The 115,343-nt window shown below is 39.0% G+C and carries 79 protein-coding genes and 3 pseudogenes (1 of these 82 only partly in view); 13 read left to right on the top strand and 69 right to left on the bottom strand.

The window, feature by feature from the left end:
* The 3 genes in view from F0220_RS31670 to F0220_RS31660 are tightly spaced (at most 15 nt apart) and all read right to left on the bottom strand, a layout consistent with a single transcriptional unit that may run on beyond the window.
* Nucleotides 1-240 carry the start of a dynamin family protein gene (locus tag F0220_RS31670; protein ID WP_149847136.1) on the bottom strand. The gene continues 1,587 nt to the left of window position 1, outside the view, so only the first 240 of its 1,827 coding nucleotides appear in the window; its start codon is at nucleotides 238-240; its stop codon lies beyond the left edge, outside the window.
* Nucleotides 237-860, bottom strand: a complete 624-nt coding sequence (locus F0220_RS31665) for a hypothetical protein (RefSeq protein WP_149847135.1) — start codon at nucleotides 858-860, stop codon at nucleotides 237-239. Before F0220_RS31665 ends, F0220_RS31670 begins: the two co-directional genes overlap by 4 nt.
* Nucleotides 861-875: 15 nt before the next feature.
* A complete protein-coding gene (locus F0220_RS31660; protein ID WP_149847134.1) occupies nucleotides 876-3,446 on the bottom strand; it encodes a dynamin family protein in 2,571 nt (856 codons plus the stop codon).
* Nucleotides 3,447-4,133: 687 nt separating this feature from the next.
* Between F0220_RS31660 and F0220_RS31655 the strand changes: the two genes are divergently transcribed.
* Nucleotides 4,134-4,454, top strand: a complete 321-nt coding sequence (locus F0220_RS31655; RefSeq protein ID WP_149847133.1) for a hypothetical protein — start codon at nucleotides 4,134-4,136, stop codon at nucleotides 4,452-4,454.
* Between the two features lie 895 nt (nucleotides 4,455-5,349).
* On the opposite strand, the gene F0220_RS31650 is transcribed toward F0220_RS31655, so the two are convergent.
* The 19 genes from F0220_RS31650 to F0220_RS31560 form a co-directional block, all read right to left on the bottom strand.
* A complete protein-coding gene (locus F0220_RS31650) occupies nucleotides 5,350-7,584 on the bottom strand; it encodes a UvrD-helicase domain-containing protein (protein WP_149847132.1) in 2,235 nt (744 codons plus the stop codon).
* Nucleotides 7,581-10,424 carry a PD-(D/E)XK nuclease family protein gene (locus F0220_RS31645; RefSeq protein ID WP_149847131.1) on the bottom strand — a complete coding sequence of 948 codons (2,844 nt, stop codon included), beginning with the start codon at nucleotides 10,422-10,424 and terminating at the stop codon, nucleotides 7,581-7,583. Before F0220_RS31645 ends, F0220_RS31650 begins: the two co-directional genes overlap by 4 nt.
* A 215-nt stretch (nucleotides 10,425-10,639) precedes the next feature.
* On the bottom strand, nucleotides 10,640-12,880 hold the full coding sequence (locus F0220_RS31640) for a DUF2325 domain-containing protein (RefSeq protein WP_149847130.1): 2,241 nt from the start codon (nucleotides 12,878-12,880) through the stop codon (nucleotides 10,640-10,642).
* Complete coding sequence (locus tag F0220_RS31635; protein WP_149847129.1) at nucleotides 12,877-13,248, bottom strand: hypothetical protein; 372 nt, start codon at nucleotides 13,246-13,248, stop codon at nucleotides 12,877-12,879. The genes F0220_RS31640 and F0220_RS31635 overlap by 4 nt, the downstream gene beginning before the upstream one ends.
* Nucleotides 13,249-13,378: 130 nt before the next feature.
* Nucleotides 13,379-17,851, bottom strand: a complete 4,473-nt coding sequence (gene dpdJ, locus F0220_RS31630) for a protein DpdJ (protein ID WP_149847128.1) — start codon at nucleotides 17,849-17,851, stop codon at nucleotides 13,379-13,381.
* Nucleotides 17,852-17,885: 34 nt separating this feature from the next.
* Nucleotides 17,886-18,539: a hypothetical protein gene (locus F0220_RS31625; protein ID WP_149847127.1), complete on the bottom strand. Its 654-nt coding sequence runs from the start codon at nucleotides 18,537-18,539 to the stop codon at nucleotides 17,886-17,888.
* The gene (locus tag F0220_RS31620) at nucleotides 18,526-21,762 is read right to left on the bottom strand and encodes an ATP-binding protein (protein ID WP_149847126.1); all 3,237 of its coding nucleotides are present in this window, start codon (nucleotides 21,760-21,762) and stop codon (nucleotides 18,526-18,528) included. The genes F0220_RS31625 and F0220_RS31620 overlap by 14 nt, the downstream gene beginning before the upstream one ends.
* On the bottom strand, nucleotides 21,759-22,622 hold the full coding sequence (locus F0220_RS31615; RefSeq protein ID WP_149847125.1) for a hypothetical protein: 864 nt from the start codon (nucleotides 22,620-22,622) through the stop codon (nucleotides 21,759-21,761). Before F0220_RS31615 ends, F0220_RS31620 begins: the two co-directional genes overlap by 4 nt.
* A 21-nt stretch (nucleotides 22,623-22,643) precedes the next feature.
* Nucleotides 22,644-25,247, bottom strand: coding sequence for a protein DpdF (gene dpdF, locus F0220_RS31610; RefSeq protein WP_149847124.1), 2,604 nt, complete (start codon nucleotides 25,245-25,247; stop codon nucleotides 22,644-22,646).
* A complete protein-coding gene (locus F0220_RS31605) occupies nucleotides 25,231-28,530 on the bottom strand; it encodes an SNF2-related protein (protein WP_149847123.1) in 3,300 nt (1,099 codons plus the stop codon). Before F0220_RS31605 ends, dpdF begins: the two co-directional genes overlap by 17 nt.
* A gap of 357 nt (nucleotides 28,531-28,887) precedes the next feature.
* Nucleotides 28,888-31,695: a hypothetical protein gene (locus F0220_RS31600; RefSeq protein ID WP_149847122.1), complete on the bottom strand. Its 2,808-nt coding sequence runs from the start codon at nucleotides 31,693-31,695 to the stop codon at nucleotides 28,888-28,890.
* Entirely contained in the window at nucleotides 31,695-32,213 is a 519-nt protein-coding gene (gene dpdK, locus F0220_RS31595) for a phospholipase D-like domain-containing protein DpdK (RefSeq protein ID WP_149847121.1), read from the bottom strand. The genes F0220_RS31600 and dpdK overlap by 1 nt, the downstream gene beginning before the upstream one ends.
* Nucleotides 32,214-32,216: 3 nt before the next feature.
* Nucleotides 32,217-36,737: a protein DpdJ gene (gene dpdJ / locus F0220_RS31590; protein WP_149847120.1), complete on the bottom strand. Its 4,521-nt coding sequence runs from the start codon at nucleotides 36,735-36,737 to the stop codon at nucleotides 32,217-32,219.
* Nucleotides 36,738-37,163: 426 nt separating this feature from the next.
* Nucleotides 37,164-40,331: a P-loop NTPase fold protein gene (locus F0220_RS31585; RefSeq protein ID WP_149847119.1), complete on the bottom strand. Its 3,168-nt coding sequence runs from the start codon at nucleotides 40,329-40,331 to the stop codon at nucleotides 37,164-37,166.
* Nucleotides 40,332-41,072, bottom strand: coding sequence for a hypothetical protein (locus F0220_RS31580; RefSeq protein WP_149847118.1), 741 nt, complete (start codon nucleotides 41,070-41,072; stop codon nucleotides 40,332-40,334).
* Entirely contained in the window at nucleotides 41,044-41,967 is a 924-nt protein-coding gene (locus tag F0220_RS31575; RefSeq protein WP_149847117.1) for a tRNA guanosine transglycosylase family protein, read from the bottom strand. Before F0220_RS31575 ends, F0220_RS31580 begins: the two co-directional genes overlap by 29 nt.
* Nucleotides 41,968-42,076: 109 nt before the next feature.
* On the bottom strand, nucleotides 42,077-42,874 hold the full coding sequence (locus tag F0220_RS31570) for a hypothetical protein (RefSeq protein ID WP_149847116.1): 798 nt from the start codon (nucleotides 42,872-42,874) through the stop codon (nucleotides 42,077-42,079).
* A gap of 74 nt (nucleotides 42,875-42,948) precedes the next feature.
* Nucleotides 42,949-45,018, bottom strand: coding sequence for a tRNA-guanine transglycosylase DpdA (gene dpdA, locus F0220_RS31565; protein WP_149847115.1), 2,070 nt, complete (start codon nucleotides 45,016-45,018; stop codon nucleotides 42,949-42,951).
* Between the two features lie 84 nt (nucleotides 45,019-45,102).
* Complete coding sequence (locus tag F0220_RS31560; RefSeq protein WP_149847114.1) at nucleotides 45,103-45,645, bottom strand: VUT family protein; 543 nt, start codon at nucleotides 45,643-45,645, stop codon at nucleotides 45,103-45,105.
* Between the two features lie 276 nt (nucleotides 45,646-45,921).
* Between F0220_RS31560 and queC the strand changes: the two genes are divergently transcribed.
* Genes queC through queE form a run of 3 tightly spaced genes read left to right on the top strand, consistent with a single transcriptional unit; the run spans nucleotide 45,922 to nucleotide 47,765 of the window.
* Nucleotides 45,922-46,587, top strand: coding sequence for a 7-cyano-7-deazaguanine synthase QueC (gene queC / locus F0220_RS31555; RefSeq protein ID WP_149847113.1), 666 nt, complete (start codon nucleotides 45,922-45,924; stop codon nucleotides 46,585-46,587).
* The gene (locus F0220_RS31550; RefSeq protein WP_149847112.1) at nucleotides 46,577-47,059 is read left to right on the top strand and encodes a 6-pyruvoyl trahydropterin synthase family protein; all 483 of its coding nucleotides are present in this window, start codon (nucleotides 46,577-46,579) and stop codon (nucleotides 47,057-47,059) included. Before queC ends, F0220_RS31550 begins: the two co-directional genes overlap by 11 nt.
* Nucleotides 47,052-47,765, top strand: a complete 714-nt coding sequence (gene queE / locus F0220_RS31545; protein ID WP_149847111.1) for a 7-carboxy-7-deazaguanine synthase QueE — start codon at nucleotides 47,052-47,054, stop codon at nucleotides 47,763-47,765. Before F0220_RS31550 ends, queE begins: the two co-directional genes overlap by 8 nt.
* Before the next feature lie 442 nt (nucleotides 47,766-48,207).
* Here the strand turns inward: queE and F0220_RS31540 are convergent, their stop codons facing one another.
* The 5 genes from F0220_RS31540 to F0220_RS31520 all read right to left on the bottom strand — a co-directional run bounded on the left by F0220_RS31540 (nucleotide 48,208) and on the right by F0220_RS31520 (nucleotide 52,082).
* Entirely contained in the window at nucleotides 48,208-48,576 is a 369-nt protein-coding gene (locus F0220_RS31540) for a YhjD family protein (RefSeq protein ID WP_149847110.1), read from the bottom strand.
* 1 nt (nucleotide 48,577) lies between these two features.
* Nucleotides 48,578-48,925, bottom strand: a complete 348-nt coding sequence (locus tag F0220_RS31535) for a YolD-like family protein (protein ID WP_149847109.1) — start codon at nucleotides 48,923-48,925, stop codon at nucleotides 48,578-48,580.
* On the bottom strand, nucleotides 48,922-50,139 hold the full coding sequence (locus tag F0220_RS31530) for a DNA polymerase IV (protein ID WP_188310598.1): 1,218 nt from the start codon (nucleotides 50,137-50,139) through the stop codon (nucleotides 48,922-48,924). The genes F0220_RS31535 and F0220_RS31530 overlap by 4 nt, the downstream gene beginning before the upstream one ends.
* A gap of 243 nt (nucleotides 50,140-50,382) precedes the next feature.
* A complete protein-coding gene (gene nfi / locus F0220_RS31525; RefSeq protein WP_149847107.1) occupies nucleotides 50,383-51,051 on the bottom strand; it encodes a deoxyribonuclease V in 669 nt (222 codons plus the stop codon).
* 569 nt (nucleotides 51,052-51,620) lie between these two features.
* Nucleotides 51,621-52,082, bottom strand: coding sequence for a toxin-antitoxin system YwqK family antitoxin (locus F0220_RS31520; RefSeq protein WP_149847106.1), 462 nt, complete (start codon nucleotides 52,080-52,082; stop codon nucleotides 51,621-51,623).
* A 248-nt stretch (nucleotides 52,083-52,330) separates the two neighbouring features.
* On the opposite strand from F0220_RS31520, the gene F0220_RS31515 reads away from it, so the two are divergent.
* A complete protein-coding gene (locus F0220_RS31515; RefSeq protein ID WP_149847105.1) occupies nucleotides 52,331-53,122 on the top strand; it encodes a hypothetical protein in 792 nt (263 codons plus the stop codon).
* 38 nt (nucleotides 53,123-53,160) lie between these two features.
* Here the strand turns inward: F0220_RS31515 and F0220_RS33515 are convergent.
* The 5 genes and pseudogenes from F0220_RS33515 to F0220_RS31500 all read right to left on the bottom strand — a co-directional run.
* Nucleotides 53,161-53,232: pseudogene (locus F0220_RS33515) on the bottom strand (hypothetical protein); the annotation flags it as partial.
* Nucleotides 53,232-53,390, bottom strand: a complete 159-nt coding sequence (locus F0220_RS32740; protein ID WP_188310572.1) for a hypothetical protein — start codon at nucleotides 53,388-53,390, stop codon at nucleotides 53,232-53,234. The gene F0220_RS32740 and the pseudogene F0220_RS33515, both read right to left, overlap by 1 nt.
* A 634-nt stretch (nucleotides 53,391-54,024) precedes the next feature.
* Entirely contained in the window at nucleotides 54,025-54,189 is a 165-nt protein-coding gene (locus F0220_RS32735; protein ID WP_188310571.1) for a hypothetical protein, read from the bottom strand.
* Nucleotides 54,190-54,200: 11 nt separating this feature from the next.
* Entirely contained in the window at nucleotides 54,201-54,716 is a 516-nt protein-coding gene (locus tag F0220_RS31505) for a hypothetical protein (RefSeq protein ID WP_223200034.1), read from the bottom strand.
* A complete protein-coding gene (locus F0220_RS31500) occupies nucleotides 54,713-54,922 on the bottom strand; it encodes a hypothetical protein (RefSeq protein WP_149847102.1) in 210 nt (69 codons plus the stop codon). The genes F0220_RS31505 and F0220_RS31500 overlap by 4 nt, the downstream gene beginning before the upstream one ends.
* A gap of 359 nt (nucleotides 54,923-55,281) precedes the next feature.
* Between F0220_RS31500 and F0220_RS31495 the strand changes: the two genes are divergently transcribed.
* Nucleotides 55,282-56,037: a DNA-binding protein gene (locus F0220_RS31495; RefSeq protein ID WP_188310570.1), complete on the top strand. Its 756-nt coding sequence runs from the start codon at nucleotides 55,282-55,284 to the stop codon at nucleotides 56,035-56,037.
* On the top strand, nucleotides 56,034-56,534 hold the full coding sequence (locus F0220_RS31490; protein ID WP_149847100.1) for a toxin-antitoxin system TumE family protein: 501 nt from the start codon (nucleotides 56,034-56,036) through the stop codon (nucleotides 56,532-56,534). The genes F0220_RS31495 and F0220_RS31490 overlap by 4 nt, the downstream gene beginning before the upstream one ends.
* 410 nt (nucleotides 56,535-56,944) lie before the next feature.
* Here F0220_RS31490 and F0220_RS31485 read toward each other — a convergent pair whose 3' ends face one another.
* From F0220_RS31485 to F0220_RS31400, 17 genes and pseudogenes are all read right to left on the bottom strand, one after another.
* Nucleotides 56,945-57,616, bottom strand: coding sequence for a hypothetical protein (locus tag F0220_RS31485; RefSeq protein WP_188310569.1), 672 nt, complete (start codon nucleotides 57,614-57,616; stop codon nucleotides 56,945-56,947).
* Between the two features lie 339 nt (nucleotides 57,617-57,955).
* A complete protein-coding gene (locus tag F0220_RS32730; protein ID WP_188310568.1) occupies nucleotides 57,956-59,827 on the bottom strand; it encodes a hypothetical protein in 1,872 nt (623 codons plus the stop codon).
* 519 nt (nucleotides 59,828-60,346) lie between these two features.
* The gene (locus F0220_RS31465) at nucleotides 60,347-60,901 is read right to left on the bottom strand and encodes a hypothetical protein (protein ID WP_149847097.1); all 555 of its coding nucleotides are present in this window, start codon (nucleotides 60,899-60,901) and stop codon (nucleotides 60,347-60,349) included.
* Nucleotides 60,898-61,494, bottom strand: coding sequence for a hypothetical protein (locus F0220_RS31460; RefSeq protein ID WP_149847096.1), 597 nt, complete (start codon nucleotides 61,492-61,494; stop codon nucleotides 60,898-60,900). The genes F0220_RS31465 and F0220_RS31460 overlap by 4 nt, the downstream gene beginning before the upstream one ends.
* 36 nt (nucleotides 61,495-61,530) lie before the next feature.
* The gene (locus F0220_RS31455) at nucleotides 61,531-62,853 is read right to left on the bottom strand and encodes a type IV secretory system conjugative DNA transfer family protein (RefSeq protein WP_091036593.1); all 1,323 of its coding nucleotides are present in this window, start codon (nucleotides 62,851-62,853) and stop codon (nucleotides 61,531-61,533) included.
* A gap of 70 nt (nucleotides 62,854-62,923) precedes the next feature.
* Nucleotides 62,924-63,760: a zinc ribbon domain-containing protein gene (locus tag F0220_RS31450; RefSeq protein WP_149847095.1), complete on the bottom strand. Its 837-nt coding sequence runs from the start codon at nucleotides 63,758-63,760 to the stop codon at nucleotides 62,924-62,926.
* A gap of 225 nt (nucleotides 63,761-63,985) precedes the next feature.
* A complete protein-coding gene (locus tag F0220_RS31445) occupies nucleotides 63,986-64,636 on the bottom strand; it encodes a hypothetical protein (protein ID WP_091036599.1) in 651 nt (216 codons plus the stop codon).
* Between the two features lie 272 nt (nucleotides 64,637-64,908).
* Nucleotides 64,909-65,832 (bottom strand): annotated as a pseudogene (locus F0220_RS33510) (IS30 family transposase); the annotation flags it as partial.
* A gap of 174 nt (nucleotides 65,833-66,006) precedes the next feature.
* Entirely contained in the window at nucleotides 66,007-67,260 is a 1,254-nt protein-coding gene (locus F0220_RS31435; protein ID WP_149847094.1) for a hypothetical protein, read from the bottom strand.
* Between the two features lie 361 nt (nucleotides 67,261-67,621).
* Nucleotides 67,622-67,780: a YggL 50S ribosome-binding family protein gene (locus F0220_RS32725; RefSeq protein ID WP_176872951.1), complete on the bottom strand. Its 159-nt coding sequence runs from the start codon at nucleotides 67,778-67,780 to the stop codon at nucleotides 67,622-67,624.
* Nucleotides 67,781-68,032: 252 nt separating this feature from the next.
* Nucleotides 68,033-68,320 carry a hypothetical protein gene (locus F0220_RS31430; protein WP_149847093.1) on the bottom strand — a complete coding sequence of 96 codons (288 nt, stop codon included), beginning with the start codon at nucleotides 68,318-68,320 and terminating at the stop codon, nucleotides 68,033-68,035.
* 82 nt (nucleotides 68,321-68,402) lie between these two features.
* Nucleotides 68,403-69,098 carry a metallophosphoesterase family protein gene (locus F0220_RS31425; protein WP_149847092.1) on the bottom strand — a complete coding sequence of 232 codons (696 nt, stop codon included), beginning with the start codon at nucleotides 69,096-69,098 and terminating at the stop codon, nucleotides 68,403-68,405.
* Nucleotides 69,099-69,617: 519 nt separating this feature from the next.
* Complete coding sequence (locus tag F0220_RS31420) at nucleotides 69,618-74,393, bottom strand: LysM peptidoglycan-binding domain-containing protein (RefSeq protein ID WP_149847091.1); 4,776 nt, start codon at nucleotides 74,391-74,393, stop codon at nucleotides 69,618-69,620.
* On the bottom strand, nucleotides 74,390-78,976 hold the full coding sequence (locus F0220_RS31415; protein ID WP_149847090.1) for a hypothetical protein: 4,587 nt from the start codon (nucleotides 78,974-78,976) through the stop codon (nucleotides 74,390-74,392). The genes F0220_RS31420 and F0220_RS31415 overlap by 4 nt, the downstream gene beginning before the upstream one ends.
* A 20-nt stretch (nucleotides 78,977-78,996) precedes the next feature.
* Nucleotides 78,997-82,320, bottom strand: coding sequence for a hypothetical protein (locus F0220_RS31410; protein WP_149847089.1), 3,324 nt, complete (start codon nucleotides 82,318-82,320; stop codon nucleotides 78,997-78,999).
* A complete protein-coding gene (locus tag F0220_RS31405; protein WP_149847088.1) occupies nucleotides 82,320-83,300 on the bottom strand; it encodes a chymotrypsin family serine protease in 981 nt (326 codons plus the stop codon). Before F0220_RS31405 ends, F0220_RS31410 begins: the two co-directional genes overlap by 1 nt.
* An 86-nt stretch (nucleotides 83,301-83,386) precedes the next feature.
* Nucleotides 83,387-84,244, bottom strand: coding sequence for a chemotaxis protein (locus F0220_RS31400; RefSeq protein WP_149847087.1), 858 nt, complete (start codon nucleotides 84,242-84,244; stop codon nucleotides 83,387-83,389).
* Between the two features lie 504 nt (nucleotides 84,245-84,748).
* On the opposite strand from F0220_RS31400, the gene F0220_RS31395 reads away from it, so the two are divergent.
* Nucleotides 84,749-85,027, top strand: coding sequence for a hypothetical protein (locus F0220_RS31395; protein WP_149847086.1), 279 nt, complete (start codon nucleotides 84,749-84,751; stop codon nucleotides 85,025-85,027).
* Nucleotides 85,028-85,184: 157 nt separating this feature from the next.
* Here F0220_RS31395 and F0220_RS31390 read toward each other — a convergent pair whose 3' ends face one another.
* Nucleotides 85,185-85,913: a hypothetical protein gene (locus F0220_RS31390; RefSeq protein WP_149847085.1), complete on the bottom strand. Its 729-nt coding sequence runs from the start codon at nucleotides 85,911-85,913 to the stop codon at nucleotides 85,185-85,187.
* A gap of 104 nt (nucleotides 85,914-86,017) precedes the next feature.
* On the bottom strand, nucleotides 86,018-87,022 hold the full coding sequence (locus F0220_RS31385) for a thermonuclease family protein (protein WP_149847084.1): 1,005 nt from the start codon (nucleotides 87,020-87,022) through the stop codon (nucleotides 86,018-86,020).
* A 474-nt stretch (nucleotides 87,023-87,496) separates the two neighbouring features.
* Between F0220_RS31385 and F0220_RS31380 the strand changes: the two genes are divergently transcribed.
* Nucleotides 87,497-88,813 carry an AAA family ATPase gene (locus F0220_RS31380; RefSeq protein WP_188310567.1) on the top strand — a complete coding sequence of 439 codons (1,317 nt, stop codon included), beginning with the start codon at nucleotides 87,497-87,499 and terminating at the stop codon, nucleotides 88,811-88,813.
* A gap of 651 nt (nucleotides 88,814-89,464) precedes the next feature.
* Nucleotides 89,465-90,241: a LytR/AlgR family response regulator transcription factor gene (locus tag F0220_RS31375; RefSeq protein WP_100526620.1), complete on the top strand. Its 777-nt coding sequence runs from the start codon at nucleotides 89,465-89,467 to the stop codon at nucleotides 90,239-90,241.
* On the opposite strand, the gene F0220_RS31370 is transcribed toward F0220_RS31375, so the two are convergent.
* Nucleotides 90,238-90,642, bottom strand: coding sequence for a hypothetical protein (locus F0220_RS31370; protein WP_100526621.1), 405 nt, complete (start codon nucleotides 90,640-90,642; stop codon nucleotides 90,238-90,240). The genes F0220_RS31375 and F0220_RS31370 overlap by 4 nt on opposite strands.
* A gap of 642 nt (nucleotides 90,643-91,284) precedes the next feature.
* Here F0220_RS31370 and F0220_RS31365 point away from each other — a divergent pair.
* Nucleotides 91,285-92,292 carry an HD-GYP domain-containing protein gene (locus F0220_RS31365; protein ID WP_149847082.1) on the top strand — a complete coding sequence of 336 codons (1,008 nt, stop codon included), beginning with the start codon at nucleotides 91,285-91,287 and terminating at the stop codon, nucleotides 92,290-92,292.
* 593 nt (nucleotides 92,293-92,885) lie between these two features.
* On the opposite strand, the gene F0220_RS31360 is transcribed toward F0220_RS31365, so the two are convergent.
* Complete coding sequence (locus tag F0220_RS31360) at nucleotides 92,886-93,245, bottom strand: hypothetical protein (protein WP_149847081.1); 360 nt, start codon at nucleotides 93,243-93,245, stop codon at nucleotides 92,886-92,888.
* Entirely contained in the window at nucleotides 93,245-93,376 is a 132-nt protein-coding gene (locus F0220_RS33300; RefSeq protein ID WP_262928161.1) for a hypothetical protein, read from the bottom strand. The genes F0220_RS31360 and F0220_RS33300 overlap by 1 nt, the downstream gene beginning before the upstream one ends.
* A 603-nt stretch (nucleotides 93,377-93,979) precedes the next feature.
* Between F0220_RS33300 and F0220_RS31355 the strand changes: the two genes are divergently transcribed.
* Nucleotides 93,980-94,234 (top strand): helix-turn-helix transcriptional regulator, encoded by a 255-nt coding sequence (locus F0220_RS31355; protein ID WP_223200032.1) that lies wholly within the window; start codon nucleotides 93,980-93,982, stop codon nucleotides 94,232-94,234.
* Between the two features lie 615 nt (nucleotides 94,235-94,849).
* Here the strand turns inward: F0220_RS31355 and F0220_RS31350 are convergent.
* The 7 genes from F0220_RS31350 to F0220_RS31320 form a co-directional block, all read right to left on the bottom strand.
* Nucleotides 94,850-98,464 (bottom strand): DNA topoisomerase 3, encoded by a 3,615-nt coding sequence (locus tag F0220_RS31350; RefSeq protein WP_149847080.1) that lies wholly within the window; start codon nucleotides 98,462-98,464, stop codon nucleotides 94,850-94,852.
* 276 nt (nucleotides 98,465-98,740) lie between these two features.
* A complete protein-coding gene (locus tag F0220_RS31345) occupies nucleotides 98,741-99,088 on the bottom strand; it encodes a nucleotide pyrophosphohydrolase (RefSeq protein ID WP_101314387.1) in 348 nt (115 codons plus the stop codon).
* 251 nt (nucleotides 99,089-99,339) lie between these two features.
* A complete protein-coding gene (locus tag F0220_RS31340; RefSeq protein WP_149847079.1) occupies nucleotides 99,340-99,948 on the bottom strand; it encodes a hypothetical protein in 609 nt (202 codons plus the stop codon).
* Between the two features lie 90 nt (nucleotides 99,949-100,038).
* Entirely contained in the window at nucleotides 100,039-100,812 is a 774-nt protein-coding gene (locus F0220_RS31335; RefSeq protein WP_149847078.1) for a helix-turn-helix transcriptional regulator, read from the bottom strand.
* 34 nt (nucleotides 100,813-100,846) lie between these two features.
* Complete coding sequence (locus tag F0220_RS31330) at nucleotides 100,847-101,275, bottom strand: hypothetical protein (protein WP_149847077.1); 429 nt, start codon at nucleotides 101,273-101,275, stop codon at nucleotides 100,847-100,849.
* Nucleotides 101,276-101,493: 218 nt separating this feature from the next.
* Nucleotides 101,494-102,567 (bottom strand): transcription termination factor NusA, encoded by a 1,074-nt coding sequence (gene nusA, locus F0220_RS31325; RefSeq protein ID WP_149847076.1) that lies wholly within the window; start codon nucleotides 102,565-102,567, stop codon nucleotides 101,494-101,496.
* 1,225 nt (nucleotides 102,568-103,792) lie between these two features.
* Nucleotides 103,793-105,010 carry an S-layer homology domain-containing protein gene (locus F0220_RS31320; RefSeq protein ID WP_149847075.1) on the bottom strand — a complete coding sequence of 406 codons (1,218 nt, stop codon included), beginning with the start codon at nucleotides 105,008-105,010 and terminating at the stop codon, nucleotides 103,793-103,795.
* A 502-nt stretch (nucleotides 105,011-105,512) separates the two neighbouring features.
* On the opposite strand from F0220_RS31320, the gene F0220_RS31315 reads away from it, so the two are divergent.
* The gene (locus F0220_RS31315) at nucleotides 105,513-105,830 is read left to right on the top strand and encodes an ATP synthase F0 subunit B (protein WP_149847074.1); all 318 of its coding nucleotides are present in this window, start codon (nucleotides 105,513-105,515) and stop codon (nucleotides 105,828-105,830) included.
* Nucleotides 105,831-106,502: 672 nt separating this feature from the next.
* On the opposite strand, the gene F0220_RS31310 is transcribed toward F0220_RS31315, so the two are convergent.
* The 8 genes and pseudogenes from F0220_RS31310 to F0220_RS33505 form a co-directional block, all read right to left on the bottom strand.
* Nucleotides 106,503-106,694, bottom strand: a complete 192-nt coding sequence (locus tag F0220_RS31310; RefSeq protein WP_100526639.1) for a hypothetical protein — start codon at nucleotides 106,692-106,694, stop codon at nucleotides 106,503-106,505.
* 406 nt (nucleotides 106,695-107,100) lie between these two features.
* Nucleotides 107,101-108,703: pseudogene (locus F0220_RS31305) on the bottom strand (DNA/RNA helicase domain-containing protein).
* A gap of 84 nt (nucleotides 108,704-108,787) precedes the next feature.
* The gene (locus tag F0220_RS31300; RefSeq protein ID WP_223200030.1) at nucleotides 108,788-110,020 is read right to left on the bottom strand and encodes an MrcB family domain-containing protein; all 1,233 of its coding nucleotides are present in this window, start codon (nucleotides 110,018-110,020) and stop codon (nucleotides 108,788-108,790) included.
* Nucleotides 110,021-110,277: 257 nt separating this feature from the next.
* Nucleotides 110,278-111,408, bottom strand: coding sequence for a GGDEF domain-containing protein (locus F0220_RS31295; protein ID WP_149847072.1), 1,131 nt, complete (start codon nucleotides 111,406-111,408; stop codon nucleotides 110,278-110,280).
* Nucleotides 111,409-111,426: 18 nt separating this feature from the next.
* Nucleotides 111,427-111,810 (bottom strand): hypothetical protein, encoded by a 384-nt coding sequence (locus tag F0220_RS31290; protein WP_149847071.1) that lies wholly within the window; start codon nucleotides 111,808-111,810, stop codon nucleotides 111,427-111,429.
* Between the two features lie 292 nt (nucleotides 111,811-112,102).
* The gene (locus F0220_RS31285; protein WP_188310566.1) at nucleotides 112,103-113,725 is read right to left on the bottom strand and encodes a stalk domain-containing protein; all 1,623 of its coding nucleotides are present in this window, start codon (nucleotides 113,723-113,725) and stop codon (nucleotides 112,103-112,105) included.
* Nucleotides 113,726-113,953: 228 nt separating this feature from the next.
* Nucleotides 113,954-114,523, bottom strand: coding sequence for an NYN domain-containing protein (locus F0220_RS31280; RefSeq protein ID WP_149847069.1), 570 nt, complete (start codon nucleotides 114,521-114,523; stop codon nucleotides 113,954-113,956).
* A 5-nt stretch (nucleotides 114,524-114,528) separates the two neighbouring features.
* A complete protein-coding gene (locus F0220_RS33505; protein WP_411157713.1) occupies nucleotides 114,529-114,675 on the bottom strand; it encodes a helix-turn-helix domain-containing protein in 147 nt (48 codons plus the stop codon).
* Nucleotides 114,676-115,343 lie beyond the last annotated feature (668 nt).

The following is a 115,343-nucleotide window of genomic DNA, read 5'->3' as shown; positions in this document are numbered from 1 at the left end:
AGCGTCAACGGGTAGAACCAGATCTTCCATGAGCAACGCGTTAAGCAAACTACTCTTCCCCGTTCCTTGAATACCCAGTACCGGAATTAAAAACTCTCCAGTCTCTAAATTATTTAGCTTAGCTTCCAAAATGTCTTTATACGTTTGTTTACCTTCAATAGTTAAATAGGGGGTATATGTATCTGCTAATCGGATCAGATTAGGCTGTAAAACGAGTTCCTTTAGTAAATTAATGTTCATTTAGTTTTCTTCCCTCCGCCAAACCATTTTTTAAGTAATGGTCTATTGTGCCATGCGATCTCATCTTCTAGTTTCTGAATTTCTGCTATGAGCAACTCCTGGGTCGCAGCATTTTGCTTCTGTTGTTCGTGCAATATCTCAAGGATTCGGGATGTGTCCTCCGCTTGCTGTATCGCTTGTTCGCTAAGACCGACAGACTGTTCTTGAATTGCTTGAAGTGAAGTCGTAACTTGCGGAATCTGTACCGTTAATTCCATAAATTGATTTAATGTCGTTGAAATGGTATCCATTCGCTGACTCAGTTTCGTGATTTGATCAAGTAATCTCTGAGACACTGTATCTAGCTCGCCTTGAATAGAAGAAGTGATTCCGTTGACACTCTGTTGCATCTGATCAACATCTCTACGTAAAGATTCTACTTGTTCGTGAGAATCATTGGTAAGACGCTGATTTGAATGTTCGAACTGCTTTAAAATTCTTTGCACGGACTCAATGGAAGTAACAATGTCATCTTTCATATGTCCCAATGCACGTTGACTCCCTTCATGCATTTCAGTTTGCAATGTTTCCATAATTTTACGTGTCATTTCGTCAACTTCAATCAAAATGGAATTGCTCATTCTTAAATTGCTCCCTTAATTTTCTATATAAGCCCTCATTAAGCTTGCGCAATTTTGTAGGATACTTTGATCCACTACAAGATGCGCACACGTTTTTGACAATGCGGCTTGGAGTTTCCTTTCATCATCAATCGTCATCTGTTTCTTCAGTGAAAGTTCGGTGAGTAACAGTGAATAAATTGGATTGGGATGATTTATTAAATAAAGTCCTTTTTTACAATTAAGTTGCTGCTCGCTGATTTCCATAAGGCTCCGCAGACCTTCTGCTACATTATCGCCTTCAATAAACTCAGTAAAGGACTGACTTACCCAATGAAATATAGATTTTTTGGTTAAATCGACTTGATGTATCAAACTTGTTTTGATCTGTTTAATTGTTGCACCCTGCTGAACTGTATTTACTAACATATAAGTACGATAAGGTTCATGATTTAGGAGACTAAACAGCTGTTTTCTGGCATTCTCATTTAGTTTATATTCATTGACAACAATGTATCGATGATTCTCAACGTGCTTATACAGAAATCCCTGTTTCTGAAAGAGCTCTAGATCCTCTTCATTCAACTGGCGATGGAGAAAACGAACACAAAAATCGGATAAGCTAATTTCGTCCCAGCCCCAAATAACGGATGTGCTGAAGATAGGACTACTATTGTCCGTCCAACCCTGTGCAAAATCAAACACAACGGAAAAGCTACTCATCACCAACTGGTGACTAAGTGTATACAACGCAAGCACAGATGAGTCGATCTCAATGACTGAGCGACTCTTCTCCGTGACTGGTGCAGTAAGAGGTACCTCATCCAAAACTTCGGAAGTCGCTGCAGTTTCTCTATTCGATTGGGATTGTTCTTCTGGCTTAACTTCAATCGGATATCCCTCTTGCTCCATTAAATCTCTAATATCATTCATCACAGATTGGATATGTTGTTTCTCTTCAATCGAAACGACCTTTATACGGAATTCTTCCTTCCGTCGTTCGATTTCGTTTCTGACAATATCTAGTTGCACTGATATCCGCTGTGCCCATTGATCTCGAAAAGCAGACAACGGATTCACAATCTCACTAAGATTATCCGTAAGACGGCGACGAATCGCCTCTATGTCAATAATTTCAACGTCTTGCTCTTTTTCCTCATAGCCCCAATTATCTTTTTTGAATATTTTTCCCAAAAAACGAGAGGGACCTCCAAATAATCCGCTCTTTCTCTCCTTATATGTCTCTTGCATGATTTTTTTGCTGACAGTGAATGCATTAGAGGAACGCATTATTCCTGGGAGTAAATCACCTTTGTAGTCGCCTTCGTTGATATTCAGCTTTTTACTCAAGCTTTTGACTTTTCTATCATAAATTCGTCCCGTCTGAATGACTAATTGTTCTGCGCCCTCTACTTCGTTTTTCAAGCTCTGAAGACTATGATCCGCGTCATCTATTTTGGTTTGCTCAAAAGCATCTATTTCAGCGAGTGTACGATCAAACGTTGTCTTGATCTTTTGAATCATATTCGTCATCGATCCGCGGGTTTTCATGAATATTTTCGAAAGATCACGCTTTTCTTCTTCCCAGTCGTAAAGTTGTTTGCGTCGTGTCTCCAGTCTCATGTATTCCTGCTCTATCCCAGCGTGACCCTCAATTTCTAAGTGGAGCATTTCCTCCACATGACGTTTTAATTGATGCACCCTCTCTCGTGCAATGAAAGGTCTTAACTGGTCCACTTGTTGTTGAAGTGAATGGATCAATTGACTAATCCGGGATGCCTCATATTTTTCATGACTGCCTGGAGATTGCTGCCCCATCAGCGCTTGCTTTGCTGAGACTTGGACGAGTATTGCTGTATTCTCTAATTGTATATCCACCTTACCAACAATTCTCATTACGCGGTTCTTATGTTCTAAAGCGATCTCCTCGCGTGTTTTCAACACGATTCCATGTAGCCCCTTTTTTGGCTCTACCGAGTCCAGCATATTCTGAACAATAATGAGAGGCTTGTTATGGTCACTAACGGATTTTAAAACCCGATACGTTGATTCATCTGAATTAGCTTTCATAGTCACTACAAATAAGCACACATCTACTGTGGGTAACAGGGTTTCCATGGTCAAAGATTCATGTCGCTCAAGCCCATAAGCATCGAGTCCAGGACTATCTACAATCTGAATGGCTGGATCGATTGTAAACTGGGATGACTTAAGCTCAATATATGTAACTCCCTTATGATTTTTAGGGTTAAGCCGTTCGTCGGCGAAGTACTCCAATTGATTGGCCAATATAGGACCGGAGAATATTTTAGGGGTACCGTTTTCAAAGTACACCGTCGCTTCGTTTTCTTCACCCTTTGTACATGTAACTAATATCCCTGAGCTTGGTCTGACTGCGGTTGGTAGTAGAGATTCACCCATAAGAGCATTAAGCAAAGTCGACTTACCACTACTAGTTACGCCAACTAATCCAACTCGTATGTGATGTTTTTGCCAATAACGAGTACGATCCTCTAGCCAGCGAATATTTTCTCTAAAATAACGTTCTACAATATCGTCTTTCTTTAATATAGCTAACAAAGCGTTTACCAGTGTTTTCTCTTTCATGGCAACTCCTGAAGGGATGTAATAGTTAAATATAGTTTCATTTATTATGGTTGATGTAGATTAAATAGTTAGGTAAGGAATACAATAAGTCAAATTTTATAACTCCGACTTATTTCCCACAATACCATAAAAATAGGTGTTCTTCTAGGTCAAAAGTATCTCAGTATATCGCAAACAAATGGCTTCAAAATTCCAATTAACAAATATAAATCCAAATTGCGAATCGAAGGCCACTTGGATCTTTTTACTTGTTTCAACCTGTTAGAACACCATACCGTTACAGGCGGTACAGCCATTTAAATGAGCAAAAGTTGCGACCTCTTTAACAATTTTGATTAGAAATTTTCTTTCAGTGGCAGACTATGTATTACTTTTTTTTGAAATAAGAATTTTGTTGAAGTTCACTAACATAAGTAGATTACCTAAAGCAATAGAATAAAAAATGAACGTAGAGCAACTTCCCAATCAATCAAAATGGTAAGTCTTCATTATCAATTGTTTTATGTGTATGCTTATCATTGTCTTTCCACTTCCAACAGAACCGAGAACGACTTGTCCCATAGGCTGAGGTTGTGACAATGCATACTGATGATCTTCCAGGTAGTATACTGATAATCTCCAATGTTTGTATTAATATTAGGAATTTAATATAATATTTATGTACTTATAAGAAACGGAGGGAATATAGTGAAAACCAAATTTGTAGTTGAATACTCTTTCTCTGTACAAGTATATGAAGATAATTTTGAAGAATTCACCGGTTATGAAGAAGTATATGTTAATAATGCTGAAGATGCTGAAGGCGCATGTGAGATTTTAAGGGGGGGCCAAGGATATTTAAATCTTAAAACATCAATTTTTAGTGGAAAAGCAGCAGAAATCATTAAACTTAAACATGATTTACCTCAAATCGAGTTATTAATTCAGACAGGTTCAATTCAAACGCAAGAGCAATTAAAAATACTGCAAAGATTGGTAGATCAGGGACGTCAAATTCTCAACACATAATCTTGTCGATTAACTCTTAAACAACTGGGCTATGAAGTCTCGTCTTTTCTCTTATCAACTCAATTTAGTTTGCATGACTTTTGCGAAAAGATAATAAGAGGAGCACTACCCCAATAAGGAGGTGCTTTTTTCTTATACTCGATTTTTAATGGATATTAAAATTCCTATAAAATGGATTATATTACATTTACAGTTTCAATAACCATTCCCCTTATTTATTAGCCATTTTTTTGTTCAGTCCTTTTGTGTACTTGTACATAAGTTCATTTTCACTTGTTCAAAAATGAACTATACACAGCAGCTGCATTATTTATAGGACATATTTAAACTCAGTATAAAAGCTTCTTAAATACGACCTATACGAATTGCTTTCCTGAACATATTCACTTGTCATTTTATATTGGTCTTCTCTTCAGCAACCACCGATTGTTTGATATTTCTTCAAGGAGAGTTTAATTAGTTATGTTACACGACCCTAAGTTGACCAGTTAATTCTATGTCTTACAAAGAAATCGACTCACGAACCAAATACCCTAAAATAGTATTATATAATTTTAACTCTAGCCTACATATAAGACTAAAATCCTCTAAACAGATCACCAATCTTTTCTATGAACTTTCCGAATAACCCAACTTCTCTAATAGTAGTTTGCCTAACTCTTTCGTTACACCATTCGCAGATTCGTGATCACCTTTTATCCGGTACATGCGTCTGCAATTCATTAAAAATAACTTGTAAGGTTCATAAAATTCTTGTACATTAAGCGGTTCATTCAAATAAATAGCCTCCTTTAGTGAGTCATTCCCCTCACTATACCATAACAAAAACCGAAGAATAAACCTCCCCCACTGGAATCATTTATCCTTCGGCCATATAAGAAATTATCTATTGAGATCAGTCAATCTTTACTATATGTGTACCGAGTTTCGCCAAAGCTGGACCAGCAGTAAGAATTTCATCTTTCCAAGACCAATTCTCTGAATCAGGAGTATTTACCTTTCTTGATCCGTTACCAATCATACAGACTACATGTTCAGCACGTGTTACTGCAACATAAAGGATACGTGCTTCTTCCTCTAAAAAGTCCTGACGATGCTGCTCTTCCCATTCCTTAAACTTCGATGATCGGCCATGCTCACCTGGAAGGATGAGATCGATACCCCAACCCTCGCGTTCATGGAAAGTTGGAAGTTTATCATTTGGAAGTAATCTTCGACCGACATCTGGGATGATGACGATGGGATACTCTAATCCTTTAGCTGAATGTACTGTCGAGAAACGTATAGCATTTGGCTTAGCGTCTTCTTCACCAGTGTCAGCTTCGTCCATATTCATACCAGATAAAAGAGCTGTTTGAAAGCGGTCAAAAAATTGTTGAAGGGTTTGGGCTTCAGCATCCATAAGTTCTCGCGACCACATCACGAGTTTCTCTAAGTTGGCCACAGCTTGGGAATTTCCTTGTTTACCATAGTACTCCCTAACTCTTGTGAATTCATACATATATGTTAGTAATTGAGGAACCAAATCAACTTTTATCCTTTTTCGAAGTTCCGCGATTCCCAGTAACCAACTTTTACATTCTTCCTCTTCTTCAAACCAGTCTCTCAGCACTTGGTTTGTACCATCACTCTTATAAATCGAATTCGGAGCGACAAACGGCAAGAAAGGTGTTCCTAAAGCTAAGTCTAGGGAAACGTCATCAGGATATTTTAAAATGGCTTGAAGCATGTAGTAGCAAGCTATAATTTCTGGTTTCTTAAAGAAACTGCCGCCGGTATCATTTATCACAGGAATATCGGATGGGAATTTTGCTAAATAACGATTCAACTGATAGTTAGAACGAAATAAGACACAAATATCGCGATATTCTACAGTGCGATTACCTGTATGCCGGTCATGTATCGATTGACCGAGAAAGTCTTTTATTTTTTGAAGTACGCGTTCAAAAATAGGTTGCTCCCTATCTTTAAAGACATCAATATGTTCATATTGGAATGGGATAAGACTGTCCTTTGGCACATGAGCATCCTCTGCCTGGTTTAATTTTTCTTTCAAGAAATCGTATCTCAACCCCATATCGTCAAACAACGCTTCTTGCGCCTTATGTAAAAGCGCAGTTGGGCGCCTTGAAGCACTAAGGGACAGGGGCTTCGTGTTGTTTAGATCTGCAATTTTCTGCAATACGGAATGGTCCGCTCCACGGAACCCATATATAGCTTGTTTACGATCTCCTACGACCAAAACATGCTTTAAATTAGGTGATAGGGATTGGATAATACTCATCTGTAATTCATCGGTATCCTGAAATTCATCTACAAATAAGTATCGAAATCTAGAAGCTACTAGAGGGCTAATTTGATGTTCATACCGCTTGACTAATTCTGCAGATTTGTGGAGAAGATCATTGCTATCTACCCCACCCAATTCCTGTTTTATAGCCCGATACTTGTCGTCGAGTTTATTCAACAGGTGGGCAACTGCATTACGATGGTCTTGCTCTTCATCGTCTTCCTTTTGATTCAAAGTTTCTTGAACAACAACTTTTATGGAGCGACCGCGGCCTCTAATGTACTCATACCACTGCTCAAGATGCTCATTCATTACATGAGGGGCCCACTTGACGTTATCACTATTGAATAATATAGAAGTCGCTGTATCACTTAACGATTCGTCTAAAGTCTCTTTTAACGCTCTTTGAAAATGATGGCGTGCCATCAAAATCTCAGTCTCATGTGGAATCAATTCCGTATATCCAAAGTTTTGAAGAAGCATAGAACAAAAACGATGTATTGTTCCAATAAACGTAGATGCAATCCGTTCCTTTTGTTCAAACCAGTGGGTTCTTTCCTCCCAATCGCCTTCATTTTCTGCGTCTCTTATCCTGTCCTGCACACCACTTTCTAAACGCTCCCTCATCTCATCGGTTGCCTTGTTGGTGAAGGTAATCAAGGCGAAGTCATCAATGTTCACTTTTTCCTCTTTGACGAGATGAAGTACTGAGGCAACCATTGTTCTGGTTTTACCTGATCCCGCACCAGCCGAAACCACTGTTATCGGTTTTGCCCCCATTACACTATCAACAATTGCAGCTTGCTCTTGAGATAGAGATATTCCTCCGCGTAAAATCATTCGCTCTCCTCTCCCAACGGACTACTTATACCCAAGCACTCTGGACGTACAGGGCATGATGTACAATGCTCACCAGGATGCATGGGAAACTTATTTGATTCAATATTTTTGATCATTTGTCCAATTTTTGTTGGTAAGCCTTCAAAGTGTTCTTTGAGCATTTTCGTGTGGGAATTTTTTGCTACCACTTGCTTCTTTTCAATGGCGAAGAAAGAGTTAATCGTTTTTCTCCACCAGTTCACCGCTTGATATTGAGTGCTAAATAATTGAACTCCTTCTATTTCAATTTCTATATGGAACTCTTTACCATCACTCTCATCTTTACCTGGTAGAAGCCATTCTCCTGAAAGCAAATCCCCAAATAACGCAACGTTAAACTTAGCAGATTGCAGCATATAAGGTATTTCAAACGTAATTTTAATCGTTCTTTCTTCAACTTCCCCTTCAACTAAAACACTAAAGGACTCTTTAGACCCTTTGAAGAGACTGCGGAAATAACTGTGCTGCTCCTTCGCAAGGTGATCTAATTGACCTTTCACCTGAAATTCGATAGCATGCCAAACGATCGGACTAAACGCGGGGAAAATCCTGCGAACCTCTTCTCGCGTCATTTCCATAGAGTTAAGTAGTGACTGATAAAATAAATTTTTGTCAGATGACTTTAAATCTGATTGTTCTATGCGACCATAGATACGATTTAGCCAAATACTTTGAGCATAAATTTGTAGTTGCCATTGAGTTCGATATATTCTTGCCTCAGGATGGAGTAGTTCTAATCGATAGCGCAATGGGCATAGACCGTAGTGGGCTAATTCACTCAAATCATAAGATTTTCGTTTTGCCGATCTTACTTTTACCGCTTTAACACCATCATGGGCAAGACTCATATCCAGGGTATCCAGTACACCTTGCACTTCCCTTTTCGTTTCTAACAAACGTTCCACTTCTTGCATGTAGGTACTAGGTTGAAAGGATCGGTCTCCGTCTTTTTGGGCGTAACTTAGCACTAGCTGCTCTACTGCCGAGCGTATAACCGTCAGGAACATGTACCGCTCGGTCATGAGATGTTTGCCTCTCCCATCGACATAAAATGGCCATGGTTCGGGATACAATACAGGAACATGCACATTATCACAGCCCAAGTACAAGACCGCCTTATATTCCATTCCATCCAATGTCTCAGGAGTTACAATACGAAGTAAGTAATCATGTCCTTCCTCATTTTCATCCTGTTCTTCTTCATCCGTATTTTCACCTTTAGTAAGTGCATGTATCGCATCTCCAAACTCTTCTGTAGTGAGTGGAATCGAGAAATATGTACTTAACTCTTGGAACACCGTCTGGATTTTCTCTAAAACGATCCGTTCTGCTTTACGTAGATCTTTAGGTAGCATTTGATTCAATTCTTCTTGCAAAATTTCAATATGTCTTCCTACCGATATTTCTTTCTGGTGAAATAGACGATTACATATTCTATCAAGTAATTCAATAACCTCATTCCACTTCCGAACCGTCTCCTTATCTACTAGGCCAAGTGGTAAACGAGAAGTCATTTCTTTCTCGCAGTCTGTCTCTAATTGCGTAAATACCGTTAGCCATTCCTTCTTCGACCTACAGGTGTTAAAGTATTGGTACTTCACCGCTCGAAACACAGGTGTTGAATCTTGAATCCCTGCTCCTAACCATCCAGATGATAAAATCGACTCCAATATATCTGCTTGGAGATCAAGAGTATTATCCTTCCATATCTGGTACAGATTCAAAACAAATCTTCCTACAGGTGTAAGAAGAAGTAACCGAGGAGTTGTAAGCAATTCTACTTTTTCACCTCGATAGTAAAGGGGATCCATTTCCATATAATCCCGAAGTCTGTCAACAAATTCTTTTGAACGTCTCATTACAACGGCAACATCTTTGGGTTCATATCCACTGTCGAACCATTGTTTGAGTTGTGTAATACAACCCTGCAGTTCTCTATCCCGATTCGGATATTGCTTTAAATGGACATTTGAAACTTGATCGGGAAATGCATTATAACCACCACTCTGTAGTATCTGTCTTTGAAGATATTCTATATCTGGTTGTTCACTAATTTTAGGTGTGTTTAAGGTAAACCGACAATTAGAAGCAATAATTTTATACGTCTCTTCAATGATTGAGAAGGCCTTTTTTTGATGTTCCCGATAAGGGACAATAAACACAATTTCTTTCCCTTGTTTACTGCACTGCTCAATAAACCAGCGTTGTAGGTCTGTAAAATAGGTGAAACCTTCCATGATGATAAGATCAGTAGGCGAAGACACTTTCTTAAGATAGTCCCTTGCTGCCGCTTCAAACAATCGTTTGCCTTCAGCCTCCAAACGATCATAAAAGGAAGATTGAATATCCTTCAAATGTGTTTCAATGACGGGATTAACCAATTGCTTCCGTTTCTCATCAGGAAGTGAAGTATGACGAAGATCTATCCCTTGTGCGGCTAAAGCATATAAGATACGAATCCATGAAGAATAATCATGACGTAACAAGTCGCGAAGATGTTCGGTACCTTTAGATACTTCATTCATGGCACGATAAAGCATGACCTTCTCTTCGCCCCTTGAAGATAACATGTATGTTTGTTTAGTCCATGCCCGAACAATATTTGAAAAAAGAATCATTTTTCGTTTCTCGCCTCGATCGTCTTCCAGATATTGATGTTCCGGAATCAGACCTTCACGTTCTCTAACAGAAGCCAAAGCTTTCGTAGCTGTAATATAAGTATAGTTACGTCCCTTAATGATGTTTTTCTCAATAAGGTTGTTGTCTGGACGTTGGCTCTCATAGGTATATAAGGTAAGCATCCCATTCCTCCAGATCGTAGTTTAAACATAATAAAAGCCTTGCGAGTGTGGTCTCTAAGGCCTATGCCAATAGTAGCATGATCGGTATTTTTTGGAAACGAGAACATGACGGGAACACATATTTGAAAGTATCTAATCAAAAAAAGAAACGATGCATCAAGACATCGCTTCTCCCAAATAAGCTACTAATTTGATCGATCGTTTCATGTAATTTTCTAGTTCATATTATTCAGATATTCTTCAACCGCTATTAGAATCCCCGTTGTACCTGAACTTCGTGGATATACCACGTTATTCCTCAAGTAAGGTTGAATACCGTAAAAGATAGCATGACTTAAACATGTCGTAACAATTACGACAATATCAGCAGATTTCACATGTGACTTCGCTTCTGCTGTTAGTGCATCATCTGTGCATATAACATATCGATGAGACGGATTTCGCAGACCCAATTTCTCTACTGCACGTCGTGCTGTATGCTCCCGTAAAGTATAAATTGCTATTTTCTGCGGCGGCAAAGAAGCAAGTACATCAACCGAATCTTCTTCATTTTTTTGAAGTGCCTGAGACAACCTTACCAATAAGTTTGCGTCTGCTCCCATCAAACGTCCAAGTTCATACCACCCAGTTAGTTGTACAGTTTCAAGGGTTATTAACGAATCTCCTAATGTCCCTGACCAGTGATTCCACAAATCAACCAGCTTCTGTTGAGGAATACCGTAGTCAAAATACAGTTCTAGTGCCCCCTGCAGGAATGGGAGTACCATTTTACTAGGGGAAAGATCAAACCAAGCTACTGAGCGTTCAAATTGTGGATGCGTCAGGCTGAAATCCAAATAAACAATACCTTCTGATAACTTCAGGAAGTATGTCATAGATGCTTGATTCTTCTTGGAATGGGCTAGTATCAGTTCAGAGCAATAATCATACAAACTCAGTGCAGTGTCTTTTGGGAAATGAGTTGGATCCATTAACTCCGTTAAAAACATAGATAACGCAGTCTCTAATAAGCTTCTTGAACTCCCATGTAAAGGCATCATAGCGAGTTCCGCAAATTGTTCAGCCAGTAAGGTCAGTACACTATCTGTCCAGACCATACCTCCTCTTGTCGTATCCATTTCTCTTAGCAACGCTTGCCCCTGTTCAACATCATTTGGTTCCGATAAAAATTGCGCAAACCATCTGTGCCAAGTTACTTCAACACTTTTTGAGACACTTTGGCTCGAAGGTTCTTTCGTAGCAATTGCTGTGGAGTTCATCCGGGCTTGAACCAACATCACGTCGGCACGACACTCTGGATCGCGGAGTAAGGCTTGTTGCTCTTCACTTGGCAATTCATCCCACGCGAACTTTGCTTCCTCATATACGATTGGTGAATCGGTCATTGTTGCAATCTTACATAAATATTTGGTCTTAAATGGAGTTAGACTGCTCATTTTTAGATCTTGATACGCTTGATCAAAATGTTGAAGTTGGAACTCGGTAATTACCTTATTCTCTAACGTAAGTTCCGGCTCATCTGATTGTGGCGATAATTGATCTAATAAAAAATGAATGATTGCTATCGAAGCACTATCTTGAACAAAATTTAGCAATCGTTGAAGTCCATCATAATCTGTTTCAAGGTAGGCGTTGTAAGCTTTAATTCTACAGATAGACTCTTCTCTACTACTTACACTCTTGTGAATTAATGTTCCTAGACGGTACCTAGATTGCGTAAACAACACAAGGCTCTTATTAAAGTCCTCTGATAAATCCGAAAGAGCAATAGCCGTGTAAGCTGAGCGGAGAAGTATTTGCTGTATACGTGCAGGTATATAGTCCATCTGGACAATAATCTCGTAGTCCTTGGAGTACCAAATATCATCCCAGTGATGTTGAGCAGCTAACCACTGCATTTTAAGAAATAAATAATTTTCTTCGCTCACGTAACTACCATGGCGTATGATCTCTAATGTCCTAAACGCTTCTTTCCATTGCTCAGTCGCCACTTGCTCATGGAATTGGTTTCGGAGTGTGAAGGCGCTATGTTCCGTGTCCACAGAAGTAATACTCGGGCGTTTTTCATCTAGCCCAATCCAAAGGCTAAGCATGTCCCAGATTTTATCGGATACGGCAAGAGGGGAAATAAATACAAAGTACCCCTCTGGAAAATGCTGAGCCCCTACTTTTTTTAATGGTGTATGTTCACCTGCAAATAGAACCTTTCTCGGTGCTGTCGAATGACAATATCGCCCAATGAAATGCTGGATTTCTTTGGTATGATCCTCTGCTTTTTTACCTTCCTTTTGAAGAATCATCCAGGTTATTTCATTACCCGTTTGTATAGGTAAGACCGCCGTCTGCTCATTGATTAAACGAGAAATCATACGGTGATATACGACATTTGAGTGGCCTGGGGAATGGTTCTCGATGTAGACATTCACAAATGAATCATGGTTACTGCGATTCATCATAATTGCTCAGTCACCTCCCAAGAATGCCGTGCTTTATTCCATACATTCAAAACTTCAGACGGTTCCAAATTCAGAACGACTTGTTCCGATCCTGTATAGGAACCCTGATCTGAGAACGCCAAGGTACCACTTAACGATAGTCGTTCCGTAAATAGCCCTTCGTGCTCGAATCCAACGGTTTGATGACGTATTTCAATTTTTTTATTAAACTCCACAATTGTTCTTTGAGTCTGTAGGTGCTCTGTATTACAAATAATACGAACGGATGCCCCTTTTGCTGACAGCGCATATAGAATATCAGACAGATGGATCCATCTTCGCTGTACACGAGGGAACTGATCCGAATAAGTCTCGAGTTGATTATCCAAGAGCGCAACATCACTTAACCGGTTTATCACAAAGTAAATTTCATTACTAGGACTCATGAGTTCAGTAACTAATAATGAGGCTATTGTATCTTTTAGAGTTTTTTGTCCGGTTCGGACATTTAACGTTCGTCTAAGCATGTGACACCTCTCGCACGCGCAAGTCATAATACCATTCCATCCCGTGATTATGAACAGAATGAATGTAAGGGAAGAATACCTCAAACTCCATTTCAATTGGTGAATTTAGAAGTTGCAGCATATCCAATTGAAGTTGCTCTCTCTCTTCAAAACTCACAACTAATTTCACACGACTACCACGCCCGAGTGCTTGCTGAACTCGTGCCTTCCACTCGCTCTCCGCATAATAAGTAGTATATATGGGTTTTAAGAGATGTTCTGTAATGATTCTAGACGGCTTCATAAATTTCTGAAAAGGCGAATATAGTTCCAAACATTCCGGACAGGATTCATGGCAATCACTAAGCAATAAAGATTCAATAAACAAATACCGTTGCTTTTGCTGTTGTTCCTCATCACTTCCAATAAGGCCCAGAAGCAAATCTGCCTGTTCGGCAATATGTTCAAGTCTCAGGCACGCCACTGCAAAAATGTTAGCACTGATGTGACACCCTATTCTGCGACTCTCCTCATGCCAAAGATCATGCAGTTCCTTTGTAAATCGGTCAAGTTCAGTTGTACTGTGACTACGCAAATATTTGGTCACTAAGCTGACAACAAACTCGCGTTTTGGCGGAATTCCAGCACGTTCTAATGTATCTAGTAAATGCTCGAGCAAATCTTGTTGCTGCTCCACACGTCGCTCTTGACGAATCTGTGCAACAATCTCTTGTAATGGCCATTCCTCTAAAAGTGGAAGTGCTGCTTTTAACGATGTCGTCACTTTATTTCTTGCACACGTGCGCAGACTTTTTATCATGTACTCTTCAAACTTACCTGTCGAATGGCGCATGACAGCAGCTAGCTTACTAATGATTCCTAAACCACCTGATTCAGTCTCAGACAAGTAAATCCATTTACCTTGGATATCCACTAATAGATCTTCAACATTGACATCCGGTAACATTTCGCCTAACGCTCGATAAACAGCTGCGGCTAGAGTTGTTGTGGTTGTTTTATCTACCCACTCTATAAAAGCAGCATCTTGCCGCAAATCTCCATTTAACGGTTCAAGTAATTTCAAAAAAGAGTCCATCAGTTCATTATCCTGAATTAGCGAATACAAATTCAAGAGAACTTTACTATCTTCTGCACTATCTCGATCTTGATCTCCTGCATCCACAATGGTGGAATGGAAGATGACTTGGAGTGTTCGCTTGCTGATGGCTTCCGCCTTTTCTTTAAACTCCTGAATGGCTTCAGACAGACTGCTCTGCCTGCTGACCGCTGTAGCCACAATAGAAGATAGGATGATTTGCGTCAACCAGTCAATTTCAAACGAATTTAACCTAGACGCGATTTCACTATTAGATCTCACTACATGCGCATAAAAAGTCGGTATTGACTCTTCCACAATACGTTCCCATTGCTCGTGGTTAAATAGCGGGGCTAAGTCGTAGTCATGAATTTCAAAAGCTAAGGCATCGACATAACGCTGGAAGCCAAGTGCCGCAGGCTTTTGCTCATAACTGAACTCAAATATACGAGTGACGGAACCCATTTCAGACTTCTTATATTTGAGTTCAGATGTTACACGTGCTGAATAACGTGTAAATATGACATAGTTGTTCTCTTCACTTGTATAACTAATTACTTGTTTTAATAGCGGGGCTAGTGCACTTTCCGTATGCCATGTTATTCGTTTATCATTGTCTCCATCAGTACTTGGTTTGATATGTGTGTCCCAGTCATGAAATCCTGTTGAACGGTCCGAAACCTCTTTAGGGATTTGTTGTAGTTTTATCATGTAAGGCTCATAAACCGATAAGTTTTTTTCGTGGTCCACCGTATCATCCATTACTGGAACTTCTGTGATTCGTTTTGACTTCAGGTCTTCCCCGTCTAACTCGACGATGCCTGTTTCACTGGTGATCCAGTGTGCTTCTGTGATCCATTCTGCATTTACAAACCGTTTGGATACGTTCCCCGGTGCAAATTCTGTCATACCTGGCACAAGCGCTAATGTCTCTTCTTTCCCATTAGGTACATGAAACGTTAACTCAGAAACATCCAATGCCGTGAAGAGCGTCTTGGGAATAAACCCACGGAGCGGCTCTCGTTTTTGATCATCATCTGCCAAAGCATAATTTGAAGAAAGTTGTAAGTAAAGTGTTGGTAGTAACTCAAACCAAAAAGAACGTGGCGGTGTCCACAGTAGTCTTAATAATTCAGCTTCAGATACAAGTATTGCGTCTTTCGCGTAAGCTTTCCATTCTTCGTCATCGCCATTTAGTAGTCGCTTCAATTCATTCATGATGATCCGGTTTTCTCTTGCATACCTCTGCGAGCCCTCTTCCGTGAAAAGATATCGCAGATCGACTGAACTTCCGGATGCCACCAACTTACCCGTTAGATACTCGAGCAAGGTAAATGCTAACTGAATACGCTGCACATAGGAGTTGCGTAGGGGAAGAGAAAGGTCGTTTAGTGTTGGTTGAAAGAGTTGCTCAGGGTAATCATAAACGTAACGATCTCGCCCATACGCAGACGTTACTACAATAGTCCACGGGCGCATCCCCCGTGAGCGACCGGCACGGCCTTTACGTTGCAAGAATGACGCTAAGTTACGCGGCGCCTTATGTTGAATCACAGCACCCACTTTGGTGTCGTTATAACCGACTTCCAATGTACTTGTTGCAATAACCAATTTAGCCGTGTCTTTAACCCCTTTATGCTGTGAAGAGGTAATATCCAATGTTAATGGCTCACGTAAACTACTAGAATGAATCATTTTCGGTATTGTCCAAATTTGACCTAGTGCTACTTGGGCCGCAACAGTGCCATCATAAACATCTTGAAAGAGATCGTAATCTCGATATTGACTAAGTTTCTTATACTTCTCTGCATCCACTTCGATATGATACCAACGATTAATAACATCCAGTTTATCGGTAAAACCGAATAACTTGGAACCAATAGCCCCTCGTGAAACATCTTCATGTAACGGATCTAAAATGCGACCCATTAACATGGCTGTTTGTACCGACGTCGATAAGATTGATGTCGCTGAAAAAGGATCTCCCCGAACAATTAGGTTGTACTCCATGCCTTCAGAGACCATCTCATCTTCACCTGGTGTAATATAGTCAACTAATTCTTCCCTCAACCCAGTTAATTGAGAGAAGAAAGATTTTGGATTTGAAAGTGTTGCTGATAATCCGACGAAGTGCGTTCCGCGTGTTTCTTCTCCTCGGCGCATTTGTTTACGCCAACGGCGAAGCAGATAAGCGACATGAGCACCGCTCACTCCTTCATAAATGTGAACTTCGTCCATTAGCACAAATAAAGGGGGTTCAATAGAGCCAACACCAAACAGTCGACGTTCCACAATATTTGTTAATTTACGATTCAACATTTCCGTCGATGTAAACAAAACATCAGGTGGATGTGCAATCATCCTTTTTCTTGTAAGGATGATTTGTCCGGGACCGACATGGAATCCGCAAGTATGATCTTCACAAGTTAAACGCTCTTTTTCTCCAGTACCTCCATGGTTGATTTCCCATTCCACATCTTCCTCGTGCCAAACCATTGCCGAACCGCATGTTGGACAGGAGAGTGACGGGCAAACATAACCATTGTCTTGTTTCTTCCATTTCCGAAATTTACTTAGAATGACCTCATGGGCTGTATTTGGTGTATCTCCATAAAAAACCCCTATAGTGAGGCTACGAATATTCAACGTTGTACAGTAATCTTGTAACGCTTTTATTTCAGCAACGGCTTCACGGAACTGGTCTTTTAACAACTCGATACGCGGATAAATCCCAATGACCTTTGTCCATGTACGAGGATCTTTCTCCAAGAGCGCTGTCAAATGACTAAAAACAGGGAGATAGAAGGCCTTTGTTTTTCCGGAACCCGTTCCGGCACCTATGATTGTCGCTTGATCTTTAGGTTGCCTTGTCCATTGTAAAAGCTGGCGTAAGGAACGTAATTGAAAGGAAGCAAGTTCCACTTTACCTTCACGTATTAAAGCGCGTACTGCTTGTTGCGTACGATTATCAATCTTAAGTGTGTTTAAGTAATCGAGGACCTCAGCCATTCTCTGATCTCGTTTTGGATATTTTCGATATGATAACAACGGTTTTATATGACTTACTAAGTTACGGCCAGTCTGCCAGTCCTTCGTACTAAATCTTTGCTTCAAAAGTAGTAGTAATCGAAACGCTTCCGCATAACGGGTACGGAAGCGATCCGGTGAAACGGGAAACATCAGTTTTCGTTCCGTTAGGTTTTCAATAATAACAGGAATGGTTGAAGTATCAATTGCTAGTTCATCTATCAACTGGCTAATCACCTTTGAAGGTGGTTGTTCAATTAATGGTTCAAGGATATCATACGCATCTATTGAACCACCAATGAAGCCCCATTCTAACAACTGATTTTCCTTACGTTCGATTTGAGATAGAAGTTCTTCACACAATAGATCAAACCGTGAGCGGACCACCTTGTTCACCTCATTTAAATGTCATGAATACGCGAGAAGTTAAGTCTTGAGATCGAATCCACTGCAACACTTCATCATTTAGATCATTCAGAGTTGCCTTGCCTGCAGCCATCTTCTCGAGAAATTGTTGGATCTGTGAACTTGCCCCGAGCGTAGTGATAAATTGCGTCGCCTCTTTAAGAACATTTTGATAACGGATCAAATCTTGCTCTGAGAGTGGCCATTTTTTCTCTATACTAGTGAATTCCTGAAGTATGTTATCAAGTTTGCTAGTTTCTTGATGAATACGACGGAAAACTTCTAACGCCTTTTTATTATCTTGATGCTGTTCTTTTGCAATAGCAGGCCACTGCATCTTAGCCTCACGTTGGAGGGGCTCAAAAGACCGCACGATATTCCCAAACTTTCCTCTCGGTTCATGTCTAATATTAAGCATTAGCTCTTTTAAGCTCTGCATGGTCTCATTTACTGAAGATAGATGCCATTGCCCCGGGTAGTTTTTCTCAACCATCCGAATGGCTCTTACTTCTTTAACAAAAGTAGGAACCTTTTCCTGAACAAGTTGACCAAATTCTTCACTTCGTCTATGCCGATCCTGGACTTGTTGGGCTTCTTTTACCTGTTGAATTAATAACTGTGTAGATTTTATCCTATCTTTTAGCATGGAGCACCTCCTCACTCAACAATTGAAGTTCTTCATACCAAGTTTTGAGTATAATCTTGGTTTTCTCTTCTACATTCGTAGTTGCATTGGATGCCTGACTAGACTGAGAGAGACGTTGTTTATATCTAGATTCCAGTTGATCCAGAAGATTATGAAAATTCACAATCGCTTCGTGGTAAGGGCGAAGTATCGAGATCGGATCTTGGGACAGACCAATAAACTGACTTGCTTCTCCCTTCCTATCCGTAAGCAAAGAAATCGCATGTAAATGAGGCGTAATTAAACTAGGGTTGCAATGATTCGATTTCAACCAATCAAATGATGCTGGATCGTAATTCTCTCTTTGTGCTGTAAGCCAGTTTAACATTTCTTTCATTTCATCAAAGAGGACACCAACTTCGTTTATATCCTCTCCAATTAAGTTCTGCAAATGTTTAGAAAACTGTTCCGCCTTTGAATATTCGGCTCTAGTAGCTTCAGGAAGGGACTTCACGATATCATGCAACAAATGAATGGATTGATACCACGCATCACCTTTAGAACGCGGTCGTTCTGGAAGTGAAAGTTGATCAAACGCCCAATCGTCTTTTAAAACTTTCTCTAAGACAGGCAGTATTTTTGCAACTTGCAAGTAAAATACAGGCGTATTGGTCCCATTTTTAATTTCACCTTGAACTAAATTGAAGTGGCGTAAAAATCGTTCACTAAGTTCTTTGGGATCACTTGGAAGTAACCTCTGAAGAGCTTGCCATTTAGAGTCACGAGTGACGTCCACTTTTACCGGCAAGATATAATTAGCTAATTCTTGATATAGCCCTTCTACCGTTAAAATTGTCCCTGTAAGTGACCCGCTTAGTGTGATGGCAACCAACTGTCCCATCGTCGTGTACTCATTCATCTGCATAGATGAAGTACCGGTTTGGAATGGATCTCGGGTGAACTCAATAATGTTTTTTTCCTGCTCACTCATCCAATCGTATAGAGCTAGTGCATATTCTTCCGCACCATTAAAATCCCATGATTTTGCACCTCGTTCTTTCCATGCGGCTAGTGCTAGTAAAGCATATTTAAGTGAATGACTTCTTTGAAAGATAAGAGTGTTTACTGCAGACATATTATTGAAATAATCCTCAATTGTTACTCGGCGCGTATTAAAATACTCTTTAACTTGCAAAGCAGATACACCATTATCTTCCCAACGTATAAATTCATTCACAACGTTAATCAATTCTTCAAGTAACTTCGAAATCAGCTTTTCGCCATCCATCCACTTCTCAATTTCACGTTCGGTTTCACGGAAGCGTTTCTCTTTTGGATCTTCGTTGGTCTGGGAAGGAGCTGGTTCGATATAGTCTGGTGGAGGGGATATAACTTTATTATTTCCGCCACGTTTAGACTCACCACTAGGGATATCTTTAGGATTAAGTCGATTTACAATTAATCCGTTTTCAGAACTTGGTTTCGTGCCCTGTCCGATCGCTATCGGCTCTTGAGCGGTTCTCCTATTGCCATTTCCAATTGATGATGTTACAGTATGCCCCTTTAAAAGTGGTAGCCCAAATGAACGGAAAACATCTTCTGAAAGACCACCAACAACTTTAACCTCATTTGTTGTAAAAGCATCTAAGGTACGATCTCCCCAGATCCGAAATAATGACATGTACCGGTTTACCAGATTTGGAGCAGACTCACGTTTTAATACAGCATCATCATTAGAATCTTTCCAAGCAACATCTAGCCCAAATGACGTATACTCTGGTGGAAACATTTCTGTGCCATGAACGGTCATCCAATGAACATACTTTAAGATGACGTCTTGCAGAAAGCGTCGCGGCGTTCTTAGTTCTTTTTTCTCATGAAAATGACCCAGCACCGTTTGGTTAAACGGAAACAGCGTCATTGTGTATTCGTCGATCTTTATATGTGCCCATTCGTGTTCTTTAAACACGTTCGCGATGGGAAGGTGTTCTTTCCTAGCCCCATTTTGGAGCCAAGTATCTACTAAGTGAGGTTCCACATAGATAGCATTCAAGTAGCGCGCTGTCATATCAACAACATCTGATACTTCGCCGAAGGCATCGTCTACATAGACATTTGCAGTTACGCGTTCCTTAAAGTTATCGTTGATCGAGGTATCATAATACCAGTTTGTGACACCTACGATAGAAATCAACCGACAAAGAGACTCGTCGTATTCCGTACCCTGATGTGTATAGGCCAGCACATCCATTAGTGCTTTATCGATGCCTGTAAAGGATGTAATATCTTCAATAAGTAACGTTAAACTTTTACCGTTACGTTTTAATTCTTGCCGAAGTAACTTAAAAATATCTGCTAGATCTGTCCCGCGGAATTGTGTACATTCTTGAACGACCCGATCCAGAAAATTGTTCAGGTACGCAGCATACCGCTCCCTTTTTCTGTGGATCTCTTGTTGCTCCAGTGAATTCGTTGAGTCTGCAACAGATTCAACAAAACGAAGCGCTCGTTTTCCAACGTCAGAACGCTTTACCGTTTCTAACTGAGAGAGTGAAATACTGAAATCACTTGGTTCATATCGAGGGGTAACATCCGTCATGACTTCATTTCTAGCTTCTGAAGCCAATTTCTTTTGGATCCGTTCGATAGGACCGCTTTCTCCCATCAGAAAACGCTGCGTGTCTTGGTCCACTAAGAAACTATATAACTCTTTGCGATCTCGAGAACTAAAGTTACTGTTCTCTCCATCTTCCTCTACTGCAATCGCGAAGTGATGAATGATGCGTTGTTTTAAACCATCCTTGCTCAAATGCTCGTTCGCTTGGACTAATTTACGCAACTTTTCTGTCATATCGCTCTCTTGGAAGGCCTTAGCATTAATAATTTGTTCTAAGGCACCACGAAGTGTACTTTGAGCCCTTGAAATGAATAGTACGGTTTCTTTTTCATTATCAATCAGACCCGAAAACGAGAGCTGTTCTTTGACCCACCGAATAAGATGTGACTTACCCGATCCGTTATCACCGGTTACCATCACAAAGTGATGTTGATCCATATGATCAAATACGGAATTGAAGAATTCCTCTTCATGTACGAAGTCAACTTCGTCTTTTTTCATATTTCGTGGAACATATTTTAACTTTTCAAACGGTTTATGTGTAGCTAAAAAATACGCTTCGCTTGTATCTTTCGCTTCTACTTTAATGACTTGATTTAGTCTCTTTGCGATAGCAAGATGTTTCATGTCTCGTGGCCTCCTACTATCTTAATAGCTGTAACGGCAGAAGAGACCTCATGTAATTTACTCGGGGTCAAGTGCCAAACATCTCCAGCGTCTTTTGTTTGAATAAGTTGAACGACACCCTGCGAATGGAGAGATCTCAACCCTGTCGAGAGAGCATAAGACAGATGCTGCGATCCGTTTCGCTCTAAATAGACTTGCTCGTTGTAAATCCCCCCATCAAGTTCAGGCACAGAAAGGGCTAACCAACTCATAAACTCACGAATAGGTATCCATTTTCCTTTATCAAGCGAAGTATCGAACATCAACTCTTCTTTCATTCGAAGCGCAGGATTAACTAAAAAACTCCCTTTATGTTCAAATCCGTACCCTAAATATGAAGCCCAGTTCATCCATCCTTTTACATTGGTCGTGTTATACTCTCGATTTTTATCTTCATTATTCAACCCAATACCTTTTGTTTTAGAGGTGACATCAGAAAAGAAGTTACTCACCAGTTTTTCTGATTTAAAAGTCATAACCTCCTGTCCTTTTCCCAGGGCCCACGCCGTAAAACGATGAAACACTAAATCTGGTTGTTGATGGGCATTACGAATGATTTCACGGCGGAAATTCACTGGATCTTGCGCTGCGTTTGGAGCCATATTGGAGACTAATTTGCGGTCATCGTTCTCTACAATGAGTTTTCCTTTTAAAGTAAAGCTATAACAATCTGCTGCCACAGATTCATTACTGTTAACAGCAGGGGGTTGGAGTAATTTGAGAAGTTCGTTCTTCGTATAGGGGGCGTACTCTACTAACTGGCACAACGCTCTGACACGTTCTGGTGTTTGCAAGTTTTTTATGGAATTGTCAAACGGCATTTAAAGACCTCCCTTTCCATGTTAATATAACGCGATATCTTTCTTGCGCTGATGCTTAGTAAGAAACTCTTCTAACGGTAAGGATAAATGATCAAGCAAATCACGAATGGACTTGCCTTCGTTTAGAATCTTTATCTCTGGGTCTACAATATGAATAAAAACAGCCTCTTCGGATTGACTGCATAATATCTTCATCCAGGAATAAAAAATGTTTGCTACGGCTAAGTCAGGAGGATAAATGATAGCTACAGGTCCATCTATTTTTGTTGCATATGGATACTGTAACTCCTCTTGTTGAAGAAAGAGATAATATCTTTTTTTGCTTTCATCAGGCGATTGTTCCATAATCGCCCGAATAACATCGGCATTAAGCGGTGGTAATACGATCGTACGTACATTTGTATTGATTAGAGCTTGTATGATGTCTGGATAGTCAGCGCCTTTTAAAGACTGCAACGAAGTTGTCATTAATAGATGACGAAAACCGATTAAATATGGAAATAAGGTGTCACCGATAGTAGCTATTTCTTTTTTTAATTTGGACTGAAATGGAAAATTAATTTTTGTGGCATTGTACCGCAAATATTGACTGTGATTTACGCAATATGTACAGCCCCCACATACGGTTTCACTATACGGATAGGTCTCAATTAAATAGTCTGATAGACAACGATTTGTTGGTTTGAATATATACTCCTTTATGATTTCAAGTTCCTCTGTTACTCTTCTTTTTTCGCTTTCACGCTCTGGGGTGATCACACTTAATAGAGCTTTCGCATCATTTAAAATGCCATACACTAAGGCACGAACTTTTATGCGTGGAACATTCGAAGTATCTACTTCTGTACGTTCAAAATCAAGTAATTCAAGTAATCCATTGCGAACCATAAGCAAGACTGTTGCGACGTTCCAGTTTTCATTTCTTGCTCCGGATACTGTGTGTTTGAGATGCTCTCGCTGAGTGGCCATATTGAGCCACATCTCATCTGCCTGTTCTCCTAATTCAGCATTCTCAAAAAGGGCAATCCATCGATCCACGAGAAGATCAGCTGTGAGGAATTGCTTAGAGACTTGACCTTGAACGATTTCAACATCATTTTTGATGTAGCAGACTAGGCTTACGGACGCAAATCCATCGCGTCCACTACGACCTACTTCTTGATAATAACGATTTAAACTCTCAGGAATCCCGCAATGAATAATGGTTCGAATATCAGCTTTATCGACACCCATACCAAAGGCACTTGTAGCGACCATAATGTCGATGCCATCATCATTCCACTGACGAAGGAGTTCTCTTCGTTCATCATCTTTGGTCTCTCCAGTAAACTGATTGACACGTACATAGCCCTCATCCTTTAAACGTTCGATCCATTTTGCTGCATGTTCTCTTGTATTGACATATAAAATCAGTGGTCTAGGTAAAAAGCCTATACCTCTCGTTATTTTATTGAATCGGTCTTCCTCATTTATAGCTTGATCCACCATGTATGCAGGTTCATATCGAAGTGCGTCACACCGAACTTCCGTATACTTTCCTTCAACCGCGAACAAATCTTTCAGCACTTTTGATGTCCAAGGTGTCAGTGTGGCAGACATTAAAATCGTCTTTACCTTTCCATCACTTCTCTCCAGTAACTGTTTATGATAGGCTGACAGCAACTGAAATCCTGTTCGAAAACTGTTTCCCCAGTCAACTACAATATGAGCCTCATCAATAACAAAACGATTAACTTGGCCTCTTTGTGCCGATGTCAGTATGAGTTGACCTAATGGACCTAAGATAAGCGACTCTGGAGAGGTAAATAAGATTGGGATGGTCCCTTCCTTCACTCCTTCAAAGATCAAATCTTTCTCCGCTTGCGGCATCTCCGATCGATAAGCCTGTGGCCGGAATTTTTCTTCTCTAGCGCTGAAATATTTGTTTGCAGCATTTTTTTGATCGATAGCAAGCCCAACCGTGGGCACAATAACAACGGTGATTCCCGATGTCTCGCGAACGCCTCCTCGTAGCGTACCACCCTCCGTATCAAAGTACGTAGGAAGAAGGCTAACCAGACTCTTCCCTCCGCCTGTCGGTAGACAAATCGTTAGTGTTTCCCCTGGGAGCATCTGCATGGCAGATTGGACCAACTGCTTCTGTGAGGGGGATTGGTAGTGAGTAAACCGTGTCATACTATGAAGAACACCATCACCTAAAACCTGGTTCCGCTGTTTCCGTGCTGTTAACTGATAGGCATCATTTACTGCTTCAGGTGAGCTAATCCAATATGGATAACCTCCATTTGATTGCGTAATTATGTCCGTCTCCCCGTCACTATACATCACTAATCCGAATCTCTCTGCAACCGGTTGAATAAGGCTAACCCACTCTTCATTCACAACAATTTTTCGCTGGAACGTTAAAATCAGTTGACGAAGATGACTCGCAAGATCCATCACCGTTCCCTGATTGGATGTAATACCCGACATAGATTGAAACAGTCTAACAAGACAGGAGGTGGCGGAACGTAGTTCCACCGATACTGTCTTTTCATTTCTTATTTTCTGTAGTTGCTCAAGTGCATTTTCTGGTGATAAACGACCTTGGAGAACTTCTTCAGCTATTTCATAACACCGATTCATTCGGTTTCACCAACCTAACATAAGCCATTGATTCCAAGCGCATTACAGGATCACGAAGCCCTTCCAGTAGAGCTTGATAAATGCTAGATAATCGTCCAATTGCGGCATCCGAGTGTTTTTCCTGTCCAAAATACAAGTTTGCTGCACGCATCGCATTTAGTCTGTGTCCAAAATCATCCTCAGCACGAGAAACATCAACGCGCTGCGCAACATACTGTTCAAATTTCTGCTTGCTTTGTTCACTCGTTCGGCGGATAAGTTCAGACCAAATATCCGATGGGAATTGCTGCATGAACTCCTTGACTTTATTTCCTTCACGTTTGCCCAAATGATTCACTTTTTTTAGTGTTCCAGACAGAGTGTTAAGTACATCAGAAACTCGTTCATCTTGTCCTGGAACAAGGGTCTCAGCCGTTATAAAATGCTCTAGTGGTGTATACCCCTGTGAATGCACCAAATGCTCCAATGGTTCATCTAAAGCAAGTAAATAGTTAGGATTTAAGGAAACCGACCACGTATAAACGATTCCTTCCCAGTCTAAATCAGGATGAGATAATTCCAGAGCTGTTGATCGACCCCAGTCAGTCTCTTGTGCATTATTGACTATGGCATCAAACATACTATTTCCAGGTGCAAAAAACGAAAGTTTTTCACGAGCGACCGCCACTTCCCGCATAAACGTGCCACGAATTTGACCTACCCTGCCCGCTTTATCCAACAACTCAGAATTGTCCGGTAATAGCAATAACGTACGAACCATCGATTTAGCAACAGCTTTATGTTGATCAAATATAACCACTTGACCACGTTCAATTGGATTTCCGTAAAGCCCTGTCATGTTAGCCCATTTCATCATCGTCTCTGCAAGCTTGACGCCACCACCTGCATCAAATTTTGTAATGAGATGTGATAACTGCTCTTGGACGTGACGATCTAATTGACGCGCCATGTCAAAATAACGTTCTTCCTGTACACGCTCACGCATTTTGACTAACATATCGTTCATAGAAGGCAGTACGTTCTGAAGGCCATAACGTAAATCTTGATTAAGTGCCAATGTCATTTCGCTTTGAATATCATGAATCGCAATTTCAATTCCGCTGAGTGATTCGTTAAAAATTTGAAGACCATCTCTCCATATTTGAAATAGTTGCTCTTCAATGGTCCCCTCAGAGTACATCACGACAGACAATACATTCCCCTTACGACCAATACGGTCTAAACGACCAATTCGCTGCTCGAGCTCAGAAGGGTTCCACGGAATATCAATATGAATAATTCGATCTGCCATTTGGAAATTCCGACCTTCGCCTCCAAGAGGATCACACAGCAAAAACCGGCAATCAGGATCATTTTGAAAATCATCAACTGTTGATTGTAATTCTTTATCGGTCATTCCCGTATAGAAGCCTCGAACGGCGTTTATACTGAAATGATCAGCTAAAGCTTTCTCAAGTGGAAGTAGAGTTTCTGTCCAAGAAGAGAAGATGACTACCTTTTCGTTCACCGTTTCCTGAAGAATATGATCCATCACCTTCATGAGGCGACCTTGAATCAATTCCGGATCATCATAGCATTCCTTGACTCTTTTTAACTCAGTCTCAGTTGCCTGGCGCCAACGGGCCGTGTTTGCTTTAAGGCTATCAAGATAATATTCTTCTCCATCTTGAAGCGGAAACTGTTGTCCGATGCCATCACCTTTGCCATGAATCTTATTTGTAATGACATCTTTTCGGATGGCAATAGCCGCTTCAAGTGCCCAAGGGGAGCTAAACATGGCTGAAAGCAACCATCGCTGATAGTCTCGCACGTTCAAACCTGAAGACGCTTCTTTAATAAACTCTAAATAATCAATGAGTGCATCATACGCGTCACTTTCGTGATACTGCTCATCTGCCCCTTTCATTACATATGTATTTTCATAAAGTGTCCGATCACCCAGGTAAGATTCAATTTGTTTCCGGCGATGGCGAAGGATTTTACGTTCAATCTGATAGTGCTCTCCTAAATACGCCAGAGCAAGTTCCACTTGAGACAGTCCTTTATCTTCACTTCGAGTGTCTATGGAATCTACCAATTGTTGAAAGTTTGAATCCCCCAATGATTCTGCAATGTCGTCCAGATCTTCTTTGAAGTCATCTGCCAACTCTTCTTCGTAATAGTCAGAAAGATCTTGCATCATGCGATGAACCTTTCTACGTAAAAAATCTTGTTTTTCGAGTAATTGTCCAAATTGAGCTTCGGTCATCTGACTATATTTTTGAGGATCAAGTAAACGGACAAGACGTAAAAACTCAACTTGTCTGGATTGTATCGGAGTCGCACTCAGTAGCAATAGATGCGGCACCACTTGGCTTAACTTATAAATACAATCGTACTCCGCTTCCATTGTAAGCAGTCGGTGAGTTTCATCGACAATGCATAGATCCCACTCCCTACGGAGTAATTGCTGGCCGTCTCTAGAATTCACTTTTTCGAGAGGGAAAAGCAACATACTCTTATGCAACTGTTCTGCCTTCCCGTCATACACCTCAAAATCGGTCCAAAACTTATAACTCATCTCATTACGCCATTGATATAGTAGAGATTCCGGTACAATGAGGAGCATACGTATTTGACCAAGACGCTTCTGTAATCCTTTCATAATGACAGCAGCCTCTATCGTTTTTCCCAGACCAACTTCGTCCGCTAACATAAAGCGGCATGGATCTTCTGATATCGCTCGAACAATAGTATCAATTTGATGTTCCATTAAGAACACACGGGATCCAATCAATGTTTCAAATCCGAACGTCGCATTACGTAATGTGTGCAAGGAATCCGCTACAACTTGACGATGTAAATACCATTGTGGGTTATGAAATTCATAATTCTCAAAACTGCTTATAACGTCCATATCTCCACGGGTTACTGGAACATTTAACTCTCCTTCAGACATACAGCGAATCTCACTGGCGCCTTCTAATTGGACATAATAATAGTGAAAGCCTCTGAAATCAGTATGAGAGAACGATAAAATAATACCCCCGCTAGACGAATTTAAGAGCTCGAACGGAGATTGAGGCAATATTTTGCATCTATTGATTTGTTCAAATGAATAGGTCTCTTCCGTTGGGATTCCATATGCTTTATGCATCAAATTCGAATCACCTGGTAAATAGAAGCCTACTTTAATCTCTTTTTTTCTGCCATCAACGCGTAAGACTCGCCCAATTGCGAATCGTCTTGGTATTTCAGGGTATTCAAATTCTACAGGGCAACGTACATACATGCCAATCTCCATAAGCAAATCCACCTTTATATACCAGTTCTTGTTGTAGACAACTATCTAAGTTTATAACGTATACTATTACTTTGGAACTAAATTTTGACAGAATCAAGTCCATATTACTAGTTAAGACTGTAAAGCAAGGTATTCCAGCAAGGATTTACCAATCATAAAACTAAAAACGGAGTTATGGCAATAACATCACCATAACTCCGCATAAAAAGCCGTTGATCATACCGACTCTCTTCCTATTAAATTATCCAACATTAGTTCCGTGAGGTTATATGCTCATCCCCATTTAACACTTCCAAATTTATCATATAACCCAATATGTTTCAATAGGGTTTTAAACCTTGCATTTGGATTAAAAGCTTAATTAGATATTAAACTATCTTCCATAAATTTTTCTGCATACTGTTCAATAGCATCAATGATAGCTGATTCACCCGAACTACGTGCGTAAACTGGGCTTGAAGTTAAGTGTTCTCCTATCCCGTAAGTCAAAGCATGAGACATATGTGTCGTCACCACAACCGAAATATCTGAGTTTCGAGCAAACTCTTTTGCACGATCAGTCAACCGATCATCTAAACAAAGACGTATTTTTAGAGATGGGTTTCTTGAAGTAAGGTATTCAGAAGCACGTTTCGCAGGTTTTTCAAGTAAGGTGAATATCGTAATTACTTGTTTATTTAGCTTACTTAAAGGGTCTTCTTGTTCAAAACCAATATTCAGGGCTGTTTTGAGCTCTAGTAGGGTGTCATAATAACCGTTCACCCACTTCCCTATTCTGTACCATTCTCTTATACGTGTCATTTTACCATGAAGGATATGTTGTAATAATGTTTGACACCACGTATTCCATAACTCTGACATTTTCTCATTTACAAGTGGTGAATCCACAAATAGATCCATTGCATCCAACAGTAAATCGGCAAGAGCGGCAAATGGAGTTACATCAAACCAACCTTCAATAGCATTCCAATGTTGATCAGCAGAACCTGGCCTTAAATATAGCAATCCATCAACTAAGCGATTAAATTGTAATGTATTCTCCTCGCTTCGACTTAGGCTTAAGTCCATTAAAATCAGTAATATCTCGTAAATCTTCTCCATTTCTCGCCTTGGAAAACTTGGAGCTTTCAACGTATCATCGACTAATCGCGGTACTAGTGTTTCTGAAATTTGAGTTTGTTCCTCTACATAAAGTTCAGTGAAATAGTCAAAAATGGTTTCGATCTGTGAAGGACTCCACTCCATAGAATCAAGGTCTGGCATACATGAAAGTAATATGTTTGCAGGGATTTGTTTCTCCATCATCACGTTAAACCACTCATACCAGTTACCAGGTGAGAGTGCTTCACGTACACTCTTCCATTTATCAGATGAAGAAGCATTGATATGTAAATGAATTTCCTGTAACAGAGGTAAATGAATTTGGAACTCCCGATAAGGCGCTGCAACTAAAATTTCACACGTTTCCATTATTGTTTCAATCTGATTAACCGAAGCATTCCTCTTTATCCATAGTAGAAGTTGCTCCATCAGTTCACGATATTCTTCCGCTTCTAAACCGGCCACATTTAATTGCTTGAAGATTGAATTAAACAAAGCAAGATCCGCCCGTGACCCTGAGGAACTCTCAAGGAGACAGGTCAATAACCAAAGATATACCCGTTTCCACTCCAAACGTGGCCAGAATTCATCCTTACTGAAAAAGCTTATCATATGCGGTAATGCATACCCCATTTTTGTTTTTAATGAGGAGTCCAAGTTACATAAGGAAGCGTAGAGTACCGAAAGACCAGGATCTTGTTCATTTAATTTATTAACTCTCCATTGTTTTGCTCCTTGCCTTGCTATCTCTGATGCAACACCGATTTCCAGCCCTTCTAATTGTAGGATCCATTCGATCCAATTATCTGGAACTCGACGAATTGGCTGCTGGGTAGCTTGACCAAAGGTCTGCAGAATTTGTAGCGTTGATTGCATTCGCTGCGTTGCGCAAACTTGTTTTTTCTCTTCTGCTTTTAACTCCGCATAAGCATCTAAGGCAATTTTAATGGAAGATAAGTCAAGTAGCACCAGCGCACAATCTAATAAGCCAATGGTTTGCTGTACACCAGTCGGAACAGAGCGAAGTAATCTGAACGCCTTCTCCGTGCGTCCGTTTTCCATTTCCCTTTGTGCTTGTTTGTACGCATCAGTGAAGTGGGTAGTCGCTTGTTGATACGGTGTAAATTGTGCTAAAAGTTCTTGAAAAAATGGTTCATCCCTTAAACTGCCTTCCAATTCCGAGATGTCGTATTGTGATGAAGACAGCGCAACTGCATGTACAGCATAACATTTCAAAACATCCGGATTCTGGGATGCTCGACGGTATTGGAACAATGCACTATATGAGGGCCACAGTTCTTTTTTAAAGTGTTCCATTACAGTTCGAACATCGTTTATATCTTCATACGGAGCGATATGTTGTGCATAGATGCCAGACAGTAAAGCTTCTGTGACTGCAAGCGGTCTACGTGCAGTAATCACCTCTACTATGCCAGGCAATGCAAATAGATCATCCCATAATTGAAATGAAGATAGAAATTGAATTTGTAAAAAAATGAGATTTTGGGCACTAAACTGTCCCAAGTCCCTAATGGATTGCAGAGAAGCTTTGGCGTCGGCACCGCTGTTCACTTCAAGGGCGGTGTAAAACTCCCTTAAAAGTTGGTCAATATTTAGACTGCGAATTTTTCGATCTTTTGGACGACTCTCCCAAACCCCTATCATTTTTGTTAATTGTGAATGGACCTCTTGATTATCTGCCTCAAATACAAAAAAACGACCGTTCGTAATTCGATTGACTTCCGGTACTATGATATGCTCATCATTCTTTTGTTTCCCTCGTTGAAACGAGGAGAAACTTGGACCTAAAAAGGCATGTAAGCTATCACCGAGCATCACAAATTGTTGCTCATCGAAAGCTAACCCAAACCACGTCACATTGTTATCTGAGTCAATGAATGGAATGACGCTTGGAGAAGGATTATTTGATAGTCTATCCACAAAAGGTTTAATTTTCTTTGCGTGATTGGAATTAGAGTCATTTAAACTGGTTAATGTTGTTCGATTACCATCACCAAAAAAATTTTCTAAAAAGGACTGCATTTGGGGAGTAAATTTTTCCATTATTCAATATACCCCCATTTTTCCATAAACGAGATTCTATTGTGGGCGACTTCTTCAACATCCGTAACAAAGAGGACCGTTTCATCATTTAAGGAGATACCATTGAATGTGATATTCATGGATCCACTTAAATAAAACCGATCACTGATTATACCCTTAGCATGAAGTAAACTACGCGGAATCACTCGCAGATAAGGTGAATTTACAATTCGCTGATCTAATTTTGAGATGAAAGCCGGGTTGTGTGGTTCATCCTTTTTTAGACCAACAATTACGCGTGTGCCCAGATCGACCAGTTTAGCAATAACTTCTGATAATAACACCATTCGATTTGCCCATTCTGGTTCAATCGTAACAAACTGGTTTGAACGATTATCAATCACCTGGATATCTGAAATCCATGGGGATACAATCCATAGAGAATGACTAGGATTGAGCAACTCAGACACAAAAATACTTTGAAGTAGATCGGCAATTTCCCATGTGCTTTGGGATGAATGTATATACCGTCTTGTCATGACTTAAACCTCCCGTATATCCAACGCAGCTAATATAGCTTCCGGTTCCCTTTTTAAACCTGCTACACGTGGGTACACATGTAAGAAACCAATTTCAATGGGTTCGCTTGCTAAACGCAGCAATGCTTGTTGTAAAAGATCGCTTTCCTCGGGCTTAGCCACTAATCGAGCACTACCCATTTGTTGCAGGCGAGTGGTCAAATTCTCCCACCAACTGGATTCAGAAAGAGAGACCACTTCTAACCCCTCAATACCATGCAATACAAGTTCCCGATCCGTTGGAGGATATGTAACAAACGGGTTATGAGGTAATAAAGCCCGTGTTCGTACTTGATTTCCTCTTGGCCAGAGTATTCCTACAATGACATGGAATCTCCAATTTGGATCTTGCAAAGCATATTGATCAATATGACTTAGCGCCTTTTTAAAGCGATTCACAATTTCATCTGAACTACTAAATACGTATCCGAACACTCTAATGTCCATATAGATTCCTAAGCGCTGTTCCTCACTCTTCCACAATTCCATTAAGTCACTAATAAAATCATCGGTTAGTTTATTTGATCCTGGTTTAAGAACACGATTGTACAACGAGTTCATGACGGCATGAGTCACAAGTATACCTTTTCCGCGCATATAGCTCTGTAAAGAGGCTAAAATTTCCGAAGAATGACTATTCCCACTAAGATCACGTACCTTTTCAAAATGTTCTTGTAGCTCAGCATCTGTTTTTCGTAATAATAGCGTCCGAGACAACTCTGCATCAATTAACTCCATATCTGTTGGTCCTAGTGCACTTTCAACGAGTCCAAAGAACCGTCGTGGGTCTGATTGATATTTTTGCAAAATATCTTCGATAATTCCACCGCCTCCGGAGGTAGGTTCTGTTATCCATATCTCCGCGGTTTGCTTCTCTTGAGATTCAATATTTACGTCTACAATCAAATCATCATGAGCGTGCTGGTTACTAATCTCTTTGCACGCTTGTAATATCGCAGCTCCGAGTGTAGTTAGCCAGCGCATTCGAGCCCACTTATAACTTCGATCATCTAAGTCGGACCATAGTTTAGGGACATGCGTGTAGATTACTTGTGCAACCTCATCCCTCTCACATAACAACAATATTTCTTCATGGGCCCTTTGATAAACTTGATCATTCATTTCACTCTCACTATCTTCTTGATCTTCATCCTCCAAACTTACATTTTCAATTTTTTTCGTTTTAAAGATGACTTGAAGAACTTTTCCGCAAACTCTACTAAAAGAAGAACGTTGAAGCATCTGGAAGGCTTCTTCAAGCGAACACACCTGTTTAATTGCAGTTGCTGCCAACGCACTTAAATAAGTCTCAGTGAGTCTTTCCAACTGAAATGAATTCGCAATCCCTTTCAATCTAGTATCTTCCATAACACAGTGTTGAAAATAGAGAGAACGGAACGACTGCAATTTACTCGGATAGTTCTCTGTAAGGTACATCTCTTCATCACTTGGTAGATTAATTTTGAAATGTATGCCGTCTGCCTCGAGCATGAAACCGAGTGCGACTGGTTCATGATTTCGAACAAAATTCATACGGATATCAGATTTTTGCGACTGATGATGACGAATATTGGCCTCAGATCCTGTTGTGAACCGTTTTACAATCACAGCGGATTGTCTACTATGCGTATAGTAATAAACACCCTGAATGCGTTGATACCAGACCGTGCCAACTGGTATTTTAGCAGTTACTGTTGCATTTTCTTCCTCATTCATTGCATTTAACTGACCTTTCCATATTAGCGTCGCATTTGAGGTCGTTCCCACATGTGAAGGAGTGTTAGTTAACTGTAGTGTCCATGGACGAATACATGGAAGTTCTACAACAGTACCATCGCAATCCACATAAGTGACCTTACCTAACTCCTCATACTCCTGACAAAATTGTTTAACATCCAGTAAATAGGGCTGTAACGATTCTTCTAAGGATGGAGGAGCAATCCAGTGAGATTGTTTCATACTTTTATTACCGAATCTCCGACTAACTTTACCAGGGGCAAACGATTTTAATGCTTGAACTATAGGCATGTTTGGTTGGCCCTGACCTTCAACCTCACCTTCGAGAGTTATCTCAATCTCAGGTAACGTCAGATCACTAAATAATGCATGAGGGATAAATTCTGGTAAGGGATGATTTACAATGTATCGCTCTTTCGTATTATCTTTATAAGGGTACCGATGCCAATTCGTCTTTAAACGACGGTAAAGGGTGGGGAGTACACTCAACATAAGAGAGCGTGGCGGTTCCCAAAGAATGGCGTTTAATTCCTCTTCGGAAATGGACAATGCTTCTGCTAAGTAATTTTCCATTCTTTCTCTGGTTTTTGTATCACAGAGTACTTCATCAATGATTTCAGAGGCTGCCTTTTGCCTTTTTTGCAGCATGTATGTATCATTGTTTGGTGCTGCAAAATCCCCCCACAGAGATCCCTTATTAAAATGCTCTCGTCTCTTCAGTTCTTCTGTTAACCAGTCCATAAAGGCATATACGGACTGCATACGAAGAACGTACCTATTATGTAACGGTAAGTTCCTTCCCTTCAAAACTGGATCAAGTAGCATCTCGTACCCTTGGTACAAAATTCTATCACGCCCGAAATCAGACAACACGGTGATGGTCCATGGTCTCATTCCTCTTTTACGGCCAGCACGTCCCTTCCGCTGGAGAAAAGAGGCCATATCCATTGGAGCTTTGTGTTGGATAACTGCTCCTACTTGAGGATCGTTAAAACCAACTTCGAGTGAAGCAGTCGCAACAATGAGTTGTGCATTGGTTTCTACACCTACATCTTGAGAACTTGTTCGTCCAAGTTGGATAGGAACAGTTAAATTGTGACCAATCTTTTCTGCCATCAACCAAGATTGTCCCTGCTGAAGTGCTTCAGCAGATTCCTGACGATGTCTGCGCGTCGCAGCAAGAGGATCCTTATAAGATCTACCTCTTTTGTCGTACCCTTCAGCATCACGCAAGCTATCATATAAGCGATTTGTTATATCCAAATCATCCGTAAATAAAAAGACTTTTGATCCAAACATGGAATCTGATGGACGTTTCTTATCCAGATCAAGTGCACGACGCATCAGCATAGCTGTCTGAATCGTTGCCGAAAGAAGAGCAGTGCCTGAACTCGGATCACCACGCAATATCAACTGATATTCTTTCCCTTCTTCGACTAGATCCGTTCCAACATTTATTTCCTCTACAAACGATGGAGCAATATTGATTAACTGACCAAAGAACGCTTGAGCATCTTCCAAGGTAGCCGATAAGCCTGTAAAATGAAGTGGTGCCCGTAAAGCATGCTTCCACCGACGCAATAGAAGCGCCACTTGTGCCCCATGAATGCCACTGTAAGTATGAACCTCATCCAGTAGTACTAATCGTGGTGCTCTTTCCACCCCAATTCCTAATAACTCTCGGGAAGAAAAATCGCTCATTTGTTTATTCATCATTTCCGTTGTAGTAAATAACACATCGGGTGGTTCTTTCTTCATTCGTTCACGTGTTAATATAATCTCATCTTCTTCGATGATCTGTTCACAAGTTGTACAGTGAAGGCACTCCTTCGATTGATGAATATCCTCATAACGCCAAACCATTTCGGACTGGCATTCTTCTTTCGGACACTTTGCAAACGGACAAACATATCCATGACCCTCTTTTTCCAACCACTTGAACGCTTTGAGAGTATTCTTGTTGTGAGGAACACTACCGTAAATAGCGCCAATTCTTATTTTTCGTTTCTTCTCCGAAAGTAAGTAATTATCCAAGCGACGTGCTTCTAGATAAGTTTCGAGAAATTGGTCTTTAAGCAACTCGTTTCGCGGATATAACGCTACGGCTTTCGTCCAAAACTCCTTTTCTTCAATCCATGAGGCGATACTTGAAAGAGCCGGTATGTAAAACGATAACGTTTTTCCTGTTCCAGTTCCTGCACAGACAATCATTCCACGTGAATCATGACCTTGAAGAGATCGATACATGCTTTTAGTTGCATTTACTTGAAAACGTGACAGTTCAATTGGCTTTTCACGCGTTAATAATGCCTCTAGGACTTGAATTTGTTTTTGATCTGTATCTTCTTTGACTTCATCCATTACCTGATCAACAGCGATATTTCTTGCAGGATATCGCCTTTTTCGTGTTGCAAAACGAAAATCTGATATTAAAGTTGGTGCAATGGGCCAGTCTTTCGCATCAAATATCTGACGGATCTTAGCTAGAAGGCGTATCGTTTCTGACATGCGTGTTCGCCACATGGCTCCATGCTTTGTCTGGTATTCCCCGATCAACTTCCGTTCTACTAAAGCATCTACCGCATCATGAGTGTTTATTTTTATTTTCTTTTTCTCTAACCACGAAGTCATAACATTATATAGTTCGTCTCCTGAAAACCCTCCATCGACGTATCCCCAGGATAGCAATTTAGCTTCTTCATCCTCGAGATAACCTAGTAATTCACTGATCTCCTGATTGGATATCATATTATCCCCCTAGTAACCCGATAAAAGGCGTGCCTAATGTCGAAATAAAATATGTATAACAATAACAAATTCTATACTATTGATGACTATTTTACTATATGAAAGAGGTAGATGTTTTTGGATATATAATTGTCCATTAGTCTTTGTATGATTTTTAGAAACATAAGAAATAGAAAGTTTCCCTAATTAAAATCATTTCTCAAAACTATCTAGTTCACCTTTAAACCACCACTTGAATAAGTTAATACTCCGTTAGTCTATAGGTAATACGTTTACAAAATTCCTTGCTAAAAAATCAAACAAAAAAAGGAGTTTGGTGACATATGCCGCCTTACTCCTTTAAATGATGATGTTTGAGTGGTTTTTTACTCCTTTAATAAAATTGTTTTACTAAGAACATAAAACCACGTTACTATTTCCAATCATTTATTTACTTGAAGATACTAACTGAATTTCCACCACCGCAAAGAGTTTTGGGAATTTTTCTTTGAGCTCATCCACTAATCTCCTCCACTGAACTGGTGGGAGCGTCGTATAACCTTCTTCTAACAAAGTTATAAGATGTCGTTTAATTGCAGGACGTAGTTCCTTTTTCATTTCAATAAGTTCAATCAGTTTATCAAGGTTTTCATCATGGCCACATCCAAGGTCAATCTGCATATGATAGACCAGATTAAGTCTCTCCCTATCTCGTAACTCCAACTTTTCAACATGTCCCCTCAACTGATAAAAGTCAATTGATTTCCACTTATCTATATCATTCTTTAAGTTAGAATTATTAAGTTTCATTTTCATTAAACATCGAGTACTTTCGACAAATCTGGACCACAAGTTTTTTACCAACAGTACTTCTGCGGTCGTGCTTTTAGATCGTAGAACCTGTTCCCAAGCATTAGCAGAAGTGGCGAGACATTCATTTAACAGGGTCAAGTCGGCGATCCCTTCTAACAGCTTTTCTTTTTCTGTGTGAAGATTTGACCAGTTAGGTTTATATATACTAGGATTCTCTACCTGTATATCTTCAAATTCCCCCATCTGATGTTGAATTGCTTCACAGAGCAACTGAAACCGCTCAAAAAGTTGAATAACTTCTTGATAAGAGGAATTACAAGTAATGAATTCAGTTAGTATATTTTCCTCTTCCAAGTGTTCTTCAAATGCTAGATACTCAAGATGGTCATTAAATGTATACAGTGACTTCTTTTCGAAATCCATGATTTTATTTGCATACGCATGGTACATTGGATTAATCGACTCTAATAAAAATGGAACCATCTCTTGTCGAGTTTTAATTTGTTGTAGTAAAAGATCAGATGAAAGTTCCAAATATAATTTATATTTGGTTTTTAAGTGTAGAAGAAATACATACAACGAGGCTTCACCTATTTGATAATTCTCCAGGTCTCTGACAGGTGTATAACTTTTCATCCAGGAATCAAAATCTATTCGTTGAATATCCTCCAAATCAACAGGCTTATTCATATTATCTCGTAATAGGTACCAATCTTGATAAGTTTGCTCAATTAAATTAGTCATTTCATGATTTACAGGAGATTGATTTTTAATATCTGCTGTCCAATGTGCGTTTTCAAGGACACTAAATTGGGTAATCCAGTTTTTTAGATGATAAACAAATAATTCAATTGGCATACCTAAAGCTTCTTTGAGTTCATCCACCCAAGTATCTGCTAGCTCTTCCGTTTGATAGATCCAACTAGCTGTTTCATATTCGTTTGCTATTTGGTGAAAAGTTCTTGCTTTTTCTGATGATTTCAGTAATTGAAAATTAGAAATTTGTAGAGAAGCATATCCTCGATTGATTCCTACCTTTTTTGGATCTCTTTCATTTTTATCCAATGAAACTGGATAACGAGTCCTATTGACCACATTTTTTCTTTGAATTGTTGCCGACATTCGTGGGGTGAATGGTCGAGAGATATTTACCCCTTTTATTACATCATGAATGAGTGTGGAAACACCAAGTCTAACTGGTTCGAGCAGTTCGACATTTATTTGTTTTCCCTCCGCCCACTCCCTGATGGTAGATTTGTCTGGATCAGTCTTTTGATAGTTATCTATCTTGGCTATAGATGCTTCAACTCTATCATCAATATCGAGTGGATATAAGCGGACTGGTATCTCATCATCCTGGTACCCAAAATAGTGCAAAACTTTTTTGGGGATCAGACAATTCTCTTGTTTGTCTGATCCATAACACTCCGCATAGGTTTTTATAAAAAGGTCCGGATGATCAGAAAACCTGTCTCTTTTCACAATCGGAAGCACCCTTGTTACTAATTCTCGTTTACCTTTTATGAAAAAACGAATAATCTCTTTGCTATTAAGAATCATATACCGGAGTTTACCTTTTCCGATAGGGATCGCATCAAAGGTTCTTTTCACCATGTGACGATTGAATGGCAACAGATTTATATCCTGTTCAATGAGGTCCTCTGTTGTCCCACCGAATGAGCAGGCCATTTCATTGCACTCCTCGTAGTGGGGACATTCTTTTGAACATGTAAATCCTTGTGACCGTTTTAATTCTACTAGATAGTTTGACATGTAAGTTGTTACCTGATCACGATCTAAATTATAGAAGTCCTTTCCGGATTCATCGGACAACCATAATTTTTTGACTCGATCAGTTATTGTATCTAGATTTTGAATTCTCTGTGTAAGATCTAACCCTTTATCATTTCCCTGCATAGCTCCTGGTGTCAGACCAATGACGACATCCCAGTTCCCTTCTTCTAAGGTGATTAATTGGTCTAACAAGTCGCTTGCATATATATTGACTGACTGTACTAAATCATCGATGAGTAATAACGGTCGAACATTCATCGTTTTCAAGCTCTCGGAGAGTTGTTTAAACAAAGAATCAATATCTCTTCCTTCAAATAAAAATTGATCTAATTTTTGAGATAATAGCTTTCTAAAAGAAGGGTATTCAATAGGGATTTGAATTGTTGTAGTCGATAGTAATTCATCAAACTGAGATTGATGAATTACTTCAAGAGGTTTTTTTATACGACCATTTTGAACTTGCAAAGTGAATTCAGTAATATTACGCTCTATAATTGGCCTTATCATTAGTGCCGTCGGTACAATTTCTTCATCTGTAGGGAGAATTTCAGATAGGGCTCCCCAAACAATTTGATTGATTAACGTGATCGGTTTTTTAAGTAATAGTTCCCAGCGGCTTTCATCAATTCGTATTTGCAATGGAATGTTTAATGCTTCAAAACATTTTTTAATCAAAACCTGGGGATTTAGTTCAGTGCGCGAAATACGGATTACTGGCCGATTCACCTCGTTGTTAAGCCATTTGTCTTTAATCCAGCATAATAATTCCGATTTTCCAGATCCTGTAGAACCAAACAACAAAAATACTCGATTACCCTCAGAATCCGTTTCTACCAGATCTTCATAAAGTTCGTTTTCAGTAATTTCCGCAAGAAGTTGATTCCCATGATATCTATGCATGACTTGAGGGAAGTGAGTCTTTCTGAAGTAATGTGGAGAATAGTTATATCTTTCATCGGCTGTACCCACAAGAAGTTTTAAAGTATCTCTATTAAGACAAGGTAACATTTAGTCCACCTGCTTTCTTATACGAATCCAATTCCACTCTTGGTTTGGACCATAGGATTTAAATGGTAAATCTTGTTTATAACTGATCTCCAAAACCTTCCCATGTAGATTTATCAATCCGAAGATAATCCCTTTATATATCTGTCCTTCAGAGGTAATGCAGGGTATGATAGGATGGATATATTTTTCACAATATGGATGGATTCCTCCCTCCCATTCTCCAACACTATGTATAATTTCTTGTAATAGAGTAAGATGAGGAAGAGCATAAAAACCTGAATACACTCGTCTTCCCAACCCCCAACATTCCATCATTCTTTTCCATGCATTTATTTTTTCGTGACCTACCATTGTCTTAGTAAACATATTATTCACGTGATAGTGTATGTTGGTAACAAACATTTTATCTGGTTTCACAAATATTTGATTATACAACGAAGAAAAGACAAAATTTAAATTATCTTCTAGCTCATTTTCTGTCCCGGAAATCTTTTTTAACCGCTTGAAAACCTCTATGTTTTCCCATGGCTTATTCTCAACGACCGTCAGTTGAGTTCCTACTCTTTCAATATAATGGAGATCCAATAACACGGTTACGGCCGCTTCTATTAACGAAGAGATATCACCCTCGGTTAAATACTGGTAGTTTTGTCGGAGAAACTGAATATCGACCTCTGGAGATTTTCTAATTGTTTCATAAATGGATTCAATCTCAGGACCATAACACATCTGAAATAGCATTTATTTCTCCTCCGTTCTTTTTTATTATCAGGTCATTGAGGACAATATTTAAATGATAGTAATTATGTATGGATCTGAGACGCATATGGTCTCTTGGAGAAGGTATAAATAAGTTGCTGGCATTCTCCAAACATACAGGACAATCACACGGAAGCGGTTCACTAAGTCGAGGGCTACTAAGTTTTGCATGTGATTTAGAGATGAAAAATGTTTTGAACGGCCTACTATAAAAAACTTGAAAAAAAGCAGCAGCCATTGTAGGACGTGTGGAATCAAATGATTTAACTCCTAATTCAACCATAGCCTCCATTTGAGGAATACCCGTAACGCCAAACACATGGAGGTTTGAAGCCCCAACGATATTAGAAGCATAATTAATCATTTCGATCTGTTTTTTTTGATTTTGGGCTAATAACGATCCAATCCCAAATGTAGTATAGCCGTAACGAATCAATTCATATGCGGAAAATTCTATACTAGCTTGATCATAACCCTGGATCACTCCCATCGGTTGAATATGCCTAGGAAATCTTTTTGAACTAAAAAGACTTAAATACTCATATGCATTAAACAATGTTTTTTCCATCGCCATGTAACGTTCTGATAACGTTTTTTTGTTAAACATAGGTTCATCAAAATGTACCAAATAGGCTTCCTGCGGATTACTATTTTCAAGAAAAGAAACTTGGATATTAAAAATGTCTTTTAATATGGGGCGAGATTTTTGTTTTACATAATATACTGAACCGCAATCCATTATTATCTTTTTGGGTTTTAATTTTAACCTATGAATCTTCCCTTTGTTATCAGGTACCGCACTAACTAGTATCGAACAATCTGGAAAGTAATCTGTAAATATTGCATCACTATGAGACCAACCAACATAAAAATGCACCTCATCACCCCTTTTTGTTTACGTGATATTACGTGATATTTGTATTTTATCACACTTTTCGATTTCATCCTACTGTTTTTAGAATAAAAAAAAGAGCCCTTAAAGAGGCTCAAACTACCCATTCTTTCCAAATCTGATATACAGCATCACGAGATGCATCATTAAATCGGAACTTTCCATTGGCACTCAAATATGGTTTCCAAAATGGATTATCTCGATCAAAAAAGTCACCTGTCCATCTCTCATAGGTAAAACATTTTGATAAATCAGGGATACGGACCTCACGATTAGTAGGATTCCATTCCTCAATAAAAAAATAGACATAAAATCCCCAAGCAATATTAGTGTCTGAAATAGATACTTTTCTAATTTTTTTTCTTTTTGAAACGGGTAAATAACCTAAGTTAGGGTATTTTTCAATCAATTTTTTTAAATATTTTATTAAGTCCGTAACCAATTCAGGCCATTGCACACGTTCAATCTGAATATCATCGAACCGTTTCAAAATATTTTGAAGCGAGTGTAAAGTCATTAACTTGGTAGAATTACTACTCGGTTTATCTCTTTTTTCGATTAAGCGGCTTATAAAATCATATGATAAAATTTGTCTTTCTACATAATCTGATAAATAATATTCTGAAATAACGAATAGGATTAAATACTCATCACTTTCCTCACCAGAAGGTAATGGGTGTAGGAATGATGGATTGGTAACTTGTATCTCGTTTAACTTATGACTATATAACTGATCATAAATAACCGTAATAAGATCAGATTTACGGTCAATAATATCAGTGTCAAGTATTGGCAGATCCCAATATTTTAAGGAATATAAGGACTTAATACTGTAAAACACGTTGCTTTCTGTTCTTTGTAATCTGTGTACATCTTGAATTGAAAACAGCATTGGCTAATCCTCCAAAGCAAATATGCCCTAGTGTATCACACTAGGGCAATAAATGCTTTAACAAAAAAGCATCTTTAGCTATCTGATTCTCCGAGAGGGATGTTAAGAGATCTTCTAAGATTTCTCACTTGCTCGTGGTACACATGGGTGTTATGAAAACCTCTTCTTCTATTCCGGTTGTTCCCCCGGAATACCACTGTATCGATACCGATAGTTTTACAAATTGTACAGTCACATGCTTCCCATGGACGCTCTGAAAGCACTTCCCGATATAGATCTTCATGCACTTCACGCTTTTCACCTAAGAGTTCATCATAGCGCAATATAGCGGATAGTGCTTCCTCGAGTTCCAATTCTCCACTACTGAACAATCTCAACGCACTTAAAGCATTTTGTTCAAGCTGTTTGTACTGAGAAAACTCTCCCTTGCCTTCCAAAACCATCTTTTTCACACGTCCTGCAGACTCTTTCGCCTCAGGAATCCGAATTGCAGTATAATGTTTACCACTCAGAGTATGATAATTGTGACCTGAACCTAGCCAAGCACGACGTAAAGGTGAACTCGAGTCAAAGGAAGTAACTCCAAGTTTATGGAAGGATCTCATCGTTCTCATATCCCTTGCCACTCCGAATAGATGGATGCGGAAATTTTTATTTGGAATAATGGGCGAGATTTCTTTTAAAATCTCGTAAATCTTTCCTGATAGTTCTCTTGCAAGTCCACCTATAGCTATATAATCATAACCCAAATTTATCAAATGTAATGCAGCATCTTTAAATGACTTTGGATCCCATCCTTGGATAATTCCAATTGGATGAAATTTGTGTTGACCTTTACGGTACTCAGTAATAAACTCTTCTGCCATTTTCAGTGTCAGATCATATCTATATTGTCTTGTTTGCGGATCCTTTTTAAAGGGTCCTACAATCAAATGGTCTACCGAAACACCGTAATTGATCCCCAGTTCATCGTAATAGTTAATAATTTCTTGTGTTGTATACGGCGGTGCCTCAGCCGTGATGTAACTAAATGCTCCGCAGTCCCCCATTATAGGGAAATCTTCGGGAAGATGAAGAAATTGATGAATTCCGCCTTTTTCTTCAATTAATTTGATTTTTTGTTTTGTAGCATTGTCTATATTCACTTTCGAAACAAGTAAGCCATCGTACTGAGGAGATCCGTAGATCTGATGTGAATATACGTCATTTAGTAACGGATTTCTATCCTTATCAGATATATCGTTTAAGAAATCATAGTTTGGATCAACACGGTCATCGTTCTCAGGTAGAAAGAAATTAAGTTCCTTTTTATAATTTTTAGCTATCAGAGATGTTGGTACTGGAAATAATTCACTATAAAAATTTAATAGATGTTGCGTTTTCAACAAGAAGCTTTGTTCATCTTCATTAGAGAAATCAGATAAAGTAAGTTGTTGTTTGTCAGACTCTCTGAAAGAGTCAAGAATATATTCACGAACTATCGAAGGATTGATATACAGATCTTCCCATACTTGATCCATACCAACAGAAATAGTCTGCTTTAAGAGTTTACCAAAAAGAAAGCCTTTAATGCCGATAAGACCGAATCTGAAAGTTTTTGCCTCGTCTTCTCCAATCGAAAGTAAATGGTAATTTTCTTCAACCATCACTCTGGTTCTGCTTGAGTTCCCTGCAAAGAAAAAGAACCGTTGGTCCTTATTTATATTTAAGGGCCACTCAACAGATTGTAAGTATTTATCTCCCAAAAGGAAAAAAACAATGTCGTAATTTCCCACTGTCTCCTGAAGTGTTTCAGTGATTTTTTGTTTTTTAGACCAGTTTTTTATAGTTTGTGAGTTCATACTGTTAAATGTGACCTCATAAGGGACGATTTCATCGTGTTCCTTTAACAAACCATAACCTGCAGAGATAATGTTTAGATCAATTTCACCGCCAAGTTCACGGTACATATTTATACCTTCCATTAACGCAAGATGTTGACTACCTGTATACATGTCCTTCGCTAATGTTTTGTATTCAGATAACTCTTGTTCTCTTTGCTTTAGTCTATTCTCATCCTGAAAATCCTCCAGAAATAACTGATTTTCAGGTTTACTTATTTTCTCTCCAGTACATGAGGTTACTACTAAAATTCGTTTATTCATATGTCCTCCGGATGTTAGTTCTTAGATATATACAAATATTTGTTCCAATGCAATACTAGCATAATTTGTTTTACGGATAAAACATCAGTTCCCCTTTATTAGTTGGCTTATTCCTTTTTTGAAAGAAAAACGTATAATCCCAGTTGCTACTAACTGAACAAGTGTTTTCACTATAATTTGGCCTACAATTGCGTATCCTACAGCATTCCACGGAATGAAATTTGCCCCAAGTGGTGATAGCCCAACAACCACGAAAATAACACTATCTAACAGTCCTCCAACTATTCCGCTATACATTACTCTCTTAAAAAATGGGAGTTTAAGACGTGTATATATCTCTGTATCAGTTGTTTCAGAGATTAGAAAAGTAAGGACTGAGGCAAATGTTACCCAAAGACCGTCTCCTAGCAGATACGAAGTTCCTGCAGAGAGAATCAGTGCTATTAAGATAAGAAAATACACAAATTTTCTTCCAATATACATTTGGACAAAGTCTCTAAGTATAAATGTGGCACCAATAATAAACGAGCCTGCTGGGATTAAGAACAATCCGATTTGAAAAGGACTTGTCCCTGCAGTTACAACATTCGCTGTAACTATGGATGCTAAATACAGAATAATGACCAAGTACTTCATTTTTTCACCTTTTTCAATTAATATTAGCTTTCATTATAGTACAATACTTTGAATTCAGCTACCCCTGTAACAATATCCTCACAAGGGCGTAAATGTGATCTTACCTCTTTAACGATCTCTAAGCAATATAGAATTCATTCCAACAGAGGTTTAATCGATTTTCAACCTATTTAATCCATCTGCTAGAAAAAGATCAAAAAATGCTATAATAAAATAATGAATTGCAAAGCCATATATATGTCTTTTGTTAAAAGGAGAATAGAATTTATGAATAAAAAAGCACTAGTCGTTTTTAGTGGAGGACAAGATAGTACAACTTGTTTAGTTTGGGCTTTAAAAGAATATGATGAGGTTCAAACGGTTTCTTTTCAATATGGGCAACGTCATAAGCAAGAATTGGATTGTGCCGCTGACATAGCAAAAGAACTGAATGTTAAGCATCACATTCTAGATCTCAACCTTCTCAATCAATTAGCACCAAATGCTCTAACAAGAGATGATATAGAAATTGAATTAGGATCTGAAGGAAATCTACCTACTACATTTGTAGATGGTCGTAATATGCTCTTCCTCTCATTCGCAGCCATTCTAGCTAAACAGATTGGATATAACAACTTAATCACTGGTGTATGTGAAACTGATTTTAGCGGTTATCCGGATTGCCGCGATGTATTTATAAAATCCTTAAATGTTACTCTGAACCTTGCCATGGACTATAAATTCGTAATTCATACCCCATTAATGTGGCTTAATAAAAAACAAACTTGGGAATTAGCAGATCAGTTAGGATATCTCAATTTCATCAGAACTAAAACATTAACTTGTTATAACGGAATCATGGGCGATGGATGTGGTGAATGTCCAGCGTGTGTTTTGCGAAAAGCAGGATTGAACCAGTATCTTGAGGAAATGAGAGTGCAGCATGAAGGGTGAAGTCAGCGTTTGCAAAATATTCCAGTTCGATACTTCTCATCAACTAATTGGTCATAATGGTAAATGTGCGAATGTTCATGGGCATACGTACAAACTAGAAGTAGTTATTAAAGGAGTACCTCATAATTTTGAGGATACCTCTAATGAAGGATTTGTAATGGATTTTAGTGACTTGAAAAAAATAGTAAACGATCTTATCGTGGATAAATTTGATCATTCTTTTATTGCATCTGGAAACGAACCAGTACTCAAAACATTAATTGAAACAGGGTCAAAGGTATGCATTATTGGATGTAGAACTACCGCTGAAAACTTGTGCATGTATATTTGTTATAAACTCATGAAAGCTAACATTCCGGTATGGTCTATTAAACTATGGGAAACTCAAACAAGTTGGGCAGAGGTGCACGCTGCCGATCTAAATGATAATCAACCTGAATATCTAAATTTCGGAGATTGTGATTATGAGTAAACTGCCAGTCATTGAACTTTTTGGACCCACTATTCAAGGAGAGGGTTCTGTTATCGGGTTAAAAACAATGTTTGTTCGTTTATATGGTTGTGACTATAAATGTTCTTGGTGCGACTCGGCTTTTACTTGGGACGGTTCTAACAAGCCAAATATTAAACTTCTGACGAGTACAGATTTAATTAAACAGTTGAACTTAAGTGGTCTAGAGGGATGTACTTATGTGACAATATCAGGTGGAAACCCTGCCCTATATAAAGAACCAATTCATGATCTAGTTACTGCATTACACAACATTTCAAAAAAAGTCATAGTTGAAACTCAAGGGAGTATTTGGCAAGAATGGTTTAACGAAATAGATATATTAACAATAAGTCCAAAACCTCCTAGCTCAAAAATGATTACAAATTGGGAATCTCTTCAGTATATTTTTGATAATCTTAACCATTCAAATGTCTCTTTAAAGGTAGTTATATTTGATGAATTAGACTATGAATATGCTAAGAAAGTGCATAAGATTTATCCTCTTGTACCCCTTTTTCTGCAAGTGGGGAATTCTGAAGTAACTAGTAATGAAGATGTTTCCAGACAATTATTAAAAAAACTTGAATGGCTGTTTGACCTTGTGATTAGCGATTCAGATATGCAAACAGCTCGCGTGCTACCTCAATTGCATACGTTAATCTGGAATAATGAACGTGGTAGGTAAAAGCCTCAATTAACACCCACTGTTTTTACAGTCATCATTAGAATTAGCTAGTTTCCAATTTTTGAAATGGAAATTTTGGATCGATTTAAGAAAATGACTTTTATTAATAAAGAGGTTATCTGCATTCAGGAAACGACTGTGATAACCTCTTCTCATTATGTGGTTTGAAATTCTTTATGTTTGAGTTTTTTTAATTTCTGAATATTTTCAGCATTTCTATTTTATCAAAAGTATTACTTTCAATTGAAGACTCATAGGTGTTTTTGACTTGAAAGAATTCCTCTTCTTTTTCTATATGTTTTGGACTCATTAATATCCTATACTTCTCAGTAGTAATTTTAATAATAAACACGAAATTTAACTCCCTCTGAATTCCGTTCAAATGCTGTATCAAATTTTAATATTTAATATATCGAGGCGATTGAGGCTGCGTATAACTATGTTATTTGTTCAAATCAGTAATATCAACGTTCATATGTTCAGTAAGCAGTAAGGTTACATCTACTTTCACTTTGCTCCATAATAGTGTCATTTTATGAAGGTAACCTCTTACCGAATAATCTACCGTTAAACTCAGCTCAGATCTCTTTTCATCGATGATTTTTATATGATGTTCCTTTAAAATTTGTTTCGATTTGTACATCTCTAAAGCAATTTTCTTTTGGGTGCCGTCCAAGTAGTCAACATACACAGATTTCATCTTAAAGTTTGAAGCGTATATTTTTTGCTTATCTACCTCCAGCGCACCTAAAAGATAGGGGAGTTCTACCAGCCTCTTCACGAGTGCAAGTTCCTCAGAAGTCTGTCGCACCTTACACGCCTCCTTCTTCAAGTTTTACAGCGACCAATTGATCAAAATCGACCCATTCATATCCATTCTCCATTTCAATTTTGATTTTCTTTCCAAAGGTACTGACTGAAGTGACAATCCCATGTATATACCGATTGCCCGACTCATGAAACACTTCAATCGTGGCTTGCAAGGTATAATTGAGCGACATATCTACATGCTGAGCAATAATCTCCCATTCATCTTCATGAATCAGTGGTTTCGCTTGATGATGAATTTGAGTACGATGCTGTATAATCCGTTCTTTATGTTGTGGAAGCATCATGCGGCTCGATTCCCATAATCCATTGGCCTCCAGTTTTTTGCTCATTTGTAATGCCCCCCGATTTTAGATGCTCTATCGATCGCTTGACCCGCAGCCGTAATGGAGCTCGCTCGTAGAATGGCAATGTCGCCAAATCGATCCTTAATGTCGTCCATCACCTGATCAATGGCTCGCTTCTGCTCTTGATCATCAAAAAACGATAGTTGATATGTATCCGCATTGGATAATTGAGAAAGGGATACGCCTACACGGCGTACAGGTTGCCCATCCCAGTGTTGATGGAATATGCGTTTGGCTATCTTGCATACATCAACGGTTATGTTTGTAGGATCAGACAGTTTAACCTGTCTGTGAAAACCAGTTGGGTGGTCAAAATCCGCTCCAGACACACTCACAGATACGACACTACCCATCAGTCCCTTTTTGCGGGCTCTTCTGCATACTTCTGTACAAATATCGAGAATAACCACTTCGATCTCCCATGCCTCTGTGAAATCTCTAGGCAGGGTCATTCCGTTTCCGATATCCTTTTGTGTACTGTGCGTGTTGACGGTTACCGGTGAATTGTCGAGCCCATTAGCAACTCGCCAGATGACTTCTCCATTAACACCCCACTTACTTCTTAATTTGGAAAGAGGCGTATTCGCCAGGTCTCTAATGGTTCGGATGCCCATCTTCCACAGATGTTTTTCCATTCTTGAGCCAATCCCCCACATATCGCGGATGTGCTTATCTCCAATGTGGAGGTGTAATTCCTCTTTCTTTAAGTGGAAAATGCCACCCTCAGCTTTTTTAGCAATCATATCGCAACACAATTTACTGATGATTTTGTTTTCACCAATGCCAGCTCTCGCGTAAACGCCTGTTTCATTATAGATCTTGTCTTGAATTTGCTTGGCCAAATCGATTGGATCATTACCGAATAGATGCATAGACCCTGTAACATCAGCGAATAATTCGTCAATACTGTACGGTTCGACCAGATCGGTGAACTCCTCAATAATGGACATGATTTGAGTGGATACTTCGATGTATTCTTGCATGTGTGGTTTTACAATGATCAGTTCCGGGCACTTTTGAAGAGACTGCCAAAGTGGTTCCGCGGTAGATACACCCTTCGCTTTGGCTAGTGGACAAGCGGCAAGGATAATTCCAGAACGTCTTGCAGGATCTCCTGCGACGGCAAGTGGTCTATTTTTGTATTGAGGCATTTTTGCCTTTTCGACTGAAGCATAAAACGACTGCATGTCGATGAGCATAATGGTTCGCTGCTTAGCCAACACTGAAATCACTCCTGTACATTTAAGAACGTATGTTTGTATATATTATAAACCGAACATACGTTCTTTATGCAAGAGGTAAATATTTATATTCTCTACAAGGCAAAAATTAAAATTAAGAACAACCTTAGACCGTTTGAGTACCAATCTAAGGTTGCTTAAGTCTGCTTTATTAGGTTGTCTAGTTAGAAGGGGTAATTTCATACCGTTTAGATAATAATTCTAAGTTAGAGTAGTTTTAACAAGATGGTCAGCTAGTCTAGTGGTTTCAGGCAACCGATACTTAGGTGAAAGTTCCAGTATCCATTTACATGAAGTTTCTAAAGAGATACGGTGACCAATTGAGACGAAAATAGGCTTAACATTGTTTTGAGTTCTCAGTACCCTGCCAATTACTTCACTGTTATCGATTAAAGGTGAATAGCTACCTCGTTGGGATTCGGGTTCCACAAATGTTCCTATTAATCTCGTTTTCCCACACCCGATCGTTGGTGTATCTAAAAGCACTCCTAAGTGGCAAGCCAAGCCAAACCTTCTTGGATGAGCGATGCCCTGTCCATCACAAACAATTAGATCCGGCTTAATTTTTATTTGCTTAAATGCCTTAATAATTGGAGGTAACTCTCTGAAGGAGAATAATCCAGGGACATATGGAAATCTAACTTTATCTTCAATTACTACTGATTCTATTGGTTTTAGCGAATTAACCTCCAAAATAACTACTGCAGCAATTAAACTATCACTTCGTTTACTATATGCTACATCAACTCCAGCAACATAATTCACCTCTGTAAATTCATCTTGTTTAATGACTTTTTCAGCTAAACTATATTGAAGGACAATCGCCTCTTTCTCGCTTATGTCCCATGGATGATTTAACATTTGCTCCATAATAATCTCCTTTCAATTTGTTATCTTGTTATTGATTTATTTGTTCAAGTAATCATTGGTTCCCTTAGATGAGTAACCACAAGTAAGTAGTATGTAGTGAAATTGGCCAGAATGAATCTACTCTTATTTCCTACAATTACAATTGGTACAATTTGTATCCTATTAATAATTTTCAATATAATTATTTCCAGGAATACTTGCTTTTGCGTCCTAAATCTGTGATTCTAAATATCGGACAAAAGTTGAGGGTCTAGTATAATGACTCTGCATTATGAACGTGTGTCAATAAAGTAGTAAAAGAGAACCGCCTGCTGCAGCTCTCTTTTACCTTAGTAATGAGTGTGGCACTTGCCTTTTAAACTCTTGGAAATTGTATCGAAGCTATAAGTATTCACAGACGAAAGCACTACTGTTAAATATGAAGGTTATTTCCTTTAAAACGTAAAGTTGAGAATTTTCAATGTTTAAGGTGTCGTTGAACTAGCATACTATACTTCAAAATTTCAGGTTACCCCATTTTCATAGATAATTAGTCAAGAGGAATAGCTGATATAAAATAGTATTTAAGTTCATTTTGCGTCTTGTTCTGTCCACTTTCTTATTATGTCCTTCTCAGATGGGGTTGGTTCAAGCTTTTCTTCTATTAGTTCCCCTGTTTCATTCCATTCTTTGTAGGTAAGTTTAAAACCATAAAGAGACTCTGATGTTGACCTAATCTCACCATTCTTGAACCAAGAAATAGACTTTCCAGCAATTTTCCCCTTACGCATACGTTTAAATCCTTCAATTTTACCATCTTCGTAATAAGTGACATAATCTCCATCAGGAACTCCATCCACATAGTAACAATAGTAAGCCAAATTTCCATTGCTATATCTTTCGTAAACAAGTCCTGTTATTGGATTTCCCCCATCTTCAATAGACCTATCGAAAACTTGGTCCCCGTACTCTCCATCAAAACAAACGTCTCCTGTAAATTCTAAACCGTTTAAAAGAACTTCTTCTTTCAATAGTATATTTATTTCCTCCATTGTTGTGCACTCCCCTCTACTGAATAAAATACTATAAGTCAGAAAGAACATTAAAGCCAGAAAGAATATAATTACAGTGCGGACATGTATGAAATGCTATATCCGTTACAGGTTTTGTTTTGCTTCCTGGCTTATGACATACACTAGCAAATCGTCGATATTAGCACCAGGGTTAGACTTCTGCGTGTGATCCTGCGCCTCTTGTTCTCTCATAAATTCCTAAACGCGCATAAAAAAAGAGTAGCACAATGGCTACTCCTTCTTTCTTCCTACCGTTTGGATTCTATCAGGAAGATCCGGCTTATATGCTACACGCGAGTGACCGGCAACGTGAGAGAGAGATTCCCGCAAGAGGGATTCTATATGATGCAAGCTGGATTTATTGTTATATGGAACAGTGGTTTGAGGAATGTGAGAGCAGTCGCAAGAGATATATGAACCGGATTGATCAGGCTGCCCTGACCTATCAGCAAGAAGGCCAAGGCGCAAGCAGCCTTAGTGAGCAGGACTATATCCGATATGAAGTTAAGGTTCATGACCGAGTTTTGCAGCTTGGGGATGAGGCTCAGTTTAAAGGCCATAGGCTCAACGACTTTGAGATTCGGACCGAAATGCAGCAGGGGCTACTTATCCACCATTATGTGCTCGGGCACATAAAGTCTGCTTATCAGCGAAAGCGATACAACTCACGCCTTGTCGGTGCATCCATTTCAGGACATATTATGGGCGTCGTGAGAGATGAGGTTAAGGTCCAGTTGGACTGTGATCAGGAATGGAGTCTCGCAACAGCCAATCTGTTCCCTTATTCCACCATGTATGCTTCGGATGATCAGACTGGGTGGTACTGTATGCCTGAGCAAGGGGATAGTATCCGTCTTTACTTTCCTAATGCAAGGGAGGCGGAAGGCATTGCCTTGAGCTCTGTTCGCAAGAAAATACCGGAAGAGGCCATGGCATCACCTTCTTCGTCGCCTGCATCGGCCCAAACTACCCAAACTAGAGGTGGTGGGACTAAGCAAGCGGTAAAGCCATCGGAGTAAAATACATCAACCAATACAGCTCTATGGCTTGTATTTCCGCTTCTAAGAGCATATCGACTGATGATGCTGTACAAAATTTCGTCCTCGTACGGGCTTGGAAATTGAGGCATCATCCAGCGTCACTTCCAGCATTTAAAGCAAAGTCAGCTACAATAACCCCAGCTTCTAGTAACACTTGATATGCGGAGAGCCCCTTTTCTTTGCCCACTTGAACGAGTCTTCGCAGATCTCGGCTATCAACAACTTGAGGTGATTGTCTGCTGTCCACCGAGTTTTCCTCCTTTGCTAAACCAAGGTGGAGTTTGTAGGATTCCTGTACAACTTCTTGTCTAAACACTTTAAATCTATCTACCAATCAATTTTGGGATATCCTTATTTGATAAAAAAGAATATACCCTCATGTGTCCTTTGGATTTTGTAACCTCTGAATTAATTATGCTTATAGCAAATTCGTCGAATTCGCCCTTCTTATTCCTCCATTTCTTATCCCCCCCATTATATAGGGGGCCACCATCTTTTTTCATCTAAGCGATTGCCCATTGAATTCTACGGCTCACCAAATTGTTCTAACGTTTTGCATATCGCTCCAATAATTGTTTAGTATATGACAATTTGTCGAGGTATTTCTTCTGCATTGAATTTTTGCAATGGTAATCCTACTAAAGCTTTCCTCTTCCTTTTGCAAATACTCAAATACCCTCCCAACTTGAGCGAGCACCTGACCATCCCTATCTTACTAATTTGCATGAATTGTCCTTCTCCTCTATCTACCTTTTGTGGTACATGATCAAATAGAAATTACTGATCCATATAAGTAAAACCAGGCCTAAGTTTTAGGAGATGACTTCCGCAAATCGTTTATGCCCAGTTGTGGATTCTCCTCCCTAAATTTTAACCATGCTTTATGTCGCTCTTTCCGTGACTTGGTCTTGACTCGTTACAGCGTTTCCCAGCTTGATATAATTGCCAATAAACAATTCTGGTTTCATTAAATCAACAAAATTTAAAGCCATTTGTGGAATATCGAGTTCACCATGTATGTCACTCATTTCATAGATACAAGCCATATAACTTCCTCCTACACCTTTGATCTTAGCAACGCTTCGCTTCTTATATGTAGGATCTCATTATATTGCACAAGCATCTCTAGGATGTCGTCACTCTCTTTGAGCCACTCACAATCAGAAGCTTGCATTCGAGATATTAAGGGTTTGATGGTATTCCTTGATATCGAGCCATCAAAGAATATTTCCATCTTCTCTTCTTTGACCCATTCTTTGACCGCGTTATCGCTACCGAAATATGTATTGAACCTTCCTTCCCCAAAACATTCATACAGTGTTTTAGGCATTTGATCGAAATAGAAAAAACCACGTTTTTGCATTTGTCTGCTTGGCAACCGCATCACATTAGATCTTGTTGAAGCTAACTCAGCGAATTGATACAACTCTTTTACTAAAGCATGTTCGGGCGGTAAATAGTGATTAATATTTTCTATGATGTCTTTAAAACACTCATTTTCTTTTGAGGGTGTTCTTCTATTCCCTTTATAGCTAAAGGTATCTCCTGCTATACTTTTTAAACTCATTTTCAAGGGAATCCATACCGAAAATATAGTATCGCATGCAAGTCTCCGTTTAACCATATTACATCTAAATCATTCTCTTTTCGCCACTCATCATATGTAGCACCACCATAAGATGGTTGTTCAGGAAGGGGCATCAAGTATATTAAATAATTGATGATAGGGTTGTCGGTATACTTCGTGCCAATGATGTTTTTTAATTTATTCTCAGACATTTCTATTAACCTCTTTCATCGAAAATGGAAAATAACTTTTTGATTTATCTTTGATAGAGCCAGCACGTATAGATCAATTAGGTTTCATCCAATCTAAACCCTTATATTCTCAGACTACAACCCATTTTTCCCAGCTCCATGTTTTCTTGTTCAAAGAAAAAACATTTTTTCCGATGGAACCATCTAACCTACGTTGAAAACGGTGCCGGATACCCCCATTTTTGGTTCCAGAGGGACTATTTCAAAAGTTTCTGCATAGGGTATTGTATAAGGAGTTAACGTTTTTGAAATAATGATAGTTAACGATATTGCAAAATTGTTAACTTAATGTAGAATGGAGGTAGGAGGAGATGATAAAGATGAGTAAAGGAATGTATGAATATTCCCACCGTCAAATTGAGTTAGCCTTCGAGGAAAAAAACGAGCTGTATATAGAAAAAGAAACAGATTACATTTTCTCGAAAATTCTTACAATGTTGATGACACTGTGTTCGGATCAGCTTGTTGGCATTAAAATAAGCAACGAGGAGTTTAAATACACGAATGAATACCTGTTTTCATCCAAACATAAAAAGAATCTTGTTAAATGGCTGGACCGGGTACAGTCCATACAATTCCCTGCAAGTGATATGGATTTTGGGAAGCTAAAAGTAGACTTTGAAACCTGGTATTATGACCTTGGTGGAACATCAATAGAGTTTATATATCATGAGGATTACTTACTTAAACCCATGCAAGCCGCAGAAATGTTAGGCATTTCCAAAGTTACGTTAAACAAATACATCAAACAAGGCTTAGAATGCTTAGATAACGGCTCACAAAACAAAATTCCCAAACATGCTGTTGAGTTAATGCGTGACCCGGTGTATTCGATTCGTATGCAAATAAACTATCAGAAGAAAAAAAATCTTGAACAGTCACCAGAAGATCGGATGAAGGAGATCAATGAAGAGATTACCGAGTTGCAATTGAAGTATGGCAAGAAGACGTATCAAGAAGCATTTGTGACAGACGAAAGCGAACTGGATGACCCTATTGATCTTTACCGTTGGAAGGATCTTGTTGAAGAAATGGATGAAATTCTTAAAATTCGGGGAGGAGCTGGCGGGATTTGAAGTATACAGATAACCAGACAAATCTTCTCCCCGCAGACATCAATGAAATCTTAGAGGAGTTCGGCTGCCTCTTGGAAAACCACACAAATTTTAGGGATAGAGAATCCATTTACGCCAGCTATAAGCGTGATAGGAAATCGCTTATAGTGATATTTCCGTTAAGACTACACCCTTGCCACGGTATCACAGGATTAAGAGCGTACGAGAGGTATGACGAATGTGGCTACGTTGAAAAGTACGAATATCGGTGGATGAGGATTGTACCCAAACAAGGCATCCAGTCTCATCATATCACTTCTTGGGGCAATGAACCTCATGATGATCCAAATACACCGGAAAAATATCGCGTAAACTCCGAACCGCATCATCATCATTATGATCCTAATGATCGTAAAAATCGTTGTGACAATTGGGACGTAAGATGTTTAAAAGATGCTTTTGAATTCATCCAACCTTATCTCGAAACCGGAGACGAATACAAGGGTAGACGTGGTTAAGGAGAGAATTTCGATTCCTAAATTTTAACGTATTTCAGATTGCTATGGATTAAAGTTGAGATGCCTCCCTTCTCTTTAGCGGGAAGCAGAATCATCGATGCGTTGGTAAGACGCTCAAAATCGATTTTAATGCTCAGTAAATCGGGGACTCTTTGAACCTTCTGAATGCTGTGAAGTATATCTTTGATATAGCGGGAAATGATGAGCCCGCCCCTATTCAGTAATAAATCGTGCACTATATTCTCAACTCACAATTAACATCATACAAAGTAGACCTCTTCTAGGATAAGGTCTGCTTTGCATGTTACATATCTTAAATGTGGTATCCTCGCTTATTTGGAATCTTTCGGACTTTCTTGACGAGGTCCATTCCGATGACTTCAATTAACTAAAGTTTTATTGGAACAACATTACTCTCGCTCCATTCCTAATAATTGAAAGCCAGTTAGAGCAATCTCTCTCAACTCATCCAGATTCCAAGGTTCTATGTTTATAAGATTTAATCTCCCACTTAAATCAGGATTTTTCCGTACTGCATCACCCGCTCTGTGGGGGAGAGAAATAATGATTGCTCGAAATTGCTTTCTAATAGCATCTTTCAATTGATATGCAATTTCAAATTGTATTGTTTCAGGAGCATAGTGGAAGTTGTCCAAAACAAGTACTAAGTTGTTAGATTTAAAATATTGTAAAACTTTATCTTTAAGAAGACGAAATGATTCTGTGATAGTTGTGGATCTTCCCTCCGTTAGTCCATAGGTAACTTTACCTTCGATCTTAGAATATTCAGAATGACTACTTTGTAATGATATTCCTACTTTTGAAGCTACCACAGTCCAAAAATTATCATTTTCCTTAAAATCATTTCCACTTAAATTAACGATATAATCGAGCCCGATTACTTTCTCACAAAGAACTGATTTTCCAGTTTTAGATGTGCCAATAATAGAAGTTAAATATCCAATAGTTAAAATGGATTGTTCGAGCCTAGTTTCATAAGAAAAATCCTCTTTCGGTTGCCTTGTAACATATGTATAAGTCGGGAATGCGCCTGGAATAAACGCTTGGTACGATTTCAACATGAATATACAACCTCCTATCCCCTGTTCTATATTATGCACCTAAAAGAAGAGGTATTAAAATGAAAATTAAGCAAGCTCACTAAAATTAATTTAGAAGTATAATAAATAAACAATATAGCTATCGGTGTTCGACAATGCCCCACTATTCAGACAAATTCGATAGTGTGCATGATTGTAAACACAGCGACCTTGTTTTAGACGCATTCCAGAACTTACAGCAAAAATACAAAAAAGCCGCCATAATGGCGACTAAATTTGTACAAATGTTTTCGTGACACATGAAAAAAGTTGGGTGTGTATGCCACGAGGACTAAATGTTGCTCTCTCTGTGATTAATGACTATAGGGACTCATCATCGATTTCAAATTCAGGGTCCTGTTCTTGATCGGGTTCAACCTCAGGTTCGGATACCTGCTCTGGTTCTTGTTCCACCTCAAGTTCAGATACCTGCTCCTGCTCGGGTTCGACCTCAGGTCCAGATATCTGCTCCGGTTCGGGTTCGACCTCAGGTTCAGATACCTGCTCCGGTTCTTGTTCCACCTCAGGTTCAGATACCTGCTCCGGTTCGGGTTCGACCTCAAGTTCAGATACCTGCTCTGGTTCTTGTTCGACCTCAAGTTCAGATACCTGCTCCGGTTCTTGTTCCACCTCAGGTTCAGATACCTGCTCCGGTTCGGGTTCGACCTCAAGTTCAGATACCTGCTCTGGTTCTTGTTCGACCTCAAGTTCAGATACCTGCTCCGGTTCTTGTTCCACCTCAGGTTCGGATACCTGCTCTGGTTCGGGTTCGACCTCAGGTTCAGATACCTGCTCCTGCTCGGGTTCGACCTCAGGTCCAGATATCTGCTCCGGTTCGGGTTCGATCTCAGGTTCGGATACCTGCTCCGGTTCGGGTTCGACCTCAGGTACAGATACCTGCTCCGGTTCTTGTTCAACCTCTGGTTCGGATACCTGCTCCGGTTCGGGTTCGACCTCAGGTTCAGATACCTGCTCCGGTTCTTGTTCCACCTCAGGTTCAGATAGCTGCTCTGGTTCTTGTTCCACCTCAAGTTCAGATACCTGCTCTGGTTCTTGTTCCACCTCACGTTCAGATACCTGCTCCGGTTCTTGTTCAACTTCAGGTTCAGAAACTTGCTCTGCTTCTTGTTCGACCTCAGGTTCAGATACCTGCTCTGGTTCTTGTTCCACCTCAAGTTCAGAAACTTGCTCTGGTTCTTGTTCGACCTCAGGTTCAGATAGCTGCTCTGGTTCTTGTTCCACCTCAAGTTCAGATATTTGCTCTGGTTCTTGTTCCACCTCAGGTTCAGATAGCTGCTCTGGTTCTTGTTCCACCTCAGGTTCAGATACCTGCTCCGGTTCTTGTTCCACCTCAGGTTCAGATAGCTGCTCCGGTTCTTGTTCCACCTCAGGTTCAGATAGCTGCTCTGGTTCTTGTTCGACCTCAGGTTCGGATAGCTGCTCTGGTTCTTGTTCGACCTCAGGTTCGGATAGCTGCTCTGGTTCTTGTTCGACCTCAGGTTCGGATAGCTGCTCTGGTTCTTGTTCGACCTCAAGTTCAGATACCTGTTCTGGTTCTTGTTCAACTTCAGGTTCGGATACCTGCTCTGGTTCTTGTTCCACCTCAGATTCGGGTACCTGCTCCGGTTCCGGTTCAACTTCAGGTTCAGATACCTGCTCTGGTTCTTGTTCCACCTCAGATTCGGGTACCTGCTCCGGTTCCGGTTCAACTTTAGGTTCAGATACCTGCTCTGGTTCTTGTTCCACCTCAGGCTCAGATAATTGTTCCTGCTGCTGAACATCTTCTTGCTCTGCTCCAGGTTCTTCATGTTGCTGTTGAAGTTCTTCTTGCTCAGCTTCTAGTTCCTGCCGTTGTAATTCTTCCTGCTGAACTTCAGGCCCCTGCTGTTCGGTCCCATTAATCTCTTCTTGCTTTTGAAGTTCAGCTGCCATATTTTCTAAATCTTCAAATCCGCTACCAAATAGACTCTCTGAAACTACAGATTCATCTAAAGAATCTTCTTTTAATTCAGTCTCCGAGATAGAATTTTGTCCGACCTGGTCTGTTTCAATGTCCCTAGAGATTTCTATTTCCTGTTGTTGTGCTGCTAAATGTTCTAAATCCTTGTTTTCATTCTCTTCATCTTTTGCCGCATTTAAGGTTTCCTGATAATTTTCTAATCCTTGCTCCTTGTCAATTTGTTCAGAATGCAACTTATTATAAAGACTCTCAAGATTTTCTCTCTCTTGAATTTTATCTCGCAACTTATTTAATTGAACTTGCTTTTCTTCGGGAGTTTTGTTATCCCAACTTTTCTGGTACTTCTCCAATTGGCTCTGTTTTAATTTTGTAGCGTGTGATGAGTATTCAAGACCAGATCTTATTTGACCTATTGTATCTTTAACACTTTGTTTCAAGGTTGTACCTGTTGAAGCATCGAAAACCTTTGTAAAATAGTTTAATCCGGATAATCCTAATTCTGTTCCTACATCTAATCCTATATGGATTTTACTTATCAGGTCTTCTAAACTGTATCTCGGCATTTTACTTGGATCAGAAAGAGCTTCCTTCATTCTTTCTGTTGATTTTATATGTGTTTCAGGAGATTTGCCAACAAGTAAGTTCGCCTTTTGATTCCTATATAAGTTGACCGTGCTACTTCTTACTTTTTGTGTCGCTTCACTTGTTTTTTTGGATGCACCTGCTATTATCTCCTTTATACTCATTGATTTTTACGCTTCGGGTAAACGGTCAATGGCCATAAATCCATTACTGACCAGAAATATAATAGCTTCGGATAACATTACTACAATATCAACTTTAGGCATATCCATGACTTGGACAAGATTTTCAACAAGCGATTCTAATGAGAAAAGAGGATTTGCCAAACGCCAAACAGTAGCCGTGATTAACGGTAATGATACGGGAGGAGCGCCAAGGAACTCTGTCAATTCAAACTCTCCATCATTTTTTAATTCTATGTACCCTTTAGTAATAGCAATATGTTTTGTTCTAAACGAAGTTGAAAGTATGTCCCTCGATTCAAAGACAAGTCCTTGCTCCTTAAGAGCATCGATGTGACCTTGAATAACGTGTAATTCCAGGTCCAGTAATACTGTGAATTTTTCAACGCTGTAAGATGCCATTTGTGCAACTTGCCACACTTTATAACGATGCTCTTCGAGCAGCAATCGTTGTTTCTCAAATTGCACCCCATAATGAACAAGGCCATCATTATGCTGAAACTTTCCTAGCTCTTGACCAGCACCAATCATAATTGAGCTCATGCTTGCACCTCCAGTTGGTCTGCATTAACATACTCTAGTCCCCATAGGGTAAGCTTGTATAATTTAAGACCATGTATATTAAACAGTGAGATCGCAGTTTCAAAATTAATTCCGCGTTGATCCATTAGAGTATCAATCACTTCCAGCAACATAACCTTCCCAGCAGCTGCATTCCACACATCGTATTGATCTTTGGTGAATACAAAGGTCTTATTTGCATTAGAATCCCCAATGAGATATTCCTCATTGATCAGACCATGTGCATATCCGTATCGTGTTACTTGTAGGTTTATCAATTTCTTATCTTGCATGTCGGAAAAAGACCATGGCATAATGAGATTTCTCTCGATGAGTCTACGAACAATTTTTGAGAAATCAAAATTCGGAATGTTTTTAACCTTTTGTAGAATGGCAGATTCCCAAGATGCTAGTGTTTCAAAGCGATGGATTTGCTCCCAAACGGTGTATTCAAATTGACTTAGTTCAAACTCCTGAAAACCATTTGCTACCACAAACATTTTGGATTCATTGTCCGCCGGAAACTCTCCGAGACCTCTGCCTACACGCACATAACTCAGGTCTTTATTAATCAAAATAAAATCACTCCTACTCTATTAACGTTAACATCCTTAAGATTTAGGTTTGGCTGGGTAGAAACGGAAAGGCTCTCCATTAAATGGTGATATAATACATTGTCCAATCTTTAAATCTGTAAGATCCCAGTCTTCTATAACATTTCCATCTACGAGATGTTCTTGTATACCTTTGTTTGCATTAGATGAGGAATAAGCAATCATCCGTTGGTTTTTCCCGTGACGATTTGTGATATAGGAGCGGCTTGGTTCATCGAAGAGTCGGAATGCAAATACCGTACCAAATCCACTCAAAATACTATCCGCCAGTGACTCTGAATATACATGTTTCACTTGTCCGATGTTTTGAATACCTGCGATGATTCGAACACCCAGGGAACGTCCGAAATTCAGTGCGTTATCCATATAGTTTAGCTTTGGAATAAGTGGAAATTCATCAAGAATGAAATATACATTTCCACGACACTGTTCCTCTTTAGTACCGAGTATATTTTTCATAGCAATATCTAAGATCATCGTATAGATCGGTTTTAATACATTTGAACTTGCAATATCGTACTCAAGGAAGATGGCTCTACCATCACGTTCTTGTATGGATTTAGTGAGAGAAAAGTCTCCTGCTTCTCTAAAAGCACCATTAAACACACCAAAAAGGTTCTGATACAAATGCATCAAGAAAGATTGGTTGGTGTTTGGATTATTCTCTTTACTTATGTAACTACGAACCCATGATAAATCTTGATGATTTAACAGCAAATTTCGAATAGAAACATCGCTTGCCTTCTTTACCCATTGAATCAGGGTTTCATGATCCTCGGTTCCCCCTTCTTTTTCCATTCCCCTTACTTTTGCGCTTAAAATAGCAGCTAATAAATCTCGAGCTCCTGTCGCAAAGATGGGTGCTGACGATCGTTCAATATCGTCTTTAAATAAAGAAGAAGCGATCTCCCAGATGACTTCATCTCGTTTCTCTAATGGTGTCGCAATAATATCTTGGAAGATGTTCCATCGTACCCTACCTTCTACATTATCACTTTCGTTAGTGAGAACATAATCTCCTGTTCGATAAAACTTTTTCAAATAATCCCCTTTGGCATCAAAGAAGATAAACACATCGTCACTTGTTGCCCCGCTACGTAGTGCACGAACAACATGATCCATGGAAACTGTCTTTCCGCTTCCAATCGAACCTACAAAGAGAAGATGACGTTGAAGAAGTAAAGGATGAAGCATAACTCCTGTTCGGTCTACTCCTGGTATTCCATAATTGGCCTGAGGCTCATCTAACCATTTTACTTCATTAGGTGCTAGTGTATGAAGTTGCTGACCATTAACAATATTATTTTTCAGAAGACTCAAGGTTTTCCTCCTCAGAAAAAAAGAGTCCATTAGAAAACATTGGCTCTTTTTTCCTCAATCTATGTATTTGTTAACTCGTTTTTGCACCACATTCTGGACAAAAAACAGCGTTTATTCCATAAGCAGTGCCACATTTACACTGGTTTGTTAGTGAATCTGAAGGATTCTTATCTTCCGTTTTATTCATTTGTTGTTGTAGATTACGAGATGCTGTAACAGTCGTTTCTTTAACTTTGTTTGCAGTTTGTATCACTGTATTGATAGAAGACGACAGTTGCTCACTTACTGGCATGGTCAGTATGCTTCCTTCTGTCATGGGTATATCTTTCCATTTTTCAATCGCCATATCTCCCATTACTTGTACATCCTGAATCAGAGCTCCTAATTCACGCAGCATCTGTTCAGTATGACGGCCTGGTGCAGCAGCGGTGATTGTCATGAGTGCCTGGTTATTTGTTACGCGCGAGAATAACGTGCTTGCTTCAACTGCTACGCTGAGTGCGGAAGAAGATTGTGATCCAAAAATATTGATGTGCATCAACACGCCTTTAGATTTCAAGCCAAAGTACACCATTATGGAACCAATAATGAGTAAAATCCACGAGATTAATGTAGAATTATTCATTGTCATAATCAAGCCAAGAAGTCCAATAATAGCTCCAAAGATAAGCATTTTGAAACTACGATGACGAACTAGGCCTGCCATGACACCGGTAATTGTATCGATTTTAGCATCTCGGATGATGAGTCCAGTACCCGCAACAGATTCTGAGTTACCAGTAAAGATAACTCTCCGATTCGTTACAATTACATACCCTTCTCCTTTAGGAACATATAAAGCAGAGGCTTCATATTCCCGGATGACAATCTCGTTCTCAGCCAACGTAATACCGCGAACCATATTCATTTCTATTCCTCCATTATTAGGTCTACTAACTAGTATTCTTCTTTTTTGTTTTCACTCTAAAGTGGCTCTCGTAATATGCCGCACTCGTTACATGTATAGATATATGTAATTGGTATTGAAGTGTGATGCTCCATATAGCATATCGGACTTACTGTTATTAACAGTGTTATTTCAACCGTAAATGGTAACTTGATTCTATCTTTGGCCTATCGTTACATTATCAAATTAAAACAATCCTTCTGTATCAACATAAAACGAAAATGATGTTGGTATGCTATGTGATTCAAAGAAAAAATATATGTTTTTAGTCCCTTTTGAAACACTTGATATCTGCATATTGCCCGTCACTTCACTTTTACTATCTACTGGATCATCTAAGAATTTTTTAGAGGCTAGACTCCAGTTATCATTGATTGGTGTGAAAAAACTTGATGCACTAGTCGTGTACATCTTTCTACCTTTAACATTATCATCTGCTCTAACTTGCGAGAGATCAACATCAACTCTCTTATTGCTATTATTTTTCACTGTAATATTTAATTGTACTTTACCATCAATTTTACTTAGAGAATTTAAAGTGATAGTTACGCCCTCACGTGTAACAGTAAGCGGCAGCTTTTCAAACTTATTGATTTGAATAACACTTCCAGAAGAAACAGAAAACCCAACCTCTTGACCTAATTCCTTTAATGGCATGTATACGCGATTATTAATCGTAACTGCTTGACCTTCGAATACCGCCTCTGAACCATTAACTAGTATTTTGCTATTTTTCACAGGTACAGCTTTTAAATAATTATCCGCTGCATAAGAAACTCCTGAGAAAAATATCGCACCACACAGGAACGCAGATATTATTTTTACTTTTTGTTTCATTATCCAATCCTCCAACCTAACATTTTCCATTATTATATCAGCACAATAAAAATAGGTCTATATATTTATAAAATAACAAATATAACTAGTCTTAAAGAACCATATAATTAATTGGTTTAATATAATATTTCTCTATTTTATGTGAAATTGTAACATACATTTGTAAACCTGCATTAGGTTATGGTTATTAATTACTTTCATTTGATATACAACTGTAACAAACATAGAACACCGTAGGTATAAGCAAATTCACTTATGAAGGATTGTAAAGCTAAGCACGACAGCTCCTCTAAAAAGGATTCGTGAGCGGTTCTCCAACCCAAACATTTTCGTGGTCTGTGGTTGATTAAGCGCAATGTAGTTTCCAAGGCTTCATCCGTCATCTGTGCGCAATCTGTCCCCTTGGGAAAACTCTCGCAAGAGGCCATTGGCATTCTCATTCGAGCCGCGTTGCCAGGGAAAATACGGATCTGCGAAATACACCTGTAGCCCATGAGCGACTTCCAGGCTGGCGTAGCAGGCAAATCCTTGCCACGATCTGCAGGAGCGGTTTGAAATGCACCGTCAGGGTACAGCGAAGCTGCTACCAAAAGCAATCTCTATGGACAAACCTATATGGTCAGGCATGGGAATGGCGGTATATAGGCGGGTCCTACGTTCGATGAACGTAGCTAACTAAACTGCCCTTGCTTTTCCCACAGCAGGAGACAATCATATCGGTCTCCCAATGCCAAAGGTTTCGCGGGATCGAACTTCTTTCGGACGCTGAGAGATGGTCATACCCAAAGCGAACTTGACACGTGTCTCGGCAGTCTTCTGCCGTTTACCTTTATGACTAGCACAGTAAGGTATGCCTTTCACCAAACGGCCTGAATACTGCCGACGAATGATCGTTTTGAAGCAGACTACAGACTGTCCTTCTTGACGAAGACATTCTACAATTTGCTCAGGAGGCCACTTAGCCGGGAGTTTTTCTTTGATGAGGGTAGACTGCTGTAGTGACCATTTTCTGGAGGGGATGGAGGTCATACGTCGCTGGACATAGCTCTCCTGAGATCGCTGCGCACGTTAGGAATTCCGCGTTTCGTTTCCAACGGAGTTCTCGACAAATGGTGGCATGATCATACCAGTAACATGGGCGATGGCCTGGCACTTTTCTCCTGTTGGTGGAGGATTTTCAGCTTACTGCGTTCCATTATACTAATATGTGTGTAGTCATGGTGGTTTCACCTTGTGTGAATGTGGTGTAGGAAGCTTCATTCTACACGTTATTTAAGAAACTAAGTTCATTACTAAATTCCAAATAAAGTATTGAATCTTCATAGAATATAAAAAGCCGTTGATTGTTGTTATCAACGGCACTCCAACTATTATTTAGTTACCTTGTATTTAATCAGATTATATCGGTGGTCGCTAATCACGGTGCGATAGACCACATTTTCGGACGAGTCATATGCAAAGTTACTCTTATGCACATCATCTAAAACAAAGTATTTACTAAGTATAATGTCTCCATTATCTTTCATTAAGGTATACCTCTCTCCCCATTTGTCATGAATGGTCCCAAAGCTAGTATACTCAATATAGCTATCGTTTCGATAGGAGCTCATTAAACCATTAAAATTAAGCTCTCCTTCATACGTACGAGAAAACAGCTTTTTGAAGTTATGATCATATAAAGTGATACTGTGTTCAGATTTGTTATCAATTAATAGTTTACTTCCGGTTGAATGCATAGAAATATTCATGTTTCTATCAAGCACGGTGTCCCATTTGAGTTTACCATTAACTCCATAAGCCATTAATTTCTGTCCACCATATGAATTGGATCTTGCATATTCTACAATTAATGTACCGTCACTTAATTGATGATAACCCGCAACGTAGTAACCACCAAACTTTTTGAAGTTAATCGTAAATAACGGCTTTTTTAAAGAGGTTACATCTTTAAAAACCTCGATTTTATTCTCACCTACAAAATGGAGTACATAACCAGAAGTCAGTACTTCAGTTTTATAACCTAACACAGTCTCGCTTGTCGTTATTCCTTTGGAATTTAGTGTGATAAAACGGGATTGATTTTTAAGACTATCCGTTTGTTGTAGAACAATACCGTTTTTATACGGATAGATATTTGAGAAACTTAAATCCTTCTTCTCATATATACGTTTTCCTTTCGCATCCAAACTAAGAATATTAAACGTTTTCCCGTGATTCGTAGAATATTGATAGAATATACTTCCGCTCTCGTTATAGAACCAAGCGTGATTCAAAGGGTAAAAATTCTTCACTTTATTTTTAATGTCGTACGCCCAGGCAATTTTCCCTGTCTTATTATTTATCGTGTATAGGCCAAAGTTATTACCAGACAAAGTGCCCGGGTTTAGCATGACAAGCTGAGCAGCACGGTTAATATTGTCTTGAGGATTGTAACCTAGATCAAAGCTCAGATAATTAAATTCTTTAGGAAGAGTATGTACCCATTCCTGCTGTAGCCCTCCGTGCTCCTCTAAGCTTAATTCGGTGAATTCTGCGTACATCTGATTTGTACTGGCTAAATACAAAGTAAAAACCACGAAAATTGCTATCAACCCTTTAGATATCTTACCTTTCAATACTGGCACAGCCCTTCTCTTATTTATGTTTGCTTCTATGTACACGACGAAATATTAATATGATTAACAGTAAAGTTCCTGAATCGATTTTGTTTTTCTTAAAGTATCTACCTATTCAATTTAAATTGGATGCAAACGATCCCTCTATTATAGATGTCTTTTGCTCTAGGTTTAGTTGGATTTCCTCCCATCTTGATTAATCTATATACCGTAGACAAATCACTGTGACCAAGGATGTAAGTGCAACAAGCGTTAATTTGTGTTTTGCAAGCGTGTTATAGTAAATTTTGCGCAAAGGAGTATGAAGACAAACGAGCAAATAACATCCGTACACTGTATCTAGTCAGACAACTGGTGTTATACATCAATATCAAATGTCATTTCCATCTTCATCAATCTGTTTGCTTCCTCCACCAAACCCCCATCCATTTGACTCAATAAATGCTATAAATTTATCAAGAAATTCATCATTATCAACATCGCCCTGATTGGCAAAAACTGTACCGTTAACTTCTATTCCTTTTTTCATACTCTATCCTCCTTCCCAACGGTTATATTGTCACAACTTTTAAAGTAATATCCACTCGTTCAAAGTTAAGATATTAAAAGGTTCTATCAGTTTTACTCCCTAAAGATAATTCTCAGTAGGTCGTTTCGAATGATCCTGATATCGACAAGGTTGTAAGACTGTGAGCGCATCATAAGTTAAAGATGAGGTTACGGAAACCTCCTTTAAATTTGAAGTAATCGTATGTAAGGTGACCTGCGATCAATAACTATGTTATTTTAAATGTCGATCATAGGCACCTGCAAAAGTAATTCCTACAATTTTAACTAAATCGTAATGCTTGTACTCCTCCTTTGAATCAATCAATCCATTAACCACATTTGTTGCTCTTTGTATAAGTTCTTCCTCACTGAGTTTCTCATTGGAACCAATACGAACATTTTTATTAATATAATCATCTTTCTCATCTTTACAAGTGTAGAGGTTCACCACGACATTATATGCAAATCTCTGATTATTACTAAACTTTTTCACGTCATCTGTCATTGGATAATACTTCATTTTTTCCTCCTTGGAATACATTGTAATGTAGGCTTATTTTTTTATTTTTATAATATAGTTTTTCTAATTCAAGTCTTTTCTTCTAGTTAATCCGTATCATATCCGTATACAATAGCCTCAGATTATTGGGCAACTCAAAATCATGATGGAAATGACCAAAGTACCAATGCTTATAATTGGCTTTTTGCTCTATTCCCTGAAAGTATGGATGCATCTCGTCCAAATCCATGTGAAGGTCACAACAGTTTGCAATGTACTTTAAGGCAGTTGTTGAGCATGTGTGAGTTATAATGTAGTCTACTTTCCAGTCAACTTTATCTAAGTTTCTTAATCCTTCTTCGTATTCCGCTTGCGAAGGCATTTCACGGCTCCACCACGATTTACCCTCTTTTCGATACTCTTTATCATGAGAAGCAGCTCCACCAAACGTAAAAAACGTTTGACCTTCAATATTAAAAACTTGTCCTCGCATCAAGTGGATCACGCTTTTGTTTATCCTATGTACTTCACCCCCATTCCAGCTTTCAACAGGGTACTGCTCTAGCAAATCAAAATTTTCATGATTTCCATCTACAAAAAGAGTGGTGAACGACTTGGTTTTGTCTAGCCACTTAAGCCAGTACCGATCCTCATTACTATCATCCCATAACAATCCAAAGTCTCCAGCAATGATGACATAGTCATCTTTTGTAATGTGTTTCTGTTGTGGGAAGTTCCGGCTATTTAGTCGCTTATTGATGCTAATGGTTCCATGGATATCTCCCGTTATATAGATCATACACTCACTCCGATTAATTCAGATTATTGAGTAGTTCCACCGTCTCATTACATTATAAAGTTAAAATCCCAGAACGTCATTATTTTACAGATTAAAAGGAAATAGCTTTGTGTTTACTCCAGGCATCATAAATAAAATACAAATGCCTATACCAATACATCTCAACTTGTGTACCCAATATATTTCTTTTGAGACCATGACCTGGCAATAATTCGCCCCAAGATAAATGATTGATTCCAACTTTCCTGAGGGTGAGGTTGAAATAGTAACTTTAATTCTTTAAATGCAAAAAAAGCCACTATACTAACGACTTATATGTTAATTATTTTTTGTACTTCTAAAAACTCTTTCAGACAACAGGACAAGAAATAAACTTGATGTCTTAAAAGAAAAAAGCCGCAAATAGCGACTTTTAAGGGTTAATATGATTTTTATAACCCGCCCACAATTTCAGCAAACCATATGTTTTACTGAAATTGTGGGTGAGGTCCTTTTTAATATCGCTATCCATGCCCCTTCTTAAATTAACGCGATTTGAGTGAGGTCAAGTACTACGTCTGTTAGTCGCAAAAGTGTAACCGGTTTACCAACTTCTCCTCCACTCGTGTTTTGCTGACTGTCATTAATCAAAACTGTAAAATCAAAATGAAGCTTTCCTCCTCTTCGTTCTGGATTGCGGACTACAAAAAATTCCTCAACTTGTTTGGATATCTGATCTAAAATATCCGAAGTCACAGGAAAGTTTTTTCTTGGCATAAGGAACATGGGCAGAGATATGGAGAAAATACGATTTTCCAGCTCGTAAGAATAGAAGCATTCTAGTTGTAAATGAAGCTGATTAGAATCCTTTTCACCCTTAAATAAAGAAGTAATGAAGCGTTCGAGCAGCGTTGTTAATGACACTGGTGCTCCACCAATTTCAGTCATAGGAATTGGATAGTCCCTTCTAAGCGAAGGAAGATACGCCCTTTCAAAACGGTGCTCTTCTGTTCGATAAACAAAGGGCAGGGCGAGGGGCTTGTCCTTGATTAATTCCTCGTTTCTAGAAATTAGCACATGTGCACGAGCACTCGATTCGGTAATAATATTTAATCCTTTTAGTGTCACCAACCTCTTTGAGATTTGTAGACCTTGATCAGATTGAAGCCATGAATCATTCGCAAAGCGATTACGGAACCTGAAAATAAAACGGTGGCTTGTTCCACTCTTTAGCGGGATTTTGGAAACAGACTCTGTGTCATAGCCATCAATACTGACGATAGGTACAAAACTAGATGGATTGGGAGAAGTTTCAGTTAAAGCTATTTCTAATAACCCGTTGTTATCGTATTCCTCCAAATAGAAGCGATACTCGTGATTTCCTAAAGTGTCCAGTTTGGGTTCATTCTCAACAATTGCAGATGGAAGACTTGCTTTATAGTCCTGCCATCTTACCCAATTTTCTTTAACATATCCAGCAATACTACGCAGTTTTTCTGCCATATCTTTAACCATTACTTGTTGATCACCAACTAAAGAAGAGAGCTCTTCTACTTGCTTCAACTGCGTTTTAAGTGTGCTGTTGTAATAATCTTGATATTCCAGTAACGCCCCACATAAATGGACTCCTTCCTCATCCGCTTGTGTCTCAAAGGATGGCATCTCTTTAAAAATCACTCTCACATGCACTCGATCTTGAGGCATATGCCGAGTTCTGCTATAAGTTAGAGTGTAATTCCAAAGCAAATGAGAATTTAGTGGAGAGGTAAAAGACGTTTGGTCCACCAGTGGATCCTCCATACCTTGGGTCTTTAAAGCAGGTATTTCTGGGTAACTCCTTAATGGTAAAGGGACATCAAAGGCACCCAGCGATCTTGTAAGTGGAGAATCCTTGCCCTGATCCTTGTCAGGCAGAATGAAATAAAGCCAAGAAGAAGCTTCATAACCCTCAATATCTGGTATTGTGTCGATCTGATGCTCGATATGTGTTGGCCAATACTGGGCATTAACTTTTATAAAAGGCGAAGTTGTGATTGCTGCCGGATCTTCTTTAGTTCCTACAAAAGCCATATTTAGGAAGGAACGCACTTGATGGGCAACCCCATATTGCTTAATGTCGACTTTACTTGGCGGCAAAGTAATACCTGCAGGTAGAGTATTTCCATCCACCAAGAACATACCGTAAAGGCGGCTCGTATCTTCATCATTTGACTTTAAATTACCTCGTGAAATGGTCTGAAACTGAGCGATTGCATCGGTTAAATACGTTTTTTGCAAGGAATGGAGCATTTGCTGCCGATATGTCTCTCGTGCAGATGTTAGTGCATCTAAATCCGATTCTGGTGCCCCTTTATATACATCGATCAATTGATTGGAAAGTGCTTTTGCTATTTCTCTCTTAAACATCAATAATTGTTCCGTATATCTCATGTCAGTAGGCTGACTTTCCAACATTTCGAATGCCGGAATAGCTTCCGAGGAAAGAATCTGTTCAAACGTATTTAAGAAGAATTGAGCGTACGCTTCCATATCTTTCGTGCGAATTCGTCCTAAATCTTGTGCTTCAAGAATTTCTGTACCATCAGCATTAAATTTTTTGCGATAAGGAAGCTCGAGGTCCTCGTTAATTAAAGGGCTAGGAGCATAAATTGTTGGCACTATATTAGTTGCATTTTCTCGTTCAATTAATAACTTTAGTCCAGATACATCCGTGGCGTCTGTCTTAGCCATTCGAACAATCCAGATTGGCACCTCTGTGGAGTGCTCCAACCATTTTTTACGATCTAGGCCGATTGCTGTACGGTAAAAGTACTGCTGATTTTGCTCTAATGCTTTCTCCAAATTGGAAGCAAATCGTAGAAAAGAAGTTTCAAGACGCGCAGACTCATGGTCTTTCTCATCAAGTGCCTTATCTCTGATCGGCAAAATGCGAGTACTACTTCTCCAAACAGACTCCATGGAACGAAAGACTGGTGCGACGAATGACTTCTCCCGTGTAATTTCAAAGAGGACATTCAACTCAAAGATATCCAATGGATTTAATTTATCGGGGTCAATAGGAATATCTAAGGTAAACGGTTTTTTTAGTTTATCCATGTCCTTTTCATTTTCCAGCGTTTGTTTCCCGTCTGCCCAAGCGTATAGTAATTCTGCTGCAAGTTTCAGAAATCCCACTAAAATTGGGATGTCCTTTATGTCAAACGATTCAAGGGGCATTAAACTCGTTTTGACTGTGCAACTCAATTCAGGCATTCTTTTCACGGTGAACATAAGCTGGTTTGCTGCCCGTAGCAATGTTTTTCCTTGTCCTCTGGCCTGATCTGCTTCTTCTTTCTTTGTTGGTTTATTAGCTAAATAGCTCAAATCACAAATAAACCGAACCTGAAGTACCGGTTTTGTACCTGCAAGTAAGATTTCATATTCATTCGTAATCATGGGCCAACGGTTGGGTCCGAGCATTTCATCTGTAAATCCAATGGATATGGGTAAAATATCCATTGTTACATCTTTCTCTTTCTTGCCCTGAAATAATTGATTGCCAAAGATGTCCATCCAACAATGGCGTATTTGAAATATGGAACCGACACCACGGTATTTAGAATCAGAATCAAAAGAATTAGCATCCTGGTTCATTAAATATTTATGAAATGGAATGGCTTTATTATATTTCCATTTCACCTCCTTTACAGGAGTCTCCTCTACCGATGAAACCTCGCCATTAGCATCCACTTGTACTGGTTTAGGCGGCAAAGGCAAAGTCGGAACATACTCCCGAAAGTTTTCATTCTTTACAACGTTATAGCCAAGCAATTGAAACAGTTCTTGGAAATCATCTTTTCCGTCCATTGGAGTTGCATCCTCTGGCGGGGCTAGACGTTCTGCCTTTAATTCAACAGTTCCTTCAGGAAGAACTGGAATCCGATACACAGGACCAGACAGAAGTTTGACTTTATTGAGCACTTCACGTAGCAACTTAAATAACGTCGTTTGGTTGGCTAAAACAAGAGACACCATTGGTACATGATACTTAGCAGCTATTTGCCGCAATGTCTCGCCTCGTTTAACTTGAGCCAGCATATGTGGCATACGGATACACATACCTACCTCTGGCTTAACCCAATTCATATCCGGATTTAATCTTGTTATCTCTTTTGCATCTACGTTATAAAAATTAGCCAGATCAGAGAGCGATATTAATCCAGGTTTAATCATGACAATAGCTTCTTCAACATGTAATTCTTGCTCACCATTCAAAGGAAGATCTGCATTTGCATCAGCAAATTCTGCTGGATCAACGCCATGTTCTTGTATATACTTTTCTAAGTTCTCATTAGGACCATTAACATCGATACTTAATTGTTCTCGTTCCCACTCCGCATAAACCGAGTTCGTAGGACTCGCTGGATCAAGTCCTCCGGTTATCAAACAATTCAGGTATGGTTCTACTTTTTTGTCGGAGAACATGATCATGAGGACAGCCTCTAATTCACCTTTCACATTAAAAACCTCATCCGGTAAACCGCGTTGTTCTTTCTCATCGAAAAAGTACAAACGATATCCTCCTGAACGAGTAATACTTCCCTCCCATAATTTACTGAAGAAAAGATGCGCATCAGGGATCAATCCACTTTCCTGAAGCGCAGAGAATGGTTCTAGGCCAGCAGAAGGGTGAGTTATGGTACTAAGATTCTCCTGCATAATAAACATGTGAGGGTTCTCTCCTACGGTCTGCAGTACATCTTGTGTTTTATTAAAATAAAGTAATCTGACCTGCAATCCAAGACTATTCAAGTTAGTACGTCCTAACTGTAGAAGTCTCTCCAATAGAACGACATCTGCCTCGTTTACACCAATAAGTGAGTATACCTTATTTTGGAATCCAGGCGCAGTTGTACTAGATCTTTTTAGCCTTAGCCTCAACTGAGTTCCAGCTCTCCATACTGAACTACTTTCTCCTACTTCCTCTCCTGCATGCATAATTTGCTGCTCCTGTAACCCTCCCTCTGATTGTAGAGCAGATTTGACAATGAGCTGCGGTTGAAGAGAAACAGAATCGTTTCCCTTATCATCTGAAATCTTTGGTATTGTCATGGACTCGGACAACTTCCAAATCCGAACAGGGCCTTTGAGCCCCATAGCATTGATCTGTGCATCGGTTAATTCTAAAGCGGTCGAATGATTCGGTAAATATCGATAAGGCACAGTTACCGAGGGAATCTCCAATTGAATAACAGACTCTTCAATAAATTTAAGGTCTGCTTTTTCATCTATTTGAAGAACGTCATTTCTTTGTAGATTGATTTTCATAACACTCACGCAAAATCCACTTCCTCTTCAATGATGATCGTGTTCCATCCACCCGATTCGCTTTTGTTATCCAACGAGATAATCCATCCTTCCGGCGATCCCATATCCTCTAGCTCCACCTGTTGTCCAGTGAGCTCAAATAACCCATAGCTCGATTGATTCTCTAAGTGTTTAAGAACGCGTAAACCCTCACCAGCACTCAGCCTCATTCCATGTAAGAAACTGCGTGATACCATGCCAGATAATTGGAGAAGAGCTTGGTGTTTTCTGATATGTTTAAACATTTCAAAAAACTCTAACTTCTTTAATGGTCCAATTTCTAAAGCGGAGACATTGAAAAGTTTATCAGCTTGTTGTATAGAGGTTTGTCTTGCCAGTTGCATGTATGACAAATTGAATTGTTGAGATAACATTTGTAATGTGTCCTGATCCTTCACACTATATAAGAATGGTGGGATCATAATCTCAATGGATTCCTGTAGCATGATCTGCGGATAGTTAGCCACAATTTCACTCATGGAGGTTAGACCCGCTTTTCTCAAAACATCTTTTGGGCTATCCTCCAATTCAATATTAAGAGGTGATTTCGTAGAATCAGCATTCTCTATAGTCCCTGCCTTAAATAGTCCAACTTTAGACATGTTTTCTTTTATCTCCAACACTTTTAGTACAAAGGTAAGCACATCATTAAAGTTGAAACGGTTAACGATATTCTCCCATTTTTCATCCGGCGGAAGAGAGTATTTTACTCCTTCTAAACTGAGTTCTAGGCCAACCCGTAAAGGGATAGTCTTATTCTGCTCAAACAAATATTCTATGATATTCGCCAATTTGTCTTCAGTTGGTCCCAGCCCAGAAGAGATAGCCTTTGTCCCTGTTTCAATAAAAAAAGCTATTTCTGTCATTTTAGTGTTATCCACTACAGGATACTGATAATGATCTAGTGCATCTAATGAAGCCTGGATCATCTGTCGAGCAATGGTTACAAAATAATCATTAAGGACGAAATCAGCAACAGACTGCTCATTCATGTCTATCGGTGCAGAATGAGTCTGATTGTCACGGTGGGCAGAGATCTCTGTTTCTACAGTTGAATCCTTAAAGTGACTGGCTAGTTCCCGTAAATATTGTGGAGAAGCTTTAGCTACTTCGTCCATTCGGTATTTCAATTTGTTCTCCTTTACATCACCGATCCTTTCTTCGAAAGAAATCTCCAATCCGGGCAGAATCGGAAAAAACGCTGTTTCAATGCAGGTTTCTTCTGTAGTTGGTTCCGAACCAGGAGGCGTGCATTGATCTTTACTTGGGCGAACGGTTATGGTCCAATGAGACATTAGAAATTTGTGTAGTTGTTCTAAGGGAATGACTAATGTATTGTTATCGGACATCTTTTTCAATCGACGAAGTACATCGCGGTTAACTATGAAGCTTTCTTCTTCAGAAAATGAACTTACGGATATGCCTTTTGTTGAACCCGTCGATGCTGCGAGTAACCATTGTATGGTGCGACAACTTAATTGTTCAAAGTGTGTCATTGGCTTTTCTGTTTCTTCGATTACCGTGACAGCTGCAACGGACTCCACTGAGAATTGCAAGACGACAGCGTTTGCTAACCCTGATGGCGAGTTTTGATTAGGAGAAAGTGTAAGCACAGGAGTCATGTACAATGTTAACGGGCTAGGTGCATCTGTAACCAGGTTGTCCCAGAAAAACATGATCGGTTCTATACTCTGTTCCCCTTCTTCCAACACCTCGCGTTGTACTTGAATATCCCAAGGAGCTTTCTTTTTCATCTCAATGGTGAATTGCTCTTTGATACTGGACGAGTAAGAGACATTCATACTGATTCGGAATGGCTTTCGGCCGATTTTAATTTTCATATTTATATCTACTTCTGCAACAAGTGCTATCTCAAGATTGCGGTATGCCTCATACGTGAGCATCGTGGCAACAGTAACGATTACATCCACCGAGGCTTTAACAAGAGATAAGTCTACATCCCCATAGAGCCTTCCTTGTATGCCTGCTATACCTTGCAACCAATAGTAATAATCTTCTTTCCCTCCACTTTCTGCATGCCAATGAGCAAGTACTCCTTCAAGAATGCCTATCACAGTTACACTGAATCCAGCAGTCAACGGACCTTTTCTAATCTCCTTGCCAAGTCCCATTCGCATCCCGAAGCCGAACTCCATAACAGTACTGAAGTGTCCATTTTGTATTTCTGGTAAGCGGGTGGACGTATGTTCAGACAACTTGTTAATGTAAAACCCAGCCGATCCAATGAAGGGGATTCCGGGAGGAACAATCGTCTGGATAGTACAGGATCTAGAGAAGTCCATATTTCTAGGAAACCCAATATCAATTCGAAAATCCCCGTTTGTATAGATTCCAATTCCGAAGGATGGGAGTGTAAGGGAGTATGCTCCAAACTCAAGATATCGAAGTATATCTGGAAGCGTAATTTCTGCTTGGTATAAACCGATTTCTTTGGTCACTTTTTGATAAAGGATTTCAAAATCTAATCCTTTAAAGTACTGATTTGAGTTTTTAGCAACTTGAACTTTTAAACCATATAATTTAGGGTCACTGAATACAAAACTCAGATTAATGGATCCTAAAAGACTTAATTGGGATGCCACAATCCAGCCAGTTCCTGCATCATATTGGACTGTTTGCATGTCTGAACTTTTCATGAGATCCACAGCTTGAGTTATTGATTCGATTCGTCCTACTTGTCCCTGGGGAAGCACATGCTGTCCAAGCCCCAAATATTCAAGGTTCAGTACTCCTTGTTTTAAGTTAGGAACAGGGGTAGTGGAAGGGTCCGCTGGATACCATGTCATATCTTTTCCATCGAATAATTGAACTGTAAATTCCAGCCTCTTATTTCCTTCTAATCTCGGATCGAAACGGAAAAACAGCCCTTTTATTTCGGAAAGAAATTTCAGCGTATTTTGTACAGGAATAGAGAGCGCAACTCCTCTATTTTCGCTATTTAGACTGAACTCTAAATTTAAATTTGGAAGTTTCCAATCATTCATCATATCCCATGGACTGGACAAGCCAAGGCGGGTACCTTTTACCCAGTAAATCCCTTCCTCTACTAGATCCCCAAGTGTGAAACCTTCATGAAGCGGAAAGATGATTTTTTCCATACCCGGCTGATAATCCACAGATATTCCGTTCCATGTAGCAGTTAATTTTTCTCCATCATGACGAACTCCAATAGCGAATCCATTGAAATCGGCCACACCACACAAGCTTCCCGTAAATTGTTCCTTACTCAAGTCGTAATGCATGTTCAACTCAGCTTGTACAGTTAACTCCCAGAGATTCCATTGAGCTGAGGCTGTTAGATTCCATGAATCATTTGACCAACAAATGTTGGCAGGGCTCATTTGAATTTGATTGACTGGAGATATTTCTTCCCAATCATCTATTGATCCACATAATTCCCATGTCCCATCCTCAAATGTGTATTGGATATCTATTCTCATATTATTATCTACTGTTATGGTACCAGCCAAACTCAGTTGAAGATGTCCCTGTTCACTACCCAGCTTTAATGAAGTGAATTGGACAATTAAGCCTCCAACGCTGATTTCCGAAGATATGTGTGCACTGCCCTTCATGATAGGGGTTGGATTTCCTAGCTGCACATCTAATTCAAATCCAGATATTATAACCGGTTCCAAAATCGGGCTAGAAATACTTGGCATGATGGTCGCAAACAACTCATTAACGGGACAAGATTTTTGGTCTGACTGTCTAATTTTCCAAAGACCTTGTTCATCTTCATAACGCCACGTCATCTCAAGAGATGCACCTGAGACGGTAGACAACGTAGTGTTGAATTGGAGATTTCGCTCTATTCCTGCATCCCGTCGATGAACGCTTAGATTCAAGTTTCCGTTTGCCACGTTCACTCTGTCCGCAAGGATAAAGCTTCCTGTATTTAACTTAACTGATACACTAAGCACTTGTTTTTGTTGTTCATCAAATTCAAGTGTCACCTCAGCATCTCCTGTGGTAAAAGGAAGCTTATGAGCGAATCTACCTGCACCATATACCGGTTCCAAATTACGCAAAGCAGAAATAGGAAAGGACTGAATTGACTGAAATATTCGTTTGTTTCCTGCTTCAAGACTAGGGACTTGCAGCATCACCCAAGTAGAGCCGACTAATATCTGAAAAGAAATAGATCCTTGCGGCGTTGGATCTCCACTTTGGCTTCCTGTGATATGAATAAGTCCGTTTTTGAATAGAAGCCACGATATCCCACCTATTCTAAACGTCATTTCTTCTGCAGTATTCAAGTTGAAAATAATTGAGAGTTGTTCGTTTTGGGTTTCTTCTATTGAAACGGAAAATGTACTATCCACATCTCCAAACGCCTTGATGCTACCCTTTGCAGTAAGAATACTTGGGTTTATCTCCACTACTGTATTAAACGTAGTCCATTGTATATACGGTGAATACGGACGTAGCAAGGAGGCGATTTCAGGTACATTAAATAATTCCTTTTCGATATCCACCGTTTCTCCATCAAAAGATTTCCACTGCTCCACTAATTGTGTAAAATGACTCATGTGATCCCCTTTCTTCGATGTTATTGGTATTTCGCAAACCATCCAATGGGTTGGTTTTGCTCTCCACTGCCAAACCATTTAAGAGCCATGCTGCCTCTTGGTGGTAAGCGAAGGCCCAAAAACCGTATATACGCATCACTGAGTGTGAGTTCAAAACGTTTGTGTTCGTGTATATAATTCAAGACAAGATCCTCAAACTGGAGAGATAGTACATTTTGTATTTGAAACTGTCGTTTGCTCCCGCCAAGCTTTAAACCTACGGTTGTCTCATACCGATCTGGTTGATTATCTTTACCTGCTCCCCAGGCAAGCAACAACTCTGCTTCCAACAGTTTATTGTCACTTAATTTACCTGCCGTTCCTGCCTGAAGCCTGAACTTCAGGCCATTCCATAAACGCTCATCAAGCCCAACATCAAAGAAATCTGATGTCGTCGTCACTCGGATGAATCCCAAATCTGAGATAGAGCCTTGTTTGTTAGGCAAGAATCCAATAAGCTCCATGGACAAACTGTCAAACAAACTGCGATCTTCATGGGATTCCACTGGAGCCGTTGGCTTAAAGGAAGCTTGTTCGAGATTTACGTTCCAGGCTTGATCTCGTTTCTGGATAATCAATTGAGAGAACTGAAGCCCATCTTTACCAAAGGTCCACAGATCAAAAGGGCTTCCTCCACGCAATTTAATTTGGTTAAACCCTATATTTCCAGACACACTTAAGCGGGCCTCTTGATCAACTGATTCATATGTGACCTTTTCTACGGTCACATTTTTAAGCACACTTCCTTTTTCCCGCATATAAAAAGTTACTGGACCGGTTGATTCCAATACACAGATTGGATGTTCTCCCTTACCCTTTACGCGTTGCTGATATCCCTCTAGAAGTATGGCATGCGCTCGCCCTGATGATGGCATATCTCTTTCACCAGTACCAAGGACATTTTGTGAAAACCAATTTTTCATCGTCAATTGCCCTTTACACGAAAAATCCTTTATTTTGCTTTCCCTAATAACCAATCGTAAATGAAGCAGTCTAAAATCACATTCTTCATCCACTTGCACTGGAGTTTGAGGAGTACTTGGATTATATTTGTCGTCCTGATATCGAATTAAACCAAAAATGCGGCTTTCTAGAGCAGGTATAAGTCCCTCTGATACCATGGTTTCGAATCCAATATGATGTCCGTAAACTTTGATCTGAGGATCTGGAGTGTTATTATTCGAAACAATCAAATTTTTTAGATTTGATATCTCATCCGGAAAAGCTTTTATAGTTGGACGCAGAATAATCACACCTGTCCAATTCGGATCGTGAACGATTTGATTAAAATGCGAAAGTGTAGAATCCACAGCCTCTTCTGCAGCAGCATCAATAAAATACTCATTTAACCATTGGGACAATGCTGGAATATCACCCGATTCTGTAACGTCGACCCCTTCGTACGTAGATTGAATAAAATGTTCGGGTTGGGTCCATGTTTTTGGTTGTTTGACCAACTCGGAGAGCGTTTGTCCAGGACCAACGCGTGATTTCATAATCAGTACGTTTTGGTACCCCACGTCATCCAGCATGCTATTGTCCACGTTAATATCAAACTTCCAGTCATCAATATCGATTATATTGTTGAATACGGGGCCTTCTCCAGCCTGATCCTTTGGTTTGCCGAGGTGAACATCGGTCGTGGCAACCAGGAACAATTGATTGGTCTGCAACGCTTGCTGAAGATGTTCATCAGGGCGTTCAAAACAAAACTCCGTGTCTTTAGATTTAGTCAACAAAACTTTTTCAAACCGGCTACCGTTCAACCGTATGAGTAAGCCGTTTGGAGTTGTTGCCTGATATTCCTCCGGAGGAGGATTTTCAGCATCATTTCGAATTAACAATGTCGACAAAAAGTATCGCCTTGCTGGTGAGAGAATATGTTGTTCAAATCGAAGTAGCTCTTCTTTACTGTTTTCGTGTTCAAAACTCATACCGGAATAGGGAACCAATGGAAATGCATGATCAGTATGATTACCTATAAGTACAGGGGCGGGCTTGTAGTTTAACAAATTCACCCCTTGGTTCTCAGTGGATGAATTCCCATACAATACAGATCCTGTTGGTTGAGAAACGTATTGATTTGAAGTATCGATTTCACCTTCCACAGGTGCTATGCTGAGCCAGGATGTGGTGAAATCCGCTACTAACAGATTCTCCTGTTTAAGAGTGGAGTCATCGTGACTATCTGTTTCAGTTGGATCATAATGAAAAGCGTATGCAGGCATAAAGGGCTTAAAGCGCAAACTTCCCCCCTGTGGAACGATAAGGTACTCTAATCCGGATAATCCACAGACCAGCTCTACTGGAGTATCAGAGGAAGAATTGTTCTTTAAGGAAAGCTGAAAGTCACCAGCCGGACTTAAAAAAGGTTCTTTATCTGGTCCACTGTGAAACACAAATCTAGGCTGATGTTCCGCAAACATGGTATCCGAATCGATGGGCTCTAACCATATGGGTTCGCCGTTCGTAGTAACTAGATAGCTCTTAAGCTGCTGTGTAAACCCTTTTGCATTCATTTTTGACACAGCAAAGAAAGTTTTAATCTTTGGTTTAACAAAACCTCTATCATCTGTAGGTGAAAGTGCCGAAATCGGATCGATACATGCATGCATAAGTACGTCTGTATTTTGGTCATAGGCCACAAGTGGATAATGAACAAATTGATGACAAGTGTCCGAAGAAACATTTGGGGAAACAAATCGGAATCCAACCCCGAGATCTAAGATCAGAGACTCTGCTCTAATGGAAAGATTATCAATTAAGACACAACCTGACCACTCCCCTACCAATGGAATCCTGATTTGCTGAATAGTCGAAGATTGCAAAGATGATTCTCCCGTAAAGGATATTGGCCCAGAGTGAAAAACCAGCTCTGCTTGCTCAGGCTCTTCTGCATGATCCAGTCGTATTTCTACCCCTGCTGAGACAGAAAGATTCCACTCGTACCCGATCGGAACAACAGCGTTCCTTTGAATGTCTCCGGTACGTTGGTTCGCTACAAACCAAGTCACTGTTTCTGTAGAAAGTTTTTCAAGATCACTTATCCATACATAACCTTGATCCATGTTAAGCTGGTTTTTAAGAAAAGTAAGCACTTCCACTGATTTAGCGTCGAGTTGTTCGAAACTATCGGTAACAAAGATCATGTACCCTTGGTGGCTAAAACAAGCTTCGGGGAAGGTTAGTGAAGGAGGTGCTTCTTTTTCCGTTTCTGTCCATTCCATTAAATATCCCACGGATTTACTCTCTGATCCGTAAATAAGGACCCCGCTCTTCTCACTAACTTTGTTTAATGCCCCCATCACTCGTCACCACCATACATCGTGATCTGAAAGGTTTGTTTCACTTCCTGGATATCATTGGCCAAAGTTATAGAATTGTCTGTCGTTCCAGCAAACAAAAGGCCAACTGCCTGGTTATGCTCGTTCACGATAATGGCGCCTGAATCCCCATTTCGGGAAAAAATCTCATTATGATCTTTGTCTGCTGTGATTCGAATAGAGTTTTTAAACGTAACATCTCCGATACCATGACCATAGGGAATAACGCTCATGTTCTCTAGCCCGCCTTCCACTTTTCCATATGTCAACCCTGTAACCATGCCCACTTTACGAACGCGTGATCCAATTTCTGGTGAAGCGAAACCCGTTATTTTCCCAATTCCAGGAATGTTTGAGGTAACATTTCGATCCTTTATTTCTGCTATTGCAGCGTCTACTACTCGTTCAGTCTTACCAAACTTTCCGTAAAGAGTCCCACTAAGAAGATTGCCAGCCATATTTGTAGGACACCCAGCAATATCTACGGGCTGTGCGACAGCATCTTCAATTTTCCAATCCGTATCAACACAAAGAACATGGAAATTGCTTAATGCGCAAAGCTTACCTTCCTGCGTTTGAACAATGGCTCCTAACGTACCTCTAATCGAATTCCCATTTACCTTTCGACAAGGCCCAATTTGTATCCCACCACATAAGGGATCAAACCGCTGACCCATCTCCGATATTCTTGTCTGTTCCTCTGACATTTCTAAAACACGAAGCTCGAATGTTTCGATTTTCTCTATTACATCAGTAGGAATACCAGATACAGAACTGGGTATTTCATCTTTAGGCGATACGTTCTCTTTCTTATCCACATACACGCGAATTGCTATCCGATCGGTTAACTTCCCACCTACATACTTTAATCCGATATCAATATTGTTCACATTTAACTTTTTGCTCCATTCTTTTTCGATCTCTCTTTTGATTTGAACAATCTCATTCAAATTGTATGCCATTAATTAATCTCCTTTGTCCGTACATAAGCTGAAAATTTTTCCTGTTATACAAATCATAGTGATTGTTTGTATAGTTGATTTAATGTTCATGCTTGACCATTCTTATTTACGGTTTCCCAAGTTTTTGTCAAACCTTGAACTATACGATCAATTACGTTTTGGCTTGAGAAATATCCATTATGACTAAGCGGATTCCAGCGACTTTTCAAACCGCCTACGTTCATCTGTATGTCTTCACTAACTACTTTTTCATAGGCTGGATGGACGGGTCTGAGGGGATAACCCAGGATGTCATCATTGTCAAAAAAATTCACCCATTCTCCCGCAAAATCAGGTTGAGAACTCGCAAATGTAGGACTAGGAACTTGAATAGGTTTATCAAAATCTTTATAACGTAAGCTCCATAAAGGCAGTGTTGTTCCACAGGAATAAAATAAGCTTAAGGTGTCTCCACGTTCAAGCGCTGAATCAGCATTGATTATTTTTGGCTTCCACTGTGCTGAATTCTGTCTGTCGTAGAAGTAATTACTTGCGATTACGGTACCTAGGCTGTGAGATATTACACAAAGAGGAGCATCATAACCTGCCTCCTCAGATAACTCATGAAGAGCCGTACTGATCGTGTCATGCACCGCCATGTAATTATGATCATTAACCTCCAGGGGTTGGTAGGCCACGGCATCGGCCAGATAGTGAAACATAAAATGTCTTAGCTTTTCAAAATGTAAGTCGTGACCATGGAATAACTTACACTTTAATTCTTCTTCTCTCCCCTCAAATATTTGAGCCCAATAAACGGGTTTTATGACGAGTGGCTCTTGAGTGAACTCCAGAGTATTATTTTGTTTAAACGATTCTCTTAATGAATGGATAAAAGGCTCTGCAAAGTTTTCCTTTTGCATGCCCAGTCCATGAATAATTAATACAGCTACAGGCTTTGTCATTTTCCCCTCCAAATTAGAAATTATTTGATATTAATATCCGATTAATTTCCTGATTCTATACACTGCTTGCAAGCAATGGTTTTTAAGGAGAAGGTGGGAAGGTGCCGCAACAAATGAATGAGCATTAGACACACTTCTTATTTGAAAAGCTGTAGTTATTCGATAATATGGGGTAGCAAAGGATATGTATTAGAGGTATTGATTTTATTAACAAGTACTGAATTTGAAAGAATAAATGATTGTAAATCCAAGCTTCTGGTTGAGTTTTATTACTACGAATTGAAGAATATGTCTCAGTAGGTTCTGATCCAGTTTCTACATAATGAATAAATAAAATCACATTATTTGATAAGAAGAATAATGTTGAATAAAAATGTGATCAGAAATGAAACAATAATGTTGTAGAACTTGATTTGGGCAAAGCTTGTATGTGTAGTACTCAGCTTAGATATTTTTATATGAGCTGTGCAAATGGTATTTTATCTTTTAAGAAGGAGGGTAAAAATGGAGAAAGTTATCGAGTGTGGCGTTATCATTAAAGGTGAATTCCATAGAATATCAATCCATCACCTACCAACGGATATTATTGATCAAGATTATCCATGGGTTGGGCATGAAAGAAGATCTACTAAAGTGTCTTTCAGTAATTATGAAGAGGGACAACTAATTTCCTTTACGAAAGAATGGAAAATTGGTGAAATCAATAAAATTGGAGTCTTGCCTTGTGAATGTATAGCCAGTTCTATAAATGCTGATCATCAACTTACAATAGAACCGTCATAAAGTCTTCATAATGGTTTATAAAAAAAGTGACACGCCTTTTTATTAAAGGCGTGTCACTTTTCAGTTTGAGATAATATTTTAGCAAAACAATCTTTATTGTTTTCTAAGTTTTTCTTCTAATAAATTTCTCACAATATGATCGATGTAGTGTAATATTTCACTCAATATCGCCACGCTTTACAGTAACTCCGTCATCAAAGATGATTTGGTCCATCTGAAAATCAACTGTGATCTTTTCGAGTGGTGTATCCCGTAGCTCGCTATCCTCATCCATAAATTGATTCACTTCAAAGCTACCATCATAAGAAGCGGATGAACCAGCTTTAATTGCTTTATCGTATTTTACGTTAAGTGATTTGATCTCATTTCCAAACATGTCTTGAAAAGTGATGACGCCTTGAAATCCTTTGGCTGTTTTGTCAGAAATATTATTCAAATCAAGTGTCATGTTAATGATATCTCTGAAAATCCATTTATCCGTGTCTGCGTATGTCACACTTTTCTTAATTAAGCCAACTTTTATGGACTCATTCAAAAGTTTAAGCTGAACTTGTTTTTCTTTTTCCGTTTCTTCTTGTTTACGTTTAATCTCTTCTTGTCTCTTTTTTTCTTCTTCCTCTATTTTTAGCTGTCTCTCTTTTTCACCAGTTATGATTTGACTAACTGTTTTAGTAGAAAGATCTGCACTTTCACTATTTGCGTTCTCAATTGCTTTGCTATAATAATCTTTTTCCTCTTGTGTAAGTTGAGTGCTATTCTTCACATCTTGTGAGACGGTCTCGGAATAAAGTTCTTCCGTTATTGGCTTACCACAGGCAGATAATACAACGACCATCAAACTAATTATAATAGATAATGCTATATTTCTTCTCTTTAATTCCTTCACTTCTACACAACCCTTCAAAAGTTTCAAAAACTGATAAAGATACTTAAGCCAGATAAAATTATCCGCTTGAATGTATCTGATCCATTATTGAGATAGTTGACTACTTATCTTTCACAACCAATACCGTCTCCATCACGATCAAGTTTACGACTGTACCCAGGCTCCCCTTCATAAATCGGGTCAGCTCCTGCGGCTCTGACAGCATCACAGTTTTTATAGTAAACATTCGTTACAATTGGTTCATTTTTAACTTCGTTGTTCTTTTCAACACTTGGTGTTTGCGTGACAACAACCGGCTCTTCAATCGCAGGCTTAGGTTCAACAAAGCCACTGTCTTGGACATAGTTTTCTATACTCCATATCCCCTTCGCTTGTACACGTGCTTGTTTCTGGATTTCTTCAAATTGATCTACATATTTCGTATTCGGTGGATCTATGTAAGCAACACGAGCTAACCCATATTCGAGTAGTTGCTCATTTAGCATTTTATTATCTATCCATACATATGCTAACAATCTCCCGTATTTATCGCGTTCCGAAACATCTAATTCAAGTTCCATATTACCTTTGGCAACCTGCTTCTTTACAAAGTTGGATGCGTCTTTAGCAAAAGGCTGCTCTTCCTTCTCTGGATGAACGGATTCCGGTGTATCAATAAGCAGTAAACGAACTTTTTCTTCTTTGCCTTCTACCGTAACTTTTAACGTGTCGCCGTCCGTTACTTCAACTAAATTAGCAGGAAGCCTATTATGATTATTTTGGGTACCTTGAGTTTGTTTTCCTTTGGAATCTGAGCTCTGGGATGTCTCTAAAACTTTGCTTTTTGTCTCAGTATTAGATGAGCTGTCCTCTTTAGTATCAACCACAGCGATCGGCTCTGTCTTGTTTGCTGTTTCGGAAGAAAAAGATCCTAAAAAGAGGATTAGAAACACTCCTGCAAACGCTCCTAAGACATAAGTCAGTGTTTGCTTAGTTCCCTTGGCTTGACTCTTTTTAAATTGCTTATATGCCCAGTATCCTAGAGCACCAGCGACAAGAAGATAGAAAAACTTAGTGATTACAGCAATTATGAATGCTATAACAATAATGTATAAAATTATTCTTCCCATTTCATCCTCCTTAGTAAATTTGTACCGTAAAGGATTATAACATAATTAGGTAATTTGGAATATGTTTATCTAGGTCTCAAGATATAAAAATTCGCAGTGGTGTACTTGAAATCAACATTTTTTGGGCTCTGCTTATGCAATAGAAATTACAAAATCTCCTCACATCAAAACATCCTAAAAGAAAAAATCATGGGTCCGTCTTATACTAATTTCTACATGCAGCATGAAAAGTCTCTCAAAATTTAGTATTTTGTTTTATTTCGACAACCTAAAATTTATCCTCTAAACCATTTCGATCTTTACCTGTGATGAAAATTGATATTTCAAATATTTTAAATATAAAACTACAACTAAACCAAAAAATAATCTTTTTGTAATTGAGTTATTCCATAATTCCTATTGAAAACAATGTATTTGATTCTCGATAAGCGATATTATATGTATAAGAAGTTAAGGAAGTTAAGGAAGTGTGGTGTGTTAAATTTGAATTGTGAAGTAAAAATTTTATCCATAGAGATGCAAAACATAAAAAATGTTCGTTACGGTAAAGTTGATTTAGATTTTAACAAAGATAATATTTTGGATGCACAAGTAGTAGGTTTTTATGGTCAAAATGGTTCAGGGAAAACTGCTGTAGTTGAGGCATTGTCAATTTTAAAGAACTTACTTAATGGTCAGAAACTTCCAGGTAAGAATCAACGGTTAATTTATGAGGGTGAAAAAAAACTCTCTCTGGAATTTGAATTTTTGCTACAACAAGATACAAACTGGTTCAAAGCTAAATACAAAGTTAGTTTGGAGTATAGAGAAGATAAAATGGTTGTTCAAATGGAGAGTGTGAGCACTAAGGAAAAATCGTACCGTAAAATGTTCCATTACGAAAATGATGAAAGAAAACCAATTGAATTAAGCCGTAAACCAAAACAAGAAGACGAGATTCTTCTAAAGGGTATGAAGTTACTATCTGATCAAGTAGAAGGTTCATTATTTTTTGGTAAAATAGTCACAAGCCAAGCCGATAAACTTTTTGATGGTCCGGAGTTAGTAATTTATCGAGCCTTAAGGGATCATCTTTCTAAAAATCTATTAGTAATAAAGAACTTGCAAGAAGGCATGTTCCCATCTTATTTATTTCATGATTTAAGTTCAAAATCAATGGAAAACAGCACCTATGATATTAATCATCCCGTGTCCTTATCTAAAGAACATTACAAAAATCTCGCAAATGTCATTGAAAGAAACAATGTTGTCCTGAGCGCGATTATTCCAGGATTGAAAGTACAGCTTAAAAATATGGGAACCACAACCTTAACTAATGGAGAAGAAGGAGTCCGAGCAGAATTTATTTCAATTAAAGAGGATAAAATTTTACCATTAAAAGTTGAATCGGCTGGAAATCTAAAGTTATTCGCTGTAACTACTTCTCTTATATCTGCTTTTCACAATCCTTCAACAATTGTTGTCATAGATAAGTTTGATGAAGGAGTTTTTGAATACCTGCTTGGTGAACTTATCGAAATATTCCAAAATCATAGTAAAGGTCAACTTATATTTACTTCTCATAACTTGAGAGTTCTAGAAAAGCTCTCCCCACAGAATGTTTGGTTTACTACAGTTAATGAGAACAAAAGATATATTAAATTAAGTGGTATTCAGACAAACAATGATATGCGAAACGTGTACTTGCGCGCTATTTTAGTAGGCGGTCAATCTGAATTCTTATATGAAGAAACCAATCCAATAAATATTGTGCGTTCTTTTATAGAGGCAGGGTTGCAGGATGACGATTGAAGGCTTTGTTTGTTATAATACAAAGCCAATTTGACAGTCTTTTTTCCTTTGAAGAGTCACAAAGATTATGTAGAAATGAACACGTCCGTATTGAAGCTTATCATGGTGTGATTTTTACTGATATCACAACATAGTGGGTGAAAATCCAAAATAACCATTACCTTGTTCTAGGAAGGAAATGGTTATTTTTATAATATTCTTGTAAGGATGAGCAGCAGAATAATGATCTCTTTTACTTTCTTTCTATTTTAAATGGAAATAAATCAAAATAGATAATTTAATCATTATCTTTATTCGTTGTTTGATGAAGTTTTAAGTATACCCACTATTTATTGTACAGTCTTCGACACAATACGACACAAATGAACTTGAGTAAAAGGTATTATTCTCTTGTGACTAAGAAAGGTATTACCTTCAATTTCAATGGTGACCGTGTGGTTCCGAAGCATTTTTAAATCTCTAGCCAAATGTAAAATATCGGTTCAACAAAAAACTTGATCCTTAGATATCTAAACAATTTTTCAAACATCGTCTTACTAAAATCAGATTTGGTTCTTAAGAAGTACAGATGCTATTCGTTGAAGGTAATCATGAGTAGAGTTATGCAGTAATCTAAAGCTAGTCAGGTAATTCAGCATAGGAGGTTAGTTTGTGGAACAACAAAGATATAAGGTAATAATTGCAGAAGACGACATACATCAAGTGTCTTTGTTGAGAAAGTACTTAGAGGAAATGGATTTATTCGTCGTCTCCTGTGTATCATCCGGGATACGTTTAATAGAGGAAACCAAATTACATAAACCGGATATTATCTTGTTAGATATAGGACTAAAAAAAATGGACGGTATAACTGCCTTTAAAGAAGTATTGCAATCGGGTGTTCATCCGCAAATCATTTTCGTTACAGGCTCTATCAGTCCTAAACATCTATTAGCCGGATTTGAGTTTGAATCCGTTGATTATATAACAAAGCCCGTGAACGAAAATCGATTTAAGAGAGCGATTAACAAAGCTAAAGAACTGATATATGCAAAAAAGCTAATTGATGCTGAAGTAGCAGAAGCTATAAACTGGGTTGTATTAAAGCAGAATTACCGTGATGTAACTGTCGCAGAGAATCAGATCATCTTTGTTGAGAAGGATAAACAGTATCGTAATAGATACATTGTTCACCTCAAAGATGGAACAACTGTTGAGACGAGTACACACCTTAAAGAGATTAAGGAAATGTGTTCGCCAAACTTAGTATATTCGCACAGAAGCTATCTCATTAACATACTGTATATCACGGCTATACAACCTGATGGTATGTTTACAAAAAATTATAACGTTTCATTAGACTATACTTCTGAAAAAGTCCCTTTAACTAAAAAAAACTATATGGATGCTAGTGATCTATTCTTGAAATTTCGTACACAAAGTACTTAGCGTCGCCGGTGGTTTACTTGTGTTTTGAACTCGATTTCTCCATCTACTTCACCATTTTCAAGGAGTTCGTATGTAATTGTGATGCTTCCATAATCAATTGCTGGATGTCCAGTGATTTGATCCTCTAAAAGTAATAACAATGTTAGCAGTTTGCTACGGTTCATCCCCTCGCCTGCTAATCCCTGCTTGGGACCCCTGAGTCCAATTTTTGTAGTGTGATAGTTAATTGCGAGTTCTCCATCTCTCACAAAGAATTCCATCGTGCCACTAGGGAGCTTGGAAAGTGTTCTTGGGAAATAATCGGAAATAATGCAGAGCTTAATTTGATCATAGAGATTTTCGTTATTTTTTCGCACTAGTGGATTTTCTCTTTCTAAATATGAATCGTTGGACATATACATCTTGCATGCACCTCTCATTGACGTAATCCTAAAGAACTATTAGGGACATGACTAATATACCAATCCATATAGGACTATTAAAGTATATTTGTTCGAAATGTTCAAAGTTATGTCTCAAATGTTCTCTTTAGGTTAATAAGGAATAAATTGAATGCCGTTCCTGTAGGTGGTTCTTAAGGAGTACCAGTTGTACATTTTTCATCTACAATCAGACAAGTTTGAAATCGTCTTTATTGTTTGATTATTTGACTACCACAACAACAATTCCAAGGGCGAACGTATAGAGTACCTCATACAAACAACAAAAAAACACCAAAGGCACGTCAATCGAGAATTCTCGATCGGCTAAACCTCTGGTGCTTCCAGAACCGTGTATTCAATTAACCATAGTATACTTGAATCGTACTAGAATGAATAGAGTTATTTTTTCAACGAATAGGTAGGTCCTTTTCCTCATACAAAGAAAGCCTCCACTATCTCGAGAGTTGTCAGCTTAATTCAGGGTGCTTTTGGGGAAATCTTTTATTTTGATTACGAACTATATTCTGGTATAATATAGATAATAAAATATCAAACGTGGAAGCACCACGGTAATCCAAAGGGATTGCTGTGGGCTTTTTTTGTTTTGGGAGGGAAATTCAGATGGCTGTGAGGATCAAAATGGCTACTCTTTTTAGCATTATGGCAACGACACTTCTAATGTCAGTGAACCTTTTCAGCGGGTATATTGTAGGTAATGATCGGTTTACAGTTGAGATTTTATCTTATGAGATCCTAAAGTATACTGCATGCTTTATTTTAATCTCCAGCGTAAATTATATGGTTGCAGGACCTATTATGAAGCCGCTATTACAGGTCATTAAAAAATTTGATACAGCTTCAGTCAGAAATTCTGTAGATAGAGCTCATCCTAAAGGGGATGAATTTAGTATTTTGGAAAATGGATTTAACCAATTGACAGCAACATTAAAACTTCAAAATCATCAAATTAATGCGATGAATCATGAACTGATCCGAAAAAATGAGAATATGAGCACACTCTTTAAAGATACAATTAGCGCTCTTTCTAAACTGGTTTATGCTCGAGATCCTTATACAGCTTCTCATTCAACAAATGTCAGCCGATACGCAAAGGCACTTTCTGAAAAATTACGGCTTAATGAAAGTGAAAGTTATTATTTAGAGATTGGTGCGCTTCTTCATGATATCGGAAAGGTAGGAGTCCCTGAGAACATCCTTTCTAAAACAGAAAAGCTTACTGAATCTGAATTTGCTGTTATTCGTAAGCATCCCGAATATGGATTTCAGATTATTAATGAGATTGAAGAGCTCCGAACTATAGGTGTTAGTGAGATCGTTCTCTATCATCATGAACGAATGGACGGAAGGGGCTATCCGAGAGGGTTGTCCGGATATGAGATTCCTCTGCCCGCAAGGATTGTTTCCATATGCGATGCTTTCGATGCAATGACAACCAGTCGGTCCTATAGGCCTGCCTTAGATGTAAACTACGCTATAGAGCAACTTCGAAATAACGCTGGTCATCAATTTGATCCCTATATCGTTGAGATTTTCATTCAATGTCTTGAAGAAGATCCAAGCCTTTTCAGAGTTATGGAACAACACGAAAAAATGCTCGCAAGTGTATAACTTGTGAGCATTTTAATATAAAATCGTAAAACCTCCAAACGGGATATGTATGCTTGAGAGAATACCACACCCTTGTGGTTATCATGAGGAAGAACGTAGGATTACAGAATGAAAATATACATATACGAGTTGAGACAGCATATTGAATTTACTTCATTCAATGACATTACCTCCGCTCACGTCAACCACGGATATGCTCGTACTAAACGACTCCCAATCTCTTATAACACATTTTCCGAAAAATTTTCGTAGCTTTGTTAATGCCGACCGATTAGAGTCTAGGGTATTTTTAAGAATCCCCCTATATATGGGTAGGACACTTTTTCTGATTTGGGGACATGAGTATATAATTTTTTGCAAAAAAATAAACAGGAACTAACGTTGTTATTTATAGGAATATTAAACGTACAAACGGTGCCTGTTCCGGATTAACAGGCTGCCTCTCAATCGCGTTATAAGCACCGGACCAACCGTTGGCGCGGTAAAGTCCGGATAAACTACGAACTGCATAGGGATCCATGTCAGCGTTCAGCCCCACTAACTCAGTACATTACGTTTCCATGGCGTACGTCATCGTTCTCGGGCTGTTAGGTTCATCGAAGGTGTTCGAGCTTGAGGTTCAGGTCGCTACGATCCTTCGTCCATAGCATGATATCGAGAAGGAACTGGAGACCGTTTATCTGCATCAATTCCGTGATAATCGTTTCTATAAGTAAGCGGACGTCCATGCCTTCTACTTCATTGGCAATAATTAGCCCGCTGGAGTCTCCGTCGATATAAAGGTGATCCATGTTCGGAGCCTTGTGTACCTGGCGCAACCAAAGGTCGCCAGAATCCATAATGAAAATGTGGCGGCCATTCAATACATAGCCTTCATACAATACGTACTGGTGATCCTCATCAAATGGGCCAAGTACCATCGAAGCTAGTTCGAGTTCAACTTTCGCTGTCATTAGGCGATCAATTCCTTCACGATAAGTACAAGACAGTAAACGAATATGAGCATATGGTTAAAGTTACGGTTATATGAATTGTTATATTCCCAGTTGTTACGCGTAGTTGGCATATTTGTAGTTGCAATCATTTATACTTTCCTCCTCCGATAATAAATCAGACTCCTTCGGTTGTACGCGGATTCAATCCGAGAATCCCCCGAAATGCTCCCGATAGAATAACTAGCTGCTTTCCGGACGACAAGTGCGTTACGATGAAGTTGCCTCCTGGGGAATAAGCTTTTGGAGTAATTCAACCGCGATCATTTCGCGGATGTTATGGGTGAAACTAATGTCACCGACCTTTTGATCGAAGATTTCTCCGTAAGTCGTGAGGTACTTTACTCCAACAAAGCTAACGCGCTCCATAACAGCGATATTATAGTCAGGGTGAATGTTAATAGCGTAATGCTCATCTAAAAGTGTGACACCGTACTCAATACGGATGAATCCATCAAAGTCGTCTACCTTCTCGATTACAGTAATGTTCGAAATAATTTCTTTCCTCCATGCGGATAAATCGTGGACCAATACGATGTTACTGTGAATAGTATCGAAAAAAAATATTATCAGGAGTTTAACACTTTATGTTTAACGTCTAACGATAAAGGTTGTTTAATTATATATCGGCAGGCGTTAATCGTCAAGTGATTATTTTAAATTGTTTATCGATAGGGTATGATGGGAGGTGAAAGGTGGAATTGGCAATGTCGATTCAAATTAAATTAGGGGAAACAATAGACGCGGCAAATGTAAGCAGAAATGCCCTCGCGCGGGAGGCTAAAGTTAGACCTAACCTCATCTATGACTTGTGTGACGGCAAAACAAAACGGGTTGACTTGAATACTCTCAGTATTATTATAGATACTCTACGTGCGATGACGGGAAAAGACTACAGTCTTATGGACGTAATGGAATACATACCGGAAGACAACAAAGAGAGCCGTTAAACATTACGGCTCTTTTTACGTAGTTTAAACTTTGGAATCAGTGCGTTAGAGATTCGGTAAGAAGAATGTACACGGACGAGTTTGCCGCGCTATATGTACCAGGATCTCACGGTAAGCAGAAAACCGCGAACCATACAGGCCGTGATACACAACCCTGGAATGCCGTTTCATGGGTTGATAACGTTCATCGTTTTGGGGTGTTAACCTACCGAAATACTTGCGCAATTCACAATCTGCTCCGTTAAGGCTAACGTTACAGGCTTGCGTGCGTCATCTGTTACCGAATGCGCTCCCCCTCACCAACTTAACAATCCTTATCAGGCACAGCTGCATCTTTAAGAGTGCATAAATATGTCTCTCTAATATGCGTAATTTCTATTCTCTCATTCAGGGGCTTTCTGCAAACTGCATGGAAAGCTTGGTTGTTCCTCGGTGCCGCGCTCTTCTTTCGCTTCATATTACAGTCATTAAATTGAGATCGATTACAGTTAACTTCGATACATCCTCTCCATTCGTGTAAAAACCACCTTCCGATATGTAGTTACTCATAGTCGTCATATCCATCTTCGTGGCTCGGGTAAAAAAAGTGTACAAAATGCAGATAGTGAAGATACATTAATTTCGTTTTGTAAAAGCTCGTGAAGGACCCTCTCCACTTGAACTGAGGTGAGATACTATATTCTCAATTTCAACATCGGACACATAAGCAGAAACCAATCTTCTTTTTGCCCCATCCTTAGGAAGATATAGCATGTCTCCTCTCCCTAGCAAATCTTCAGCTCCCGACTCATCCAGAATTACCTTAGAATCATAATGATTGGCAACAGCGAATGCAACTCTTACGGGTAAATTTGCTTTAATCACAGGCGATAAAACTTGTTTAGACGGGCGCTGTGTGGCTATGATCATATGAATACCAGCTGCACGTGCAAGTTGGGCAATTCGTTGAATACATTCTTCTACATCCGCTCCTGTTGTCATCATCAAATCCGCAAGTTCATCTATGACTAAAACGATATAAGGTAGGCGAGGAGCGTTAGGATCTACAGATTGTACCCTATCGTAATACGATTCAATATTACGCACACCATAGTGGCTTAAAAGTTCATATCGCTTTTCCATCTCTACAACAAGTTTTTTCAATGCGATTCCTGCTCTTTTCACATCCGTTACGATCGGGCCAAACAAATGCGGGATGTTTTCGTAGACAGAGAGTTCGACCATTTTGGGATCAATGAACAAAAATTTAAGCTTATCCGGACCCACACTGTATAAAAGACTTATGATCATAGCGTTGATAAATACGGATTTGCCTGCTCCTGTAGCTCCTGCGATCAGTAGATGCGGCATGCTGGCTAAATCTGCATAAACAGGTTCCCCCGACATGTCCATACCAATAGGGAAGTTTAGAGCAGTTCGTGTAGCTAAAAATTCTTTATTCTCAAGAAGTGGTCTTAAATGAACGGTATACGGTAGTTTACTGGGTACTTCAATACCAATTACGTTTGTGCCCGGGATAGGGAGATAAAGCGTAATCTCTTCAGCCTTCAGAGCCATTTTCAAATTCATCTTGAGTCGCTTAAAATGGGATATATTCAGCCCTTCTGCTGGTACCAATTCATATCTCGTTACACGAGGTCCATAGGTGACACGAATAACTTTGGCAGGTAACTTCAAATTAGCTGTTTCTCTTTCAAGCTCAGCGAAAGCACTTTTTGAATCCTGATTTGAAGGGGGTATGACTGTTGAAGATTTAAGTAAGGTGACAGGTAACTTCAACACATCGGTGCTTGGGTAATTCCAACACAGTTTGCCTGTCTGGTCAAACTGTAATATAGCATCAAAGACGGTATCGCTTTTACTCGATTCTTTGGACTTATGAACAAATCCCCGTATTAAGCCACTCGATCCCGTTTCCAGAATACGTAGGATAGTTTCCTTTTCAATGACTTTACCTTTGATCGTTTTGCTAATTTTGAAATCACACCCCGTGTTCTCCCATCCGCTACAGCCATATAAAACTCCTTTATCGATGACAGGCTGGCCACATTTTTTGCAAAATCCCAAGTTTTGATCAGCGGTCACATTTCGTTTCGGCCGCCAATGCGCTTCAGTTATAGGTGGTGCCTTAGCTGGGCTACTGGAAATAGAAGAAGTAATCTGTTTTGAAGCATCTGAAGATTCAGTAGCATTCCCCCTAATTTCTATAACTTCATTATGCATGAAGAACTTTTGGTGCTCTGGATCCCCCTCGATATGTGTAGTACCAGAATGCCCCAGCGACGATATGGATTGTACCGGTGAGCTAGATACTGGAGGTTGTGAAATGGGAATGCCGTTATTAGTCGTTGCTGAGTTCGGCTTAACTGCTCCGGGCATGTCCATAGAATGAACAGAGTTCACAGCATCATTAACGAGCTTAGTAGCCAATTTCTTGGCTTGATCAATAAAGCTAGTATGTGTAAATCTCCCCTGACCAATTTCACTTAATGTTTGTTCCCACTTTGCAGTTGTTTCGGCAGAAGATAGGGCAGATTGGCCGATAGCTTGAATAAGCGTACGTCCTTTAACGGTGGGATACACCAAGTTTTTTTTGATTTCAATATAACTCTGATCCTTTAATCGGCTTATAATACTTGCTCTAGTCGCTTCTGTTCCAAGACCATGCGTTTTGCGCATGATGCTTTCTAGCTCTTTATTTCCTAACTGATTCCCGGCAGACTTCATCATTGAGATGAGGTTACCTTCTGTCAAACGCTTAGGAGCAGAAGTCCAGGCTTCTTTAACAAAACAATCGGTGGTGTAACCAACTTGTCCCTCCACTACACTAGGAAGCAGATCTAGGCTTTCTTCGCTCTCGTCAGGGTCATCTGTATTCATAACGAGACGCCAGCCGTCTCGAATGATTCTCTTCCCTTTGGTTATGAACGAAAATTGATCTCCCACATACGTGATGATCGTGGTGTGTTCCAGAATAGCACTATCATAATGAGCTGCAATTACTGATTTGACAACCAAGTCATAGATCAGTCTTTCATTATGGCTTAATCTGCTTAAATCTGGAGCTGTATCGGTCGGTATAATCGCGTAGTGGTCTGATACTTTCGAAGCATCCACAAATCTTTTATTATTCATAATAGAGGGAACCGGTTTAGGGATTAAAGGAGTATAAGGCCCTAGTTTACTTATGTTCTCAAGAATGCGGGGTAACTCCTTTGCTTCTTCCGTCGTAATCCGATTACTATCCGTACGTGGGTAGCTCTGATACCCCTTGTCGTATAGCGTTTGACAGGCATCTAACACATCTTTCGGACTTAGTTTAAAAAGTTTATTTGCAAGGGTTTGCAATGCGGAAAGACTAAAGAGATAGGGAGGCAAAGTCTCTTTAGTCTCCACAGATATCTCATCGATATCTGCCGTTTTTCCTGAACACCAAGCGGCCAATTTCTCAGCTTTACCCTGATCCATAAGTCGGTCTTGATTGCCTGTAAACCATTTCCCCCTATACTCCATACCGCTAAAGCTGAAGTTTGCAATGACTTCCCAATAGGGCGTGGATACAAAACTCTTTATTTCCCTTTCGCGTTCAACAATAAGTGCTAGAACCGGCGTTTGAACACGCCCTGTTGAGAAGCTCTCTCCTTTTTCAACTTTGACTCCTTTCTCTCGAAGCAGTATGGAGTATGCTCTTGATGTATTTATCCCCACAAGCCAATCTGCACATGACCGAGCATATGCTTCATAAAACAAATTTTTCTTTTCTGATCCGGGTAGAAGTTTCTGAAATGCTGCAAAAACCGCTTCTTTCGTTAACGAAGAAGTCCAAAGTCTTTTCACGGGTTTTTTACAACCACTAAGTTGATATATCAGAGTAAAGATAGCTTCACCTTCACGGCCTGGATCACAGGCATTTATAATCTCGTTAAAGCTCTTGTTTTGAATCAATTTCTTCAAGTGGGCGAACAATTTTTCTTTCCCTTTTGCAGGCTTCAATTGAAAGGGTCCTGGTAGTATGGGTAGATGCTCCATTCTCCACTTTTCAAACGTTGGATCATAATCCTCTGGTTCTTTTAAAGTAACTAAGTGTCCTGCTGCCCATGAGAAGTAAGCTCCCTTGGGGAATGTCGGACAGGGCAGTACCTCGATGTAGCCCCAACCTTCCCCTTTGGTTGGAAAAGGAGCCGCTAGTCGTTGGGCTTGGTCTTTTTTTTCAGCTATGATAAGTTTCATGTAAACCTCCTATAACGAGCAAAAAGCACGCTTCCCCATAGGGAGAAGCGTGCTTCGCTTTGTGAGTATTCAATTGATTTCATTATACCGTAATCTTACACCGAGGTCACCCTGTATGCTGTCCAGAAGCGTGCTAAATATGTTCTTATTCTGTGGTCTCTACTTAAATGTGAACAAGCCATCCAAATTAAAACCCAAAAGATTAACCTTTCCCACGGATAGTTAATCTACTACTTTATGAATGAACAATGCAGCCTTAATGAAGGAAAGGGACCCTTATTCTTGGTTACTCCCACGAAGTTCGGTGTATTTTTTGTTTGAGCCATATGCCTTATCTACTGGATACTTCTCTGCATTCTTCTTCAGCTTTTCTATTAATGCTTTCTTCGGATCAATATTAAGATCGTTGCACATGAGTAACACATAATATAGAACATCAGCCAATTCATCTTGAAGTTTGTCTTTGCTTTTCGCAATGGCTTCTTCGTTACTTTTCCATTGAAATATTTCAAGCAACTCACTCGCTTCGAGATTCAAAGAAATGGCCAGATCCTTGGGATTATGAAATTGTCCCCAGTCCCGCTCATCTCTAAATGCAGTAATCTTTTGTATTAATTCCTCCACAATGAACCACCTCTATACAGTCATTCGACAAACAACGGCAAAGTCCTTGCTTACGTCCTCTTGATACACCGAAGCGTAAGCATCACATAGGAAGCAGGCGCAGTCAGCGTCAATGCTTTACTCGTTTTCAGACTCATCCTTGGTATTAGGTGTTCTTGTGTGAAGAGGCTTAAAACTGCTCATAAACCGTCATTAGAGGCAAAAGAAAAAGCACCTTCTTTGAGGTGCTTTCCGTCATACCGGCAAGTTATCTAGATCTCTTGAAGAAATCGCTTATGTTCTTTTAAATGTTCTTCGTACTTCACATGATCCAGAAAAGTTATACATTGATCCATCAGTTCTTCAGGCGTGTGCTTCAACTTTTTGGCATACATAAATGCTGATTTAGCCAGTTTTTGAATCACTGGTGTAACATCTGCTCCGTTTAGCTCAAGTTCCGGGGATTTACCCGTATACGCCAATAAAGATGTAGGCATAAAAGAAGCTGAAGTCGTAACTGAACATAGTGCCATATCATGAACATAATGATCATTCATATTAGCGATAAAATAAAACAGATATGGTTTGTTCTTCACTAGTTTTTGGATCCAAGATTTTAACTCGGGCACATTGTACATTCTTCTGGCTTCATGTTCATACCCGTCAAATAAGATGACCACAGAGCTGTGACCTTTTTGTTTTTTCTTTTCAACGTTCACTAGTACATTTAAGTACGTTTGAATATGTCCTTGTAAAACATGATCTTTAGTTACAACTAGACGTGTTACTTTCAGTTCTCTTTCTGTTTGCGCTTCGCCACTAAGCTTGAATGGAACGCCACTATCTTTAAACAGTTGTAGTGCGAAATTTAAAGATTGCACCCGTAATTCCTCCTGTTGAGATGACCCTACCAAAGCCCATCTGATTTAGATGCAGCTTTGAGTCTATTTAATATGCAATTCGTTCCGGCATTAACTGTTACGATCAGGAAACAAATTTAGTATAAAACGTGTATAGTGTTGTAACTGTCGTACGAAGTGTAGCGTAGTCTCGGCTTCACTTGCGATAGACTCTAACCCGTGACTCGTAATTTGATAAATATAGGTGCTACGCCGATCTGTCGTCCATTTTCCTGTTACATATCCCTGGTCTACTTCCATTTCTCGAAGTACCTCGTAATAATAGCCTTGTGCAGGCTGCCATTCGTATCTTTCTTTAAAAAGTAACCACACTTTCTTTCCACTTTCTTGGCGATGTTCGGCTTCAGTTAGAATCTTTAAAAATAAGAACCGGATTAAATGTCGCACGTTAATTAATCGGTTAAACATTTTTCGTTGCTGCGTATTCAGTTGAATGGGTTCAGATTTACCAGTACCCGAGATATGAAAATCAAAGTGATCGGCCATACTTTTTAAACTCTTCATGGAATCCATACATGATTCTTTAAAACTATCTATTTTCGCATAACCGTCCGAGGTAATAGCGTAGTATTTTTTATTGTTTTTGTTCTCCGTCCGAATCGTTGTTATCCATCCGAATGATTCCATCTGACTTACTACATTGTAGAAATAGGATCTCGCTCGGCCTCGTTGTATATTACTTAATTCCGCGCGGACCACCTCAAAGATATCTGAAGGAGATGCCGACTGATTGTGAAGTTCACGAAAGATGAGCAAGTACATGATATCTCTCTCACTGAGCCCTAAGCGTTCTGGACCGAGTTTAATCTCCTCTTTCACTGGCATTAGACTCCCTCACTTTCCGGATCCTTTAGTTTGATTACGAACGTGACAAAGATTGTTTATGACGTAGTGTCTTTGTGTCTTGACGAATGCCCATGTATTTCGAAAGGAACGTATATACCACGAAAAAGCTAATTCCATAGGTGAGGATCCACACCCCACCTATTGCAATCAGATGAGGAACTAAAAGAGTGCCGCACAATACTAGTGAAACTACAGCGCCTCTTACCATAGGTCCTGTCATCGTAGGTTTTTCAACTTCATCATGTGGTAGTTTACAATCCATAAGACCTTGCATCCGAGAGGATTCAGCTTTCCACACGTAATAAGAAATAATAATTTGAGATATCCCAATCGTACCAAAGATACGGTAAACACTTGGAGGTATCAGGCCGTGAATATGATTGGCCACAAAAAACATGCTAAGAATAAACGAACAAATTCCGATTTTTATGAGGAACTGCATGTGTACTTCTCCTCTGTATACTGAAATTAAAAATGCATATCGCAAGTTGAAAATGCATGTTCTATCATTTGGATCAAGACGGTGCTCTTACGTTTATAAACGCAATTAGAGGACTTCTTCATCTTCGACCGTTTTTGTGCCTGCTTTGTTACCCTTTAACCTTATAAATTATTGTATGGAGTCAAGGTGTCGTTGTCCCTGAGTAGAAAGAACTGAATCTATTCGACTATCGTTACTGGACGGCCGAATTGTTTAAATGCTTGATCTTCACTATACAGATCCATCTTATAACCCGTTAATTTTGCTGCAAGACGTGCATTTTGCCCCTTCAAACCAATCGCAAGTGTGAGCTGATTATTGGGCACAATCACACGTGCTGTCGGATCCTCTTCATCGTCAAAAATGTGGACCTCAAGTACTTTAGCAGGTGCTAAGGAATTTGCAACATACTCTTCCATCTGTTTGGACCATTTAATGATATCTAATTTCTCTCCGCCGAGTTCACTGGTAATGGATTGAATAGTTTGCCCTTTTACGCCTACACATACCGCAACTTCATCCACATCTGGATCTAGTGCAGTAACTGCAATCTTCGAACGGATCCCCGCTTCTCTGGAGATGGATTTGATGGCGACCTTTCCTTCTTGTATTTCTGGGATCTTTGTTTCAAACAACTTCTTCAGATGTCCTGGGTGTACACGCGACAGAATGACCAAAGTTCCCTTAGAGGTTTGTTCAACGCGAGAGATATACGCTGATAGTGTATCCCCAAGCTTAAACTTTTCATTTGGCATCAAGTCACTGATAGGTAGGACAGCCTCGGTATGGTCTAGTAAAACATATAAGTTAGTTGAGTCCATGCCCTGGACCTTACCAGTGATGATCTCTTCTTCCTTACCAGCGTACGCATCAAATACGAGAGCTCGTTCAGCTTCTTTAATTCTCATCATAACCACCTGTTTAGCCGTTTGAGCAGCCAACCGTCCAAAGTCTTTCGGAGTAACTTCAATTTCAATAAACTCGTCAAGCTGGACATCTGGGTTGATCTGCCGAGCTTCGTCGATCAATATCTCGACTCGTTCATCAATAATATCATCTACAACCATTTTCTTTGATAACACTTTCATTGCACCAGACGTACGATTAATATCGACACGCACATTCGTTGCCGTATTGAACTTCTTTTTGTAACTTGATACGAGTGCATCCTCAAGACCCTCTAACAAAACTTCTTTTGAAATCCCTTTTTGCTTTTCAATCTCCGTTAATGCTACTAAAAAATCCTTATTCATTTTCATTCTCCTTTTGTTTTCTGATTTTTACTACACAAGCTAAATCCGCCCTCTGTATGCGTATCGTTCTCCCTATCGTGCTATAGATACTTTCGACACAATCGTATTACTAGAAAAAGCTTCGATCTCGAGACAGAGATAAATTCTTTACCGCACAAGTACCTTTCGATGGAAACGCAAATCTAAGCGTATATGTATCTGTTTCTAAAAAAATGATGAACGTTTAGTAGATGCGAAGAGCAACGATCGTCAACACATATGGAGAGGGAGGAAGGGCAATAGACCATCAACTGTAAAACTCATCCATATATACATTATATCGTACTACTCGGTCACAGGAAAGTTCTTACTATTCTCGCATACGTTCTTACTTCTCACCTTTTCCTTCCCCTTTATACGAGATCTTCAACCCTGAGACACATAAACACGGATCTATGATCTACTTTCAATTCTGAAACCTAGATACGTATCTATACCTTTTCTTTAGGGCTAGAGTGAGTGCGCGCCGCGCGCAAAGAGGGTTCCAGGTTCAATAAAAGTAGCAGATTTTTAGTTACAAATCTAAACCCTCGTTAAAAGGAGGGCAATACAACAGGCAGGCTAAATAGTCAAACAAAAAATGAGCGGCGAGAACGCAGCAGGACTAGGATGTATTAAAAGAGGTTTAGTCCTATGAGCGAGTTGTACGTTTATACGTGTTTTATGGATTTGTATAGACCTCCTTTGGTTTCTTTGGATGGACCTAAGTGTTAAAGGTGTCTTTAAGGTCACCTTTAGGTCACCCTATTCTCAGAGAGGTATAGCCTATCAACACAACAAAAAAAGGCACCTGCCCTTTCCGAATTCTACATGATCACCAAATAAAAGTGATACAGATCGCCCTTGAAGGACGTAGAATTGGAATGTGGCGTGTGCCTGTTCCTTAGAGATCCATGTTACTAATGTATGAGTAGAGTATATCACAAAGCGGACGGAGATTTAAAGATATTCTCTAACGAAAGACTAAAATTAAACCATGCTATATTCCTTAGTTTGCAAAAATTCATTTCATTACATCTAGCAGCTATCCCGCTGTGGTCACTTGATTAGTCATTATCGATGCGTATTTGACCTTATTTAGTATAGTTCAAGCTCTTTTCAATGTCGTACCGTGATAAAGAGTGATACATTGCTAATCTGAATTGTTCTTCATGAATACCCTCTTTTTTTTAATCTCGCTTTTTCTTTATTGGGTACCTTCGAGACGGAGTAGAATACTTTCGCTGAACCACCATCCACCTGCCGGTGTTTGAATTCCAATTGCCAAATCCCAGTTATTTTGCACTGTTCCCGTTTTGGGGATTATAACGGCAGGAATGTCATTAAAATTATCTCGATAAAGACTAGCTACTTTATTTAGCACTCCTTTATCAAAAAAGGCATCTAGATCAGGACTATTAAAGCCATCGACCCGAAACTTCAGATAATCATAAGTATTATATCTTTTAGGATCTTTGTTAAATACCGTTCCACCTTTGAAATAGAGGACGTAAAAACTGTTTTTCTGGTCTTTTACCATTAGGTTTTTGTTTGATGGATCATTATTGAACCATTTGAGCGTATTGATCGGCTTTATCAATCCAAGGTTAGGGTCGTTGGGATCTGCAAGGTCGATGGCGATAAGTGCGTCAAGCTTGCCTTGATAGAGCCCGTCTTTTGACGTGATCGTCATCCGTTCCTCGTTCCACATTTCCTCCACCGAATCTTTTCTAGCTTGTCTCAGATCGGATTCCGTTGTTACCCACATTTCCGGCATCACGGTGAAGATGTTTGTACCGTGCCAAGCGATTTCAGCACTACCGACCGCATACCTATCGACGTCAAGAGAAGCGCCGGTATTTTTGGAAAGAATACGTTCGATGACAACGATTGCCTGCGCACGCGTGGTCAGTCCTTTCGGAGCGATCTGCCCTATACCGACGCCTTTAATGAGACCGGCTTTCGTAGCGAGATACATCCATTTGTCATCTTCCTTTGTTGTTTCCCCGATCGCACGAGCTGCAACACGAGCCATTTCTTCACGTGATATGACTTTCGCCCAAGCCGCTTCGCTATTGTTGAAATCGGTAGATGCGTAAAGGCCTGCTTGGCTTGCGGCGTCAACGTACTCGGTGTACCATTTACCGCTGGATGGCGTAGTTTCAAGTTCCATAGCCGAAACGACCATCTTCACGAACTCTGCGCGTGTGACGCTAGCGTCTGGCTTAAAAGTACCGTTCGTGTATCCATCGACATAGCCTTTGGAAACGCCATTGGTTATGGCACTGGCGCCCCAATGGGTCGATTGTACGTCGGAAAATGGAGTTGTAGCAGCTTGCGCATTAGGTGTCGTGATGCTCATCGTACCTACGATAAGTGCTGCTGCCAGTGCGATTCCTGCGAATTTAATAAACTGTTTTTTCATAAACTTTCTCCTTTTAATTCAGCGCTCTTGATTTGGGAGAACACCCGTCTTTATTCATTATCGTCATCATGGGTTTAGCAATTTACTTCTCTATATTTCGTAAGTGTAATGCCGAGGTATTCTCTACACGATATGGATCAACATAGTGATAGATCGGGCCTTCCAATAGTAACCGCAAGAAACACTATCTCAGATATTGGATTAGTACAAGTAATCAGCTTATTGCTTCTGCAGCATTTTCTACATATTTCTTTTGGATACGCGAGCATTTCCTGCACATTGAGCATTCATGGCAGAGCTCGTTATCTTTCACCCGTTGAAGTACTTTATTTGGGAACAGCTGCAGAACTTCTTCAGCCAATGCTTTTACCTGATGTGATAATAACGAACTTGCTTCTCATGCAGTTTAAAAATAAAGTTGCGAAAAAAACTCTCCTTGGATAAAATTGTCTAGGTATATGCCGATCTTCGTCCTGAATTCATGTAAAAGGAGGCGAATATTATGGGACGTGTTCGGGTATGGGTTACAGATGCAAGATGTATAGATTGTGAAGGAATATACAAGATAGATCCTTACAGACCGTTGCAACAAAGATGCAAACCCTGTTCCAAAGCTTATAAGAAAAAAAGGAAACGTAATGATAGAGTGCAAATCATTTCTTTTCTTATCTTTCCTTTGGGCATTCTAATGTATTTTCTTTGGAAAGATACGAAACCACATTTAGCTAAAACAGCGTTAAGATCTGCTTTAATCCCAATTTACATATTGAGTGGTATTCTTCTGTTGGCTTTCCTTTTTACTAGAATGATGTTAAAGTGACTGCGAGAAAAAGAAGTGTACTTGGCCATATGGATCTTTATGTAGTATGAAAATCTTCATTTAGACGAACGTATCTACAAAGCCCTCTGGCCTAGCCGGAAGGCTTTGATCTTTATTGGAGCAGAACGCGACGTATTCGTCTTCCTCACACGCTAATAAACGAGATGGTCTACATTGAGCGAGGTAAGTTGAACTACTCGAATAATCCGATTAATGGTGTCTTGTGTTTCGTTCGTACTACTTGAGCGTTCTCAGTAAACACAACTTCGCCGTAGGAAGGATCCGGAACAGAATATGTGGTGTACTTCCACCTTAAGAAATACCAGACCATGAGAGTGCATAAGCAATGATAGCCAACCGTTCAGGCATGACTCTGATAGTGAAGATGTTCTGATTGCTCTTCACACTGAAGTATCTTCACTTGCTCTATTCCGAGGAGCACTTGTTTCGAAAACTTTTAACTTGTTATTCATTGGCCGCCCCAGTACGGCGTTACTCTTCACTAAATCACCGTACACACGCAATTCCATTTTTATATGGGCTAGTATATTTTATTATCGTTTTACCCCATTGGAATATCTAAGTAATCAACTGCTGTATCTCATTTACTAAGCACTGTTTCTTGATATAGAAGAAAAGACTTCCTATAAGGAAGCCTTTGAAGAGCGTCTTTTAATGTAATTGGGTTCTATCTACCGTTTGAAAGTAAGGAATAAAATTAATAGGTTCATTCCAATCCCCAATTTTAAATCCAATAGATAGTTTATTCTCTGTTGCAGTCTCGCGTTTTTCTGGTCTAAATGATAAGCCTACGACTTTAAACACATTAGGACCTTTATTTAAATAACGTTCGGGTTCTTTCATGAAAAAATTCCTTTCTGTTCATGATTTTATAATTGAGAAATCATTGTTATTATTACAGTTTTCCTAGAACTATATGAATCTTTCTTATATGTAATACAAATATATTTACCTCAGTGTCTCATGATAGACTCATTAATTGTGTGCTTATATATATTTGTATTTTATTCTAGGTATTCAGAAAAGACAACCCTATAAAAAGGGTTACCTTAGCTCTTTTGTCTAGGCCTTACTTTGTATTATTCACTACACACTGCAGTAAACAACTTTACTTCGTAAAGTTCCTAGACAAATAATAAACATTATCTCTGGATTTTTTCTGTACTCAAATGATTCATAATCTGAAGCTACTTTCTCAATGAAAATCTTCTAGGAACTCACGTTCCTTATGAAGACTCCATTCTATCAACTACTGACTGATTTTTAGAAGTTCCTTTAAATACTTTTGCATATTGGGATTTGTTGCATATACGTAACAACCATTTATGCCACGTGACAGTAAGACATAATAGATTTTCTGGATAGACTATAATTCTTACTTTTTCAAAATCATAGCTTCCATCTTCTTCACCCGTATAATTACAATCAATTTCCTCTCCAAAGATCACGCCTACATAATTTAGATCTGCACCTTGAGTTGTGTGAATACAGCCTATTTCTTCAACACTATTTTCTTGATTAATCCAACCTATTGTTCTAGAGTTCCAGTTAAATGTGTCACCTGTGATAGGATCACTTATATCATATAAATTATTATCCTTTTGTGTTGCCCATTCCCAAGAATAGCCCGCAATCACTCGACATAGTTTATGGGTCTTATTTAGTTTCTTTATCCCCTTGTGTAATTCCGAAATGGAATCCATCACTCTAAAGTCATAACCTTTTAGTAATCCTTTTTCATAAACAGGGACATCTGAAGCCATTTGCAGATATTTTCTCAACCATGCTAAATATTGATCCCCTGACTTCAACCTGAACTGTTTACGTAGTACATGTCTACGATAATCTGTTGTCTTTTCTTTAAAATGGTCGGAGTCTATATCAGCTGGACGAATAGTTTGATACTGATCATATACAACGGTTAGATGATGAGCGTAGTTTGATATCAGATCTAATTCGGTTGTAAACCCATCCGAAGTGATTAGATGTTTTAAATCTCTCGCTTGCTTCCCAAAATACTGTTTTAGCCGATGTGCTTCATCCACAAAAACATACTTATATTTTGTATCCCTACCTTTAGCCTTCTTAATAAAGTGTGAAGGAGATAACACTGTAATTCCATGTAAACCAACTTTACGAATTAAATCTTTATATAAGCCTAATGAGTGGTTTTGTGGAATGACGAGTGCGATGTCTTCCCGTTCTAATCCTTCACGGTCCTTACCTGTTGTTTGATCATATACGAGTGTATATAGAAGATTCGTTAAAACTACTGTTTTACCTGTACCTGGATCTCCAGCAATCAGATGTCTACTTTTAGATGTACTTAGCACTGTATCTAAGATGTCACGGCTAATATCAATTTGATTGGCAGTGAGCTCCTTAAAAGGTGAGTATTTATAGATAAACTTATTATGTATCTCTTTTAATGGTTCACTAGCAATCCCTTCATGAATTAGTTTTTTCCATATGGTTACGAACATATCGTTTACATTTTCAATTCCATTATAAGAGTGAATATTCTGGCCTTTAATCTTATTCAGTAAGTTGAACTGGGCATCTGCTAGCAAGTAATCAATCAAGAGTGTTTCAATGTGTTTGATGGAGCTCTCATTAAATAGAGCACTTTTGATAATCGTAATGTCAGTAAATGTTTTACTAATATCTTTTAAATGTGTAGAAAAACGACCATATATGTCTGTAGATTTTCCTACATAGAGATTTTTCTTGTCTCTTTGGATATACACAACTGGAACTGTGTCTATATCAAAGTCTTTAACATCAAAATGTTCAAATTCCTTTCGTGTTTTCTTAAGCATTTCAAATGAATACAGTTTCCCTGCGAGTATCATAACTAACACGTCACTTTCATTATTATATTCAAGACATTCAACTCGGTGCTTCTATAATCAGTAGTATATATCTCTCTTCTTTGCCTACTTCTCGATACCATACATCTGACATAGTTCATCTAAATTTATCTCAATACCAATAGCCTTTAATTTCTCATGTCGATCGTCAAATAGTTTTCTTAATATGTTCTCTTTATCTTCGTCTGTTCCATGATGGATCTGACGATGACACGTTGGACATAATGCTAGAAGTTGGGATGCTCGATCCAAACTAACATTAAAATTCCTTTGATATTTCATGGGTACAAGATGATGAACTTCCAGATATCTTTCTCCTGTAACTTTCGAAGTAAACGAAACATGTGTTTCATCGAAGGCACACTTGAATTTAGATAAACGAAGCGCCTTAGCGGCAACTTGAGCATCTCTTGGCCAGCGTTCTTTTTGGGTCTGATCAATAACAGGTTCTGGTTTTGGAAGTGGAGTATCCTCCGTCTCTATATCCTCCATACTATTCTTTTCGGCTTTCTTTACCTTTTCATCAAGTATCGATTGCACTCTATTTTGAAAGTCTTCTTCTTGTTGCTGCTCTTCTTCTAAAAATTGGCCATCATCACTTAACAATAGGTAATCATTAAATTGGTCTAGCGTTCTTTCACCGATCATATATGCGATCTCTTTATATGTAATCAGTAATTCTTTAAGGTCGCTAATAAGTTCCTTTGAACTAGGTAAGTTGTTGGCACTATAAAAACGTCCAAAAATATGACCCTTTTCATAGCCCTCTGCTAGCCATCCTTGTCCTCTTAACGTAATGGCTTCTGCAGTCATATGATCTGGAGTAAAGTTCAACTTCTTTTGAATTATATTTGCAGTCGTCCGGATTTTTTTCCGTCCCAGTTTGGTCTGATACTTTTCCTTAAAATATGTCCAGCCTTGGTTTAAGGAAATATACACACCGCTCATATCTGCTTTAAACAAATAAACAATGTAATAACCTTTTGTAGCTGTTGTGGTAATATCTCTATTAAAAATTGAAATCCACGGTATTTCGGCCCATCGTCCGTTTCCAACGGAGCCCTTGATATAGAGATGGTCTTGATTTAAATTTGCTTCATTAATAATGATATCTTTAAATATACTGCGTACGTGGTCACCCATCTTATGGTTCTCAAACAATGACAATCTTGCTTCCTGGTAATGATCGAGTATGTATTGTATCGCCTCTCTAATGTGTAGCTCACCTGTTCTTTCGTTAGTGTTTTCTGTTTCTAATCGATTTTCAATAAGCTCTGACACATGAATCACCTCAGTCACGTTGTTATGATTATTATCATACCAGGTTGTTCCATAAAATTGAAACATGTGCTTTCCTAAATGAATAGATAGAAATTTGCTCGATATTGAAAACTCTTTACAAGCTATTTCAATGAATTCAAATCTACTAACCCCCATGTATTACAATTAAACTTTTGAGTTAAAACGAAAAGAGATTGCCCAAGAGTTTAAAAAAATTCAAGGGAAATCTCTTATTAGATCTTATTTATGAAGGGTTTAATATAAACTCTATTGCCCTATTCGTTGGCAGCTACGTCCAATATATTTGCTGCTTTTAATCTATAGGACATTACCCGATTCTTGCCTGCTGCTTTTGCCTCATACATAGCTTCATCTGCCTGTTTGATTAAAAGGTCGGCTGGTACACTTGGGTCATACATTCGATAGCCGATGCTAGCTGTAGTGATTGTTTCCTTTTCGATACGGGATCTCATTCGTTCCGTGATCTCTTCCATATCAACGTCGAGACTTTGAATAAGTAAAACCATCTCCTCTCCACCATATCGTCCAGCCACACCTATGCCCTGAACCTCTTCCTTAAAAATAGTAGCCACTTGCTTAAGTACTTCATCCCCTACTTTATGTCCTTTGGTATCATTCAATCTTTTAAAGTTATCGATATCACAGAATATAACATTCACTGGAATACTCCGATCCACACAGCCATTGATATACTTAGTAAAATACCTTCTATTAAATAGCCCAGTGAGTGAATCTGTAATTGCGGAAACGTACGAGCTTTGCATGATGATCAATGAATGCTCAATCAGGTTTACCAATAAAAAAGTGAACGAACTGACTTCAAAAATAATATTGAGCATGTAAAAAGATCCATGCAACGAAGGCACGATACTTATAGCTATGGAGAGCAGTAGAGAAGCTAGAAATAATCCAGAAGCCATATAAATGGATTTACCTCTTCCTAACTTATCCCCATATAAAATCATCATCGTTACGATCGATAAAATGGCTATGATATGTCCGAGTATAGGAGCAAACAAACCCGTGAGAATCACGACAATGGTTGGAACTATAAAAATGAGTTGAAGTTTAAAGTTTTCTTTGTTATGTATCCGGTAGAAGCCATAAAGAAATATAATGAACGTACTTTTTACTATGATGTTAAAGAAAGAAGAGATTGCATGTGATTCTATTCCTACAGTGGTGGCAACTAAACTGAAGATCAGTATTATCCCATTGAACGCAAGATAACCTAGCGTGATTTTAGATAAGAACATATATGATTTTCTTTTCCGCTTTTCAAGTAATTGCCTCGATAAAACCCAAGACAATATTAATATTGGAAAAAGCAGAAGTGATGCAATGAAGCTCCCTTGAATACCAACAAAAAAATCAAAAATACTCATAAGTCTTGCACATCCTTTTTATTGATAGAAATTATCAAACCAGTCACGATGTAATTTCGTTGGGTTTTTGAAATATTGAACCCACATATATAACCATTCGTTTTTGCCTTCTTTGCTTGATCTCCATTTCTGTCTCTGTGCTATTACAAATGGAATAAAAACGGGTGCCCATAGAATGCTTCCACTTAAAATAAAATACAACATTCCCTTTGGCGTATTTAAGATCGGATCCCAAGCATCATGCTGAGCATCTAGGCCTTTTGCTTTGGCCCAGCAGAAGAGGATGACATAAAGGACAAACCCACATACGACATAAAAAGCAGGTATTACAAATTGAAGATTAAAGACGAACAAAAGCAGTATCACAGATAAAAGCAATAATACTTTGTTGTGCTTTCTCATAGTTCACCTCCCATATTGTTAAAGAAATAAAAAAACGCGAACTATCCCTAAGGACGTTCGCGTGCTTCGCGTTAGCATATTTAATTGTTCTCATTATACAACAACCTCTCTTGTTGCTCAATCATTCTCTGTTTATTCTTAGTGAAAGAGGTCGCCATTTATGCACTAATGATTTGGTATCTGGTTAAATTTCTATGTTGTCAGCAGGGTACATGATTCTTTTTTCAAATAATTACATCCTATTATAAGCCATATTAACTAAAGCACACTGGACAATTACAGTAGAGTTCAATCAATTCACATCAAGTGCTTTTCGCAGAGCCATATCGGCTTTATCCAAACTATCGTTAGCATTTTCAATAGCATTTTTTATTTTGGCAAGGTTCAATATATCCTTCCAGTTACTTTTGATATCTTTGGTTATCTCTTTAAGAACATCTGTAGCATCTGTTTTCAGATTTGTTAACCCATCCACATCCGAAAAATTGCGTAGAGACATTCGATTTGCAAAAGATGAGATCTTCTCAGCCATTGCTCTATTTGATAGAGTTGAGGACAATTGGTCAATCACTTCCGATTCCTTTGCAGCTTCTTTTAGATGGAATAGATAATCTTTGATAGGTTGGTATGCATTATTCGTTTTTTCCATCAGTAGTATAGCATCCATATATGTGAGCTTTTCATTTGGATTGGAACGAAGCGCGTAAATGCCAAAATCACTTAGTGTTTTACCCTGCTCCATACTGTCTACATGCATTACACGTTTTAGTATGGATGCTGCATCTACAGTTGTTACTGGCTCATCCGGATTGACTACTTCATCCTTTAATACTAATCCTACATGTATTGAATATTGGAGAATCTCTTTAAACTGCTCATCCTGACTTAATTCATAGAATGACTTTGCCAGAAGCACGGCTTTAATTTCAGGGAAGAGAACAATCAGGAGGCTCTTTAACAGTTGCTCTTTGGTGATTAGCTGCTCTGGATGAAACTCTCCTTGGAGAATCCCTAATTCTTTGCTCTTGCTTTTAACGTAATTTTTCAAGGGATCAATGGATAAATTAGAAGCTTCAGTTTGAACCCACATCCCTTTATGTTCTTCTTTAGCCTTAGATTCTAGTTGTTCAAATAGACCTTCCCAGCGTGTATTAGGTGCAATCGCCATAGACCGAGCAAATCCGTTGGAGACGAGAGCTGCATTGAAGAATATGCCCTCTTCTAGGTATACATAAGCAAGTACTCTACCATAGGGATCATCTGTCTGGTCCCGAGATACATAAACTGTTTTACCTATCAGTTGATCTTTAGTGTATTTTGAAGCTTCTGGGCCATAAAATTGGATAGGCCCATTTAGGACCTCTGGGGTATCAACACCAATTAAACGAAACACAGCTTGCTTGCCGGCACTTGTCCCATCTGTATATTGCCCGACAAAAGTATCACCATCTTTTACACGTGTGACCTTAATCTTTTCCAGTGGAGTAGAGTTGATGGTCACGGTTTGATTTTTACTCAACCACCCGACCGTGGTACCCATACTCTCACTAATAAAACGAAGGGGCACATAGGTAACATTATCAATCATGACGGGGGCTTGACGCAGTTTTAATGATTCCCCATTCACTGTGGCCTCTTTCTTCCCAATGACCAGATATACGCTTCGTTCTCCCTTTGTAGCTTCAATGGAGTGATTATCTTTGTTCCATTCAATAGCTGCACCTAACCTCTCAAATATCGTCCTCATGGGAACTAATGTATTTCCATTTATCATTTTTGGATAAACATCAAAATGTAGTTTTTCTCCATCTACATACACTGATATTTCCTTCTCCACAGCTGCGGCGCTCATTTGTAATGGTGAGGATAACGAAGTTATCGCAACGATAGAACTAATCATTAGTTTTTTGAACATCTTTTTTCCTCCTAAGCAAAAAAAAGAACGCACAACTCCTAGGAGTTTGCGCGTTCTTCGTCGCTTCATATATTTGATTACGCTTATTATATACAAAATAATGTAAGCTGATCAAGCATATATCAGTTGTATAATAACCGTGCACAGCGTATCTCTCATGGTATGATTCTATATCATCACAAATACTTATTATCCAATAAATCGATGAGATCGTCTCCGAAGATTCAATTAACTCAATTTTTGAATCAGTGTTGTCTGATCTAATTTTTCTATAATAGATTCCAGATCAATTGTTACATCTACCATATTTCTAAGATGAAATGCTGCTTTATTATGGCCTAATATGGCAAGTACTAGTGTTCCATTTTTCTTCGCTCGTTTAATAGCAGGTACGAAATCTGCATCTCCAGAAAAAACAACAACATAATCGTACTTATATACAGAGAATTGATAAAGATCCAAACAGATCAATACATCAACCCCTTTTTCAATATAGATATCCTTCTGGATATCACATGTACCGCGATACACATTAATCCCATCATGTTCTAGCGCTTGCAAGAACTTATGCCTTTTATTATATCTAATCTCATCCGCATGCTTAGGTGGTAAAGCTCCATAGAAATTAAAATCCGTTGACATCTTCAAACCGTAGTTAGCTTTCAAATATTCTTCAACTACTTCATAGAATTTTCGCCACGAACGTATGCCTTTGATACCTAATTCAAGTAACTGATAAATAGCATTGCTTTCATCAATGAGAATTGCACTTTTGAGACGTATCCCTACTGGTCTCATGATCTTCAACCTACGGACTTTCTATTCTTAGAGATTCTAAGAAGATCCATGAGTGGCAAACCTAGACACTCCGATATCTGAAGTAAATGCTCTTCTTTTGGAAATCGCACATCTCGTTCCCAGGCTGAAATTGTGGTTTTATCTACGCCCATTTTTAAGGCTAACTGTTGCTGAGAGTACCTTTTTGATAGCCTTTTAAGTTTAAGGTCTGCTGCAATTGTTGTGATTGGTTTAATTTTCTGTACGTTCATAACATTCACCTCTGGTTCATTTGTTTAGCTGGATAATTTGTTGGGTTAGAAACCTAACCACCTCAAACTCTTGCTCCTTCATCTAATCGTTGAGTTGCGCCCGCATAAAGTACAGTTCACACAAAAAAGCACCGCTAGACGTCTTCAATCGACGTAGCGGTGCTTCCACTTATTTAATATTTGATTACCGTAAGTATATCATAGCCGTTTGGATAATATAAGGATCAATTAACAAATGAATAACTGGAAGTATCGATAAAAAGCTCTCCAGTGTATTTCCTGCTCCTTGTCTGAGCAAGATAGGTATATAAGTGCCTTTCTCAATGAGGGGCTTACTAGCTTGCCTGAATTTAAATTGAAAGCTACATATATGTTACTTGTATTTAGGGGTCAAGATATTGATGTTTTAAGTTTATGTTCTGATCTGGAAGTTAGTTTCATATCTTTTAGGTGATGGAGTTATTTTAAAACATATTAAAACCATTTCAAAACACCATCAATTAATACCTTATCTTAATGCATTTATTTAACACCATAGATTAAAACCTTTAGTTAATACCTTTTTATAG

The organism is Paenibacillus sp. 37 (assembly GCF_008386395.1).
Lineage (GTDB): Bacteria > Bacillota > Bacilli > Paenibacillales > Paenibacillaceae > Paenibacillus > Paenibacillus amylolyticus_B.
Note: the sequence above shows the minus strand (reverse complement) of the source record. Positions and strands in the feature narration are given on the sequence as shown.

Bases quoted from the DNA above. Each gene is read 5' to 3' on its own strand.
- F0220_RS31665 (WP_149847135.1), bottom strand. From the start codon at position 860: ATGAGCAATTCCATTTTGATTGAAGTTGACGAAATGACACGTAAAATT.
- F0220_RS31660 (WP_149847134.1), bottom strand. From the start codon at position 3,446: ATGAAAGAGAAAACACTGGTAAACGCTTTGTTAGCTATATTAAAGAAA.
- F0220_RS31650 (WP_149847132.1), bottom strand. From the start codon at position 7,584: ATGATTTTACGCGGAGGAATATCTCTATCTCAAGAGCAAGCTGCAATT.
- F0220_RS31645 (WP_149847131.1), bottom strand. From the start codon at position 10,424: ATGCTTACCTTATATACCTATGAGAGCCAACGTCCAGACAACAACCTT.
- F0220_RS31640 (WP_149847130.1), bottom strand. From the start codon at position 12,880: ATGATGAATCGCAGTAACCATGATTCATTTGTGAATGTCTACATCGAG.
- F0220_RS31625 (WP_149847127.1), bottom strand. From the start codon at position 18,539: ATGCTAAAAGATAGGATAAAATCTACACAGTTATTAATTCAACAGGTA.
- F0220_RS31620 (WP_149847126.1), bottom strand. From the start codon at position 21,762: ATGAAACATCTTGCTATCGCAAAGAGACTAAATCAAGTCATTAAAGTA.
- F0220_RS31615 (WP_149847125.1), bottom strand. From the start codon at position 22,622: ATGCCGTTTGACAATTCCATAAAAAACTTGCAAACACCAGAACGTGTC.
- dpdF (WP_149847124.1), bottom strand. From the start codon at position 25,247: ATGAATCGGTGTTATGAAATAGCTGAAGAAGTTCTCCAAGGTCGTTTA.
- F0220_RS31605 (WP_149847123.1), bottom strand. From the start codon at position 28,530: ATGGAGATTGGCATGTATGTACGTTGCCCTGTAGAATTTGAATACCCT.
- F0220_RS31600 (WP_149847122.1), bottom strand. From the start codon at position 31,695: ATGGAAAAATTTACTCCCCAAATGCAGTCCTTTTTAGAAAATTTTTTT.
- dpdK (WP_149847121.1), bottom strand. From the start codon at position 32,213: ATGACAAGACGGTATATACATTCATCCCAAAGCACATGGGAAATTGCC.
- dpdJ (WP_149847120.1), bottom strand. From the start codon at position 36,737: ATGATATCCAATCAGGAGATCAGTGAATTACTAGGTTATCTCGAGGAT.
- F0220_RS31585 (WP_149847119.1), bottom strand. From the start codon at position 40,331: ATGTTACCTTGTCTTAATAGAGATACTTTAAAACTTCTTGTGGGTACA.
- F0220_RS31580 (WP_149847118.1), bottom strand. From the start codon at position 41,072: ATGCTATTTCAGATGTGTTATGGTCCTGAGATTGAATCCATTTATGAA.
- F0220_RS31570 (WP_149847116.1), bottom strand. From the start codon at position 42,874: ATGCTGTTTTCAATTCAAGATGTACACAGATTACAAAGAACAGAAAGC.
- dpdA (WP_149847115.1), bottom strand. From the start codon at position 45,018: ATGAATAAACGAATTTTAGTAGTAACCTCATGTACTGGAGAGAAAATA.
- queC (WP_149847113.1), top strand. From the start codon at position 45,922: ATGAATAAAAAAGCACTAGTCGTTTTTAGTGGAGGACAAGATAGTACA.
- F0220_RS31550 (WP_149847112.1), top strand. From the start codon at position 46,577: ATGAAGGGTGAAGTCAGCGTTTGCAAAATATTCCAGTTCGATACTTCT.
- queE (WP_149847111.1), top strand. From the start codon at position 47,052: ATGAGTAAACTGCCAGTCATTGAACTTTTTGGACCCACTATTCAAGGA.
- F0220_RS31535 (WP_149847109.1), bottom strand. From the start codon at position 48,925: ATGAGCAAAAAACTGGAGGCCAATGGATTATGGGAATCGAGCCGCATG.
- F0220_RS31530 (WP_188310598.1), bottom strand. From the start codon at position 50,139: ATGCTCATCGACATGCAGTCGTTTTATGCTTCAGTCGAAAAGGCAAAA.
- nfi (WP_149847107.1), bottom strand. From the start codon at position 51,051: ATGGAGCAAATGTTAAATCATCCATGGGACATAAGCGAGAAAGAGGCG.
- F0220_RS31520 (WP_149847106.1), bottom strand. From the start codon at position 52,082: ATGGAGGAAATAAATATACTATTGAAAGAAGAAGTTCTTTTAAACGGT.
- F0220_RS31515 (WP_149847105.1), top strand. From the start codon at position 52,331: ATGGCTACTCCTTCTTTCTTCCTACCGTTTGGATTCTATCAGGAAGAT.
- F0220_RS32735 (WP_188310571.1), bottom strand. From the start codon at position 54,189: ATGGCTTGTATCTATGAAATGAGTGACATACATGGTGAACTCGATATT.
- F0220_RS31500 (WP_149847102.1), bottom strand. From the start codon at position 54,922: ATGTCTGAGAATAAATTAAAAAACATCATTGGCACGAAGTATACCGAC.
- F0220_RS31495 (WP_188310570.1), top strand. From the start codon at position 55,282: ATGAGTAAAGGAATGTATGAATATTCCCACCGTCAAATTGAGTTAGCC.
- F0220_RS31485 (WP_188310569.1), bottom strand. From the start codon at position 57,616: ATGTTGAAATCGTACCAAGCGTTTATTCCAGGCGCATTCCCGACTTAT.
- F0220_RS31465 (WP_149847097.1), bottom strand. From the start codon at position 60,901: ATGAGCTCAATTATGATTGGTGCTGGTCAAGAGCTAGGAAAGTTTCAG.
- F0220_RS31450 (WP_149847095.1), bottom strand. From the start codon at position 63,760: ATGAATATGGTTCGCGGTATTACGTTGGCTGAGAACGAGATTGTCATC.
- F0220_RS31445 (WP_091036599.1), bottom strand. From the start codon at position 64,636: ATGAAACAAAAAGTAAAAATAATATCTGCGTTCCTGTGTGGTGCGATA.
- F0220_RS32725 (WP_176872951.1), bottom strand. From the start codon at position 67,780: ATGAAAAAAGGAATAGAAGTTAACGGTACAGTTTTTGCCAATCAGGGC.
- F0220_RS31430 (WP_149847093.1), bottom strand. From the start codon at position 68,320: ATGAAGTATTATCCAATGACAGATGACGTGAAAAAGTTTAGTAATAAT.
- F0220_RS31425 (WP_149847092.1), bottom strand. From the start codon at position 69,098: ATGATCTATATAACGGGAGATATCCATGGAACCATTAGCATCAATAAG.
- F0220_RS31415 (WP_149847090.1), bottom strand. From the start codon at position 78,976: ATGAGTCATTTTACACAATTAGTGGAGCAGTGGAAATCTTTTGATGGA.
- F0220_RS31410 (WP_149847089.1), bottom strand. From the start codon at position 82,320: ATGGGGGCATTAAACAAAGTTAGTGAGAAGAGCGGGGTCCTTATTTAC.
- F0220_RS31405 (WP_149847088.1), bottom strand. From the start codon at position 83,300: ATGGCATACAATTTGAATGAGATTGTTCAAATCAAAAGAGAGATCGAA.
- F0220_RS31400 (WP_149847087.1), bottom strand. From the start codon at position 84,244: ATGACAAAGCCTGTAGCTGTATTAATTATTCATGGACTGGGCATGCAA.
- F0220_RS31395 (WP_149847086.1), top strand. From the start codon at position 84,749: ATGGAGAAAGTTATCGAGTGTGGCGTTATCATTAAAGGTGAATTCCAT.
- F0220_RS31385 (WP_149847084.1), bottom strand. From the start codon at position 87,022: ATGGGAAGAATAATTTTATACATTATTGTTATAGCATTCATAATTGCT.
- F0220_RS31370 (WP_100526621.1), bottom strand. From the start codon at position 90,642: ATGTATATGTCCAACGATTCATATTTAGAAAGAGAAAATCCACTAGTG.
- F0220_RS31365 (WP_149847082.1), top strand. From the start codon at position 91,285: ATGGCTGTGAGGATCAAAATGGCTACTCTTTTTAGCATTATGGCAACG.
- F0220_RS31360 (WP_149847081.1), bottom strand. From the start codon at position 93,245: ATGACAGCGAAAGTTGAACTCGAACTAGCTTCGATGGTACTTGGCCCA.
- F0220_RS33300 (WP_262928161.1), bottom strand. From the start codon at position 93,376: ATGATTGCAACTACAAATATGCCAACTACGCGTAACAACTGGGAATAT.
- F0220_RS31350 (WP_149847080.1), bottom strand. From the start codon at position 98,464: ATGAAACTTATCATAGCTGAAAAAAAAGACCAAGCCCAACGACTAGCG.
- F0220_RS31335 (WP_149847078.1), bottom strand. From the start codon at position 100,812: ATGCCAGTGAAAGAGGAGATTAAACTCGGTCCAGAACGCTTAGGGCTC.
- F0220_RS31330 (WP_149847077.1), bottom strand. From the start codon at position 101,275: ATGCAGTTCCTCATAAAAATCGGAATTTGTTCGTTTATTCTTAGCATG.
- nusA (WP_149847076.1), bottom strand. From the start codon at position 102,567: ATGAATAAGGATTTTTTAGTAGCATTAACGGAGATTGAAAAGCAAAAA.
- F0220_RS31320 (WP_149847075.1), bottom strand. From the start codon at position 105,010: ATGAAAAAACAGTTTATTAAATTCGCAGGAATCGCACTGGCAGCAGCA.
- F0220_RS31315 (WP_149847074.1), top strand. From the start codon at position 105,513: ATGGGACGTGTTCGGGTATGGGTTACAGATGCAAGATGTATAGATTGT.
- F0220_RS31310 (WP_100526639.1), bottom strand. From the start codon at position 106,694: ATGAAAGAACCCGAACGTTATTTAAATAAAGGTCCTAATGTGTTTAAA.
- F0220_RS31295 (WP_149847072.1), bottom strand. From the start codon at position 111,408: ATGAGTATTTTTGATTTTTTTGTTGGTATTCAAGGGAGCTTCATTGCA.
- F0220_RS31290 (WP_149847071.1), bottom strand. From the start codon at position 111,810: ATGAGAAAGCACAACAAAGTATTATTGCTTTTATCTGTGATACTGCTT.
- F0220_RS31285 (WP_188310566.1), bottom strand. From the start codon at position 113,725: ATGTTCAAAAAACTAATGATTAGTTCTATCGTTGCGATAACTTCGTTA.
- F0220_RS31280 (WP_149847069.1), bottom strand. From the start codon at position 114,523: ATGAGACCAGTAGGGATACGTCTCAAAAGTGCAATTCTCATTGATGAA.
- F0220_RS33505 (WP_411157713.1), bottom strand. From the start codon at position 114,675: ATGGGCGTAGATAAAACCACAATTTCAGCCTGGGAACGAGATGTGCGA.